The organism is Vreelandella arctica (assembly GCF_037070215.1).
Classification (GTDB): domain Bacteria; phylum Pseudomonadota; class Gammaproteobacteria; order Pseudomonadales; family Halomonadaceae; genus Vreelandella; species Vreelandella arctica.
Genome location: NZ_JBANSN010000011.1, coordinates 57,165 through 158,710 on the forward strand (window position 1 = coordinate 57,165; position 101,546 = coordinate 158,710).

The 101,546-nt window shown below is 53.9% G+C and carries 93 protein-coding genes (1 of these 93 only partly in view); 36 read left to right on the forward strand and 57 right to left on the reverse strand.

Annotated features, from left to right (window positions below):
* On the reverse strand, positions 1–183 hold the beginning of the coding sequence (locus V8L70_RS11960; RefSeq protein ID WP_008958703.1) for a potassium/proton antiporter. Its footprint begins 1,524 nt before the window's first position; the window shows 183 of its 1,707 coding nt (coding positions 1–183); the start codon lies at positions 181–183; its stop codon lies beyond the left edge, outside the window.
* Between the two features lie 152 nt (positions 184–335).
* Here V8L70_RS11960 and V8L70_RS11965 point away from each other — a divergent pair, with 152 nt between their 5' ends.
* Together V8L70_RS11965 and V8L70_RS11970 are read left to right on the forward strand one after the other, a co-directional pair.
* Positions 336–1,469 carry an ABC transporter substrate-binding protein gene (locus V8L70_RS11965; protein ID WP_101146980.1) on the forward strand — a complete coding sequence of 378 codons (1,134 nt, stop codon included), beginning with the start codon at positions 336–338 and terminating at the stop codon, positions 1,467–1,469.
* Positions 1,470–1,523: 54 nt separating this feature from the next.
* Positions 1,524–2,912: a 3'-5' exonuclease family protein gene (locus V8L70_RS11970; RefSeq protein ID WP_101146981.1), complete on the forward strand. Its 1,389-nt coding sequence runs from the start codon at positions 1,524–1,526 to the stop codon at positions 2,910–2,912.
* Between the two features lie 7 nt (positions 2,913–2,919).
* Here the strand turns inward: V8L70_RS11970 and V8L70_RS11975 are convergent, their stop codons facing one another.
* From V8L70_RS11975 to V8L70_RS11985, 3 genes are all read right to left on the reverse strand, one after another.
* Positions 2,920–3,723, reverse strand: a complete 804-nt coding sequence (locus V8L70_RS11975) for an alpha/beta fold hydrolase (protein ID WP_101146982.1) — start codon at positions 3,721–3,723, stop codon at positions 2,920–2,922.
* Between the two features lie 42 nt (positions 3,724–3,765).
* The gene (locus tag V8L70_RS11980; RefSeq protein ID WP_101146983.1) at positions 3,766–4,434 is read right to left on the reverse strand and encodes a 7-cyano-7-deazaguanine/7-aminomethyl-7-deazaguanine transporter; all 669 of its coding nucleotides are present in this window, start codon (positions 4,432–4,434) and stop codon (positions 3,766–3,768) included.
* Between the two features lie 231 nt (positions 4,435–4,665).
* Entirely contained in the window at positions 4,666–6,579 is a 1,914-nt protein-coding gene (locus V8L70_RS11985) for a propionyl-CoA synthetase (RefSeq protein WP_101146984.1), read from the reverse strand.
* 304 nt (positions 6,580–6,883) lie between these two features.
* On the opposite strand from V8L70_RS11985, the gene V8L70_RS11990 reads away from it, so the two are divergent.
* Positions 6,884–7,204: an ArsR/SmtB family transcription factor gene (locus V8L70_RS11990; RefSeq protein WP_008956925.1), complete on the forward strand. Its 321-nt coding sequence runs from the start codon at positions 6,884–6,886 to the stop codon at positions 7,202–7,204.
* Between the two features lie 87 nt (positions 7,205–7,291).
* Here the strand turns inward: V8L70_RS11990 and sohB are convergent, their stop codons facing one another.
* Complete coding sequence (gene sohB, locus V8L70_RS11995) at positions 7,292–8,335, reverse strand: protease SohB (RefSeq protein ID WP_101146985.1); 1,044 nt, start codon at positions 8,333–8,335, stop codon at positions 7,292–7,294.
* 186 nt (positions 8,336–8,521) lie between these two features.
* Between sohB and V8L70_RS12000 the strand changes: the two genes are divergently transcribed.
* Complete coding sequence (locus V8L70_RS12000; RefSeq protein WP_035555706.1) at positions 8,522–8,833, forward strand: SCP2 sterol-binding domain-containing protein; 312 nt, start codon at positions 8,522–8,524, stop codon at positions 8,831–8,833.
* A 24-nt stretch (positions 8,834–8,857) separates the two neighbouring features.
* On the opposite strand, the gene nudC is transcribed toward V8L70_RS12000, so the two are convergent.
* The 4 genes from nudC to V8L70_RS12020 are packed head-to-tail and all read right to left on the reverse strand — an operon-like array spanning position 8,858 to position 11,648.
* Positions 8,858–9,637: an NAD(+) diphosphatase gene (gene nudC, locus V8L70_RS12005; protein WP_008956922.1), complete on the reverse strand. Its 780-nt coding sequence runs from the start codon at positions 9,635–9,637 to the stop codon at positions 8,858–8,860.
* Complete coding sequence (gene dnaQ, locus V8L70_RS12010) at positions 9,630–10,367, reverse strand: DNA polymerase III subunit epsilon (RefSeq protein ID WP_101146986.1); 738 nt, start codon at positions 10,365–10,367, stop codon at positions 9,630–9,632. The genes nudC and dnaQ overlap by 8 nt, the downstream gene beginning before the upstream one ends.
* Positions 10,367–10,837 carry a ribonuclease HI gene (rnhA, locus tag V8L70_RS12015; RefSeq protein ID WP_008956920.1) on the reverse strand — a complete coding sequence of 157 codons (471 nt, stop codon included), beginning with the start codon at positions 10,835–10,837 and terminating at the stop codon, positions 10,367–10,369. The genes dnaQ and rnhA overlap by 1 nt, the downstream gene beginning before the upstream one ends.
* Positions 10,830–11,648 (reverse strand): class I SAM-dependent methyltransferase, encoded by an 819-nt coding sequence (locus V8L70_RS12020; protein WP_101146987.1) that lies wholly within the window; start codon positions 11,646–11,648, stop codon positions 10,830–10,832. The genes rnhA and V8L70_RS12020 overlap by 8 nt, the downstream gene beginning before the upstream one ends.
* Before the next feature lie 145 nt (positions 11,649–11,793).
* Between V8L70_RS12020 and gloB the strand changes: the two genes are divergently transcribed.
* From gloB to V8L70_RS12050, 6 genes are all read left to right on the forward strand, one after another.
* Complete coding sequence (gene gloB / locus V8L70_RS12025) at positions 11,794–12,561, forward strand: hydroxyacylglutathione hydrolase (protein ID WP_008956917.1); 768 nt, start codon at positions 11,794–11,796, stop codon at positions 12,559–12,561.
* Between the two features lie 30 nt (positions 12,562–12,591).
* The gene (locus V8L70_RS12030) at positions 12,592–13,839 is read left to right on the forward strand and encodes a transglycosylase SLT domain-containing protein (protein ID WP_101146988.1); all 1,248 of its coding nucleotides are present in this window, start codon (positions 12,592–12,594) and stop codon (positions 13,837–13,839) included.
* 43 nt (positions 13,840–13,882) lie between these two features.
* Positions 13,883–15,811, forward strand: a complete 1,929-nt coding sequence (locus tag V8L70_RS12035) for an extracellular solute-binding protein (protein WP_101146989.1) — start codon at positions 13,883–13,885, stop codon at positions 15,809–15,811.
* A gap of 77 nt (positions 15,812–15,888) precedes the next feature.
* A complete protein-coding gene (locus tag V8L70_RS12040) occupies positions 15,889–16,962 on the forward strand; it encodes a microcin C ABC transporter permease YejB (RefSeq protein ID WP_101146990.1) in 1,074 nt (357 codons plus the stop codon).
* A 2-nt stretch (positions 16,963–16,964) separates the two neighbouring features.
* Positions 16,965–18,041 (forward strand): ABC transporter permease, encoded by a 1,077-nt coding sequence (locus tag V8L70_RS12045; protein WP_101146991.1) that lies wholly within the window; start codon positions 16,965–16,967, stop codon positions 18,039–18,041.
* The gene (locus V8L70_RS12050; RefSeq protein ID WP_101146992.1) at positions 18,034–19,617 is read left to right on the forward strand and encodes an ABC transporter ATP-binding protein; all 1,584 of its coding nucleotides are present in this window, start codon (positions 18,034–18,036) and stop codon (positions 19,615–19,617) included. Before V8L70_RS12045 ends, V8L70_RS12050 begins: the two co-directional genes overlap by 8 nt.
* Positions 19,618–19,843: 226 nt before the next feature.
* Here the strand turns inward: V8L70_RS12050 and V8L70_RS12055 are convergent, their stop codons facing one another.
* Together V8L70_RS12055 and V8L70_RS12060 are read right to left on the reverse strand one after the other, a co-directional pair.
* Positions 19,844–20,548, reverse strand: a complete 705-nt coding sequence (locus V8L70_RS12055) for a pseudouridine synthase (protein WP_101147051.1) — start codon at positions 20,546–20,548, stop codon at positions 19,844–19,846.
* Between the two features lie 2 nt (positions 20,549–20,550).
* Complete coding sequence (locus V8L70_RS12060) at positions 20,551–21,363, reverse strand: amidohydrolase (protein ID WP_101146993.1); 813 nt, start codon at positions 21,361–21,363, stop codon at positions 20,551–20,553.
* Positions 21,364–21,435: 72 nt separating this feature from the next.
* Here V8L70_RS12060 and rarD point away from each other — a divergent pair, with 72 nt between their 5' ends.
* Positions 21,436–22,344: an EamA family transporter RarD gene (gene rarD / locus V8L70_RS12065; RefSeq protein ID WP_008956909.1), complete on the forward strand. Its 909-nt coding sequence runs from the start codon at positions 21,436–21,438 to the stop codon at positions 22,342–22,344.
* Here rarD and V8L70_RS12070 read toward each other — a convergent pair.
* Positions 22,315–23,979: a methyl-accepting chemotaxis protein gene (locus tag V8L70_RS12070; RefSeq protein WP_101146994.1), complete on the reverse strand. Its 1,665-nt coding sequence runs from the start codon at positions 23,977–23,979 to the stop codon at positions 22,315–22,317. The genes rarD and V8L70_RS12070 overlap by 30 nt on opposite strands.
* A gap of 245 nt (positions 23,980–24,224) precedes the next feature.
* Here V8L70_RS12070 and V8L70_RS12075 point away from each other — a divergent pair, with 245 nt between their 5' ends.
* From V8L70_RS12075 to V8L70_RS12110, 8 genes are all read left to right on the forward strand, one after another.
* A complete protein-coding gene (locus V8L70_RS12075) occupies positions 24,225–25,925 on the forward strand; it encodes a SulP family inorganic anion transporter (RefSeq protein WP_101146995.1) in 1,701 nt (566 codons plus the stop codon).
* A gap of 224 nt (positions 25,926–26,149) precedes the next feature.
* On the forward strand, positions 26,150–27,310 hold the full coding sequence (locus V8L70_RS12080) for a TAXI family TRAP transporter solute-binding subunit (protein ID WP_101146996.1): 1,161 nt from the start codon (positions 26,150–26,152) through the stop codon (positions 27,308–27,310).
* A gap of 51 nt (positions 27,311–27,361) precedes the next feature.
* A complete protein-coding gene (locus V8L70_RS12085; protein WP_101146997.1) occupies positions 27,362–29,368 on the forward strand; it encodes a TRAP transporter permease in 2,007 nt (668 codons plus the stop codon).
* 19 nt (positions 29,369–29,387) lie between these two features.
* Positions 29,388–30,533: a TAXI family TRAP transporter solute-binding subunit gene (locus V8L70_RS12090; RefSeq protein WP_101146998.1), complete on the forward strand. Its 1,146-nt coding sequence runs from the start codon at positions 29,388–29,390 to the stop codon at positions 30,531–30,533.
* Positions 30,534–30,719: 186 nt separating this feature from the next.
* Positions 30,720–32,168, forward strand: a complete 1,449-nt coding sequence (locus V8L70_RS12095; protein WP_101146999.1) for an enoyl-CoA hydratase/isomerase family protein — start codon at positions 30,720–30,722, stop codon at positions 32,166–32,168.
* The gene (locus V8L70_RS12100) at positions 32,165–33,358 is read left to right on the forward strand and encodes an acyl-CoA dehydrogenase family protein (protein ID WP_101147000.1); all 1,194 of its coding nucleotides are present in this window, start codon (positions 32,165–32,167) and stop codon (positions 33,356–33,358) included. Before V8L70_RS12095 ends, V8L70_RS12100 begins: the two co-directional genes overlap by 4 nt.
* Positions 33,359–33,368: 10 nt before the next feature.
* Positions 33,369–34,487 carry an acyl-CoA dehydrogenase family protein gene (locus V8L70_RS12105; RefSeq protein WP_101147001.1) on the forward strand — a complete coding sequence of 373 codons (1,119 nt, stop codon included), beginning with the start codon at positions 33,369–33,371 and terminating at the stop codon, positions 34,485–34,487.
* Between the two features lie 10 nt (positions 34,488–34,497).
* Entirely contained in the window at positions 34,498–35,277 is a 780-nt protein-coding gene (locus V8L70_RS12110; RefSeq protein ID WP_101147002.1) for an enoyl-CoA hydratase/isomerase family protein, read from the forward strand.
* Here the strand turns inward: V8L70_RS12110 and V8L70_RS12115 are convergent.
* The 7 genes from V8L70_RS12115 to V8L70_RS12145 all read right to left on the reverse strand — a co-directional run bounded on the left by V8L70_RS12115 (position 35,259) and on the right by V8L70_RS12145 (position 42,705).
* Positions 35,259–36,218: an NAD(P)H-dependent flavin oxidoreductase gene (locus V8L70_RS12115; protein WP_101147003.1), complete on the reverse strand. Its 960-nt coding sequence runs from the start codon at positions 36,216–36,218 to the stop codon at positions 35,259–35,261. The two genes, V8L70_RS12110 and V8L70_RS12115, sit on opposite strands and share 19 nt — an antisense overlap.
* 69 nt (positions 36,219–36,287) lie before the next feature.
* Positions 36,288–37,214: an electron transfer flavoprotein subunit alpha/FixB family protein gene (locus tag V8L70_RS12120; protein WP_101147004.1), complete on the reverse strand. Its 927-nt coding sequence runs from the start codon at positions 37,212–37,214 to the stop codon at positions 36,288–36,290.
* A 14-nt stretch (positions 37,215–37,228) separates the two neighbouring features.
* Complete coding sequence (locus V8L70_RS12125; RefSeq protein ID WP_101147005.1) at positions 37,229–37,978, reverse strand: electron transfer flavoprotein subunit beta/FixA family protein; 750 nt, start codon at positions 37,976–37,978, stop codon at positions 37,229–37,231.
* A gap of 125 nt (positions 37,979–38,103) precedes the next feature.
* The gene (locus V8L70_RS12130; protein WP_101147006.1) at positions 38,104–39,489 is read right to left on the reverse strand and encodes a hypothetical protein; all 1,386 of its coding nucleotides are present in this window, start codon (positions 39,487–39,489) and stop codon (positions 38,104–38,106) included.
* On the reverse strand, positions 39,486–39,956 hold the full coding sequence (locus V8L70_RS12135; protein ID WP_101147007.1) for a PaaI family thioesterase: 471 nt from the start codon (positions 39,954–39,956) through the stop codon (positions 39,486–39,488). Before V8L70_RS12135 ends, V8L70_RS12130 begins: the two co-directional genes overlap by 4 nt.
* A complete protein-coding gene (locus V8L70_RS12140; protein ID WP_101147008.1) occupies positions 39,953–41,554 on the reverse strand; it encodes a class I adenylate-forming enzyme family protein in 1,602 nt (533 codons plus the stop codon). Before V8L70_RS12140 ends, V8L70_RS12135 begins: the two co-directional genes overlap by 4 nt.
* Positions 41,554–42,705: an acyl-CoA dehydrogenase family protein gene (locus tag V8L70_RS12145; RefSeq protein WP_101147009.1), complete on the reverse strand. Its 1,152-nt coding sequence runs from the start codon at positions 42,703–42,705 to the stop codon at positions 41,554–41,556. Before V8L70_RS12145 ends, V8L70_RS12140 begins: the two co-directional genes overlap by 1 nt.
* 220 nt (positions 42,706–42,925) lie before the next feature.
* Between V8L70_RS12145 and V8L70_RS12150 the strand changes: the two genes are divergently transcribed.
* The 7 genes from V8L70_RS12150 (at position 42,926) to V8L70_RS12180 (ending at position 50,233) form a co-directional block, all read left to right on the forward strand.
* Entirely contained in the window at positions 42,926–44,449 is a 1,524-nt protein-coding gene (locus tag V8L70_RS12150; RefSeq protein ID WP_101147010.1) for a 3-hydroxyacyl-CoA dehydrogenase, read from the forward strand.
* 29 nt (positions 44,450–44,478) lie between these two features.
* Positions 44,479–45,687, forward strand: coding sequence for a 3-oxoadipyl-CoA thiolase (locus tag V8L70_RS12155; RefSeq protein ID WP_101147011.1), 1,209 nt, complete (start codon positions 44,479–44,481; stop codon positions 45,685–45,687).
* 102 nt (positions 45,688–45,789) lie between these two features.
* A complete protein-coding gene (locus tag V8L70_RS12160) occupies positions 45,790–46,611 on the forward strand; it encodes an IclR family transcriptional regulator (protein ID WP_336269451.1) in 822 nt (273 codons plus the stop codon).
* A gap of 93 nt (positions 46,612–46,704) precedes the next feature.
* Positions 46,705–47,838: an MlaE family ABC transporter permease gene (locus V8L70_RS12165; RefSeq protein WP_336269452.1), complete on the forward strand. Its 1,134-nt coding sequence runs from the start codon at positions 46,705–46,707 to the stop codon at positions 47,836–47,838.
* Positions 47,838–48,662, forward strand: coding sequence for an ABC transporter ATP-binding protein (locus V8L70_RS12170; protein ID WP_336269460.1), 825 nt, complete (start codon positions 47,838–47,840; stop codon positions 48,660–48,662). Before V8L70_RS12165 ends, V8L70_RS12170 begins: the two co-directional genes overlap by 1 nt.
* Before the next feature lie 6 nt (positions 48,663–48,668).
* Positions 48,669–49,610: an MlaD family protein gene (locus tag V8L70_RS12175; protein ID WP_336269453.1), complete on the forward strand. Its 942-nt coding sequence runs from the start codon at positions 48,669–48,671 to the stop codon at positions 49,608–49,610.
* Positions 49,607–50,233 carry an ABC-type transport auxiliary lipoprotein family protein gene (locus V8L70_RS12180; RefSeq protein WP_336269454.1) on the forward strand — a complete coding sequence of 209 codons (627 nt, stop codon included), beginning with the start codon at positions 49,607–49,609 and terminating at the stop codon, positions 50,231–50,233. The genes V8L70_RS12175 and V8L70_RS12180 overlap by 4 nt, the downstream gene beginning before the upstream one ends.
* A 25-nt stretch (positions 50,234–50,258) precedes the next feature.
* On the opposite strand, the gene V8L70_RS12185 is transcribed toward V8L70_RS12180, so the two are convergent.
* The 10 genes from V8L70_RS12185 to V8L70_RS12230 form a co-directional block, all read right to left on the reverse strand.
* Positions 50,259–52,106: a serine/threonine protein kinase gene (locus tag V8L70_RS12185; RefSeq protein ID WP_336269455.1), complete on the reverse strand. Its 1,848-nt coding sequence runs from the start codon at positions 52,104–52,106 to the stop codon at positions 50,259–50,261.
* 31 nt (positions 52,107–52,137) lie between these two features.
* On the reverse strand, positions 52,138–53,391 hold the full coding sequence (locus V8L70_RS12190; RefSeq protein WP_335597619.1) for a 2-oxo acid dehydrogenase subunit E2: 1,254 nt from the start codon (positions 53,389–53,391) through the stop codon (positions 52,138–52,140).
* A 39-nt stretch (positions 53,392–53,430) separates the two neighbouring features.
* On the reverse strand, positions 53,431–54,408 hold the full coding sequence (locus tag V8L70_RS12195) for an alpha-ketoacid dehydrogenase subunit beta (RefSeq protein WP_336269456.1): 978 nt from the start codon (positions 54,406–54,408) through the stop codon (positions 53,431–53,433).
* Between the two features lies 1 nt (position 54,409).
* A complete protein-coding gene (locus tag V8L70_RS12200; RefSeq protein WP_008956881.1) occupies positions 54,410–55,612 on the reverse strand; it encodes a thiamine pyrophosphate-dependent dehydrogenase E1 component subunit alpha in 1,203 nt (400 codons plus the stop codon).
* A 135-nt stretch (positions 55,613–55,747) separates the two neighbouring features.
* The gene (locus tag V8L70_RS12205) at positions 55,748–56,521 is read right to left on the reverse strand and encodes an ABC transporter permease (RefSeq protein WP_101147020.1); all 774 of its coding nucleotides are present in this window, start codon (positions 56,519–56,521) and stop codon (positions 55,748–55,750) included.
* Positions 56,514–57,476 carry an ABC transporter ATP-binding protein gene (locus V8L70_RS12210; protein ID WP_035555597.1) on the reverse strand — a complete coding sequence of 321 codons (963 nt, stop codon included), beginning with the start codon at positions 57,474–57,476 and terminating at the stop codon, positions 56,514–56,516. Before V8L70_RS12210 ends, V8L70_RS12205 begins: the two co-directional genes overlap by 8 nt.
* Positions 57,473–58,672 carry an ABC transporter permease gene (locus V8L70_RS12215; protein ID WP_336269457.1) on the reverse strand — a complete coding sequence of 400 codons (1,200 nt, stop codon included), beginning with the start codon at positions 58,670–58,672 and terminating at the stop codon, positions 57,473–57,475. Before V8L70_RS12215 ends, V8L70_RS12210 begins: the two co-directional genes overlap by 4 nt.
* A gap of 27 nt (positions 58,673–58,699) precedes the next feature.
* Positions 58,700–59,626 carry a glycine betaine ABC transporter substrate-binding protein OsmF gene (osmF, locus tag V8L70_RS12220; protein WP_336269458.1) on the reverse strand — a complete coding sequence of 309 codons (927 nt, stop codon included), beginning with the start codon at positions 59,624–59,626 and terminating at the stop codon, positions 58,700–58,702.
* A gap of 100 nt (positions 59,627–59,726) precedes the next feature.
* Complete coding sequence (gene cysS, locus V8L70_RS12225; RefSeq protein ID WP_198556111.1) at positions 59,727–61,121, reverse strand: cysteine--tRNA ligase; 1,395 nt, start codon at positions 61,119–61,121, stop codon at positions 59,727–59,729.
* 26 nt (positions 61,122–61,147) lie between these two features.
* Positions 61,148–62,827 (reverse strand): glutamine--tRNA ligase/YqeY domain fusion protein, encoded by a 1,680-nt coding sequence (locus V8L70_RS12230; RefSeq protein ID WP_101147023.1) that lies wholly within the window; start codon positions 62,825–62,827, stop codon positions 61,148–61,150.
* A 61-nt stretch (positions 62,828–62,888) separates the two neighbouring features.
* Between V8L70_RS12230 and V8L70_RS12235 the strand changes: the two genes are divergently transcribed.
* The 3 genes from V8L70_RS12235 to V8L70_RS12245 are packed head-to-tail and all read left to right on the forward strand — an operon-like array spanning position 62,889 to position 64,270.
* Positions 62,889–63,011 carry a hypothetical protein gene (locus V8L70_RS12235; protein ID WP_008956874.1) on the forward strand — a complete coding sequence of 41 codons (123 nt, stop codon included), beginning with the start codon at positions 62,889–62,891 and terminating at the stop codon, positions 63,009–63,011.
* The gene (locus tag V8L70_RS12240; RefSeq protein WP_101147024.1) at positions 62,983–63,483 is read left to right on the forward strand and encodes a peptidylprolyl isomerase; all 501 of its coding nucleotides are present in this window, start codon (positions 62,983–62,985) and stop codon (positions 63,481–63,483) included. The genes V8L70_RS12235 and V8L70_RS12240 overlap by 29 nt, the downstream gene beginning before the upstream one ends.
* 13 nt (positions 63,484–63,496) lie before the next feature.
* Entirely contained in the window at positions 63,497–64,270 is a 774-nt protein-coding gene (locus V8L70_RS12245) for a UDP-2,3-diacylglucosamine diphosphatase (protein ID WP_101147025.1), read from the forward strand.
* A 66-nt stretch (positions 64,271–64,336) separates the two neighbouring features.
* Here the strand turns inward: V8L70_RS12245 and V8L70_RS12250 are convergent, their stop codons facing one another.
* From V8L70_RS12250 to V8L70_RS12285, 8 genes are all read right to left on the reverse strand, one after another.
* Positions 64,337–66,157 (reverse strand): SurA N-terminal domain-containing protein, encoded by a 1,821-nt coding sequence (locus V8L70_RS12250; protein WP_101147026.1) that lies wholly within the window; start codon positions 66,155–66,157, stop codon positions 64,337–64,339.
* Between the two features lie 126 nt (positions 66,158–66,283).
* Positions 66,284–66,556, reverse strand: coding sequence for an HU family DNA-binding protein (locus V8L70_RS12255; RefSeq protein WP_007114333.1), 273 nt, complete (start codon positions 66,554–66,556; stop codon positions 66,284–66,286).
* Positions 66,557–66,753: 197 nt separating this feature from the next.
* Positions 66,754–69,165, reverse strand: coding sequence for an endopeptidase La (gene lon, locus V8L70_RS12260; RefSeq protein ID WP_101147027.1), 2,412 nt, complete (start codon positions 69,163–69,165; stop codon positions 66,754–66,756).
* A 247-nt stretch (positions 69,166–69,412) separates the two neighbouring features.
* The gene (clpX, locus tag V8L70_RS12265; protein WP_101147028.1) at positions 69,413–70,693 is read right to left on the reverse strand and encodes an ATP-dependent Clp protease ATP-binding subunit ClpX; all 1,281 of its coding nucleotides are present in this window, start codon (positions 70,691–70,693) and stop codon (positions 69,413–69,415) included.
* A 74-nt stretch (positions 70,694–70,767) separates the two neighbouring features.
* A complete protein-coding gene (gene clpP, locus V8L70_RS12270) occupies positions 70,768–71,385 on the reverse strand; it encodes an ATP-dependent Clp endopeptidase proteolytic subunit ClpP (protein WP_101147029.1) in 618 nt (205 codons plus the stop codon).
* A 68-nt stretch (positions 71,386–71,453) separates the two neighbouring features.
* The gene (gene tig, locus V8L70_RS12275; RefSeq protein WP_101147030.1) at positions 71,454–72,806 is read right to left on the reverse strand and encodes a trigger factor; all 1,353 of its coding nucleotides are present in this window, start codon (positions 72,804–72,806) and stop codon (positions 71,454–71,456) included.
* 258 nt (positions 72,807–73,064) lie between these two features.
* Complete coding sequence (locus V8L70_RS12280; RefSeq protein ID WP_101147031.1) at positions 73,065–73,442, reverse strand: hypothetical protein; 378 nt, start codon at positions 73,440–73,442, stop codon at positions 73,065–73,067.
* 3 nt (positions 73,443–73,445) lie between these two features.
* Entirely contained in the window at positions 73,446–73,910 is a 465-nt protein-coding gene (locus V8L70_RS12285; RefSeq protein ID WP_101147032.1) for a flavodoxin, read from the reverse strand.
* A 141-nt stretch (positions 73,911–74,051) separates the two neighbouring features.
* Between V8L70_RS12285 and V8L70_RS12290 the strand changes: the two genes are divergently transcribed.
* Complete coding sequence (locus tag V8L70_RS12290; protein ID WP_008956864.1) at positions 74,052–74,258, forward strand: DUF2788 domain-containing protein; 207 nt, start codon at positions 74,052–74,054, stop codon at positions 74,256–74,258.
* 148 nt (positions 74,259–74,406) lie between these two features.
* Here V8L70_RS12290 and V8L70_RS12295 read toward each other — a convergent pair whose 3' ends face one another.
* From V8L70_RS12295 to V8L70_RS12355, 13 genes are all read right to left on the reverse strand, one after another.
* Entirely contained in the window at positions 74,407–74,706 is a 300-nt protein-coding gene (locus V8L70_RS12295; RefSeq protein ID WP_035579533.1) for an integration host factor subunit alpha, read from the reverse strand.
* A 128-nt stretch (positions 74,707–74,834) separates the two neighbouring features.
* Positions 74,835–77,216, reverse strand: a complete 2,382-nt coding sequence (gene pheT, locus V8L70_RS12300) for a phenylalanine--tRNA ligase subunit beta (protein ID WP_101147033.1) — start codon at positions 77,214–77,216, stop codon at positions 74,835–74,837.
* 26 nt (positions 77,217–77,242) lie between these two features.
* Positions 77,243–78,262: a phenylalanine--tRNA ligase subunit alpha gene (gene pheS / locus V8L70_RS12305; RefSeq protein ID WP_101147034.1), complete on the reverse strand. Its 1,020-nt coding sequence runs from the start codon at positions 78,260–78,262 to the stop codon at positions 77,243–77,245.
* 159 nt (positions 78,263–78,421) lie between these two features.
* Positions 78,422–78,775, reverse strand: a complete 354-nt coding sequence (gene rplT / locus V8L70_RS12310; protein ID WP_007114344.1) for a 50S ribosomal protein L20 — start codon at positions 78,773–78,775, stop codon at positions 78,422–78,424.
* 64 nt (positions 78,776–78,839) lie between these two features.
* The gene (rpmI, locus tag V8L70_RS12315; protein ID WP_007114345.1) at positions 78,840–79,034 is read right to left on the reverse strand and encodes a 50S ribosomal protein L35; all 195 of its coding nucleotides are present in this window, start codon (positions 79,032–79,034) and stop codon (positions 78,840–78,842) included.
* 82 nt (positions 79,035–79,116) lie between these two features.
* A complete protein-coding gene (gene infC / locus V8L70_RS12320) occupies positions 79,117–79,608 on the reverse strand; it encodes a translation initiation factor IF-3 (protein WP_008957470.1) in 492 nt (163 codons plus the stop codon).
* Positions 79,609–79,668: 60 nt separating this feature from the next.
* Positions 79,669–81,591 carry a threonine--tRNA ligase gene (gene thrS / locus V8L70_RS12325; protein WP_101147035.1) on the reverse strand — a complete coding sequence of 641 codons (1,923 nt, stop codon included), beginning with the start codon at positions 81,589–81,591 and terminating at the stop codon, positions 79,669–79,671.
* A gap of 218 nt (positions 81,592–81,809) precedes the next feature.
* On the reverse strand, positions 81,810–82,679 hold the full coding sequence (locus V8L70_RS12330; RefSeq protein ID WP_101147036.1) for an OmpA family protein: 870 nt from the start codon (positions 82,677–82,679) through the stop codon (positions 81,810–81,812).
* A gap of 332 nt (positions 82,680–83,011) precedes the next feature.
* Positions 83,012–83,479 (reverse strand): DUF2489 domain-containing protein, encoded by a 468-nt coding sequence (locus tag V8L70_RS12335; RefSeq protein ID WP_101147037.1) that lies wholly within the window; start codon positions 83,477–83,479, stop codon positions 83,012–83,014.
* A 123-nt stretch (positions 83,480–83,602) separates the two neighbouring features.
* Positions 83,603–84,520 carry a heme o synthase gene (gene cyoE, locus V8L70_RS12340; RefSeq protein WP_035586677.1) on the reverse strand — a complete coding sequence of 306 codons (918 nt, stop codon included), beginning with the start codon at positions 84,518–84,520 and terminating at the stop codon, positions 83,603–83,605.
* Between the two features lie 13 nt (positions 84,521–84,533).
* On the reverse strand, positions 84,534–85,583 hold the full coding sequence (locus V8L70_RS12345; RefSeq protein ID WP_008957475.1) for a COX15/CtaA family protein: 1,050 nt from the start codon (positions 85,581–85,583) through the stop codon (positions 84,534–84,536).
* Positions 85,584–85,615: 32 nt separating this feature from the next.
* The gene (locus tag V8L70_RS12350; RefSeq protein ID WP_008957476.1) at positions 85,616–86,125 is read right to left on the reverse strand and encodes a hypothetical protein; all 510 of its coding nucleotides are present in this window, start codon (positions 86,123–86,125) and stop codon (positions 85,616–85,618) included.
* Between the two features lies 1 nt (position 86,126).
* Positions 86,127–86,849 (reverse strand): SURF1 family protein, encoded by a 723-nt coding sequence (locus V8L70_RS12355; RefSeq protein ID WP_101147038.1) that lies wholly within the window; start codon positions 86,847–86,849, stop codon positions 86,127–86,129.
* Between V8L70_RS12355 and V8L70_RS12360 the strand changes: the two genes are divergently transcribed.
* Positions 86,848–87,039 carry a DUF2909 domain-containing protein gene (locus tag V8L70_RS12360; protein WP_008957478.1) on the forward strand — a complete coding sequence of 64 codons (192 nt, stop codon included), beginning with the start codon at positions 86,848–86,850 and terminating at the stop codon, positions 87,037–87,039. The genes V8L70_RS12355 and V8L70_RS12360 overlap by 2 nt on opposite strands.
* A 5-nt stretch (positions 87,040–87,044) precedes the next feature.
* Here V8L70_RS12360 and V8L70_RS12365 read toward each other — a convergent pair whose 3' ends face one another.
* The 5 genes from V8L70_RS12365 to V8L70_RS12385 all read right to left on the reverse strand — a co-directional run bounded on the left by V8L70_RS12365 (position 87,045) and on the right by V8L70_RS12385 (position 91,745).
* Complete coding sequence (locus V8L70_RS12365; RefSeq protein WP_101147039.1) at positions 87,045–87,905, reverse strand: cytochrome c oxidase subunit 3; 861 nt, start codon at positions 87,903–87,905, stop codon at positions 87,045–87,047.
* Entirely contained in the window at positions 87,902–88,537 is a 636-nt protein-coding gene (locus V8L70_RS12370; protein WP_101147040.1) for a cytochrome c oxidase assembly protein, read from the reverse strand. Before V8L70_RS12370 ends, V8L70_RS12365 begins: the two co-directional genes overlap by 4 nt.
* 42 nt (positions 88,538–88,579) lie before the next feature.
* Positions 88,580–90,214 (reverse strand): cytochrome c oxidase subunit I, encoded by a 1,635-nt coding sequence (gene ctaD / locus V8L70_RS12375; protein ID WP_101147041.1) that lies wholly within the window; start codon positions 90,212–90,214, stop codon positions 88,580–88,582.
* A gap of 48 nt (positions 90,215–90,262) precedes the next feature.
* Entirely contained in the window at positions 90,263–91,378 is a 1,116-nt protein-coding gene (coxB, locus tag V8L70_RS12380) for a cytochrome c oxidase subunit II (protein WP_101147042.1), read from the reverse strand.
* A 127-nt stretch (positions 91,379–91,505) separates the two neighbouring features.
* Positions 91,506–91,745 (reverse strand): DUF2970 domain-containing protein, encoded by a 240-nt coding sequence (locus tag V8L70_RS12385; protein ID WP_332870658.1) that lies wholly within the window; start codon positions 91,743–91,745, stop codon positions 91,506–91,508.
* Positions 91,746–91,879: 134 nt separating this feature from the next.
* On the opposite strand from V8L70_RS12385, the gene V8L70_RS12390 reads away from it, so the two are divergent.
* Positions 91,880–92,098 carry a hypothetical protein gene (locus tag V8L70_RS12390; RefSeq protein ID WP_008957484.1) on the forward strand — a complete coding sequence of 73 codons (219 nt, stop codon included), beginning with the start codon at positions 91,880–91,882 and terminating at the stop codon, positions 92,096–92,098.
* Between the two features lie 24 nt (positions 92,099–92,122).
* Here the strand turns inward: V8L70_RS12390 and hrpB are convergent, their stop codons facing one another.
* Both hrpB and V8L70_RS12400 read right to left on the reverse strand, forming a co-directional pair.
* Positions 92,123–94,567, reverse strand: a complete 2,445-nt coding sequence (hrpB, locus tag V8L70_RS12395) for an ATP-dependent helicase HrpB (protein WP_101147043.1) — start codon at positions 94,565–94,567, stop codon at positions 92,123–92,125.
* Between the two features lie 7 nt (positions 94,568–94,574).
* Entirely contained in the window at positions 94,575–95,237 is a 663-nt protein-coding gene (locus V8L70_RS12400; protein ID WP_101147044.1) for a TetR family transcriptional regulator C-terminal domain-containing protein, read from the reverse strand.
* 189 nt (positions 95,238–95,426) lie between these two features.
* Here V8L70_RS12400 and xdhA point away from each other — a divergent pair, with 189 nt between their 5' ends.
* From xdhA to guaD, 4 genes are read left to right on the forward strand one after another with little or no spacing between them, the layout of a single operon-like run.
* Entirely contained in the window at positions 95,427–96,884 is a 1,458-nt protein-coding gene (gene xdhA, locus V8L70_RS12405) for a xanthine dehydrogenase small subunit (RefSeq protein WP_101147045.1), read from the forward strand.
* Positions 96,868–99,291: a xanthine dehydrogenase molybdopterin binding subunit gene (gene xdhB, locus V8L70_RS12410; protein WP_101147046.1), complete on the forward strand. Its 2,424-nt coding sequence runs from the start codon at positions 96,868–96,870 to the stop codon at positions 99,289–99,291. Before xdhA ends, xdhB begins: the two co-directional genes overlap by 17 nt.
* Positions 99,288–100,163 (forward strand): xanthine dehydrogenase accessory protein XdhC, encoded by an 876-nt coding sequence (xdhC, locus tag V8L70_RS12415; protein ID WP_101147047.1) that lies wholly within the window; start codon positions 99,288–99,290, stop codon positions 100,161–100,163. Before xdhB ends, xdhC begins: the two co-directional genes overlap by 4 nt.
* Before the next feature lies 1 nt (position 100,164).
* Positions 100,165–101,448 carry a guanine deaminase gene (gene guaD, locus V8L70_RS12420; RefSeq protein WP_336269459.1) on the forward strand — a complete coding sequence of 428 codons (1,284 nt, stop codon included), beginning with the start codon at positions 100,165–100,167 and terminating at the stop codon, positions 101,446–101,448.
* Positions 101,449–101,546 lie beyond the last annotated feature (98 nt).

Sequence of the window (101,546 nt, forward strand, 5' to 3'; positions counted from 1 at the left end):
TGCAAAAGCCATGGAGTAGTCATCAAACACAACACCCAGCACGCCTTCTTCACCTGCTAGCATGCCTAGCCCAAGGAAGATCAGCAGTAGTGGCACACCCATCATTGACGATAAGCGGCTGGCCAAGATACTGAGCGCCATCAGCGAGCCGCCTACCAAAAAGAACATATAAATTGCGTCCATGACTCTCCGTCTCTACATCAATACAGCGCTATTATTACATGTAACCGTTGAATTTACTGTGTCTTCTCCGCGCGCCCTTGTGGTTAAAGGGCTAGTCAGAAGCTTTCCTGGGCGGCTACACTTCGCCGTTACAACATTTGGAGTTACTGACTATGTTGCGCTGCCTGTCACGCTATTGGCACCCTGTTCTGTTGAGCCTCATCTTTACGTTATTATTTTTCAATTCAGCTAGTTACGCAAATGAAGAGAGTGAAGAAAGCAGTCAAGAAACCGCCCCCCTAACGTTGGATGCCGACGTTGAGGTGCCGGATGGCCTATGGCGACCCGTTGAAAGTGATACCGAAGCAGCGCCCACTATGGCACTTGCCCCGGCCCCGCCTCTTGAGCCACCGCCGGTTAAACACCTGACGCTGATGCTGGATTGGTACCTAAGCCCACAGCACGCTGCCTTGGTGATTGCGAAAGAACGAGGCCTGTATATTAACCAAGGGCTTGAGGTAGAGATTCAGTCACCGGCCGACCCTTCCATCGCCATCAAGCTGCTAACCGCAGGCGAGGTTGATCTAGCGTTAACGCGCCAGCCGCTGCTTCATCTACAAGCCCATAACGGCGCACCGATTATCCGGATTGCGACACTGATTGAAACGTCGCTTACGGCGGTCATTGTGACGGGGGAAGAACAAGCGGAAACTGAAAATACCTTGGCAGGGTTACATTACGGTTATACCACTGGCGAAGGCCGCGACCTGAGTATTCCTCGGTTACTACCCCGCTCAGTTCAGCAAACCGATGATTTCGCAGCACCGGTCAACCTACACTTCGACCCAATTCGAGCAATGCGAGAAGGCCAAATCGACGCGGTCTCGGATGGTTTTTATCACTACCTTCCTCAGCAGCTAGCAACGGAAGGGATTAACACCCACATCATTCGTTTCGATGAGCTGGATATTCCCCGTAGTGACGGCTTAGTAGTGCTGGCCAATAGCGATACCCTTGCCCGCCGCGCCGATACGTGGTCTCGCTTTGTGCTTGCCCTTGAGCAGGCGAGTCACTGGATCGTCGACAATCCTGATGCTGCCTGGGAGCTGCTCATTAGTACCCACCCGGTGCTCGATAATGACATTAATGCTGGAGCCTGGGAGGACATCCTGCGACGCATGGCGCTTAACCCAGCAGCACTAGATAGCCGACGGTATGCCGCCTTTGAAACTTTCTTGCAGCAAACGGGCATTACCAGCGAGGTATTGCTAGTATCGCGTTTAGCGGTAGATCCGCACACGTTATAATCACATACCGCTTATCATCACATACCGAAAGCTCTCTCACTACGTTGGCGACGCATGAGCGAAACAGCATTAATCTTTGTCGATGTCGAGACCACCGGCACCCGGGCAACCCGCGACCGAATTACCGAAATCGCCGCCCTGAAAGTTGTTAACGGTGAACTGGTCGATCGCTGGTCGAGCTTGATATACCCAGAATGCAAAGTGCCCGCGCAAATTACTCAGCTCACAGGGATTCGTGACGATATGCTGAGGGAGGCGCCACGGTTTACCCACATCGCCGAATCACTGCGTGAGTGGCTGGGCGACGGGCAACTGGTTGCTCACAATGCGCGCTTTGACTACAGCTTTTTGCGCAATGAGTTTAAGCGCGCGGGGCAGGATTTTCGCGCCTCGTTGATATGCACGCTGCGTTTATCGCGGCGTATAGCGCCTCAGGAGCAGCAGCACAATCTGAAAGCGCTACTTAACCGCTACGGCATTTCACCTATCCGCCACCACAGGGCTGGTGATGATGTGGATGCCCTGTGGGCACTCTGGCAAACGTGGCAAGTTGAGCACAGTGAAGAAGCATGGCAGAACCTTCTGGGTGATGAGCGCCGCCACCGAACACTGCCCGCCCATTTAGACAGCGCTCAGCTTGAAGGGCTGCCCACCTGCCCTGGTGTGTACCTGTTTTACGGTCACAATCGGCTGCCGTTGTATGTGGGTAAAAGCGTCAATCTACGCAGCCGCGTACTAGGCCACTTTCAGCGTGATCACCAGGACGATAAAGAGATGCGCCTAGCTCAGCAGGTGCAACATATCGAATGGGAAGAAACCGCTGGCGACTTAGGCGCCCAGTTGCGTGAGGCGCAACTGGTGAAAACGTTAATGCCGATTATGAACCGGCAGCTACGCAAGCAGCGCAAGCTGACCACCTGGCACTGGGAGGCAGAAGCCGACCACCCTGAACTGCTTAGCGGAAGCGCCATGAGCCTGCCAATCAGTGGCGCACTGTACGGTTTGTTCCGCAATGCACGAGAGGCTAAAAACACATTAAGAGCTGTTGCCGAAGAACAAAAGCTCTGCCCGCGAGTACTGGGGCTTGAAAAAGGTAAGGGCCGCTGTTTTGCCAATCAAGTGGGGAAGTGCCTCGGCGCTTGTAATGGCCAGGAGTCGATTGCACAGCACACTCAGCGAGCCAAGGCGGCGCTCATGCAGCTACAGGTTAATGTGTGGCCCTGGCCAGGCAGTATTGCCATTGAAGAGCAAACAGCGAATAGCACAGCGCCTGCTTGGCACGTGATTCGCCAATGGTGCTACCTGGGCAGCGCGGCAAGCCTTAAAAAGGCCAAAACCCTGGCCGATGCCTCCGCAAGCTTTGATGTAGATAGCTACCGTATATTGAACCGTTTTTTGCGCTCCCCGGAACAATATGGCCTAACGGTCATCCCGCTCGGTTAAGACTGCCCTATTGAGCGTCAATGAACGCCATGACGGCTTGCTGGAACGCTTCTGGCTGGTCAGCATGTAGCCAGTGGCCGGCGTTTTTGAGCGTCACCACGCGGGCACGGGGCAACACCTCACGCAGAGCGGGGACCATATCGTCAGCCACATAGTGGGAATCGCCGCCGCGCAGCACCAGCGCCGGGCCATCGTACGGCTGCTCGCCATCGGGCACGCCGATAATGTCGCTGTAACCACGCTTGATCTGATCTAATCCTACCCGAAGCGCCATCACGTTATCGTCATTGCGCACTAGATTGGTGGCTAGGAACAGGCGCGTAGGTCGGAAGTCCACATGCTCGGCCAGCAGATCATCGGCTTCACGACGGTTTTTGGGCTGCCCTTGGCGCACGTTGTCCAGCGCGGCAAACACATCATCGTGACCGTGCTCGTAAGCCACGGGAGCAATATCGGCCACAATCAGCGACGCCACCCGTTTAGGCGCCAAGCGCGCCAAGCTGATCGCGACTTTGCCACCCATGGAGTGCCCCAGCACGTGAGCGCGCTCGATCGATAGCTTATCGAGTAACGCGATAACGTCATCCGCCATGGTCGCGTAACGCATTCCCTCTGCATGGGGCGAGTGGCCATGGTTGCGCAGATCCAGCGCAATTACCCGGCGACTGCGTTGCCACACTTTTAAGTGTGAACGCCAATTATCAGCACTTCCCAGCAAGCCATGAATCACCACCAGCGGGGTGGTATCCGCGGTGGCTTCTTCGGCGGGCATATCGATAAAATGGAGATCAACGGTGGCAACGTCAGTCATGCTAGCTCCTAAGCCTTGCGGTCTCTGTGTGGTGTTTCGCGATTAAGCCGTGCGCGGTGCAGTATCCACCTGGCCTGTCCAAACCACCAAACGGCGGGTTAGCCAGGCTAGCAGCAAGCCATACAGCGGCAGGAAAAACAGCAGGCTGATGGCGAGCTTAATCGCGTAGTCGACGGCAGCTATTTCTACCCAATTGGCGGCCATAAACGGGTCTAGGCTGTTATAGAACGCCGCCGAGAAGAATGCAAAAGTATCGGCCAGATTACCCAGCACCGTCGAACAAACAGGCGCCACCCACCAGGCCCACTGGCGCAAGCGGTCAAACACCTGAACATCCAGTAATTGACCAATCACATATGCTAAGAAGCTGGCGAGCGCGATGCGGGCGACAAACAGGTTCCACTCCGAAAGCGCTTCAACCCCGGCAAAGCTGCCACGGGGAAACACCACCGACACCACATAGGAGACCAGCAGCGCAGGTAGCATAACGCGCAGAATAATCGATCGAGCCGGCCCTTTACCAAACAGGCGAACCGTTAGGTCGGTGGCTAGAAAGATAAACGGGAAGCTAAACGCGCCCCAGGTGGTATGAAAGCCAAACAGCGTAAACGGCAGCTGAACAAGATAGTTACTGGCGGCAATAATGCCAATATGAAAAGCCACCATTACCAGCAGGCAACGGCGATGCTGAGTCTCACTCAATGCAAACATGCGGGTCGACCTTTTTTTAACAGATAAGAGGGGTTAGGGAACCCTCGAGGTAGTAAGCACATCGCTAAATCAGTTTTGACTAGCGAACGCTATTCTGGGGAGCGCATTATACGGCTTCTGCAGGGTATTAAAAGTCAGGCTATTAAAAGTCAGGTTATTAAAATTCAGAGCATTAAAAAGCCGAAAGATGAAAGCCGCCCTCACTATCGGGCGACTTGGGCTTATGAATCGTTAATCCAGCGGTGTGGCTTTGTCTGCAGCGCCTACCGAGCGTTCGCGCATGGCGGCATGAACATCCGCTAGGCTAGTGGGGTCATCAATAGTGGAAGGAATACCAAACTCTTTACCATCGGCAATCGTGCGCAACAGCTTGCGTAAAATCTTGCCCGAGCGGGTTTTGGGCAAGCGGTCGACCACTAACACCTGCTTGAAGCAGGCAATCGGACCAATATGCTCGCGAACCCGCGCAATCAGTTCAGCCTCCAGCGTCGCTTCATCGCCATCAAAACCATCTTTAGGAATCACCAGGCCGATCGGCAGCTGCCCTTTCAGGTCATCATGAATCCCAATGACCGCGCACTCGGCAACGGCAGGATGCGCGCCGACTACTTCTTCCATTTCACCGGTCGAGAGTCTATGCCCTGCCACGTTAATGACATCATCGGTGCGGCCCATAATGAATAGATAGCCCTGCTCATCAAAATAACCGCCGTCGCCGGTTAAATAGTAGCCGGGGAACGCTGCCATATAAGCGCTATGAAAACGCTTTTCATCACGCCAAACGCCAGTAAGACAACCCGGCGGCATGGGCTGCTTGATGACCACACTGCCCTGCTCCATGGGTTTAGCCTGCTCACCATCACGGTTGAGCACCTGAACATTGAAGCCTGGAACGGGGAACGTCGCCGATCCCGCTTTGGTCGGCATCGATTCGATACCTGGCAAGTTAGCCGCGATGGGCCAGCCGGTTTCGGTCTGCCACCAGTGGTCGATCACCGGCACGTCAAGAAGATCATCCAACCAATGAAATGTAGGTGGATCTAGCCGCTCACCGGCCACATACAGATGTTTGAGGCTGCTGATGTCGTAGTTCTGCAGCAGCTTGGCGTCAGGATCTTCTTTTTTAATGGCCCGGAAGGCCGTCGGCGCGGTGAAGAAACTCTTTACCCGATACTCCTCTATCAAGCGCCAGAAGCTGCCCGCATCGGGTGTTTTGACCGGTTTACCTTCGTATACCACCGTGGTGCAGCCCAGCAACAAGGGGGCGTAAACAATATAAGAGTGCCCGACTACCCAACCCACATCAGAAGCGGTGAAGAACACTTCACCTGGTTCCATGGCGTAGATCGCTTGCATCGAGTAAGCCAATGCCACCGCATAACCACCCGTGTCGCGCATAACGCCTTTGGGCTTACCCGTGGTACCAGAGGTGTAGAGAATATACAGCGGGTCGGTGCCCTTCACGGGCATGCAGTCGGCAAACGGCGCCTTAGCGACCAGCGCCTTCCAATCGTGATCATTCGCCCCCAACGCTGCATGGTGCGCTTCACGCTGATAAACCACACAGGCATCCGGTTTATGGGCGCTTAACGCAATGGCTTGATCCACCATCGGCTTATACGGCAGCACTTTGCCTAGCTCGATACCACAAGACGCAGCCACCACCACTTTGGGCTCGGCGTCTTCGATGCGTGCGGCCAGTTCGTGAGGCGCAAAACCACCAAACACCACCGAATGGATGGCCCCTAGCCGGGCACAGGCGTACATAGCCACCAGCGCTTCGGGGATCATTGGCATGTAAATCACCACGCGATCACCCTTCTCCACCCCTAACTGCGTCAACGCCCCAGCAAAGAAAGCCACTTTGTCGCGCATATCCCGATAGCTAATGGTGAGTTTGGCCTGGGCGGCGGGGGAGTCCCAGAAAATAGCCGCCTGGTCACCGCGGCCATTTTCAACGTGGTAATCAAGTGCAGCGTAGCAAAGGTTCATTTCACCATCGCTGAACCATCGAGCATGCTGCTGCTCATCGTAATGTAGGATAGTTTGAGGTGGCGTATACCAAGGAATTCGTTTGGCTTGCTCGGCCCAAAACGTTTCTGGATGCTCTATCGACTGCTGGTAGGTATGCTGGTAGCGGCTCATGGTGTCTCTGTCTTTATTGTAATGACGATACGAGATAATTGTTGACACTGTATAAAGTAAATCTACGCCTCACCCTCATACTATGGGCTAAAAAGCGACTAAAGTAGCAGCCTGGCCAATAGCATTGTCGACAAGAAAGTGGCTATCTGCCTACCATTGATTAATCGTTAAACAGCGACTTGGACAAAACTCGCTAAATTAATGATCATTGAACAACTTGATCCTCGCGACGCGACGATGCCACTACAACGTATAACAATGCTCATAAAAACGCTGAAGTAACAGTGTAGGCAAGGAGATCATTATGTCTGCTTCTACAAGCGCCGCTACACGACTGCTTGAACATAACTGTCGCGCTATTGAGGCAGGGACTAACCTGCTAAAAGCGCTGGCCAACGAAAAACGCCTGCAAATACTCTGCCTACTTGCCGAAAAAGAACTGTCAGTGACGCAGATTAATCAACAACTTGCATTAAGCCAGTCGGCACTTTCACAACACTTAGCCATTTTGAGACGTGATGAACTCGTCGATACCCGGCGGGAGTCACAAACGATCTATTACTCGCTGAGCAGTGAGAGCGCCAAGGCAGTGATTGCTACCCTGGCACACCACTATGCTGCATAAAGCTCTTTATAGTTTTCAACATCGCTAATAGTCATACAACAACCATAGCTGTTAACCCTAGTTATTAACCATCGCCCAGAACGATGCTCAGCGCCGCTGCCAACCAGCGGCGTCGATCAAGCCAAGCGCTTTGAGGACTGCTTTTTCAACGCCTTCCGACACTGCCAAACCAAGTTTACGAGTCACTGTTTTAGGGGGCTCAAGCTTGACCGCAAAGACACGCGCCTCGGCCATACGCTCGACCAGATAAGCTTCGCTGGTACCCACACTGTCAACAAGCAGCTGGGTCAAGGCCTCGCTGCCGTACCAAATCTCACCTGTCGCAATCGTTTCAATGTCCATGGCGGGACGCCGCTCAGCCACATAGCTTTTGAATAAGTGGTGAGTATTCTCTAAATCTTCGAGGAACTTTGCTTTTCCCTCTTCGGTATTTTCACCCAACACAGTCAAGGTACGTTTGTATTTACCGGCGGTCAGGAGCTCCACGTCAATTTCGTGGCGTTTTAGCAAGCGATGAATATTAGGCACTTGCGCCACCACGCCAATAGAGCCGATCACAGCGAAGGGGGCTGCCTTAATATGCTGGGCGGTACAGGCCATCAGGTAGCCACCGCTCGCTGCCACCTTATCAATACATACGGTTGTAGTGAGCCCTGCCGTACGCAAGCGGTCTAACTGTGCGGCTGCCAACCCATAAGCGTGTACCAGGCCACCGGCGGATTCGAGGCGAATCACCACCTCGTCATTTTCGACGGCGACATCAATAATAGCGGATACTTCCTGACCAAAGCGCTCGGTTTGCGATGCCTTCAGGTCACCGTGGAAATCGAGCACCCAAACCCGTGGCTCATGGGTAGAATCTTGGTTAGCTTTTTGCGCTTTATGGCGTTTTTTATCTTCGTTGCGAAACGCCTTTAGCAGCTTTTTGCGGGCACCTGGTAACGTGGCCGTCAACCGTAGACGACGACCGCGCCGGCGGCGTTGCTCATTCAGTGGCTCAATGTGAAGTTTTAAGTCGCTCTCTTTGTCTTGTTTCGTTCGCGCCATCAAAAGCAAACCAATGCCTATCAGCAACATAACGATGGTGGTTTGCACGACAAACGTACCTATTTCCGTTATCCATTCATTCATCGACGTTCTCCATTGGTAAGCTTGAGTCTTTTAGGGTGGGCGCTCTGCCCCGATAAGATGTTGCGGGGTTTGTCCACGACGCTTGATTGAAACGCGTGTATGAAATAATCTCGCTCGCCATCACGATTGTTTCTTTGGGCTATTATCGCTAGCCTGAGTCTGATTTACCTAATTGAGAGAAATGTTATGTCTAACAACACCCTTGAGAAGTTGAAAGCGCGCTTTAATCCTGAAGCGGCAAAGGGCATGAACGAAGTGTTCCAGTTCCACTTCTCAGACGCGGGTAGCTACTACTTAAATATCCAAGATGGCACGCTGGATGTGCAAGAGGGCGAACACGATGATCCTTCCGTTAGCTTAAGCCTAACGACTGACACGCTAAAAGGCATCATGAGTGGCGATATCAATGGCATGACGGCATTTATGACCGGCAAGCTAAAAGCAACCGGCAATGTCATGCTGGCCACCAAGCTGACCAGCCTATTCCCTAGCGAGTAATGACATATCGGCACGCGGCGCCGTTTAGCGCCAGCGTGCCAAATGAGTTTCGATTAGTTCGCGTGAAATTGAGTAAGGTGGCGGTAGTGATGGCAGCTGGCGAGGTGAAAACCATGCAGCATCGCTGATCTCTACGCCGTCAATGCGAATACGCCGGGTTGTCGCTTCGGCGAAGTAGCCAAACATCAGCGAGTGGGGAAACGGCCAAGCCTGGCTCTGGTGGTAACGCAGTTGGTCAATATGCACGCCCACTTCCTCAAACACCTCCCGGTGAACGGCCTCTTCGGCGGACTCGCCCGGCTCAATAAAGCCGGCCAAGGTTGAATAACGGCCTGGCGGAAAACGCGGGCTACGCGCTAGCAGCATCGCCTCGCCGCTAGTCACCAGCGTAATAATGCAGGGCGAAATACGTGGATAATTGCGGTGCCCGCAGGCATCGCAATGCATTGCAAATTCCGCGGTAAGCTTGGTAGCGGGCGCGCCACAGCGGCCACAGAAACGGTGATTTTCCAACCAGGCACCCACCTGCAACGCCGTTGAAAGCAGGCTGAACCAGGCGGTAGAAAGCTCGCTCATCCACTGCCGACCATCGATCCAGCCACTTTCCGCCCGGGACTCAACCAACAGTGCGACCGGCTCATCATCCCAATAACACAGCGGCTGCATCTGTTCTGTCCAGGGCTGAAAGGGTTGTAGCGGAGTCAGCTCCTCGCTACCACTTAGCGGTGCAGGCGCCAGCATACTGCGCGACAAACGAATAACCCGCCCGGCCTGTTCATGATGGGGAATTTCTCGCCTAAGCATCGCTTGCCATACCTTCAAACCAATTCAACTGATGCGCTTCACACTTGGCTTTATGGGCCACCTGCTCCTCGTCGGTTGGGCGCACGACGCGCAACTGACCTGGAGTAAGCGTCATACGTTGAATCGACAGACCTTCACTGGAGGTATCCGCCTGCTCCTGCTCTGCTACAGAGGCTGCGTCTAACGTCAGTGCGGTTTGCCCGCCGGTCATCGCCAAATAAACTTCAGCAAGAATTTCAGAGTCTAGTAGCGCGCCGTGCAGTACGCGGTGACCGTTATCAATATCATAACGTTTGCACAATGCATCCAGGCTATTGCGCTGGCCGGGGTGCATGGCCCGAGCCATCGTTAGGGTATCTAATACCGCGCAGTGATCGCGCACCGGCCCCAATGCAGGAGCTTTACGCTGCTGATTAAGCATACCCAGTTCGTGGTCGATAAAGCCCACATCGAAGGGGGCGTTATGAATCACCAGCTCGGCGCCTTCAATAAAGGCCCAAAATTCGTCGGCTATTTTCGCGAACACCGGCTCATTGGCGACTCTAGCGTCATCAATGCCGTGAACGGCAACGACTTCTGCGTCGATGTGGCGTTCAGGGTTGATGTATTGATGGTAGGTGCGGCCCGTAAAACGGCGATTGACCATTTCAATCGCGCCAATTTCTACTAAGCGATGACCATCTTTAGGGTCGATACCGGTGGTTTCAGTATCTAGGATGACCTGGCGCATCATGCTCTCCTCTTGTGATGCTCATCAATGGCTTCATTGGCTAACGCGTCAGCGCGCTCATTGCCGGGATGGCCGCTGTGCCCTTTCACCCAGTGCCATTCTATGGTGTGTCGCTGGGTCTCTTCGTGCAGGGTTTTCCACAACTCAGCATTTTTGACGGGTTGCTTGGCGGCGGTTTTCCAGCCGCGCTTTAACCAGTTATGAATCCACTGGGTTATGCCCTGACGCACATATTGTGAATCGGTCCATAGCGCGACTTCACAGGGCGTGTTTAGCGTTCGCAGGGCCATGATCGCAGCCATCAACTCCATACGGTTATTAGTGGTATCTGATTCATAGCCTTTCAAGGTTTTCTCATGCTGGCCGCTCGCCAGCACCACACCCCATCCGCCGGGGCCTGGGTTGCCCCGACAAGCCCCATCGGTATACACCGTTACCCGAGGCAGTTGCCCGGCAGCCTCTTTAGTCAATTTCTTGATCCTTTGATTGATGCGTCTGAGCTTGTATTGGGAGCTCTTGATAGGATTGATAGTGAGCCGATGAACCTGAGCGGGTAACGCCTAATGAAGCGGGAGACGTAGGCGCTTTTAAACCAAACTTCAGGCGTTGCACTGGCGCTTGGCGTTGACGCCTGCGGGCTTGAATCATATAGCTCTCGCCTAGCGGTAGGTTATGCCTACGCCCCAGCGACTCCCAATATTCACCGCATTTAGCACTCATCCGCCCACGAAAACAGCAATAGTCTACGCGTTCCACCTCGAAGTCGACAAACGCCAACCAGTCGCGCAGGCGACTAACAGAACGCCAAGTGCCATCCCAGGGAAACTGCTGCTGGCGTTTTCGCCATTGGCGGGCAAGCCCACCCACACCGATCGGATTAAAGCCAAACAATACCAATATCCCATTGTCAGCGGTGACCCGCGCGGCTTCCTGAAGGGTGAAATGGGCGTCGGTTAAATACTCCAGCCAGTGATGAATAACCATTACATCTAAGCAGCGATCTGGCAGCGCTAACTGATCCGGCGGGCATATCAAGGTGCTCTCATTCTCGGCCATTGGTCTTGTGGGTGACCATCGAATGGAATGAGGAATCGCCGACATGGTCATTAAAGCTGGCCCCATGCTCAATTCCAAACTGTGGCCGCCCACGCGCGATTCCACCACGGGCCCTAAGCAGGCACGCTGTGTTTCCCATAGCGAGCGCCCGGCCTCAGACTGCCAATACGGTTGGCAACTTATTAAGCGCTTGGCGAGTGTCGTGGCCGTGGTCGAATTTGACATGAACAGCGCTTCCCTCCACAGTAACGGCTTTTCAACGCCTTGGTTACACCGATTTAGCGCTACTATTTAAGAAGCGCGATGTTTTGCGTGTTTACGCATGTTGGTCACTGAATTCTGTATTTTCGCAATTTAAAGGATCTCGCCGATGATGAGCGTGACACCGATCCCAGCTCTAAGCGACAACTATATTTGGCTATTAAGACAAGATACCAGCCAAAGCGTTTGCGTGGTGGATCCAGGTGAAGCGGCCCCTGTGATCGAGTTTCTTGAGCGTGAGTCGTTAACCTTAAAATCCATCCTTATTACGCATCACCACCATGATCATACCGGTGGTTTAGCGGAATTAATTAAACGCTACTCCCCTCACGTTATCGGCCCGGCCAACCCCAACATTGAAGGGATTGACGAGACCGTTGGCGACGGCGATGAAGTCCGCATTATGGGCCGTTTATTCGACGTAATAGCGACACCGGGCCATACGCTGGACCATATCAGCTACTTCACAGCGGGCATCCCTGCCCTTCTTTTTTGCGGCGACACTCTTTTTTGCGCCGGTTGTGGCCGTTTATTTGAAGGCACCCCAGAGCAAATGTTTGCCGCGTTGAACAAATTTGCGGAACTACCTGAAGATACACTGGTCTTTGCAGCCCATGAGTATACACAAGCGAACCTTACGTTTGCTCGTGCTGCGGACCCTGAAAACGAAGACGTTAAACACGCCTTGCAGGAGTGTGAAAAGGCGCGGGCATTGGATCGCCCCACCTTACCCAGCACGATAGGACGCGAGCTGAAAATTAATCCCTACCTGCGCGTGGGCACAGATAGCGTGCGCCAAGCAGCAGGCACCCAGGGTGTTAATGATACTGATCTCGCTACGTTTACCACTCTGCGCGAGTGGAAGAACCGTTTTTAAGAACGCTATCGAAACCAAACGAATGCAACTATGACCTATCGAACGATTCGCCAGCGCTTGATGCTGAGCGCTGGCAGTACCGTAATTATGGGCCTAATGTTAGCCGCTGCGGCAAGCTCACAAGCCTCTGCCCCAGCCTATGAAACCACTGAAAATGCGACGACAGCCTTACCTAACGGTGTTACCACCACGTCGCCAACCGATACAAAGCCCTATCCTACGCCTTTCCAAACCCATTTTTGGGAGGCATTAGAGCTTGAACCCCAGAATGCCTGGACGACCCTGCGTAAAAGCTTCCAGTGGCAAGAGAAAACATTGCCAGTAGAAGCTCAAGCTCGGGTGGATGAATGGATTGAGCACTACCGTTCAAGCCCTGAAAACATTGTCACGATCACCGAACGCGCCACCCCCTGGCTTGCCTGGATTACTCAGCAAGTCAGTGAGCGCGGCCTACCTGGTGAAATCGCGTTAATTCCGTTTGTCGAAAGCTCTTTCGACCCAGGTGCACGAAGCCACCGCGGGGCGGCAGGTCTTTGGCAATTTATGCCCCGCACCGGCGACGCATTGGGGTTAGTACGTAATGGTAATTACGATGGCCGTCTGGATGTTCTGACCTCTACCGAGGCCGCGCTGGACTACCTGGAAATGCAGGCCGACCAGTGGTACGAGGGTGACCTCATGCTTTCTCTGGCCGCTTATAACGCAGGCGCTGGCACCGTCAACCGCGCGCAGCGTCAGGTACAGGGCCAAGGGCTAAGTGGCGACTATTGGGATCTATCCCTGCCCTACGAAACCATGCAGTACGTTCCCAAGTTGAAGGCGATCGCTACGATCATTAACAATCCTGAAAAATACGGTGTGAGCTTACCTGAGATTCACATCGACCCCGCCTTCGCAAAAGTTCAGTTGGCCCACGCAGTGAGTCTGTCTGAAGCCTCGCAAATGCTGGATGTCAGCAAAATGGCACTGGCTGAGCTGAATCCGGGTTTACTGAATGGCAGCATCGATCCACGCAGCGCACAGACGTTGCTTGTACCCGAAGAAGTGGATAAACAAGTGCTGGCTCAACTGTCACAGGGCAATAGTCAGACACGGGGCAATAGCCAAGCGCTTGCGCAAAATAACAGCGCAGATACGCATCGCGTTGAAAGGGGCGATAGCCTCTCAGCGATAGCGGCCCGCTATAATATTGATCAACAAGACCTGATACGCTGGAATTCGATTGACCGCCCCAGCACTTTACAACCGGGGCAGTTACTGACACTTTCAGGGCGTTGAATCCGGGTTTACTAGTTGGCTTTGTTCACATGGGATGTTACCAATGCCGCGTGGTCTGTTTTTTGCGAAAGCGTTTCTACTTATCAGTGGCTTGCTAATAAATGTATCGGTACTGGCGTCAGAAGCAACGACCACTATCGACTCTTCCCAACGCCCTGCCGGTAACAACGTGGTGGGCGATTTAAATACGGATGCCAACAACGTGGTGCCGGTTGAAACAGTTCACGGGTTATCACTTTACGATAGCCCCGAGCTACCGGCAGACTTCCCCTACTTCCCCCATGTGAACCCACAAGCCCCCAAAGGCGGCACCATTACCCATACCGCCGTGGGGGGCAGCTTCGATTCAACGAATCCGTTTATTATTCGCGGCACACCGGCCACTGGCGTTTCGCAAATTTATGACACCTTGATGGCCAGCAACCCCAATGAGCCCTTTAGCCTTTATGGTTTATTGGCTGAAGGCGTGCGCCTGGACCCTGACCGGGAATGGATTGAGTTTGACCTTCGCCCTGAAGCACGCTTTCAGGACGGCGAACCCGTCACCGCCTACGATGTGGTGTTTTCACTTAACCTGCTCCGGGAAGAAGGCAATCCGTTTTATGCCAGCTATTACGCGGGCGTGAACGAGGCAATCGCCCTCAACGAACATCAGGTGCGCTTTACCTTCAGCGACACCGATTCCCGAGAACTGCCGCTAATCATTGCTCAACTGCCGATCCTCCCCCGCCACTACTGGGAGCCCCGCGAGTTCACATCGCCTACCCTGGCGGCTCACCCTGGCTCTGGCCCCTACCTCATCAGTGAAGTTGACCCAGGCAGGCGAATTGTTTATCAGCGCGATGAGGATTACTGGGGTAAAAACTTGCCGGTTAACATTGGCCGCTACAACATTGACCGCATCGTTTACGACTACTATCGCGACCGCGATATCGCCTGGGAAGCCTTCAAAGCGGGCCTGACAGATTTTCGTACGGATGCCCGCGCGGCCACCTGGGCGATTGGCTACGACTTTCCTGCCTATGAAGAGGGCTTGGTGAAGCGGCTGACGGTACCTGACGTCAACCCATCCATGATGCAGGCCTTTGTGTTCAACCTGCGCAAAGAGAAGTTTCAAGACCCACGGGTACGCGAAGCGTTAAGCCTTACCTTCGATTTTCCTTGGCTCAACACCAATATTTTCTACGATACCTACCGGCGTACCGAAAGCTTTTTCCAGAACTCGGAGATGGAGGCCATCGGACTACCTTCGGAAGAAGAGCTGGCACTGCTTGAACCGTTTAGGGAAGAGTTAATTGCTTCCCATGGGTCTGACCGCCTGTTCACCGAACCGCTGCCCATTGACCAACCCCTCAATCTGCGCGAGCGTCTACGCAAGGCACTGGCGCTTTTGCGCGACGCGGGCTATCGCGTTGAAGAGGGAGTGCTGGTCAACCAAGCCACCGGCCAGCCACTCAGCCTTGAAGTGCTGCTCTACGATTCGGGTCTTGAGCGTGTGGTTCAACCCATGCTGCGTAACATGGCCCGCCTAGGGGTGCAGACCTCGCTGCGCATCGTTGATATCAATCAATATTTAAACCGGCAGCGCAGTTACGACTATGACATAGTGATTAGCCATTTCCCCCAGTCGAACAACCCAGGTAATGAGCAGCGCGACTTCTGGACCAGCGCCGCCGCCGAGGCGCCGCAAAGCCGCAATCGGATGGCGCTCGCCCACCCAGCGGTCGATGCCCTGGTGGAAGCGATCATTAGCGCCGATGGTCGTAAGGAACTGGACACCGCCACACGGGCGTTGGATCGGGTACTGCGCTGGGGATTTTATGTCATTCCTCACTACCACTCAGGCGAAACCCGCATTGCGATCTGGGACAAGTTCGGCTATCCCGAGCCCTTTCCGAAGTATGCGATGGATCTGGATGCATGGTGGGTAGATACCGAGCGTGAAGCAGAACTGCAGCGCCAGCGCCGCTGAGACTGGCTTTATTACAGCGACTTATTCGCAACGGCTTATCCTCAACGGTTTCATCGTTATAAACCTCGGAGTGCTCTGTGGCCCGCTACACCCTACGCCGACTGCTGCTAATGATTCCGACCCTTTTTGGGATCATGCTACTCAATTTTATTATTGTTCAGGCGGCGCCGGGCGGGCCGATTGATCAGATGCTGGCACGTTTTGAGGGTGCAGACGCCATGGCCAGCACCCGCTTGGATATGGGCGGTGCCGATGTGCAGGTAAGTGACGATTCTCGTGGCGCCCGGGGTATCGACCCACGCTTTATCGAACAGCTAGAACAGCAGTTTGGTTTTGATAAACCCGCCCACGAGCGCTTTATTGGCATGATGGCGGATTACCTCACGCTCGATTTCGGCACCAGTTTTTTCCGCGACCGCCCGGTAACAGAGCTGATGATTGAGCGGTTGCCGGTGTCCATTTCGCTAGGGCTATGGACCACGCTGCTGGTCTATCTGATCTCGATCCCTTTAGGTATCAAAAAAGCGCTTCGCCACGGTTCCCGTTTCGATGTCTGGTCGTCGGGGTTAGTGATTGTCGGCTACGCCATTCCGGGCTTTTTGTTTGCGATACTGCTGATCGTGCTCTTTGCTGGCGGCACCTACTGGGACCTGTTTCCCCTGCGTGGTCTAACCTCGCCCAACTTCGACCAGCTTTCGGCCTGGGGCAAAGTCAAGGACTATTTCTGGCATATCACGCTGCCGGTAATTGCAGCTTCGATTGGCAGCTTTGCTACCCTGACCATGCTGACCAAAAACAGCTTTCTAGATGAAATTCACAAGCAGTATGTCATTACCGCTCGCGCCAAGGGCGCCGATGAGCGGCGGGTGCTTTATGGCCATGTTTTCCGTAATGCCATGCTGATTATCATTGCTGGCCTGCCCGCTGCCATGATCGGGATTTTCTTTACCGGTGCACTATTGATAGAAGTGATCTTCTCCCTGGATGGGCTCGGCCTGCTCGGCTTTGAGGCGGTGATGCAGCGGGATTACCCGGTTATTTTCGGCACGCTGTTTTTATATACCGTGATCGGTCTGATCCTTAAGCTGATTTCCGATTTGACCTACGTGTGGGTAGACCCGCGTATCGACTTTTCGACCCGGGAGTCATGATCATGGCCTCTCTTTCTTCTTATTTTTCGCCCATTACCCGCCGACGGCTGGCGGCCTTTAAAGCTAACCGCCGTGCCCGCGTATCGCTTTGGCTGTTTACGGCACTGTTTGTGTTTAGTCTGTTTGCCGAGCTGATCGCCAACGACAAGCCCATCGTCATGCAATACGACGGCCAGTGGTACGTGCCGCTGCTGGTGGATTACCCCGAAACCGAGTTCGACGGGTTTCTTCCCACGCGTACCGATTATCTGGATCCGTTTATTCAGCAACAGATTAAAGAGCACGGCTGGGCGCTGTGGCCAGCCATCCCGTATTCCTACCAAACCCTGGACATGAACATGACCCGCCCTTCCCCGGCACCGCCGGATAGCCGCCACTGGCTGGGCACCGATGATCAAGGCCGCGATGTATTAGCGCGTGTCATTTATGGCTTTCGCCTCTCGGTTGCTTTTGCACTGGTGCTCACTGCGGGCTCGCTGGTAATCGGCGTTGTGGTTGGTGGGGTGCAGGGCTACTTTGGCGGCAAGATTGATTTGATCGGCCAGCGGGTGACTGAAATATGGTCGGGCCTTCCGGTGCTGTTCCTGCTCATCATTTTAGCCAGCTTTGTTCAGCCGGGGTTCTGGTGGTTGCTGGGGATCATGCTGCTCTTCTCATGGCTTGGCCTGGTCGATATCGTGCGCGCCGAGTTTCTGCGTGCGCGTAACCTGGAGTACGTGCGTGCCGCCAAGGCGATTGGATTGCCCTCGCGCCTGATCATGTGGCGCCACGTGCTGCCCAATGCCATGGTCGCGACCCTGACCTTTATTCCGTTTCTGTTTACCGGTGCTATCGGCACCTTGACCGCGCTGGATTTCCTCGGTTTCGGCCTGCCCCCCGGCGCGCCCTCGCTGGGCGAGCTGGCAGCGCAGGGCAAGAACAACTTACATGCCCCTTGGCTGGGCATCACGGCGTTCATGACCCTGGCAATCATGCTTTCGCTACTGGTGTTCATTGGCGAAGGCTTGCGCGACGCCTTCGACCCACGTCACGTACAACAGCGCCAGGCTGGCCCTACCCAGGAGACACAGAATGCCTAACCCGCTCCTGCGCATCGAAAATCTCAACATTGCCTTCGATAATACGCCCTTGGTGCATGCGCTATCGCTCACCCTCAATGCGGGTGAAACCCTGGCGATTGTCGGGGAGTCCGGGTCGGGAAAATCAGTCTCTGCGCTCGGGATGATCAACCTCTTGCCCAGCAATGCCACCGTCAAGGGCGAGCGTTGGCTGGGTGATACCGATCTGTCGACATTGACCCAGGACCAGTGGAACGACGTGCGCGGTAATCGTGTCGGTTTCATTTTTCAGGAGCCGATGACGTCACTTAATCCGCTCCATCGGGTTGGCAAGCAGATTGGCGAAGCATTGCGGCTGCATCAGGGCTTGCGTGGCCAGACGGCCCGCCAACGCTGCAAAGCGCTACTCCAACAAGTGAAACTGCCGCGCCCGGAAGAACTGCTGGATGCTTGGCCTCATCAGCTTTCGGGCGGACAGCGCCAGCGGGTGATGATTGCTATGGCGATTGCCAACAATCCCTCTCTGCTGATTGCCGATGAGCCCACCACCGCCCTGGACGTGACGGTGCAGCAGGAGATACTTGCCCTGCTGCGTGAACTGCGCGACCACCACGCCATGGGCATGCTGTTTATCAGTCATGACTTGAACCTGGTACGCCGTCACGCGGATCGCATCTGCGTCATGCATCAGGGGCGGATACAGGAAATCGGGCCGGTTGAGCAGGTCTTTCAACACCCGCAAAGTGATTACACCAAAGCGCTGCTCGCCGCCGAGCCGGAAGGCAGACCCCAGGCCATTAAGCAAGCGCCACCGCTGTTAACGGCTCGTCAGTTGAGCGTAAGCTTCAAGCGCCCCAAGACCGGCTTGTTCAAGCGCCAGCCGCCTGCGTTTGTGGCAGTTCAGCCCACCGATTTTCAGATCACGCCGGGCGAGACCCTGGGCGTTGTAGGGGAGTCAGGGTCGGGCAAAACCACGCTGGCGTCGGCAGTCATGCGGCTGGTCACTAGCCAAGGCGATGTTACCCTTGGCAACGACAAACTAAGCTCCCTGTCCGGTGATGATTTGCGACGCCAGCGCCACCGTTTTCAGATGGTGTTTCAGGACCCCTATGGCGCCCTTTCGCCGCGCATGCCGGTCTTCGATATTGTCAGTGAGGGGCTACGCTTTCATTACCCACACCTGACTGACAAAGAAGTCACCCAGCGGGTTAACCAAACCCTTCAAGAAGTGGGTTTGCCCGAGAGCTGTGCTGCGCGCTACCCCCATGAGTTTTCCGGTGGTCAACGCCAGCGCATTGCCGTGGCCCGAGCGATCATTCTGGAGCCAGAACTGCTGGTGCTTGATGAACCCACTTCTGCATTAGACCGCACGGTACAGAAGCAACTTGTTACTCTGCTGCGCGACCTTCAGGCCCGCAGGCAGTTATGTTATCTGTTCATTAGTCACGATCTTGCTGTTATTCGCGCCATGGCCCATCGCATTATAGTGCTCAAAGATGGCGAAGTGGTCGAACAAGGCCCCTGCCTGGACGTGCTTTCTGCGCCCAAACACGCCTATACCCAAGCGCTGATTGCCGCTGCTCACCTAGCCCCTTAAAGTTAAGCCCCTTAAAATTCAGCTTCTTAGTACTTATCACCTTAGTAGTTAGCAACGGCTAACCGCTATTGGCAGGAGGTCGTTCTAACTTGCGACCTCTCTTTCTGATTGGCACGAAAACCTGGGAATTACTGGAGTCGAACTTACAAGATAACGGTATAAATATTCAATTAAAATAAAGCCGCCCACCCTTTCAGGCGGCGGCTAAAGAATACTTACGAAGTATTCAGAACAGCGCAATTTCGTCGTCAGTCAACTCACGCCACTCGCCGGGCGCAAGGTTGGCATCCAAGGCTAAATCACCGATGGAGCTGCGGTGGAGAGAGTTCACATGATTCCCTAAGGCGGCAAACATACGCTTTACCTGGTGGTAGCGCCCTTCGGTAATCGTCAGCTCCGCCTGGGTGGGCGATAGCAGCCTTAGCGTGGCGGGCTGGGTCGGGGTTTCTTCGCCATCCAGCATCAGGCCATCCGCCACCTGGCCAATCGCCCACTCAGCCGCTGCACCCTCCATGGGCTCAGCAAGCTCTGCGATATAGACCTTGGCGCAGCGGTGGCGCGGCGAGGTCACACGGTGCGACCACTGGCCGTCATCGGTTAACAACAGCAGTCCTGTGGTATCCACATCCAAGCGCCCCACCGGCTGTAAGCGTTCGGCTTTGGGCAGATCAATCAGGTCGATTGCGCGCTGGTAAAGGCCACGGCGGGCATTACACTCAACGTCAACGGGTTTGTGCAGCATAATGTAGCGCACCCCTACCAGCGCCAGCCGCTCGCCATTAAGGACAACCACATCGTTATCGGTATCGATTTGAGTAGCCGACTGTTTGATCGGCTCACCATTGAGGGTGACTTCGCCGTTCTTAAGTGCTCGCTTGGCGAGGCTACGGGTTAACGGTGAGGTTTCACTTAAAAAGCGATCAAGGCGCATCATTAACCCACTCCTGGCAGCAGCTTAAAATGGTCGGCATCTTGCCAGGCAGGAAATTTTTCACGAAAAGCATCAAGGGTAGTTTTATCCAGCGTGCCCGTCTCTATAAACGGGGTATGGGCAGGTTTATCAATTAACGGTTCGCCTTTGAAGTCGACCAGTAAGGAGTCGCCGCTATAGGCAAGCCCTTTGGCATCCTCTCCAACGCGATTAACGCCAATCACATAGCTTAGGTTCTCTACCGCACGGGCCTGTAGCAGCGTACGCCAGGGGTGACGACGCGGTGCTGGCCAATTGGCGATACACAGCAGCGCATCATACTCGAAATGCTCACCTTCTGCTGGCTGCTGGCGCATCCACACTGGAAAACGCAGGTCATAGCAAACGCTCAACAGCAGCTTAAAGCCATTGAGTTCCACCACTTTGCGTTCACTACCCATGCCGTAGCGCTCATGCTCGCCAGCCATACGGAATAAGTGGCGCTTATCGTAGTAGGTTAAGTCGCCCTCCGGCGTTGCCCATATCAAGCGATTATAAAATTCGCCATTCTCTTCGATCGCCACGCTGCCGGTCATCACGCAGTTACGGGCCTGCGCCTGAGTCTGCAGCCAAGTCACACTTTGGCTTTCGGCCATCGGCTGAGCCATTTCACGGGAATTCATGGTAAAGCCGGTGGCAAACATTTCAGGCAAAACAATAAGGTCGGTATCACGGCTATCCAGCTCACCGAGTAACTCCTCAAGATGAGCGTGGTTGGCTTGTGGGTCTTCCCAGCGCAGATCGCACTGCACCAAGCTGGATCTAAGTTTAGTCATTAAACACCTCCGTTCCGCCAGTGTTATTGCAATGTTTATGCTAGATTAGCATCTTTAAATAATGAGGCTGCTATGCTTCCTACTCCAACACGCGATCCCGACGCAGTCAAAGGCGTTATGTTTGGGCTAACGGCCTATACGATGTGGGGCTGTTTTCCGCTCTTTTTTGCCTTATTTGACGGCGTTCCCGCCTTTGAAATATTGATTCACCGCATTATCTGGGCCTGCCTGTTTTTGGTGGGTCTGATTACCCTGTTACGCCGCTGGCCTCCCGTTGTTGCTGCTTTGGGCGAACCAAAAAAGCTTGGACGTGTACTGGCCTGTGCGCTATTGATCGCGTTCAACTGGGGTATCTATATCTATGCGGTGGAATCCAAGCAGGTCTTGCAGGCGAGTTTAGGCTATTTCCTGACGCCGTTGGTGAACGTCGCGCTCGGCATGCTGGTGTTGCGAGAAGTGATGGCAAAGCTGCAACTGGTGGCGCTGGGGCTAGCAAGCATTGCGATTGCCACCCAGTTTGTAATGCTTGGTGAACTGCCCTGGATCAGTTTGCTGCTGGCGTTGAGCTTCGGTAGTTACGGCCTGTTTCGTAAGCAGGTGCCGCTAGACGGCCTATCAGGGCTGTTTGTGGAAACCCTTTTGCTATTCCCCCTCGCCCTGATCGCCTTGACCTGGTTAAGCTGGAACGACACCTCACATTTTTTACAGAACACTTCAACGACCAGTTTACTGGTCGCCAGTGGGGCTTTAACCGCGCTGCCGCTAATGGCCTTTGCTGGCGCGGCCCGCCGGTTGCGTTTGGCGACCCTGGGCTTTTTGATGTACATCAACCCGAGTATTCAATTCCTGATCGCGTTAACCGTTTTCGGTGAGCCCCTTGGGCTTATCCAGTTGGCGACCTTTGTGCTTATCTGGATCGGGCTTGCGCTCTACTCCTGGTCAGCGTGGCAGTCACGCCCGCGCTACGCGGCGGCTAGTTAGAGTAAGTGGTGGTGAGTTGGCGTCTGCGGCGCCTTTCAGCATAGACGCCGATGCCGTGACCCGTTCCGGCTGATAACCCACCCGGAAGCCACCCCAATGCTTGCCCTGCACATACACTGGCACTGAAAGGTCGTGCATGATTTCTCCGGTATCCCGCTTGTAGGTCTGCAGCAACAGCGGCTTTTCATGGGCGCCACAGCGGCTACCAGTCGGGTCATCGAATATCCGCTTACTACGGCAATATTTGAGATCGTGAGCGTAGTCACCGGTTGGCTCACGGCTGACTGCCTGATTATGGGTCGGCACATAGCCTTTACGGTCGCAGGCAATGGCGTAACTCAGACCCAGCTGTTTCAGCATTGGTTCTTGCAAAGTGGGTAGGTGCTTATCGGTAAAGGTATCGAAACCGGTTTTATAAAGTGGCGGCTGGGTACCGGGGATTTGCTCGTAATGGGGCTGGAACAGTTTAGTTTCTGACAGTTCACCACTGGCAATCGCTTTTTCGAGCATCTTGCCCAACTTATCGGCAGTTGATCGCGCGGCATGAAACACCTGCTGGTGTCGCCCTTCTAGATGCTGTTGAGCCAGTTCCCCATCAACCCCTTCAGCGGCTTCCATCAACGCCCGGGCCTGCTCAGCCAAATCGTGCATATTGCGGTTGCCTTCATCCACGTCATCTTCCAGTTGGCTCAGGCTGTCCGCCACGGTTTGGCTGTGTTGACGAGTATTTTCCATGGCATCGGCGACGCGGGTAATTTCACTCTGTACCTGGTCAAATTCCTGCGTAATCGTCCCCAGACTATTGCCAACTACTTGTAATCCTTTCGAACGTTCGCTGATACGGGTCATTAAATGGCCCATGGTGGTGACCACCGATTGGCCGCTCTCGTGCATGTCTTTCACCAGCTCGTCGACACTTTGCGTCGCGGTGGAGGTTTTTAACGCCAAGTTGCGCACTTCTCCAGCGACTACTGCAAAGCCGCGCCCATGCTCCCCCGCCCGTGCCGCTTCGATGGATGCATTAAGCGAAAGAAGGTGGGTTTGCTCGGCGATATCCTCGATCATTGAGGTGACGTTACGCACACGTTCAATTTTTTCGTTCAGAGCGGTCAGCATGTCCAGTGCCTGATTAGAGCGCTCGGCGACATCACTCATATCCTGGATGATATCGTCCAGCTCCGCATGGTTATGGTGGCTGGCTTCACGGGCGCTCTCTGCCAGTGCCGCCACTTGGCTGGCGCTTGCACTGACCTGCATAATAGCCGCATTAATGGCTGTCATGCTGGTAGAAGCCTCTCGGGCCATGGTCTCTTGTTGGGTCAGGCGCTGGTCCATCAGGTCGGCATAGTGGGAGACTTCTGCCGAAGCAATTGCGGTACTGCTGGCGCGATTCATCAACCGGTAGGCCATGGCGCGCAGCGAACGGTAATCACGAAGAGATTTAAAGCCACGCTGGTGCTGCTCAAGGTGCCGTTGATCGGCGCGATATACACGCTCAAAAGTCGTTAGCAACATCGCGCCGCCCCCCAATGCGGCACATAACAGAGCAACATAAATCCAAACGCCGCCTTGAGCGGCAAGACCAACCGACAACGCCACCATCAGCACTGGAACCAGCAATAGCAGTACACTCATGAGCAGTACTCTTTTATTGATGTTGTTGAGTATCAAACAGCCTTATTAAGGAGGTTTAACTCTCCTTAGTGCGTAATCTTAACGGGTTATGCTAATGAAAGAAGTAGCACTTTGGGGGAAGACGGAAAGTTCAGAAGCGCCTGATCATCATTGAATTAGCGCCGTGCAAATGAATATAAGCACTGCAATGAATTGGAATATCCCTTACTCTCTTCATTCTGACACTCCTACACCTTATGGAATTCATGTTAAAGCGCTATTTTCCCATTCTGACGTGGCTCCCCCATTATCATAAACGTCTGCTGGGGGCCGACCTCTTAGCGGGGTTGATTGTCACCGTGATGGTTATTCCTCAGTCACTCGCCTATGCACTACTAGCTGGGCTGCCAGCAGTGGTTGGCTTGTACGCAAGCATCCTGCCGCAACTGGTTTATACCCTATTTGGTACCAGCAAAACCCTAGCGGTTGGGCCGGTCGCCATTATCGCGTTGATGACGGGTGCGGCCCTGTCATCTGTCGCAGCAACCGGCACAGAAACGTATTTACAGGCAGCGCTGATACTGTCACTGCTTTCTGGCGGCATGTTGGTAGTGATGGGCCTGCTAAAAATGGGCTTTTTCAGTAATTTCCTTAGCCATCCAGTGATTTCGGGATTTTTAACCGCATCGGGTATTTTGATCGCAGCCAGCCAACTCGGCAGTTTGCTGGGCATCGAAAGTAGTGGTTTTACCCTGGTGGAACGCCTGGTTACCTTGGTGCCCAATCTGGCGTCCTTCAACTTACCCACCCTGATGATCGGCGGCGGTACCCTGGTATTTTTGATTGCACTGCGCCGACATGGCAAAGCCACCCTACATAAAGCGGGCTTGCCTCTCCCTCTAGCGGACTTGATTGCAAAAGCTGGCCCCGTCTTTGCAGTGGTTATTACCACTCTGGTGACCTGGCACTGGCAGCTGGCGGAGAAGGGCGTCAATGTGGTTGGCCAGATACCTGGCGGCCTGCCAGCGCTGAGTTTTCCCTGGGGAGACTACTCGCTGTGGCGAGCACTGGTGATTCCTGCACTACTGATCAGCCTGGTAGGGTTTGTAGAGTCGGTCTCCATGGGACAGATGCTGGCGGCTAAGCGGCGCCAGCGTATCTCGCCCAATCAGGAGTTAGTGGGCCTGGGCGCTAGCAATCTGGCCGCCGGTTTTTCCAGCGGCATGCCGGTCACCGGCGGTTTATCACGCACCGTCATCAACTACGACGCAGGCGCCCAGACACCTGCCGCCGGTGCCTTTGCGGCATTAGGCATTGCACTGGTAACGCTGTCATTCACCGGCTGGCTCTTCTACCTGCCAATTGCGACCCTGGCCGCGACCATCACCGTGTCGATTTTGACGCTGGTGGATATCCCCATGCTGCGCCAAACCTTGCGCTACTCACGCAGCGACTTTGCTGCCATGGCAGTGACCATTCTACTCACGCTGATCGAAGGCGTTGAAGCCGGTATCCTCAGCGGTGTCACGCTATCCATTGCGTTGTTCTTGTACCGTACCAGCCGTCCTCATAGCGCGCTGGTGGGCCGGGTTCCCGGTACCGAGCACTTCAGAAACACCACCCGCCACGATGTGGAGACGGTCAATAATGTGGCCCTGCTGCGCATTGATGAGAGCCTCTATTTTGCCAATGCCCGCTACTTGGAAGACACCGTTTATAACCTAGTGGCGAGCCAACCTGAGCTAGAACACGTTGTGTTGATCTGCTCGGCCGTCAACCTCATAGATGCTTCAGCGCTGGAAAGCCTGGATGCCATCAATGCCCGTTTAAAAGACTCCGATGTAAAACTGCATCTATCCGAGGTCAAAGGTCCGGTGATGGATCAACTCAAGAAGAGTGACTTTCTGGATGCGCTTACCGGCCGAGTATTTTTAAGTACTTACGCCGCTTGGCGTGAATTCTCTTAATTACATAGCATTCGCGACTATTCTGAAAAACCAGGCAATTGCCTGGTTTTTTTATGCATGACTATTACCAACGCGAGTCGCCACTGACAACGGCATTGACAGCCACCCAGCGGCTTCTCTACTATCAGCTGACCACTTAGCAAAATACAATACCGCAGAGCAAAACAAAAAGTAACTAAACGTAACCACTAACGTCATTACAACCACAATAAAGGAGCATTCCAATGCGCCCATTCGCTCACCGCCTACTTGTTGCCGCCCTACCTCTATCGCTACTCGGCGCAGCAGTAAGCCATGCCAATGAAATTGAACTGCCCGGCACAATGGCCTGGACAGCCTATGGCACTAACTCAAGTGGCTATGCCCAAGCCGTCGCCATCGGTAATATGCTGCAGAACAAATACGACTCATCGGTACGAATCCTACCGGGCGACAACGATGTTTCCCGCATGACCCCGCTGAAACAGGGCCGTGTGGATCTTTGCGCCTGCGGCATTGCCAGTTACTACGGCGCCGAAGGGGTCATGATGTTTGCCGACCCTGACTGGGGCCCTCAGCCGCTACGCGTGATTACCACCTCCACCGCCTCTTTTGGCCTTTCCCTTGCGGTCGCGGGCGACTTAGACGTTGAAACGCCCGCTGACTTGGCGGGCAAACGCATCGCCTATATCCGCGGCGACGATGCGCTCAATAAAGGCACAGAGGCGTATCTCGCCTTTGGCGGTTTAACCTGGGATGACGTCGAGCGGGTTGATTATCCCGGCTACGGCCGCTCATTTGACGGCATTATCGCTGGCGATGTGGACGCCTCCTTTACCACCACAGTGACACCGCCAGCCCAGCAACTTGCCAGCAGCCCGCGCGGCATTAGCTGGCCAGTGCTGGATCCTAACGACGAAGCAGGCTGGGAGCGTATGGCGGCGGTTGCGCCCTACTTCCGTCCTCACGAGGTCACTTCTGGGGCAGGCGGCGTTAGCGCCGAAAACCCGGTGCCCAGCGCTAGTTATCCTTACCCCATTGTGGTCGCCAACCAAGACCTCGACGACAACGTCGCTTATGGCCTGATCAAAGCGATGCAGGAAAATTTTGATGACTACAAAGACAACGCCCCAGGTGCGCTTGGCTATGCATTGGAACAGCAAGACCTTCAGTGGGTAGTGCCTTTCCACGATGCGGTCGTGGAGTACTACAAAGAAATCGATGTATGGACTGATGAAATGCAGGCCCATCAGGACAAGCTCGTTGAGCGCCAGAACGTGCTGTTAACCGCCTGGGAAAGCTTTATGCAAGACGCACCCAGTGATGATGAAGCATTTACTGCCGACTGGATGGAAACCCGAGCCACCGCACTAAGCGATGCTGGCTTCGAACCGATCTTCGAGTAATACGCCACGGGGCGGCGCCCGCCGCCCCCTGCTGATTGACGGATGTCCCCCATGACCACAGATACCTCGCCTGCCAATAATCAGCAGGTTAAAGAAAAGATCAGCCAAATTCGTCAGCTTCCCCCTGCGCTGCGCTGGATTCCCGCCACGGTGACCGTCATTTTGATGGCTATGACCCTGGATTATCTTTTTAACATCGGCTTACTGACTTTTGTTACGGGCCTGGAGACGCAGTTCTATTACGCGGTTGTAGCGCTACTGCTCCCGCTGGTATTTCTGCTCTGGCCCATGCGCGGCAGCCAGCAAGAGCAGCCTATCCCCTGGTATGACTATCTGCTCAGCGCATTCACGCTGATCGTAGGCGGCTACTTCGTGTATAACGCGGTACCCATACTGGAGCGCGGCTGGGCGTTTTCCGCACCCGAGCTTGCTATCTATGCCAGTTACGCTTACTGGGCGCTCATTATTGAAGCGGCACGCCGGGCAGGCGGTTTGCCTATCGCTATTATTGCAGGCGTGTTCTCTCTCTACCCATTGGTAGCCGATATCGTCCCCGGCCCTATCCAGGCGTTTCCTTCCACCCTGGAACAAACCGCCATGTACCACACCATGAGCACCGAAAGCATCATGGGTGTGCCGCTGCAGGCGTTTGCAGGCTTAGTGATCGGCTTTTTGGTCTTTGGCGTGGTGCTGCAGAAAAGCGGCGGCGGCAAGTTTTTCATCAATCTAGCCTTTGCTCTGCTGGGCCATGTACGCGGTGGCCCGGCCAAGGTATCGATCTTCTCCAGCGGCCTGATGGGCTCCATGAGCGGCAGTGTGATCAGTAACGTGCTGACTACCGGCGTGCTGTCGATTCCGGCCATGCGCCGTATCGGTATGAGCCGCTCCTTTGCGGGCGGTGTTGAAGCCTGTGCCTCAACGGGCGGTGTATTGATGCCCCCCGTGATGGGGGCTACCGCTTTTGTCATGGCGATGTTCCTAGACATTCCTTACTCTGCGGTTGCCCTTGCCGCCGTCATTCCTTCAATTCTGTATTTCCTCGGCCTGTTTATCCAGATTGATGCCTACGCGGCCCGCAATGATATTAAGGGCTTACCCGCGATTGAGCTGCCTTCAATTAAGCAAACGCTCAAAGAGGGCTGGTACTTCATCTTCGTCTTCGGTCTGCTGGTGTGGATGCTGCTAGTCATGCAGCGCGAAGCGGTTGCCCCCTTCTATGCCACCGCCCTGCTGCTGGTGCTCAACCAGCTCTCCAAGCACAACCGCTGGGGCTGGAAGGATGTCACCGACACGCTATCGTCAGCGGCCAAGCTGTTTGCTGAGCTTATCGCCATTCTGGCGGGCGTGGGTATGCTGGTGGGCGCGCTCTCCATGACCGGCCTTTCCGGCACCATCGCCAACGACTTTATCAATATCGCTGGCGGCAGCGTGCCGCTACTGCTGATTATGGGCGCGGTCACCAGCTTTGTGTTGGGCATTGGCATGACGGTCACTGCGGCCTATATCTTCCTGGCGGTGGCGCTCGCCCCTGCGCTGATTCAAGGCGGCGGTCTAGACCCCATGGCGGTGCACATGTTCATCCTCTACTGGGGCATGCTGAGCTTTATCACCCCGCCCGTGGCGCTGGGTGCCTTTGCTGCCGCCACCGTGGCAGGTGCCCGCCCGATGGAAACCGGCCTGCAGGCCATGCGCCTGGGCAGCGTTATTTACTTTATTCCCTTCCTGTTCGTGCTTAACCCCGCGCTGATTATGCAGGGCGAACCGTTGATGATCATCGTCGTATTTATCCAGGCGGTCATCGGCATCATCCTGTTTGCATCAGCGATGCAAGGCTACCTGATGGGGGTTGGTCGACTGGGCTACGGCGCGCTGCAGGAGATCGTCATTCGTGCCCTCGTATTGATCGCAGGTCTGCTGCTAGCGCTACCTGGCGGCGGCCTGGTGCCATTAAGCCAGTGGGAATTAATCAGCCTCGCCGCGTTAGCACTGGTACCCGGCGTTTTAATGGCGCGTTTAAGCCAGCGCCACCATCGGCGTTCGCTTACTGCCAACGCTTAATCTAACTTCGAGGAATCTTATGAGCACAAAAACAACACTCTCCCTCGTATTCAGTAGCTTGGCTGCTGGGCTAATCATCACGAGCAACGCTAGCGCCATGCCCAGCACGCTTAACTGGACCGCTTACGGCACCGGCACCAGCGGCAATGCGCAAATCATGGCGATTAGCCAACTGCTACAAGAGGAGCATGGCACGCAGTCCAGAGTCATTCCTGGCGAAAACGACACCATGCGTATGACACCGCTGAAAACGGGCCGGGTTGATCTGTGCGCCTGCGGAATCGCGAGCTACTACGGCTCCGAAGGGGTGATGATGTTTGCTCGCCCCGACTGGGGCCCACAGCCTATTCGCGTGATTTCAACCTCGATGGCCAGTTTTGGGTTAGGCATGGCGGTCGCGGGAGACGTGGACATTGAGTCAATCCACGACCTTAAAGGCAAGCGATTGGCCTACCTGCGTGGAGACGACGCGCTGAATAAAGCTGCCGAAGCCTACCTAGCATTCGCCGGGTTAACGTGGGATGACGTTGAGCGAGTCGATTTCCCCGGCTACAACGCCGCCTTCGACGGCATTATCAGCGACCGCGCCGATGCCGCGATCACCACCACGGTAACGCCTGCGGCCCAACGCTTAGCCGCTAGCCCCCGCGGCTTGCAGTGGCCTGAACTGCCTACCGATGATGAGGCTGGCTGGGCGCGGATGCTGGAAGTAGCGCCGTACTTCCAACCCCACGACGTCACCTCAGGCGCTGGTATTGACGCCGAGCAGCCGCTTGCCAGCGCCAGCTACCCTTACCCGATTATGGTGAGCAACGCCGATTTAGCCCCGGAAACGGCCAACGGTTTGATTACCACGCTGGTGGAGTCGTTTGACGACTATAAGGATAACGCCCCAGGCGCTAGCGGCTATGCGCTCGAAAATCAGAACATGACCTGGGTGGTGCCTTTCCACGATGCCGTGGTGGCGTACTACCAGGAAAGCGGTGTGTGGACCGATGAAATGGAAGCGCATCAAAACGCCTTGGTGGAGCGGCAACAGCTGCTAATGGACACCTGGAAAACCTATCAAGCCGATGCGCCAGAAGAGGAAGCGGCGTTTATCGACGGCTGGATGGAAACCCGGCGGGCCGCCTTACAAGAAGCTGGGTTAAATCCCGTTTTCTAATTTTAATTAAATAAATACGGAAAGCCCTTATCTAAGGCCGCCTCTGTGCGGCCTTAGATTTAGGTAGCCAAATTCCGCATTGCAGAACTACGTTTTACATTATTGACTCTTTTAGCAACTTTCGCCATGATCCATATATTCCAAATAACAAGCTTAAATTTCACATAGCGAAACACGGGAGCCACTATGAGTGTTCACTACCAGCGGCATGGCGAGGTCGGCGTCATCAGCATCGCTAACCCGCCCGTCAACGCGTTGGGCCAAGCGGTGCGTAGCGGCTTACTCAGCGCCCTTGAAGAGGGGTTGGCCGACCAGCAGGCCAAAGCACTGGTGGTGATGGCCGAGGGGCGCACCTTTATCGCCGGGGCCGATATACGTGAATTTGGTAAGCCGCCTCAAGCGCCGCTGCTACCGGATGTGATTTCACAGCTAGAAGCCTGCTCCAAACCGCTTATCGCATCGCTACACGGCACCGCGCTAGGCGGCGGCTTGGAGGTCGCACTGGGCTGCCACTATCGCGTCGCCCTGACAGGCACTCGCGTCGGCTTACCGGAAGTGAAGCTTGGCTTACTACCAGGCGCAGGAGGCACCCAGCGTCTCCCACGTTTGGTAGGTGTGGAAAACGCCTTGGAAATCATCACCAGCGGGCGCTTCGTAGAGGCCACTGAAGCACTTGATATCGGCATTATTGATGACATCAGCGATGCCCAGACGTCGCTGGAGGCAGGGCTAGCAGCGGCACAAGCGGTTCTGTACGGCCAACAGCACACGCGCATCACTGGGCAATTACCTGCCCCAGAGGCCAACCCCCAGGCCATTGCCACCATGCGGAAACAGCTGGAAGCCATCGCACCGGCGCTGTTTTCACCGTTTCGCATTGTGGAAGCCGTTGACGCCTGCACGAAAGCGGCGTCGCTGGAAGAGGGATTGCGCCGCGAGCGGGAGCTGTTTCTGGCTTGCATGGACTCTCCGCAGCGTGCCGGGCTTATTCATCTATTTTTTGCCGCCAGAAATCCCCACGTGGTACCTGGAGTAGATAACGCTGAGCCATTTCGCCATATCGCCCTCATCGGCGAGCACCCGCTGTTTGAGACGCTTCATACCGCCGCCCAGCGCGCCAGCATAACGCTAACCGATACCCCAAACGATAGCACTGAGCTGTGCCTGCTCGCCCCTGGCGCAGACGCAAGCGCCTGCCCTTCTCAAGCAGTCACCGTAGCGCTGCAGCCACTCACCGACAGTGCCTCAGCCACACTCCTAAGCCTGGTACTTGCCGAGCGCGGCCCGTTCCATGAATTGGTGAATCACAGTGCCAGCGCGACCGACCAGCAGCGGGTTGCCTTAACGCTCAAAGCGCTGCGGGCTAATGTCGTGGCAACTCAGTCTCAAAGCGTACTGAGCACGCTTTATAACGCCGCAAAGCAAGCGCCCGACAACGACGCTCAGTCAGCCATGGAGCAGGCGAGCCTGACGCTAGCACAGCAAGGCGCCTGCTACCGCGAGGGCGATATTGATCTGTTGGCGGTGGAAGCGTTGGGCTACCCACGCCATTTAGGCGGGCCGCACCGCCAAGCCTCTCTGCCATCCCATTTATCGACTCACAAAAAGACGCCTTCCGAGGATGCACACTCATGAACCTGACGTTTAGCCCCGAAGAGCAGGCATTCCGCGAGGAAGTCCGCCGATTTTTAGCCGATGCACTGCCCAGCGACATCCGTGAGCGCGTGCGCCTAGGCCGCCATCTGCGGGCCGATGACCACATCCGCTGGCAGAATATTCTCAGCGATCAAGGGTGGCTTGCCGCCAACTGGCCTGTTGAGCACGGCGGTCCAGGCTGGGGCCCGGTGCAGCGGCATATCTTCGATGAAGAGTGCGCCGCCGCCCACGCCCCTACGGTGGTGCCCTTTGGCGTCAACATGGTCGCGCCAGTGATCATGAAATTTGGCAGCGCGGAGCAGCAACAGCACTACTTGCCGCGGATTCTTAATAACCAGGACTGGTGGTGCCAGGGCTACTCCGAACCGGGCGCTGGCTCGGATTTGGCGGGCTTATCCACCCGCGCCGTGCTCGATGGCGACCACTACATCGTCAATGGCCAGAAAACCTGGACGACCCTAGGCCAGCACGCCAACATGATGTTCTGTTTGGTGCGCACCGACCCACACGCGAAAAAGCAGGCGGGCATCAGCTTTTTACTGATTGATATGCAGACGCCCGGCATTACCATACGGCCGATTATCACCCTCGACGGCGCTCATGAAGTCAACGAAGTGTTTCTCGATGATGTGCGCGTGCCAGTAGAAAACCGCGTTGGTGAAGAGGGCCAAGGTTGGACCTGCGCCAAATTCTTGCTTACCCACGAGCGTACCGGTATTGCTGGGCTTGGCCACGCCAAACAGGCGCTGCGCCATTTGAAGTCCCTCGCCTCCCGTATGCAGCATCGCGGCAAACCACTTTTATCGCTACCCAGCTTTCGCCAGCGGGTGGTCAAAGCCGAGCTTGAACTGATGGCGCTTGAAGTCACCAACCTGCGCGTGATTGCCGCAGCGCGGGATGGCGGCGTGCCCGGTGCGGAGAGTTCACTACTGAAAGTACGCGGCTCTGAGCTGCGCCAAGAGATCAGTGAACTCACCCGCCGCGCGCTTGGGCCTGCTGCCCTGCCGTTCTTCTCCGAGTGTCTCCATGGTGATGCGTCGCTAGATGACGAATACGCCCAAGGCGCTGCCGCCAGCGCCCAGTATTTTAATCGTCGCAAGCTGTCGATTTATGGCGGTGCCAACGAAATTCAGAAAGGCATCGTCGCTAAAACCATTTTAGGTATGTAAGGGGGTCACCATGGATTTTGCACTCACCGACGAGCAGCGCATGCTCGAAGAGACACTCACCCGTTTGGTGGCAGACCAGGTATCGCCCGAGCAGCGCCGCGCTATGCTGGAAGCGCCAGCCCAAGGGGCCAGCCCGCTATGGCGCACGTTTGCCGAGCTGGGGCTGCTGCATATGCCGTTTAGCGAAGACGTAGGCGGGCTAGGCGGCGACGGCACCTATTTAATGATTATTATGCAAGCGTTGGGGCGCGGCTTGGTGCCGGAAGCGTACCTGTTTGGGTTAGTCATGCCCGGGCAGCTGCTTGCGCTATGCGCCAACCCCGCACAGCAAGAGCGCTGGCTGGCTCCGCTGTTAGAAGGTGAACACCAGCTCGCCTTGGCTTGGCAAGAACACACAGCCCGCTATGACGCTTTCGACATTTCTACCCACGCGATCCAGCAAAATAACCAGTGGCAGCTTAACGGCCGCAAAGATGTGGTGATGAATCTAGGCAGTGCCGCCGCCACGCTTGTGACCGCCCAACTGTCAAGCGGCAAGTTAGGACTGTTCATGGTCCCTGCGGACACTCAAGGCGTAACCTTACATACCTACCGCACGATGGATGACCAGCCCGCCGGTGACCTAACGTTGAACAGCGTGACTCTGCCGCTAGAGAACTGCCTAAGCGAAGACGCCAGTGACGCCCTGGCAGAGGTGCTGGCCCTGGGCCGCGGGGCGCTGTGCGCCGAAGCCATCGGCGCGATGGAAACCGCCTGCGACCAAACCCTCGCCTATTTAAAAGAGCGTAAGCAGTTTGGCCTGCCGCTGGCCACGTTCCAGTCACTGCAGCACCGCATGGTGGATATGCACCTTCACCTAGAACAGTCGCGCTCCATGGCGATTCTCGCCGCCGCCAGCCTCTCACTGCCTGCTGACGAGCGGGACTATAAAATCGCCGCGGCCAAGGCTTACTGCGGCGAGTCTGCGCGCTTTATTGCGGAACAGGCCATTCAGCTTCATGGCGGCATGGGTATGACCGAAGAGTGCTACGTCGCCCACTACGCCAAACATCTGGTGATGTTTGACCACTACCTGGGCGACAGCGACTATCACCTTGAAACGGTGAGCGAACAGCTCGACGCCGCCTAAGGAGAAGCTCATGCGCAGTGACGAAACGTCACTTGTACGCGTTGAGACTACCGAGGGCGGTATCGCCGAAGTGACCATTGCGCGCCCTGCGGTGCGCAATGCCCTCAACGAGCCCACGGCCCTGGCGCTCAATGACGCATTAGCCACCGTGGCGGCTGACCCGCAGGTACGCTGCGTGATCCTCAGCGGTGAAGGTAGCGCTTTTTGCGCCGGTGCTGATTTAGCGGAATTCGAAAAGGCCTCCACCCAGCCTGCAAGCCAACGGCTGGCAACGCTTTTTTTGCCTGCGCTGCACAGCATGATGACGATGGAAAAGCCCGTGATCGCCGCGGTGAGCGGCGCTGCTGCGGGGATTGGTGTGTCCTACGTGCTGGCCAGCGATATGGTGGTGATGGGCCGCTCGGCTTACCTGAAGCTGGCCTTTATCAATATTGGTTTGATTCCCGATGGCGGCGCTTGCTGGCATTTGGTGCGCAAGCTTGGTCATGCCCAAGCCTTTGAGATGGCAGCGCTGGCCACGCCCATGGATGCCGAGCGCTGCGTGGCGCTGGGCCTAGCCAACCGGGCGGTGGAAGATGATCAGGTGTTAGCGGAAGCACGAGCGCTGGCACAGGCCCTGGTGGCTCAATCACCTCAAGCGCTGGGAGCAACGAAACGGGCCATGCGACAGGCAGCGAACCTGTCCCTTGACGACACTCTAATGCTTGAAGGCGCCCTGCAGGATGAGTGTAAAGCCACCGAGGATTTTCACGCTCGCGTGGCTGCTTTTCGTCAGCGCCGTCGTAACTGATCTAGTGCTTGCTGATAATCCGTACGAAGCGTGGCTACTTCATCCGCCACGCTGTTCAGTGTGGTAATGCCCCCCACTCCCTGCCCGGCACCCCAAATATCCCGCCACGCTTTTGCCTTACTGCTGCCGCCTGATCCATAGCGCATGGCATTTTTGTCGCCCTCTGGCAGTGCCTCTGGGTCAAGCCCGGCCAGCTCGATGCTTTGGCGTAAGTAGTTACCGTGCACGCCAGTAAACAGGTTGGTATAAACGATATCCCCCGCAGCGGCTTCCAATACCATCTGCTTGTAAGCGGGCTGAGCATTGGCTTCCTGGGTGGCAATAAAGCGCGTGCCCATATACACCATGTCCACGCCCAGCGCCTGGGCGGCGGCGATCTGCTCGCCTTTGGTTATCGCCCCTGCCAGCACCAGCGGGCCATCGTAAAACTGCCTGACCTCCGCCACAAAAGCGAAGGGGTTAAGCCGCCCCGCATGGCCGCCTGCGCCATGACAGACCAAAATTAGCCCATCCACCCCGGCGTCGATGGCTTTTTTAGCGTGCCTCAGCGTGGTCACGTCGTGAAATACCATGCCGCCATAGGCGTGCACCTGTTCGACCACCCGGTTGGGCGCATGCAGGCTGGTAATGATCAGCGGCACCTTGAACTCAGCACATAGCGCCACATCATGCTCCAGTCGGTCATTGGTGGGGTGCACGATCTGATTCACCGCAAACGGCGCGGCGGGCTGCTGCGGGTGCCGGGCGCTGTAGTCGGCCAGCGTCTCGGTAATCTGCTGCAGCCACTCCCGAAGCACTTCCGCAGGCCTGGCGTTCAGCGCCGGAAACGCGCCAATAATCCCCGCCTTACACTGGGCAATCACCAGCTCAGGGCCAGAAACGATAAACATGGGAGAGCCGATAACCGGCAGCGTCATCGAGGCAGTCAGTTGGGTTAGCATAAGCAGCTCGCTGATTATTATTAAAATTTCTAAGCGAAAAAAGCCCCTTTCGGGGCTTTTGAGGGACGTTTACAGTTTGCTCTCAAGCTCCGGCAGGATCTCGAACAGATCCCCGACCAGGCCGTAGTCGGCCACCTGAAAGATCGGCGCTTCGTCGTCTTTGTTGATGGCGACGATCACCTTGGAGTCTTTCATCCCCGCCAAGTGCTGAATCGCACCTGAAATACCCACCGCAATGTAAAGCTCGGGGGCGACGATCTTGCCCGTCTGGCCGACCTGCATGTCGTTGGGTACGAAGCCAGCGTCCACCGCCGCACGGGAGGCACCGATGGCGGCACCCAGCTTGTCGGCGATGCCGTCGAGCAGTTTGAAGTTCTCGCCGTTGCCCATGCCGCGGCCGCCTGAGATGACGACCTTGGCGCCACCGAGTTCCGGGCGGTCGCTTTGCGCCAGCTCTTGCTTGACGAAGCTGGACTGGGCGTTGTCGGCGACGAAAGCCACCGCTTCCGTTGTGGCGCTACCGCCGGTACCGACCGCATCAAAACCGGTGGTACGGATGGTGATGACTTTTAGCGCGTCGTCACTTTTGACCGTGGCGATGGCGTTACCGGCATAGATCGGGCGCAGGAAGGTATCGGCGCTTTCGACGCCAATCACGTCTGACAGCTGGCTAACATCTTTCAGGGCCGCCAGGCGCGGCAGCACGTTTTTGCCGGTGGTGGAGGCGCTGGCCAGTACGTGGGTGTAGTCCCCTGCTAGCTCCACCAGCAGCGCACCCATGGGCTCGGCAAGCTGATGAGCGTAGGCAGCGTTATCTGCTACGCGTACTTTGCTCACGCCGTAGAGTTTTGCAGCGGCGTCTGCCGCCGCCTGGACGCCTTCACCGGCGACCAGCACATCAATATCGCCACCGATGGCCTGGGCCGCTGCGACGACGTGAGCGGTCGCGCCCGCTAACTGACCTTCATGAAGGTCGGCAAGTACCAGAATGCTCATGAGATCAGCTCCTTTTAAAGCACTTTGGCTTCGTTTTTCAGTTTGTCGATCAGCTCGTCCACCGAGGCAACTTTGATACCGCCTTTGCGCTCGGCAGGAGATTCCACTTTGAGCAGCGTGACTTTGGAGGCCACTTCCACGCCATAGTCGGCGGGGGTTTTGACATCCAGCGGCTTTTTCTTGGCCTTCATGATGTCCGGCAGCTTGGCGTAGCGCGGCTCGTTCAGGCGCAGGTCGGTGGTGACGATCGCCGGGAGTGTCAGCGCGACGGTTTGCAGGCCGCCGTCGATTTCACGGGTGACGTTGACCTTGTCTCCATCTACGGCCACTTCCGAAGCAAACGTGCCTTGCGGCAGGTTAGTCAGCGCGGCGAGCATCTGGCCGGTCTGGTTGTTGTCGGTGTCGATGGCCTGTTTGCCGAGGATGACGAGGCCGGGCTGCTCTTCATCCACCACTTTGGCCAGCAGTTTGGCCACCGCCAGCGATTCGGCGCGCTCGTCGGTTTCAATGTGGATGGCGCGGTCAGCCCCCAGCGCCAGCGCGGTGCGCAGCTGCTCTTGGGCGGCCTTGGGGCCTACGGTCACGGCCACGACTTCGGTGGCTACGCCCTTCTCTTTCAGGCGCACCGCCTCTTCCACGGCAATTTCGCAGAAGGGGTTCATGGCCATTTTGACGTTGGTAAGGTCCACATCAGAATGGTCCGCTTTGACGCGGATTTTGACGTTGTAGTCGATGACGCGTTTCACCGCGACGAGGATTTTCATAAGGCATGCTCCAGCGATTGAACCATCGGCTTTTTATTCCGCACAGCAAAATAATATTTCACTTTATAAAAATAACAATAAAAAAACGCCTGCCAAAGGTCAAGCGTTTCCTTGAACAGCCCAACTCAGAAAGGCGACCAACCAAACCATAACGCCAGCAGCGGTATCGCCGCGATCAGAAAGCGCCCGTTCCAGCGGTAACCGATGCGGGTGGCGGGTACGCCAGTAAAGCGCGATAGAATCAGCATGGAAGCGGTCATTGGTGATGACATCAGCGCCAGCGCCCAGCCTACCATTAACGATGCCCCAATCAGCGCAGGCGTTAACCCCTCGATGCCCAGCGTGGGGAGCAAGCCCACCAACAGCGTCACCGTAACAATCGGGTTGACACCTATTTGCGCTAGCCCCACCACCATCAGCATGGCCAACACTGCATTTAAAGTGCCCAGCGGGTCAAGCACTGCCAATAACGGTGCTAGCTGCTGGGTATCCACCAAGCCCACGCATACATGCCCCAAATAGCCTGCCGCCCCCAGCACCACGATTTCATTAGCGCTGGGGGATAGCAACCAAGGTAGCTGACGATGCACAGCCGTTATAGCGGCAGGCAATCCACCATAGCCTAGCCTACGACGCTGCCAAGCCAGCCATAAAAGCGCCCCGGTAGGCGCGCCCAGCAGCGCGGCAATCGGCAAACGTAACTCCAGCAGCCACGCAATAGAGAACACCAGCGCCACAATGCCGATTAGCAAAATGCTAAACTGCGCCAACGGGCGCAGCGAAGGGGTGACATAGGTTTTATTGGCGGGTGGGTGCGGGCCGGTGAAATAGTCCACCGCCCAGCCCGCCATAAAAATCAGCGCGGCGGCCCCCAGAATATAGGGTGCCAGCTGTGGCCAGGTGACCTGGGGAAGGCTTGAAAGCACCACGGCCACCCCAATACCCATGGGCGAAATCAGCGGTGCCAGCGAAAATCCGCGCAGCAGCGCCAGCATCATGCGCCGCTGGCGGGCCTCACGCACCCAGGCGCGCCCTTGGGCGGCACTGAGGGTATTGCTCTTCTCGATCATCGCGGCGAACAGATTCAGCACGCCAATGTTAAGAATGATGCCAAACAGCGCCGAGCCAAGCGATAAAATTGGGTAGCGGCGGCTAGGCGGCTGAAGCAGCATGCTCTGCCCGCAGCGGCGCACTAAACGGGAGCGATAGGCAGGTAAGCGCAGCATACTCAGCGCCACCACAAAGGTGGCAAAAAACGCAAAACGCCCACTCGCCTCAAACAGCAGCTGCCCAGGCGTGGGTGAGCGCCACAGCGTGAGCAACGTGAGTACGCCAGCGGCACACAGCAGCCCCTTGGCCATGCGGGTGAGTTGACCTTTCAGGGTCATCAAATAAAGCAGCAGCGCAACGATGCCTGCGGCTTGCCACACCACGCTGCCACCGACCAAATGAATCAGCGTGGCAAGCGTCACCAGTAGCAAACAGGAAACCCGCAGGCGGGCTGGGCTCACTCGCTAGGCTCCCTCAACTGCGGGTCGGGAACGCCTTGTGACGATTCACTGCCACTGCGGCGGCGAAATGAGCCTTCGCCCATAGCCACCAGCTTGCCCCATTCATCGACAATCTCACCGCTGGTCATATAGGTTTTCTGCCCACCGCCGCGCAGCGTACCCGTTGCCCGCAGCACGCCTTGCCGAGCAGGACCCACAAAGGTGGTGGTCAGTGACAGCGTCATCCCCCGGCGAATATTACCCGGTACCTCGCAGTGCAAGCCTGCCAAGCTAAGAGCGCTATCCAGCATTGAGGCCAGCACACCGCCGTGAACATTGCCGCTACGGTTAAGATGCTTTGGCTCAATGGTGAGTTCAACTACGGCAAGGTTTTGCTGCCACTCAACCACATGCATACCCAGTAGCTCGTGATAGCCCATGAGTGCCTGATGAGATGTATCGGGAGTATGTATTGGCGAATGACTCATGAGGCGCTCTCCTGCTGGGCTAAATCACGCAGACGCCCTTTAAGAATCTTGCCGCTGGCGGTGGAAGGTAGCGTATCCATTAATACAATTTGGGTCGGACGTTTGTACGGTGCCAACCGCTCGGCGATAAATGCCTTTAGCTCCGCCACATCAACTTCGACTCCCGGCTCGCACTGCACAAATGCCACGACTTCTTCGTTACCGGCGATTTGACGGCCCACAACGGCGGCCAGCGTGACTGCCGGGTGCTCGTTGATCACCGCTTCGACATCCGGGGGATAGATATTGAAGCCTGAGCGGATAATTAGCTCTTTGCTACGCCCCACAATATACAGCTGATCATGGTGATCGAGTTTGGCGATATCGCCGGTATTAAGCCAACCATCTTCGGTTAGAGTGGCACGGGTGGCTTCCGGCTGGCGAAAGTAGCCTTTCATAATGTTGGGGCCGCGCACCCATAGCTCACCCACTTCGTCTCCGGTCTGCTCGGCAGTTCCGCTATCGATAAGCGGTTCCAGGCGGTACTCAAGTAGTGGCAATACCCGGCCAACGGTGCTTGTTGCATGGCGATCATCGATACGGGTCTGGCTGATGGTGGGGCTAGCCTCGGTTAAGCCGTAGCCGTTGTGCAACGTCAGGCCAAAGGCAGCCTCTACCCGCACCTTAGTGTCGCTATCTAACGGCGAGCCACCCGCAGAGATGTAAATCAGTTCGGGCGCTTCTAGTGAGCGCTGCTCACGTTTTAAAAACTCTAACGCGCGGGCATACATCGCCGGCACACCTTGGATTACGGTAATGCGCTCCTGCTTTAGCGTCGCCAGCATATGTGCGGCATCAAAACGCGGCACGGTATACAGGCAAGCGCCGTTATAGAGCGATCCCATGCACACCGAAGAGAGGCCAAATACGTGGGACATCGGCAGCACGCCGTACACCCGCTGGCCTTTGCTTAAATGACGCATGCCACCAGAAATCGAGGCGATATAGAGAATGCCACGATGGGTCAGCATTACCCCTTTGGGCGTGCCAGTGGTGCCCGAGGTGTAGATCATCGCCGCCACCTGCTCAGCGCCGCTGGCGCATACCGGTTCGGGTTCGCTGTCATACAGCGGCGAAATGGCCAGCCCACCCAACTGAGGGTGCTGGTAGCGGTCGGCCGCGTGGCGCTCGGCGTGCTGGCAAGCCTCTTGGGATGCTTCACAGGTATAGAAGACTCGCCGGGGCAGGCAGTTGCCCTGAATTTGATCGACTTCCTGAGCCGAGAGGCGCGAATTAACGATGGCCACCCAGACATCCAGCTCGCTGGCAGCCAGCAGTAGCACAACCAGAGCGCGGCAGTTTTCACTCACCGTCATAATCCGGTCGCCAGGGCGAATGCCCAATGCGCTTAACCAGTCATAGGCGGCGTGTATTTCTTGACCAAGCTCCGCATAACTCCAGCGCAAATTGCCATCCACGATAGCCGGGTGCTCTCCAAGCAGCTTGGCATTTTCAAGCACGCGGGTACTAAGACGCTCGGGAAGCTCGGCCACCAGTTCACTGGCAAGGCGGCCAAAAATAGGCTCGTCCGGCGCTTGGTAGGAAACCGATAAAGCCATTAGGACGCCTCCCGCACCATGTTGCGAGCAATGACGATTTGTTGAATCTGGGTAGTCCCTTCGTAGATACGAAATAGCCGCACATCGCGGTAGAAACGCTCAACCGCGTATTCCGACATGTAGCCAGCACCACCGTGAACCTGCACCGCGCGGTCTGCCACTCGCCCCACCATTTCGGCACAGAACAGTTTGCAGCAGGAAGCCAGTGTCGAAACATTTTCGCCATCATCTTTACGCCGTGCAGCATCCATCACCATGGTTTTGCCTGCATAGGCTTCGGTTTTGCTATCCGCCAGCATGGCTTGGATCAGTTGGTGTTCGGCAAGCGCCGCGCCGAACTGCTTACGCTCCATGGTGTAGCGCAGCGACTCTTCCACTAAGCGCTCGGCCACGCCTACACAGACCGCCGAAATATGCAGCCGCCCACGGTCCAGCACTTTCATCGCTGTTTTAAAGCCTTGCCCCTCTTTTCCGCCAATAATATTTTCTGCGGGCACCCGGCAGTTGTCGAAAATAATATCGCAGGTATGGGCGCCCTTCTGGCCCATCTTGTTATCCGCTGGCCCACGGATTAACCCTGGCGTATTACCTTCGACGATAAAGGCTGAAATACCGCCTGCGCCCTTATTCTCTAGGTTGGTGCGCGCCATCACAGTAAACAGATCGGCTTCTGGGCCATTGGTGATATAGCGTTTGGTACCGTTCAAAATATAGTCATCGCCATCCCGCACCGCCGTCGTGCGCAGGCTAGCAGCGTCGGAGCCGGAATCTGGCTCGGTGAGGCAAAACGAGCTAAGAATCTCACCAGTGGCCAAACGCGGCACATACTTGGCTTTCTGCTCATCGGTGCCATCAATCAAAATACCCTGGGCGCCAATGCCGTTATTGGTGCCAAACACCGAGCGAAAGGCGGGGGATGTCTTGCCAATCTCCATCGCCACCAGCGCTTCTTCTTCCATGGTCAGACCCAGGCCGCCGTACTCTTCTGGAATCGACAGCCCAAACAGGCCCATCTCTTTCATTTCCGCAAGAATTTCCGGGGGCACCGCATCCTCTTCGGCTAGGCGTGCCTCATTGGGAATAAGGCGCTCACGGACAAAGCGGGCGATGGTATCGACAAGCTGGTTAATTAATTCGGGATCGCGAATCATGACGGCTCCTGGTGGCAATAGTTTTTATCATTAGCGTTTTATCATTAGCAGTAGCGCTGAGCGTGGACAGTGCGCATATTTTGCATAGCAAAACCATTGTCCACTATTCTTGTCAGGCACTTTTGCATAGCCTAGGATGGCAGTCAATAATTGAAACACTATTTTGCAATGCAGAATTACAATGCTAAATATGCACCCATTTACAGAGAGGACTTAGCGTATGGCTAGCGAATCAACACCTTCCCCTTTCACCACACTTGGCATCGTCGGCACCGGCGCCATGGGGCGTGGCATCGCGCAGTTAGCTGCCCAGGCAGGTCTAGACGTTATGCTTTTCGACGTTAAAGAGGGTGCCGTACAAGAAGCTAAAACCTTTATTAATGGCCTATGGCAGAGAAGTGCCGAAAAGCAGCGCATTACTGCGGATCAGGCGCAGCACTATAGTGAGCGGTTGATTGAAGCCAGCGAGCTTGCCGCGCTGGCCCCTTGCGATATCGTGGTGGAAGCCATTGTCGAGAAGCTGGAGGCCAAGCAGGGGCTGTTTAGCGATTTAGAAGACATCGTCAGCCAGCAGGCGGTATTAGCGACCAATACCTCTTCGCTCTCCGTTACGGCCATTGCCGCAGCCTGCCAGCACCCTGAGAGGGTCATCGGTTTTCACTTCTTTAATCCCGTGCCGCTAATGAAGATTACCGAGGTTATTCCTGGCCTGCGCACTGCAGATGAAGTTACCCAACGGGTCAATGCTCTGGGCGAAGCCATGGGACACTTTACCGCCCAGGCCACCGATACCCCTGGGTTTCTGGTTAACCATGCTGGGCGTGCCTTCGGTACCGAAGCGCTACGTGTTTTAGGCGAAAGCGTGGCAGACCCGGCTACCATTGACCGCATTATGGTCGATCAGGGCGGGTTCCGAATGGGACCCTTTACGCTGCTTGACCTTACCGGGCTGGATGTCTCCCACGCCGTAATGGAATCGGTGTATCACCAGTATTATGAGGAAGCGCGCTTTCGCCCTTCACCGTTAACCCGGCAACGCCTGGCCGCGGGCTTACTGGGGCGCAAAACCGGAGAAGGTTTTTACCGCTATGTAGAAGGCAAGCAGCAGATGCCGGATGAGCCGGTCATCAAGCCTGCCTCACCTTGCCCGGTATGGATTAGCCAGGAAGACCCCGAGAGCGCCAAAGCGCTCACCGCGCTAGTTAATGCGGCGGGCTGGCCGTTAGAAACCGGCACGCAGCCGTCTGAACAAGCGCTCTGTTTGCTTACCCCTTTCGGCGAAGATGCCACTAGCTGCGCACTACGCCAGGGGGTAGAAGCCAAGCAGTGTGTGGCGGTGGATATGCTCGCAGGGCTCAATAAACGCCGCAGCCTGATGGCCACGCCCATTACCCACTCCGCTTTCATTCAAGCAGCGCAAAGCCTTCTCAATCACGATGGTACGGCGGTGAGCACGCTTCAAGACAGTAACGGCTTCGTTCTCCAGCGCGTTATTGCCTGCATCGTGAATGTCGGTGCCGACATTGCCCAGCAAGGCGTCGCAGAACCCGCGACTATTGACCGGGCGGTTGAGCTCGGCTTGGGCTACCCTTTTGGTCCGCTGCGCATGGGCGACCATTTCGGCACCACGCGGATTATGACGATACTAGCCAACCTACTTGAGGCCACCGGCGACCCACGCTATCGGCCAAGCCCGTGGCTGCGTCGCCGTGCCGCACTGCAAATGCCGCTAACCGCTGCTTAACGTCCACCCCAATAACAAGGAGCACTACCATGCAAGACGCCTATATTTACGACGGTTTACGCACCCCTTTTGGTCGCCACGGCGGCAGCTTAGCGGCTATTCGCCCAGACGAGTTGTTGGGACTGACGCTTAAAGCACTAGTAGCCCGCAATCCTTTCGCACTCGAAAGCTATGAAGAAATGCTGGCAGGCTGCACCAACCAGGCGGGGGAAGACTCCCGCAATGTGGCCCGTCACGGCGCATTGTTGGCAGGCCTGCCCATCGAAGTAGCAGGACAAACCGTCAACCGACTTTGCGGCAGCGGCCTGGCAGCGATGATGGATGCTGCCCGGGCGGCACGATTGGGCGAAGGTGAACTGTTTTTAGCGGGCGGCGTTGAGTCCATGTCTCGGGCGCCTTATGTCTTGGGTAAAGCAGATTCCCCTTACGCTCGCAACCAGCCGATGTACGATACGGTGATTGGCTCTCGCTTCCCTAACCCCTGGATTGCTAAAGAGTACGGCAGCCACAGCATGCCGGAAACTGCTGACAACATTGCCCATGACTTGAATATTGGCCGCGATGCCAGCGATGCCTTTGCCGCCCGCTCCCAGGCTCGCTACGCCAAAGCACTTGCTGACGGTTTCTATGATGGCGAGATGTTGGGCGTTGAGGTGCCCCAAGGGCGTAAACAACCGCCAATACTGGTGGATAAAGACGAACACCCCCGCCCACAAAGCACCGAAGACAAGCTGGCCCAACTGGGCTCGCTATTCGAGGGTGGCGTTGTCACCGCCGGAAATGCCTCAGGTCTGAATGACGGCGCCGCGGCCATGATAGTCGGTACCAAGGGCGCCGGTGAACGTGTGGGCCTAGCACCGCGTGCGCGCATTGTCGCCAGCGCCGTTGCCGGTGTGGCTCCGCGGGTTATGGGATTGGGGCCAGTACCCGCTTCGCAAAAGGCGTTGGCGCGTGCCGGGCTTTCCCTAGAGCAGATGGATGTAATTGAAATTAACGAAGCGTTCGCCGTTCAGGTGCTTGGCTGCGTGCAGCAGCTGGGTCTCTCCGTCGACGATCCGCGCTTGAATGCCAACGGGGGTGCTATCGCCATCGGCCATCCCCTGGGGGCTTCAGGAGCACGCTTGGCACTTACGGCCCTCCGCCAGCTTGAAGCGACCGGTGGGCGCTATGCGTTGGTTACCATGTGCATCGGCGTCGGTCAGGGAATTGCTACGATTATCGAGCGTCTGGACAGTTAATTTAGTATCAAACTGCCGCTATTTCGTTGATGGGTATGAACGCTGCGTCTAAGTAGATATGCGATACTGAGCGCCATAAGCCACCTATTGTTGGGATATTGAATGCACCCCACCGACACTGATGCTGACGACCCCCAGCTCCCCGGTAAAGATCGTAACTTTGTGACCGCGCTAGCGCGCGGTTTAGAATTGCTGCGCGCCTTTGGCGCAGGAGAAGAGTATTTAGGCAATGCGGAGCTCTCCAACCGAACGAACATCCCTCGCCCGACGGTGTCACGGTTAACTTATACCCTGACGCAATTGGGCTATCTCCAGCACAATACCCACCTGGAGAAGTACCGGCTCGGCCCAGGTGTATTGGCGCTGGGGTATCGCTTTCTGGCCAATATGGGCATTCGCGAAATTGCCCGTCCGCATTTGCAGAAATTTGCCGATGCTACCGACTGCAACGTTAGCCTGGGCGGTGCTGACCGCAGCGATATGGTTTATTTGGAAACCTGCCACGGCTACGGCCCGCTAATCATTCGCCTAGATGCTGGCTCCCGCCTACCCATTGCCACTTCCGCGATTGGACGCGCCTGGCTATGCGGCTTGTCTGACGAACGGCGCCAGCAGGTGCTCCAAGAGTTGGCGAGCGAGTATGGCAATGATTGGCCGCGTTATGAAGCGGGCATACAACAGAGCTTAAAAGACTATGCTCAGTTCGGTTTTTGTCTTTCTGAGCAGGATTGGCAGCGTGATATTAGCGCGGTAGCGATGCCACTGATTTTGGAAGATGGCGCCGAGGTCATGGCAATTAACTGCGGCGGTTCCAGCCTGCGTTTGGATCATGATCGACTGGTTAATAACTTAGGCCCACGCCTCAAAGAAGTCGCTAATCAGATTAAGCAGGAACTAGCGCCAAGAAATCGCTCTATAAGGTAGGTTTGAGCCAGGGAGACTTTCACTAACGCTCGTTTGAATGCATCATAGACTTCTAAACAAGCGCATCGATTTCAAGAGCGCCAAGGAGTGGGGATGCCAAGCGAGTGGATAGCGCGCCATGATCAAACAGTAGCGCTCAAAGGCGAGTGGACGCTTGCCAACTACCGGCATATCAAAACGGCGCTTATTCACACAGAGCTCATTAACACAGAGCCCGGCAAGCCAACGGGTGCGACAGTTTCGCTAGACGCGATCACGCGCCTAGATACCGCTGGTGCCATACTCATCGTTGAGCTGATCGGCGTTGAGAAAGCGCAGGCAGTAGCCGACTGGGCAGCAGGGCTGCCGAGAGAGCAGCAGGCGCTGCTTATTCGTATTGCCGAAGCCATGGAAGCACCGCTTGACGTTGATCCCCCAACCTATTCACGTATTAGCCAAGCGCTTGCCAGCGTGGGCCAACAAATGGTGGGGCTTTGGTCTCAGCAGCGCCAGCTGCTGGCCTTTATTGGTCTTGTCATGGCCACCCTCTTCCATCTGGCGTTGCGGCCACGCCACTGGCGCTTAACGGCCACCGTTGCCCATATTCAGCAGAGCGGTCTTAACGCCGTACCCATCGTCGCACTACTCACCTTTATGGTGGGTGCCGTCGTGGCTTTCCTTGGCGCTACCGTTTTGCAGGATTTTGGCGCCACGATTTATACCATCGATCTTGTTGCGTTCTCTTTCTTGCGAGAGTTTGGCGTTCTGCTTGCTGCGATACTACTCGCGGGGCGAACCGCCAGCGCCTTTACTGCCCAAATCGGTGCCATGAGATCCAACGAAGAGATTGATGCCCTGCAGGCCCAAGGGCTAGATCCTATCGAGCTTTTGGTGCTTCCACGGGTAATGGCAATGTTGATTAGCTTACCCATGCTCGCCTTTGTGGGTATGCTCAGCGGGTTAGCGGGAGGCGCTATGGTCACCTCCCTATCACTGGATATTTCACTTACCCAGTTTATGGCCACGCTGCAAAAAGACGTATCGGTGACGCATTTTTTGGTAGGTCTTAGCAAAGCACCGGTGTTTGCCTTTGTGATCGCCGTTATTGGCTGCCTTGAAGGCTTTAAGGTCAGCGGCAGCGCGCAGTCGGTGGGGGAACATACGACGTCAAGCGTCGTTCAGTCGATTTTTATGGTGATTCTGATTGATGCCGTCGCCGCGCTATTCTTTATGGAGATGGGCTGGTGATCGATTCAGATAAACCGACAGAGCAAAACAACCAACCGGTCATTAAGGTTCGAGGCTTGGTCAATCGCTTTGGCACTCATGTGGTTCACGAAAACTTAGATTTAACCCTCGAACGCGGGGAAATCCTAGGCGTTGTAGGCGGTTCGGGTACCGGTAAATCAGTGCTATTACGTAGCATCGTCGGTTTGAAGCGCCCCAATGACGGCACGGTTGAAGTCCTTGGCACAACCCTTAACGAGCTTGACGATGCACAGCGCAGCCAAATAGAGCGGCGCTTTGGCGTGCTGTTTCAGCGCGGCGCGCTGTTTAGCTCGTTGAACCTGCAAGAGAATATTGCCCTGCCGCTAATTGAACATGCCAGGCTAACCCGTGAAGACGCCGAGCATCTTGCCAGGGTCAAGCTATCGTTGGTCGGGCTGCCGCCACAGGCAGCACTGCAGTTTCCTGAGTCGCTATCTGGTGGCATGGTCAAACGCGCAGCCCTCGCCCGCGCCTTAGCGCTTGACCCTGAGATTCTATTCCTTGATGAACCGACAGCTGGGCTTGATCCTATCGGCGCTGCGGCCTTCGATCAGTTGCTGGTCACCCTTCGCGATGCGCTGGGATTCAGCGTATTTCTGGTTACCCATGACTTGGATACGCTCTACGCCGCCTGCGACCGGGTAGCGGTACTCTCGCAAAAACGCGTATTAGTCGTAGATACCATTGATAAAGTGGCGGACACCGACGACGAGTGGGTTCAAGACTACTTTCACGGGCCGCGCGGTCGAGCCGCTCAGCGTGCTCATACCGCCTCTTCAACGAATGCTTACACTCAGGAGTGAGGGTCGATGGAAACCCGCGCGCATCACGTTTTGATAGGTCTGTTCACACTGGGAACCGCCGTCGCGGCGCTACTGTTTGCACTATGGATGAGCTACGCAGCCGGTGAACGTAGCTACCAGCCTTACCGTATTCTTTTTGAGCGCAGCGTCAGCGGCTTATCGGTCGGCAGCCGAGTGCAATATAACGGTATTGAGGTGGGGGACGTTACCGAGCTGAACCTCAATCCTGATGACCCACGGCAGGTGATTGCCCATATCCGCGTCTACGATGACGCGCCGATTAAAACAGACACCCGGGCAAAACTCGCCTTTGCCAGTATTACCGGCAGCATGTCCGTGCAACTCCACGGCGGTACCCCGGAAGCCCCACTGCTGATTGACCAATCGGATATCGCGGCCCCGTTTATAAGCGCAGACCCTTCACCCATCGCCACGCTGTTCGATGAAGGCGAAGATATGATCGAGAACATCAACTCAATTCTGAAAAACGTAAACGAGCTATTTGACGATAATAATCGTGAGGAGACGGGCAATATTTTAACCAACATTGCCCAGATCACCGAAATGATTGCCACTCAGCAAGACGTCCTAGACCAAAACATGGCGCTTTTCGGCGAGGCGACTCGTCAGGCGACAACCACGCTTAACAGCATCGATGCACTTAGCCATGAAGCGACGCAGTTGCTGCGTCAAGATGGCCGACTGGTAATGCAGAGCGCCGCCGATGCGAGCGATGATGTGGCCCGTGCGGCTCAGCGTATTGAGCAATTAGTAGAGACTAACGCTGGCGCCATCGAAGGCAGCCTGCAGGGTGCGCAGGATATTGCCCCAGCACTCTCTTCGCTTCGCTCCACGCTCGCTACGCTGGATCGTATTACTCGTCAGCTAGAGGAGAGCCCAGCGGACTTTCTCCTGGGCCGTGATCAGGTAGAGGAGTTTCGTCCATGACTTTGCGCCCCATCGTTATCGTTTTAGTTTGCGCTACGTTGCTATTTACTAGTGGTTGTTCAATATTGCCCGAAAGTGAACCAGCGACGTTGTATCGTCTGCCCAGTAGCGATGTGCAGCCCGTTACCCCGTCATCCGATGCTATAACAACCCGTCAACGCCTCGCGGTGGCTGCTCCCCAGGCGGGACATTTACTGAGTAGCAACCGCATTGTGGTCTACCCAGAGGGCAATATCGTTAATGTATATGAAGGTGCCCGCTGGCAGGAGGATGCCCCTGACTTACTTCAGTCGCGTTTGATCACGGGGCTACAGCAGAGCCGTCTATTTGCCAGCGTGGGTAGCGATAGCCTGCCTTCCGAGCGACTGCTGCTCAGCGAACTACGTCACTTTCAGAGCGACTACGCTACCCATCCGCCCACGGTGAAAGTTCAGCTTGATGTACAGCTCGTCTGCACTCAAAACCGCGCTTCAATCGCGACTCAAAGCTTCACCACCAGCGCGCAATCAATAAGCACCGATATACCTGATGTGGTTAATGCGTTTGGTATCGCTAGCGACGAGCTTGCTGAGGAACTGGTCAACTGGCTGGCCAATCAGGAGGAAGCTAATACCCTTGATTAAGCTAGCATTGGCTAAGCCAGCGTGATTAGGACGTTGTTGCCCTTCGGACATACTCCCGCGGGTCGCGGGGGTAGTAGCGTTCGGGTTGGCTTTCAAGATGAGTAAAGTAGCGCGTGTCTTTATAGGGCATCTTCATGTAGCCCGAGACGCCTAGGCCCTCTATCTGGTCTACCGAAGCTAGAATGCGCGCCAGCAGCGTTCGGAACTCGCCCTCTCGAGCCGGATCCAGCAGGCGGTAGTAGCTATGTATTTTGAGGTTTTGCGGCAACGCCTCAAAGATAATCATGCCGGTGTGGTGAATATCATTGAGCTTCTGCAGCACATGCATAATCGCCTCGGGCAGTACCAAAAGCTCTTCTGGGTCGGGGCCATCTTCAAAGTAGCTGTGCTGACGGGTGCGATCCTCGAGCTCCGGTACTGCGCTCAACTCGTAGCCTATCGCCATGCTGGGTTCGCTAACGAAGGCTTCATCCACGGAATTACGTTCTAAGTGCAGTGTTTGGCGCGCGTTAAACAAGCAGCTTTTAAACACCCCCTGACGATGAATGGCGCGCGCCAAGTGCACCATATTGTTCACCGCTTCAATAAAGGCGGGCTTCAGCGCCGGGTCATGAAGGTTTAGCGAAGAGTCGATATATACCCCTTCCCGCTCCCAGCGTACCGCCAGCCCGCCTACCACCGGATACTTGCCCAATCGACTGACCGATGCCAGGAAGGCTTTTTCGGTTTCCCCCATGCCCTGCATAAACTGCTTGTAGTAGCGATCAAGCTGCACATCGTTGACGTCATTGAGCGTTTCCTGAGCATTTGCCTCACGCAAAAAGGCCTTCCGCGAGCTATAGACGACCGTATCGATCTCCTGCCGAGCAGGACGCACCCATACCGGGACCAGTGGCAACTTCACCGATTCAGGTAAGTCAATCATCACCACCCTGGCCATGCGCGGCATGTTGTCCAAGAAGTAGTCCCCGGCTCTGCGACGCACTTGGGGGTCGGGGTCCAGCATGCCATCCAGGGTACGGGCAAACTCCATGGGAAGCCCCAGCGAGCTGGCTGGAATGGCGCGGTGCCCGAAACGGCAGGATTGAGCCGACGCCAGCGCATACAGGGTACCCGCCGCGCCTTGCTCGTCGAACCGCGGCGATGAGAGCGCGCCATTCAACTGTTCTTCACCGATAAAGTAGACATCGCCCAGGCGGGCATTGGTCTGCTGCAGATTATCCGACATCAGCTCCATGACATTGGCGCCCACAAACTGCAGTTGGGCGTCCAGCTGGGCAAAGACCGATGAGCCCCAGTCAATCAGGGCAATCACCTCTTGTTCAGGGTCAAAGACCAAATTGGAGGGCTTGATATCTCCGTGTACGACGGGACGCGCCTGGCGGCCAGACTCCCGGCGCAGCGCAATGAGGATATCCGCCAGCTGCGACGCGATACGCACGATTAAGCGTGGAGGGAGTCGCCCTTGCCGCAGCGACACCTGCTCGAGATTCCAGCCGGGGGCACGCTCCATCACAAGGATCGACTGCCCTCGGGAGCGCTGGTAGGCAATCAAGCCGGGGATTCGCGGGTGCGACACCTGGTCGAGCATGAACGCCTCCTCCTCAAGGCGCTCCTGCAGATGCGTCGGTAGGGTAATACGCGAGAACTTGAAGACATAATGAGCGTTAGCCCCCTGGTGGGGTGCACTACCGCCGAATACAAAGCCGTAAGCACCCTTACCGATCAACTCAATGCCTTGATAACCCAGCTGGGTGAGCTGCGCCTGGCACAGCGCCACCCAGTCCTTGAGCTTGCGGGCATCATGATGGCTCAGCAGATAAACCGACTGCTCTTCGGGTATATAGAACTGCTGAAGCGGTGCTTGGGACATGGCTTGACCTGGGTTGACTAACGTATACGGACTAGGCCAGATGCAGCAGCATAGAGTCCGGTTCCTCTAGAAAGCCTTTCCATGCATTGCAGAAGCGGGCAATGGTGCCACCATCGATGAAGCGATGATCGCCCGCCCAGGTAATGGTCATTATCGCCCGGCGCTGCACCTCGCCCTGCCCATCGAACCTTGGCAGCCACTGTGTTTTACCTATAGCAACGATCGCGGCTTCAGGTGCGTTGATGATAGGGGCAGCGTAAGTACCTCCTAGCGCGCCGATATTGGAGATACTGATGGTCCCCCCCTTGAGGTCAACCTGGTCTACCCGCCCTTCACGCGCAGCCGTGGTCAACCGGCCCACTTCCCGCGCAATCTCCAGCAAGGTCAACCGCTCGACATGTTTGACATTGGGCACCATCAGCCCTGCTTTGCTATCCACGGCCATACCGATATTGCACTGGGAGTAGTAGCGCAGCTCGTCACCAGCTGCATTAAGCTGGGCATTGAGGATGGGAGATTCAGCGACTGCCAGTGCCATGGCTTTCATGAAAAACGGCATCAACGTCAAGCGTTCGCCCTTGGCTTCCGTCAGCGGCTTCAAACGTTCACGCAGTGCCAGCAGCGCAGTCACGTCTATCTCTTCACCGTAATGAAAATGGGGGATCGTGCTGGCCGACTCCACCATTCGCTTGGCCATCACCGCCCGCACACCGCGCAGCGGCTCCACCCTGGGCGCTTCCTCTACACCACTAGGTGGAACAGCCTGCGACGATGCCATGGCTGTTCCAGCAGGCTGTTCAAGATGCGCCAATACGTCTTCCTTGAGTACCCGACCATCTTTACCACTACCTGCGATATCCGTCAGGTTGAGGTGATGTTCCCGCACCAACCTTCGGACCGCTGGGCTGGCGGGGACTTTACCGTGCGTTCCTATCATCGACACGTTTGACGACGCAATTGGCTCCATTGGGCGGTCGGCGCTGGGTGATGGCGTGGGTTGGGAAGTGTCCGAGTCATCCTCTACCATGCTGGCTTCACTGGGTGCTTCACCTTCGGCTTGGTAGGCGTATAAGGGGGCATGCACCTTGGCAATCTGCCCCTTGGCCACATAAAGCTTGGTCACGACACCGGCTTCTGGGGCGGTAATTTCCACCAGCGCCTTATCGGTCATGACTTCAACGATGGGCTGGTCTTCTTCAATTTGGTCACCTTCAGCGACGCGCCATTCGACCACTTCGCACTCGACAATGCCTTCGCCAATATCCGGCAGTAAAAAATCGCTCATTATTGTTCTCCCCATGCGTACTTAGGCTTTATATAGCCGCTAAAAGTTGACGCTTTCGCGAACCGCTTCAAAAATCTTCAGGTGGTCGGGCAGATACTCTTTTTCCAGTACCAGCGGAAAAGGCGTATCCAGCCCTGTGACCCGGGCAATGGGCGATTCAAGGTAGAGAAAACAACGCTCTTGAATGGTAGCGGCAATTTCACCGGCAAAACCGCCGGTTAAGGGTGCTTCATGGCTAACAACTAGGCGACCGGTCTTGAGCACCGATTCCGCCACCGTATCCGCATCCCAGGGCAGTAGTGAACGCAGGTCGATCACTTCACAGGCGATACCCTGCTCCTCGGCTAGTTCAACCGCCTTGCCGATGACTTCCATCTGCGCGCCCCAACCAACCACGGTAATATCGGTGCCCTCCTTGGTGATCTCGGCCTCACCAATTGGCAGTTGATAATCCTCTTCGGGCACTTCGCCTACCGATGCGCGGTAAAGCCGCTTGGGCTCCAGAAACAATACCGGGTCCGGATCCCGAATGGCGGCAAGCAGCAGTCCCTTGGCTTGATAGGGGTTACGCGGCACGACCACTTTCAAACCGGGGGTATGGGTGAAATAGGCTTCCGGGGATTGAGAGTGGTAGAGCCCGCCGGCGATGCCGCCGCCGTATGGGGTACGAATGGTCAGCCCACCCACATTAAACAGATCCCCCGAGCGATAGCGGAACTTGGCCGTTTCGTTAACGATCTGATCGAACGCAGGAAAGATATAGTCAGCAAACTGGATTTCCGCGACTGGTACCGAGCCTTGGGCCGCCAAACCATTGGCAAAGCCGATAATGCCCTGTTCGACCAGCGGTGTGTTGAAGCAGCGAGCCTTGCCGTACTTCTCCTGCAAATGGCTTGTCGCTCGGAAGACGCCGCCGAAAATCCCTACGTCTTCACCAAAGCAAATGACTTTTTCATCCTCTGCCATGGCGATATCCAGGGCGTTATTGATCGCCTGGAGCATATTCATAGTGGCCATGTTACGCCTCTCCCTGCGGATCAGTGTCTGTGCCAACGTCTAAGTCCAACGATTGCGCACCTCGTGGGTAAGCTTCTGGATACCGGCGGATATGGCGTTTCAACTGGTCAAACTGACGCTGTAGCGCAGGTGTGATGTCGGCATAGACATCGCTGATCAAGCTCTCAAGCGGGGGCGATGCGCGCTTCTCGGCACGTTTTAATGTCTCGAGCACTTCCCGGCGCAGGGCTTCTTGCTGGCTACTCTCCTCTTCCTCACTCCACCACTGCTTTTTCAACAGCCATTTTTTTAGCCGCAGCACGGGGTCTTTGGCGCGCCATATCTCTTCTTCATCCTTTGAACGATAGCCTGATGGGTCATCCGAGGAGGAATGGGCAGCCAGACGATAGCTCATGGCCTCGATCAAGACAGGCTGGTTGCGCTCAACGGCAATCTTGCGCGCCTGACGAGTGGCCTCATAGACCGCCAACACGTCATTGCCGTCCACGCGTATCACGTGCATATGGTAACCAAATGCTCGTGGGGCAATACCATCAGCGGCGAACTGCTCTACGGCAGGCGTGGAAATGGCATAGCCGTTGTTACGGCAGAAGAAAATCACTGGCACCTGATGTACCGAGGCCATATTGAGTGCGGCGTGGAAATCGCCTTCGGAAGCAGCACCTTCGCCAAAGAAGGTCAGCGTACAGTGGCCATCACCAGCAAGTTTTTGCCCATAGGCGTAGCCCGTGGCCTGTGGAATTTGCGTAGCCAGGGGGGAAGAGATGGTCATGTAGTGCAGCTTGCGGGATCCATAGTGGATCGGCATTTGACGGCCTTTGCCGTAGTCCAACTCGTTGCCAAACAGCTGGTTCATAAATTCATCGATTGAGAAGCCGCGATACATCAGAGCGCCCTGCTCGCGGTACTGGGCCATGATCATGTCGGCATCATCAAGCGCGGCAGTTGCGCCCACTACGGCGGCCTCTTCCCCCGTACACTGCATATAGAAACTAAGCCGCCCCTGACGCTGGGCTGCCATCATTCGTTCGTCGAGAATACGCGTGGCCAGCATTGCCTGGTAAATGCGCCGGGCATGATCACGCTCAAGCGCCGGTTCAATGGCGCCGTCATGTAGCTCGCCTTCCGGACAGAGCAGGCTAAAGGTGGGAATCGAAAATTCGTCGCCGGTCATGAAATCCGGCTGGTGCACGTACTCAGTCATCATTATTGTCCTTGTTTTACCCCTTTTGAGGGCAGTGTTGTTGGCATTGACCATTTTTGCCAGTGGATTTATCTGGCATGAGTCAAATACAACTACTGCGACAGTAACGCAGCACAAGAACTTTAGGGATACAACTTAAGCCGCAGAGAGACGAGAACGCAGTGGTTGTTGCAGCACTTCAAATAGGCTGTCGACCGTCAATGCCAATAGTGCAATGGTCAACGCCCCCTGAACGACATAGGCCATATTGCCGTTAACGATGCCGGAGATAATCGGGTCGCCAAGGTTACTGGCCCCAACAGTCGCCCCCAGAGCAGCCGTGGCGATATTAATGGTGACGGAGGTGCGAATGCCCGCCAGGATGACCGGGGCCGCCAGCGGCAGCTCGACATACCGCAATGTCTGAGTCGGCGTCATGCCCATGGCGTGTGCGGCGGTCTTTATGTCGATATCAACCTCCTGCAGTCCGGCAAGCGTATTACGCACGATGGGCAGCATGCCATACAGCATCAAGGCGACAATGATGGGCAAAGTACCAAATCCGAGCACAGGTACCGCCAGCGCCAGCACGGCCACCGGCGGAAAGGTTTGTCCCAGCGAGGCCAACTGGCCGACCAGCGGCAAAAAATCGCTGCCACGCTCGCGAGTCACCACAATGCCAGCTGAGACGCCTACAACAACGGTCACAAGCGCCGCTATGCCCACCACAAGGAGGTGGCGGCCCAGCAGTACATAGAAATCAGCACGGTCATAAATCACCTGCCTGGCATCAGGTTCTATCCAGCGAAACAGTGGCTCGGCAGCAGACATGGCCACAACGCTGAGCAGCAGCAGTGTTCCCCACACCAGTGGCCAAAGCCACAGCGGGGCTCTTTTACGTGGCTGCGCGATACTCAGCGAATTACTCACGCGCACTTCCTTTATCCAGTTGTGCTTCCTTGATGATCCTGCGCAGCGATAGCTCGCCAATGGGGACATCGTGCTGATCGACAACTGTAAGCCTATCGCTATGGTCGCGTAGCATCATGGAAAGCGCCTGACGTAGTGAGAAATCTGCAGGAATCCGTGATTGGGCGGGCAGAGTCGGCCCCATGGAGGTCATGTGGTCTTTAACGCGGGTTAAAGCAGCCTGTTTGAGCCCCCGTTCGAGCCCCCCTAGCAATGACTCGACAAACGAGTCGGCTGGCTGTTGCAACAGCGCCAGCGGAGAACCTTGCTGCACTATTCGCCCTTCGCGCATCACCACCAAATGATCTGCTAGCTTGAGGGCTTCATCCATGTCATGGGTCACGAAGACCACCGTTTTGTGCAGCCGCGCCTGTAGTTTGGCCAGCTCATCCTGAAGCTTTTCACGGGTAATCGGATCAAGGGCGCCGAAAGGTTCGTCCATCAGCAAAATATCGGGGTCGGCGGCCAATGCCCTTGCCACCCCGACTCGTTGCGCCTGCCCACCTGAAAGCTGGTGAGGATATTTATGCGCAAACTCCCCGACAGGCAAGCCTAGCAAGTCCATCAACTCTTCAACCCGCCCCTGGACATCGGCGGCTGACCACTTCAATAACCGTGGTACCAGACCAATATTGCGCGCCACGTTCCAGTGAGGGAACAAACCGGTGTGCTGAATGACATAACCAATCCGGCGGCGTAGCTTTACCGGGTCATACACCTCAATGGCCTGGCCATCCAGAATAATGTCACCCTCGCTATGCTCGATTAAACGATTGATCATGCGCAGCGTGGTTGATTTACCACAGCCGGAGGTACCTACCAACGCACAAAATTTGCCCTTAGGCACACGCAGCGAAATATCATCCACCGCGGTTTCTTCACCAAATCGCTTTGAGACATGGGAAAGCTCAATCATCGTGTTCCTCCGGGGCGCAGTGCTTCTGCCAGGGCGCCCAAGCCCGCATCCACGACCAGAGCCAGCATTAAAATGGGCAGTGCGCCGAGCAGAACCATGTCCATGGCTGCTTGACCCAGACCCTGAAAAATAAAGGTGCCGAGCCCACCCGCCCCGATCAAAGCGGCAACGGCGGTGAGACCAATGGCCTGAACCGTGGTAATACGCACCCCCTCAAGTAGCACCGGCAGCGCCAGCGGTAGCCGCACCTGCCAAAAACGCTGGCCAGCACGCATTCCCATCCCCTTAGCGGCTTCCAGGGTATCGGGGCTTACTTCTTCAAGAGCGATATAGGTGTTACGCACCATGGGGAGCAGGCTATAGGCAATCAGTGCGATCAAGGCAGGCGTCGTACCGATCCCGCTGACGCCAAGCCGGCCTAGCAATGGCACGTTGGCAGCAAGCCAAGCAAGCGGCGCCAGTAGCAGGCCAAACAAGGCAAGACTGGGAATGGTTTGTAGAAAATTGAGTACTGCGAAAGCGCCTTTCTGCAGCCGTGCATAGCGGCGCATCAGCATCGCTAGCACTAAGCCAACCACCACGCTAATACTGACGGCAGCCCCAACCAGCGTCACGTGCTGACCAATAGCTCTCAGAAACTGCCGATCACGCGCCTTAAACTCCTGCACCAAGGCAAGGTTATCCAGCCACAAAGTTGCACACAGCCACCACACCAACGCCACGCCACATAACAGCAGCGTGGGCCAGAGACGAGTGAGCTTTAAGCGTAAGCGTATTTCAATTAAGCACAGTAGTAATACAAACAGCACTACCCAATACGCTGCCCCCAAGCCCAAACGCGCCTGGGGCAGTTCAGGATCAATCAGTAAATAGCTGCTGGCAATTAACCCCACGGGCATGAGTGCCATCAAGGCCATTACTGCCGCTAACAGAGCGCGATAGTGCCAGTGACTCGGTTGCCACGCTAATATGCCAATGAAACTGAGCAGTAATGTGGCTAATAGCGCGCCGGGCCAGCCTAAGGCCTCAAGCGCGCCGTAGCTCGTTCCCTGAACAATCCGATTGGGAGCCATGCTAACCACGTCCAAACCCCAGAATGCGGCCAGCATGATAAGACTGAGGCTAACAAGCACAGTGTTAGGGTGCCGCCCATCCCAGCGAAGCCGAGGGGTGGGCAATGCATCCAATAACGACATTAATTAGTTATCCCAGGCATAAACACATTAATCAGCTAGCGCATCCAGATAGTCGCTGGCCACTTGGGTCGGTGACAGCCCGTTAACGGCAACATCTGCATTTAGCGTTTGGAGAGTGACCAGATCAAGGGTGGCAAAGACCTCGTTGAGCAGTGCTTCCATTTCGGGATACGTTTCCAGCACGCTTTCACGCACCACGGGGGCAGGCTGGTATACGGGCTGCACACCTTTAGTATCTTCCAGTACGACCAGACCCAGTGCACTTAAGCCACCGTCGGTGCCATAAGTCATGGCGGCGTTAACGCCACTGGTTTGCTGGGCGGCGGCACGCATGGTGGCAGCAGTATTGCCACCCGACAGCACTAGCAGTTGCTCATCGCTCAATTCAAAACCGTAGGCTTCCTGAAACGCAGGTAACGCCTGTGCGGATTCAACAAATTCAGCGCTGGCGGCGAATTTGAACTCCCCCCCTTCCGCCAGATAGGCCGCGAGGTCTTCTAAACTGACCAATTCATTTTCATTGGCTACGTCTTCGCGGACACTCATTGCCCAGGTGTTGTTAGCGCTAGCTGGCTGCAGCCAGACCAAGTCTTGTTCCGCGTCACGCTCTTTAACGGTTTCAAACGCTTGATCCGCATCGTTCCACACTGGACTGTCGGCCATATCAAAAAAGAAGGCACCATTGCCCGTGTACTCAGGGTACACATCAATTTCGCCAGCTTCTAATGCCGACCGCACAACACTAGTACCACCAAGCTGCAAGCGGTTTTCGGTAGCAATATCGTTGCGTTCCAAGGTCTGAATGATCAGCTCACCCAACACCGACCCTTCCGTGTCGATCTTGGAGGACACCACTACCGGCTCATTGGCGCTGGCCTGGGAAAGGGAAATAACGGATACGGCGCAAGCAACGATTAGGGGCTTAGCAATGATAGGATTAGCTGACAAGCGCATCTTGGAATTCCTTTTGAAGTGGGCTTTTTTTACTGAGGCTCTTATGAAGTATAAGAGCCATCAGCGTTTAAGTCAGAGCCTAAGATAAAGCCATCGGCGTTTAAGGTGCTTCTAACACCCAAGAAGTACCTTCGCGTGAGTCTTTAAGAATAATCCCTAGGGCCGAGAGCTCATCGCGAATCGCATCCGCCTGAGCGAAGTCCTTATTCGCTTTCGCCTCAATACGTTGAGCAATTTTCGCTTCAATCTCGCTTTCGCTAAGCGGCATACCCTGTTGCTGCGTGCCTTTCAGGAAAATTTGCGGCGCCTGCTGAAGCAGCCCCAAAATAGCCCCTAGCTGCTTGAGCTCGCCCCCAAGCCTAGCGGCCTCGTCGGGCTGCTCCTGCTTGGCGCGATTGACTTCACGCGCCAGCTCAAACATGACTGCCAACGCTTCAGGCGTGTTGAAGTCATCGTCCATGACCTGAGTAAAACGCTCTCGGTAAGGGGATGCTTCACTGCTGGCAATAGCGTCAGTGTCGACGCCTTCTAGCGCTGTGTATAAACGTGTCAGCGATTTGCGTGCTTCGGTCAGTGAGTCCACCGAATAGTTGATCGGGCTACGGTAGTGACTGGCCACCAGCAGAAAGCGCACCACTTCAGGGTCGTGTTCGGCCAGTACATCGCGAATGGTGAAGAAGTTGCCCAGAGATTTGGACATCTTCTCCTTGTTCACCCGCACTGCCCCAGCGTGCATCCAGGTGTTGACGTAGGTCTTGCCGGTGGCCGCTTCGCTTTGCGCAATCTCATTTTCATGATGCGGAAAGGTTAGATCCGGCCCGCCACCGTGAATATCGAAGGTGTCACCCAAGCAGCAGGTCGACATCGCCGAGCACTCGATGTGCCAGCCGGGACGCCCATTACCCCACGGCGACGACCAGTGGGCCTCACCCGGTTTTGCAGCCTTCCAAAGTACAAAGTCGAGTGGATCTTCTTTATGAACATCAACATCCACCCGAGCACCAGAGCGCATATCGTCTAGCTGGCGATTATTGAGCTTGCCGTAATTGGCAAACTTGCGTACACGGTAGTAAACATCGCCGTTATCGGCCGCATAGGCAAAGCCTTTTGCAATCAGCGTTTCAATCATTGCCACGATATCGTCGATATGACCGGTGGCGCGGGGCTCATGAGTCGGTGGCAAAACAAACAGACGCGCTTCATCTTCGTGCATGGCGGCAATCATGCGCTCGGTTAGCGCGGTGATGCTTTCACCATTTTCGTCGGCGCGCTTGAGTATCTTGTCATCAATATCGGTAATGTTGCGCACATAGTTAACATCGTAGCCACGCTCACGCAGGTAGCGGGTGATGACGTCAAAGGCGACCATGACGCGGGCATGACCAAGATGGCAATAGTCATACACCGTCATGCCGCAGACATACATACTGACTTTTCCCGCTTCAAGCGGGGTGAAAAGTTCTTTGCGACGCGTCAGCGTATTGTAAATATGCATATGGCTATCCATGTTTTTCCTGGCCTTTAGCCCTTCTGCTTGATTTTTGCCCAGCTATCTTTTAATCCCACGGTGCGGTTAAACACTAAATGCTCTGGTGTGGAATCATGACGATCTGCACAGAAGTAACCAACGCGCTCGAACTGGAAGCGTGACTCGGGCGTGGCCTCCGCAAGGCTTGGCTCGCCAATTGCCTGACAAACGACCAGCGATTCCGGATTTAAGTGCTCTAGGAAGTCGACATCTTTGTCACGATCTGGCTGCTCAACGGTGAACAGGTTGTCATACAGGCGCACTTCCACCGGCACGCCGTGGGCAGCGCTTACCCAATGAATAACCCCTTTCACCTTGCGACCTTCAGGATTTTTGCCCAGCGTATCGAAATCCACTGAACAATGCAGCTCTCTGATGTCACCGGCCGCGTCCTTAATTACCTCGTCACAGCGAATCACATAGCTATTGCGTAGACGTACTTCTTTACCTGGCGCGAGGCGGAAGAACTTCTTAGGAGCATCTTCCATAAAGTCGTCTTGATCGATGTAAAGCTCCCGAGTAAAGGGCACCTTGCGCATCGTCATATCTTCACGTGCAGGATGCCCCGGCACTTCATACATCTCTTCGTGATCTTCCGGCACATTGGTGAGCACGACTTTCAGCGGCTTTAACACACACATGGCGCGCGGCGCATTGTCTTCAAGATCCGAGCGAATCGCGTGGGTCAACATGGCGATATCGACCAAGCCACCGTCGGCACGGGTGACGCCGATCATCTCGCAGAATTTGCGGATAGAGGCTGGTGTGTAGCCGCGGCGACGCATACCGGAGATCGTCGGCATCCGCGGATCATCCCATCCATCGACAATCTTTTCGTCTACCAACAGCTTCAACTTGCGCTTGGAGGTTAACGTGTAATCAAGATTGAGACGGGAAAATTCAATTTGGCGCGGCTTGGCGGGCACAGGAAGGTTGTTTAAAAACCACTCATACAGTGGGCGGTGATCTTCAAATTCCAGGGTACAGATCGAGTGCGTAACCCCTTCAATGGCATCCGACTGACCATGGGTGAAATCGTACGAGGGGTAGATTTTCCACTTATCGCCCGTTTGGTGATGGCTGGCATGTCGGATGCGGTAAAGGATGGGGTCGCGTAGGTTGATATTAGGTGACGCCATATCGATTTTAGCGCGCACGACCTTTTCACTTTCACCAAACTCGCCTTCGCGCATTCGCGCAAGCAGATCAAGGTTCTCTTCGGCGCTGCGCTCACGGTAAGGGCTAGGGGTACCCGGCGCCGTTAGTGTGCCGCGGTACTCGCGAATTTCATCCGGCGAAAGGTCGTCCACGTAGGCTTTTCCTTCTCGCATCAAGTGCTGCGCCCAAGCATAGAGTTGGTCGAAGTAGTCGGAAGCAAAACGCACAGGACCTGCCCATTCAAAGCCTAGCCAAGTGACATCCTCTTTGATGGCATCGATGTATGCCTGTTCTTCTTTCGCCGGATTGGTATCATCAAAACGTAGATGACATTCGCCACCCATTTGCTCCGCCAGCCCGAAATTGAGACAGATCGACTTTGCATGGCCGATGTGCAAAAAGCCGTTGGGCTCGGGGGGGAAGCGTGTCACGATTTTAGTGACCTGGCCGCCCTCGATTTCGTCGCGTACTTGGTTGCGAATGAAGTTCGGCGCTGGGGTGGTCTCGTTGGTCATGGTGGTGTTGATAACCTCGTGGTGGATGGCGTACTGAGCCGTGAGAACATAGGATACTCCTATGGCACTTCGCGGTGCAGGGCAAAACCGTTATTATAACGTGACGCCGATGCACAGCGCCAAGGCGAACGCCTTTATTGAACAGGAATTTATCAATGATCGTATTACAGACGAACCACGGTGACATCACCATCGAGCTTAACCATGAAAAAGCGCCGATTAGCGCGGCGAATTTTGAGCAGTACGTTCGCGACGGATTTTATGACGGCACCCTATTTCATCGGGTGATTGACGGATTCATGGTCCAAGGCGGCGGTTTTGATAAAGACTTTGAGCAGAAGCCAACCCGTGACCCGATCGATAACGAAGCTGACAACGGCTTAAAAAACACTATCGGTACGCTAGCCATGGCTCGCACCCAAGACCCGCATTCTGCCACTGCGCAGTTTTTCATTAATGTGGGCGACAATAGCTTTCTGGATCACAGCGGTAAAAGTCTTCAAGGCTGGGGCTATGCGGTGTTTGGCGAAGTCGTTGGCGGTATGGAGGTGGTCAACGAGATTAAAAACGTGGCCACTACACGCCGTGGCATGCATGCCGATGTACCCGCTGAAGACGTGATCATCGAACGCGCTTATGTGAAGGAAGCGGAATGACACTGGGAGCTTTATGCGCACATTGCTTGTTGCCGACCTGCATCTAAGTAGCGACACCCCTGAGATTAATCAGGGGTTTTACCGCTACCTAGAACATACTGCCCCAGGAGCCGATGCTCTTTATATTCTGGGCGACCTTTTTGATGCCTGGATGGGTGATGACCTTCTGGATGCCACGGACCATCCGCTCAGCATTGTGGCTCAAGAGGTTATCAAGCGGTTGCACAAGCTTAGCAGTGACGGTACCACTGTTTATTTGATGCATGGCAACCGTGACTTTTTACTCGGCGAGCGCTTTGTTAACGCTTGCCAGGCGATGCTGCTATCTGACATTGAGGAAGTCGAGATTCAGGGGGTGCCCGTGGTACTTCTTCATGGCGATAGTTTATGCACCCAAGATGAAGCCTACATGGCTTTCCGTCAGCAGTCGCGCAACCCAGAGTGGCAAACTCAGATATTGGCTCTACCGCTGGAACAACGTCTAGAGCTGGCCAAAAGCCTACGTATGCAGTCGGGCGAGGCTAACGCCAATAAAGCTGAGGCAATCATGGATGTGACACAGCAGGAAGTCATTTTGTTGATGGAGCGGTTTGGTGTTGCCACTATGATTCATGGTCACACTCACCGCCCCCACGTACATGACCTGACGGTTGAAGAAGTACCCGCCAAACGTTATGTGTTAGGTGATTGGGATAGCCAACGTGGCTGGGATATCGTGGTTGAGCGCTCAGATCACACCGCGCCAAGCTTGCGTCAGTTCTCTTTCACCGAATTACCTGACACCTAACCGCAGTTTACGGGTATAAAAAAAGCCGATCTCGCGATCGGCTTTTTTGGGCTTGCTTAAAAGATTCTACCGCTCTATGTCTGCGTCACTGCGCAAATCATCAATCAATCCCTGCAGGATCGATTGAGCACGCAGTTGTTCTGCCATTTGTGAGACAAACGTTTCCATCTGCTCATCAATTTCACCGTCAGTAACGCTATCCAACGCTACAATGGCAACGCCTTGAGGCAGTTCAACGGCATGATAAACGCTCTCACCCTCATCAGGCCGTGGCATGCGGAAAGCTTCTTGAACAATGGTTTGAGGTACGGTGGTATCGGCTTGGCGACTAACGTTGTTAGCTTCGAGCCAATTGATATCCAACTCCTCACCTGCCTGCAGTTCTGAAAGCAGTGATTGCGCCTCTTCACGCAATGCTTGCTGCTGCTGCTCAGCGGCGACGGATATTTCGACCTCCTCGCGGACCTCATCCAGAGGCAGTAACGTTGCATCGCGCTGTTCAGCAACACGCAGCACCATCCGACGATCTTGGTCTAACTCGATAACTTCACTGTTATAACCCTCTTCCAGCACGTCGTTGCTGAACGCCGCTGACATCACACCAGGCTCGGATAAAACGCCTTCAACTTCATCATCACGGGCAAGCCAATCGCTCTCATTAAGGGTAAGACCAATGCTTTCAGCAACGCTTTGCAAATCATCAGCTGCGAAGCTTTCATCAATTAGCTGCTGAACTCGCTGATTAAATTCATCATCAACATCGCTCAGCGCCACTTCCCGCGCCAACTCATCGCGCTGCTCTTCAAATGTTGGGCCTTGAATATCCGCCACCTGAATAATGTGAAAAGCATTATCCAGTTCAACCGGCTGGGATACATCACCCTCTTCTAAAGAGAATGCTGCTTCATCAAAGCTATCCCCAAAGAAGCCACGGCTGATTACCCCAAGATCCCCACCCTCTTCGGCACTGGCCGTATCATCAGAGTAGCGCAGAGCGGTATCGGCAAACGATTCACCGCTATCCAATGCTTGCCTAGCTGTTTCGGCCATTTCCTGAGCTTCGTCACGAGTACGTTCGTCACCAAAGGTGATCATGATATGCGAGACTTGGCGATCAGCGTCACGATTCTGTTCGCGCCATGCATCGCGTAGCGCCTCTTCATCAACATCGCGGCCTTCTGCCATTGCCTGACGATCAACTACCACATACTCAAGACGTACCTGTTCTGGGCGCTCATAGCGCTCTTGGTGGGCATCATAATAGGCTTGCAGGTCGTCTTCACTGATAGTGACATCAGCCTCGACGTCGTCACCATCTAGCACCACATAGCGTAAGCTCCGCTCCTGACGCTGCAACTCTGCTAGGCGCTCTTGCTCATTGGGTAAGCTAAAATCGCTGAAGGCTAGGCCCTGCTGTAAATGCTGTCGCTGGATATCGACGCGCAATTCTTCACGAAAAGATAATGGCGTATAGCCCGCGCCCGCTAAGCGGTTACGAAAAACTTCAGCAGAAAAACGACCATCCTGATCATGGAACTCAGGCAGACTGACTATCAGTTGATCAAGTTGCTCTTCTGAAACAGCAAAACCACCCTCTTCTGCGTACTGGGATAACAGCTCCTGGGTGATGAGCTGGTCAAGCATGTCGCTGCGTAGGGCTCGCTCTTGTTCAGGCGGCACCTGCCCTGAGCGTAAAGCGCGCTGCACCCCGAGCTCAACCTGCTGACGCATAATTGGCTGCCCGTTGACACTTGCAACTTCGTCTGGATCGCTGCCAAAAAGCCCGAACAGTGATTCAATCCCGAAAAGCGCCATGGCCGCGACCATAACACCGATAATAATTTTGGCACCCCAGCTCCTGGAGCCATCTCGAATACTTTGCAGCATACTAGCCTCAGATAGTCACAGCCAAATACATCGACCCGCTAAATCCTAACAAATAGAGGGCCAGAAAATAACATGGGCGCATCGCCTATGCGATGCGCCCATTAGGTTACAGCAAACGCGGTCAAATTAGTTGACGGCGTCTTTCAGCGCTTTACCTGCTTTGAAGCTGGGTACTTTGGCGGCACTGATCTGGATTGGCTGTCCCGTTTGCGGGTTGCGGCCAGTGCGTGCAGCACGTTCTTTGATTGCGAAGGTACCAAAGCCTACTAGTGATACGCTTTCGCCCTTCTTAAGGCTATCGGTGACAGACTCCACCATGGCATCCAATGCGCGGGTTGCCGCTGCTTTCGGAATATCTGCAGACGCGGCAATGGCTTCAATCAGCTCGGACTTATTCACTCTTCACCCCTTGACTGTTTCAAAAAATGGCTCTGAACGGCACGGTCACCGATAGGTACAACGATCAAAGCATAGCTGCGTTTTATAGCAACGCCTTGAAACACCTGTCAAGCAACCATGCTGTAAGATACCCGCCACACAAAGCAGCGGACACAAAATATTAAGTAAAATTAAAGACCAAAGAGGGCTTTAACAGCTTAATGAGTACTAGCAACTACGGTATTACTATACGATGCGTCGGTGCTTTTCAACGGTGCACCCTCTTCTACCTTATCAGCTAGCGCTACGGCTAAGACATCATCTATCCAACGTACCGGACGAATATCAAGTGCACCTTTGATATTGTCAGGTACCTCCTTGAGATCACGACGGTTTTCTTCAGGAATTAACACTGTCTTTATACCACCGCGGCGTGCTGCCAGCAATTTCTCCTTCAGACCGCCGATGGGCAACACTTCACCGCGCAGATTGACCTCACCGGTCATTGCCACATCACAACGTACCGCCCGCTGGGTGTAAGCAGAAACGATAGCGGTCACCATGGCAATACCCGCACTGGGGCCATCCTTCGGTGTGGCGCCTTCGGGTACGTGGATATGCAGATCCTCTTTTTCGAACCGCTCAGGATCAATACCATACGCTTGTGCTCTAGCTCTAACCACGGTGTGTGCAGCGCTTACCGACTCTTTCATGACATCGCCGAGCGAGCCAGTTTTGTTAATTCGCCCCTTACCCGGCGTAACCACTGACTCAATATTAAGCAATTCGCCACCGACCGATGTCCAGGCAAGCCCAGTGACTCGGCCAATTTGATCTTCTTGCTCAGCCAGACCGTAACTATAGCGACGCACCCCTGCATAGTGCTCTATCTGTTCAGCCGTTAAGCTCTGACCATCTTGATCAGATGTAGGGTCACGCTCATTTTCAAGGCGTTCACGTAGCACTTTACGCGACACTTTGGCGATCTGACGTTCAAGCTCACGCACACCTGCTTCACGAGTGTAATAGCGAATAAGCTCTAAAAGTGCGCTATCTTCCAGCGTTAACTCATCGCTCTTCAAACCGTTTGCTGCTAACTGCTTGGGCAACAAGTACCGCTTAGCGATGGCCAGTTTTTCATCTTCCGTGTAACCCGGCAGACGAATAATCTCCATACGGTCTAGAAGCGCGCTAGGAATATTCATCGAATTAGCCGTACAGATGAATAGTGTTTCTGAAAGATCGTAATCGAGCTCCAGATAGTGATCGCTAAAGCTGTTATTTTGCTCAGGATCAAGCACTTCAAGTAACGCAGAGGCAGGATCGCCGCGATGATCCATGCCAAGCTTGTCGACCTCATCAAGCAAGAACAGGGGATTTTTAACCCCAGCACGGCTCATCCGCTGCATCAATTTACCGGGCAGCGACCCGATATAGGTGCGGCGATGGCCGCGAATTTCTGACTCATCGCGAACGCCACCTAGGGCCAAACGCACATACTTACGATTGGTGGCACGGGCGATAGATTGGCCGAGAGAGGTTTTACCCACCCCAGGCGGGCCCACTAAACATAATACAGGCCCTTTCATCTTGCGCACCCGCTTCTGCACGGCAAGATACTCTAGGATGCGCGCTTTTACCTCTTCGAGGCCGTAATGATCTTCATCCAGCACTTGCTGAGCTTTGACGAGATCATGCTTCACACGTGTGCGCTTCTTCCAGGGCACCGCGACTAGCCAATCCAGATAAGATCGCACAACGGTTGCTTCAGCGGAATTTGAAGCCATCATTTTGAGCTTGTTAAGCTCTTGCGTGGCTTTCTCAGATGCCTCTTTGGGCATACCGGACTCTTTAATCGCCAGCTCGTACTTTTCAGCCTCGTTGGGCACATTATCCAGCTCACCCATTTCCTTCTGGATGGCTTTCATCTGCTCATTGAGATAGTACTCGCGCTGGGTTTTCTCCATCTGCTCTTTAACCCGCGAGCGGATGCGCTTCTCCACTTGCAACAGATCGATTTCAGACTCAATCAGCGCCATCAGGTGCTCAATACGATCGCGCACACGATCCATCTCAAGCAATTCCTGCTTATCACCAATCTTCAGCGACAGATGAGCACAAATGGTGTCCACCAAGCGGCTTGGGTCTTCAATCCCTGATAACGAGTTAAGTACCTCGTTAGGGACTTTCTTAGACAGCTTGACGTACTGCTCAAACTGATTGAGTAATACGCGAACCAGCGCTTCTTGTTCACGACTGGTAAGCGGCTCACTCTCTCGGGGTGTTAAGTGTGCCTGCGTGTAGCCAGCTTCATTCTCATCGACACTTAGTACATCCGCTCGAAAATTACCCTCAATGAGTACTTTAACCGTGCCATCAGGAAGCTTGAGCAGCTGCATAATGTCAGCCACGGTACCCATAGAATAAAGATCAGCGTTATCCGGCTCATCCTGAGACGCTTCACGTTGAGCCACCAGCAATACACGCTTATCAGCCTCCATCGCTGCTTCAAGCGCCTGGATAGATTTTTCACGACCAACAAAAAGGGGTATTACCATTTGCGGATAAACGACCACATCGCGCAACGGTAAAAGGGGTAGACATTGTGTCTGTTCGGCGTTCTGCTGCATCGCAGACGTTCCTCGGCAAATCGGATGAGTACTTAAAAAAGAGTACTTGGAAAAGTACTGCGCAGTCGTCAGTAAGCGATTTTTAACCACATTAGCATTGAGCGGACTAGGCAGTAACACTTCACAACAAAGCTTTTCAACAGCACAGCTCTTTAGCGGCAGGGCTCTTCAACAACAAGGGGTCGCCTAAGCGACCCCTTGGTTTTAGCGCAAGCGGTTAAAGCTGGGCCGACTGGTCAACTAGCTACTAACCATCAGTGCCGTCGACTAGCGCTTCTTCTTGCTGAGAATAGATCAAAAGAGGCTCGCTCTCACCGGCAATCACTGAACCGTCAATAACAACTTTACTGACTCCTTCAAGCGATGGAATTTCGTACATGGTGTCAAGCAGCACTGACTCTAGAATAGAGCGCAAGCCACGGGCGCCAGTCTTACGCTCCATCGCTTTTTCAGCCACAGCACGTAGCGCTTCATCTCTGAACTCAAGCGTTACATCTTCCATTTCAAACAGCTTAGCGTACTGTTTAACCAGGGAATTCTTAGGCTCGGTCAGAATCTGCACCAGTGCATCTTCGGTAAGCTCCATCAGCGTCGCGATGATAGGCAAACGCCCCACAAATTCTGGAATCAAGCCAAATTTCACCAGATCATCAGGCTCTACGTCAGCCAGCAGCTCACCCACCCCGCGGGAGGACTCCTTGCTTTTCACCGCTGCATTGAAGCCGATACCGCCCTTCTCAGCACGGTCACGAATAACTTTATCCAGTCCCGCAAACGCACCGCCAACAATGAACAGAATATTGCCTGTGTTAACTTGGACAAATTCCTGCTGGGGATGTTTGCGTCCACCCTGAGGTGGCACAGAAGCCGTCGTGCCTTCAATCAGCTTCAGCAATGCTTGCTGGACGCCTTCACCCGAGACATCACGCGTAATTGAAGGATTATCCGATTTGCGTGAAATCTTGTCGATTTCATCAATATAAACAATCCCGCGCTCGGCTTTCTCAACGTCGTAATCGCACTTCTGCAACAACTTCTGGATGATGTTTTCGACATCTTCACCGACATAGCCAGCTTCCGTCAGTGTGGTTGCATCCGCAATGGTAAAAGGTACATTCAGTAACCGCGCCATCGTTTCCGCTAACAGCGTTTTACCGCTACCAGTAGGGCCAATCAGCAGAATGTTTGATTTACCTAATTCTACATCGCCGTCGCGCACGTCTGTTTTCAGGCGCTTGTAGTGGTTATACACCGCTACAGAAAGCACCATTTTGGCGCGATCTTGTCCGATGACGTAGTCATCAAGCGTATGACGTATTTCGCGAGGCGTAGGTAAACGCTCCTCATCGCTCTCGGCATCGGCTTCGAGAACTTCCTCGCGAATGATGTCATTACATAAGTCGACACACTCATCGCAGATATAAACGGACGGGCCCGCAATCAGCTTACGTACTTCGTTTTGATTCTTTCCACAAAACGAGCAGTAGAGCAGCTTGCCACCTTCGTCCTTGCCTTTGCCGTCGGCCATTCGCATACCTCTATCACTGCGGCGGCTTACGCCGCCGGAAAAGCTCGTTAGAAAAGCAGAATCCTATTACGCTATCAGGATGTAGGCCGCTTATCCAGCACTGCGTCAATCAAGCCATACGTTTTGGCTTTATTGGCGCTCATGAAATTATCCCGATCTGTATCACGCGAGACAGTTTCAATATCTTGACCCGTATGGTGGGCAAGGATTTGATTCAGCTTTTCGCGAATACCCAGAATTTCACGGGTATGAATTTCAATGTCAGAAGCCTGGCCTTGGTAACCACCCAGCGGCTGATGAATCATCACCCGTGAATTGGGCAGGCAGTAACGTTTACCAGCAGCACCTGCTGTCAATAACAGCGCACCCATGCTGGCCGCTTGGCCAATACATACCGTAGACACGTCCGGCTTCACAAACTGCATAGTGTCGTAAATCGACATCCCCGCGGTGACCGAACCACCTGGCGAGTTAATATACAGGTGAATATCTTTATCTGGATTTTCTGACTCCAGAAACAGTAACTGAGCGACGACCAGATTAGCCATGTAGTCTTCTACAGGGCCTACCAAAAAGATCACACGCTCTTTCAAAAGGCGTGAGTAGATGTCGTAGGCTCTTTCCCCTTTGGCGCTCTGCTCAACCACCATGGGCACTAAACCGCCGGCGTTTTGAATATCAAACTCACTCATTCAGGTGATTCCTTGCGTCCGGGAAGGGAAAGGCGCACCGACATAAAGGTGCGCCACGTTCCAGGGTGTTAGGCGCTAGCTTGCTCGCCTTCTTCAGCACCCTCATCTTGCTCAGCCTGCTGTTGCGCAGCGGCAAGGGCTTGCTGATAAGACATTTCAACGTCTTTAATGTTCGTTTGCTCAAGTAACTTAGCCACCGCCTTCTCTTCGAGAATGGCAGATTTCACCTGGGTTTTCAGCTGTTCGTTACCCATGTAGTAGCTAACCACTTCATCAGGATCTTGATACTGCTCAGCCAGCTCGGCTACTTTTGCCTTGATAGCATCATCGTCGGCATCAAGTTCGTTTGCCTTGATGACTTCTGCCAGTAACAAACCAACCTGAACTCGGCCTTTAGCCTGCTCTTCGAAAAGTTCATTGGGCAGCTGGCTAACATCAAAATCTTCGCCTAAACCAAACTGTTGAGCCGCCTGACGCTTCATGCCATCTGTTTCTTGCTGAACCAGTGCGCTCGGCACAGGAATTTCATTCACCTTTTTAAGCGCATCAAGTACTTGCTGCTTAACCCGGTTATCAACGGCTTGTGATGCTTCGCGGGTCATGTTCTTCTTGATTTCGGCGCGGAATTTTTCCTGATCGCCGCCTTCAACGCCAAAACGCTCGATAAACTCAGCGTCAACTTCGGGCAGTTTCTGGCTGCTGACTTTGTGAACCGTCACCTTGAAAGTAGCTTCTTTGCCAGCCAAGTGCTCAGCCTGGTAGTCATCAGGGAACGTGACGTTAAGGGTCTTCTCTTCGCCCGCTTTAGCACCAATTAACTGCTCTTCAAAACCTGGAATAAAGCTATTGGAGCCAATGACCAGTGTGTGACCTTCGGCACTACCGCCTTCGAACGGTTCATCACCAATATAGCCCTGGAAGTCGATAGTGACTTGGTCACCATCGGCGGCGGCGGCATCAACTTCTTCCCATGTGGCATTTTGCTTACGCAGTGTATCGATCATCTCATCGACATCTGCATCGCTAACGGACACCACCGGGCGTTCTATATCAGTGCCTTCAATTGAAGCCAGCTCTACCTGCGGGTAGATTTCCATTACCGCCACGAATTCAAGGTCTTTGCCTGATTCATTAACGGAAGGTTCAATTTGCGGAAAACCCGCCGGGTTGAGACCTTCATCAGTAATAGCGCGTACGTAACGCTCACGCATTACTTCGCTAACTACCTCGTTACGTACATCTTGGCCGTAGCGCTGCTGGACTACTGCCATTGGCACCCGGCCCTGGCGAAAACCATTCAAGCGAACATTCTTCGCGGTGTCTTTCAAGCGAGCACTAACGGCCTCGTCAATTTCGGCAGCCGGCACTTGAATAGTAATGCGGCGTTCGATCTGGGAGGTCGTCTCGACAGAAACTTGCATGAATTGTCCTCTAACGGCTGGGCGTTGTGTTGATTGCATGTAATAAGTTCAAGGGGGTAATTTTAAGAACCCCAACGCATAGTGGCAAGCGCCATGCTCGCAACATGGGGGCAGTGATGTTAAAAACAAGGGAATAAGCGAGCAATTAACCGCTTTAAGGCGTGTTTAGCTTCATTATTAGCCCCATGCTGCGTAATTTATACCATTCTACTGCTTTGTACGTCTTGCGGCGACTTTTTCAATCGCTATACCAAAACACTAGTGAGCTTGGCGCTCGCCAGCCCACCATAGACCTACTGTGTGCATCAGTACGCCAAGCGTTGCACCATGGGAAATGAACACCTGCCAACTAATCCACTCCGTAAACAGCGCGTGCCAACCACCCATTACGACCATTCCTAGCAGTAACATAACGGCTAACCGTTTGCATAGTTGTGGCAAGCGGCGACGCGCCTCCACCGCCAATAAGCGCCACTGAATAATAGTCGCGAAAGCCACCAGTGCTAAGGCGAAGAAAATCAGCGTCTGGCGGGTTTCATGCCCGCCTGCCATGTAGCGTGGCAGGGTTGCCAGCATAACGACACATAAGCCCAGCGCAACACTGATGCGCTCAGGTGAGGTGGGCGTTCGCTGCATCGCTCAAGCCACCTTTAACTGCTGGTTAACGATCCACTCTTCCACCCAGGGCACAGCAGCATCGTCGGCCATAAAGGTCTCCATGGCGTCGATTTCTAGGCGCTCCCCTAAGCGAGTCGCGCCATAATCCGCCAGCAACTCGTCTAGCGCGCGGCCTGCGCCGCAAAAAGTATCCCCATACGAGCTATCACCGAGTGCAATGAGCCCGTAGCGAAGCGTGGTAAGCGCGGGACTTTGATCACGCAACTGCCGGACAAAGGGCACAAAACTGCCGGGAAAATCTCCACTGCCAGTGGTCGAGACACAAAACAGCGCCAAATCGGCGTCACCACTGACAATATCATCGACAGATGGCTGCTCAACAACCTCTACAGCGTAACCGGCCTGTTCAAATAGGGGCTTCACTTGCTCTGCCACATCAAGGGCACCGCCGTACATGGTACCCACCAAAATATTAAGCTTCGGCATCGTCACTCCCCTGTCAAAGTGTCACAGTGCCAACCCGCAAGTCGACAAATACCCGATGAATTTGCTCAAATATTAACATGGCTGGTTAGAATGAAACACAAAACGTCATGGCCAGCTCATTACCGTCAACCAGGAGTCACTATGCAGCAAACCTTTGAGACGTGGATCACCCCGATAATGATCGGGGGATTAATTATATTTATGTGTTTTATTATCTGGGATTTGGCTAAAAAATCCAACGCTGGCAAATTTGGCACCATCATGCTGTTTGTCGTGTTGGGAGCAGGCATGCTGGGTTACGTTATCAAGGTGGTGATTACGTGGTTAATAGAAGGTGGTGGCATGTAGTCGCAAGATACCCCTCATGACTTGAGACTCGACGCTATAACAAGAAAAGGAGCGCCCATAGGCACTCCTTGTAAAGGGCATGAGATGATCTAGTGTTGTGAACCTAAAGCTTATGAATCAGATGCCCATACACCTAGAACCCAAAATGCTACTCACCGCCCACATAATGCTCTACCTGCTGTTTAAGCTTCTGCCCTGGGCGAAACGTGACTACCCGCCGGGCAGAAATCGGAATTTCTTCACCGGTTTTCGGGTTTCGCCCTGGCCGCTCGCGCTTATCACGCAGGTCAAAGTTACCAAACCCCGATAACTTCACCTGTTCGTTCTCACGAAGACAGGCTCGAATCTCTTCAAAAAAAGCTTCGACCATGGCCTTCGCTTCTCGCTTGGACAGGGCTAGCTCAGCATGTAAATGCTCAGCCAGTTCTGCTTTGGTCAACGCACCCATAAGGCTTCTCCTTATCCTTTAAGCAGATACAGCAACAATCACACTGTATCAACCATACAGTAGCAAAACGCATTGCCAAGAACGTGATAAGCATCGTGGCGAGGCCTAATTAATCTCTTCGATTTTTATTAGCCGCGCAGCTCCGCATCCAGCTTGACACGCACTTGTGTCACAATTGAATCGACCAACTGGTTGATTTCTTCGTCGTTTAGCGTGCGCGATGGATGCTGCCAGGTCAAGCCCAACGCAATACTCTTATGCCCTTCGGCTACACCTTTACCTGAATAGACATCGAATAGCTTGATATCCTGCAGATACTCCCCCGCTTGCTGCTTGGCGCAATCGAGCAATGCCTGCACAGGTGTCGACTCATTGAGTATAAACGCCAAATCACGGCGCACCTCAGGAAAGCGTGACAGCGGCTCAAACGCAGGAACTCGGCCTTGGCTAAGTGCATCTAAGCGCACCTCAAACAACACGGCATCCATTTTTAAGCCCAGCGTTGCTCGTACTTGTGGGTGCAGAGTACCAATCCAGCCTGCAGGCTCACCGTTATGCAATAGCTGGGCACTTTGACCAGGATGGAGCGCTGGGTGCTCAGCGGGCTCAAACCGCCAAGCATCGGCTTCGCCACCCAAGGCGATGACGCTTTCTAGATCACCTTTAAGATCATAAAAATCGACGCGATCCTTAGCACCACTCCACCCTTCCGCTTCACGCGGGCCACACACTAACGCACCCAGCATCGGCACCTGTGACAAAGCATCCAGCTCACCGTTAAATACTAGCCCGGTTTCAAATAAACGCACGCGGGCTTGCTGACGATTGAGGTTGTACTCCATGGCACGAACCAGGCCAGGAAACAAGCTGGCCCGCATCACCGACAAATCAGCCGAGATAGGGTTAGCAAGCACAGGCGTTATGGCGTCTGGTAACAGCGTCGCTTGCAGCTCAGGTGCTACAAAGCTGTAGGTGATCGCCTCTTGAAAGCCACGTGCGACCATCTGACGACGCAACTGCGACTGAGTCAGCGTCGCCTCGTCCGAAGAGCGAAGCGCCAAGCGTGCTGCAGGACGACGTACCGGCAAATTATTATAGCCATGGATACGTGCCACCTCTTCGATCAGATCCTCTTCAATGGCCAAATCAAAGCGCCAAGTAGGCGCGGTGACGGCCCAATCGGCACCCTGGATGCTGACATCAAGCCCCAGACGCTGAAGAATATCGGTCACATCATCGCTATCTAGCGTCTTGGATAGCGCCTGCTCTAAACGGGCACTGCGCAATAAGATTGAGCGCTCTTCGGGCATATGCTTAACGCTTAGCGCTTCAACAACAGGCCCGGCTTGGCCACCGCAAATTTCAATGAGTAACTGTGTAGCCCGCTCGACTGCAATGGGCGTTAACTGTGGATCAACTCCACGCTCAAAACGGTGCGATGCATCAGTATGCAGACCGTAAGAGCGCGCTTGGCCAGCAATAGCAAGCGGCGTAAAGAACGCAGATTCAAGGAAAATAGTCTGAGTGTTTTCGTTAACGCCTGAGTTTTCACCACCCATGACGCCTGCCATCGCTAGCGGGCCAGAATGGTCGGCAATGACCAGCGTTTCAGGGCGTAGCGACACCTCATGACCATCAAGCAGCGTTAAACGCTCACCCGGCGTGGCCATGCGAATAACCATGCCACCCTGAAGATTATCGCGGTCAAAAGCATGTAGCGGCTGGCCCAACTCAAGCATCACGTAGTTAGTGACATCTACGACAGGATCAATAGAACGTACGCCGCTACGACGCAGCCGCTCAACCATCCATAGAGGCGTCTCAGCCTTAACATTGACACCTTTAATAATCCGGCCCATATAGCGAGGGCATTGCTCTGGCGCCTCGACACTAATCGCAAAGCTATCGTCAACCTCAGTGGACACCGACGCTATTACAGGGCCGATCACCGCCAGCCGATTAAGCACTCCCACTTCACGCGACAACCCTTTAATGCTTAAGCAATCACCACGATTGGGCGTCAGGTCGACCTCAATGGTCATGTCATTCAGGTGCATGAATTCTCTAAAATCAGCACCCACTGGAGCACTTGCTGACAACACCAGAATGCCTGGTGACGTCTCTTCTGCAAGCCCCAATTCAGATGCCGAACAAATCATACCCCGTGACTCAACGCCACGCAGTTTGGCTTTTTTGATTTTAAAGTCGCCCGGCAAGACACCGCCCACCTGGGCAAAGGGCACTTTCTGGCCAACATCGACATTAGGCGCCCCGCAGACAACCTGGACAGGCTCACCACTGCCATCATCAACGGTACACACACTGAGCTTATCTGCGTCAGGGTGCTTCTCTTTACTCAGCACCTCTGCCACCACCACTCCACTGAATTCGGCAGCAACTGCCTCAACAGCGTCAACTTCCAAGCCCGCCATGGTGATTTGGTCGGCCATGGCCTGTGTATCAAGCTGCGGCGAAACCCATTCACGCAACCACTGTTCTGAAAATTTCATCGTTGATCCTGTATTCGGCGGCGGTCTTAAGCGAATTGACGTAAAAAACGCAGATCGTTTTCAAAGAACAGGCGTAAATCGTTCACGCCGTAGCGCAGCATTGCCAAACGCTCAGCCCCCATTCCGAAGGCAAACCCGGTATAGCGCTCGGTATCAATACCCGAGTGGCGGAAGACTTCAGGATGTACCATGCCGCAACCCATCACTTCCAACCAGCCACTATGGGAACATACACGACACCCCGCACCACTACACATCACACACTGAATATCGACTTCGGCTGATGGCTCTGTGAATGGAAAGTAGGAAGGACGGAAACGGACGGATAGGTCGTCACGTTCAAAAAATGCCTGCAAAAAGTCTTCGATCGTCCCTTTTAGATCAGCAAAGCTAATACCCTCATCAACCAACAGCCCTTCCACTTGATGGAACATTGGCGTGTGGGTTAAATCCGAGTCGCTGCGATAAACACGCCCTGGACAAACAATACGGATGGGTGGCTCACTGCTTTTCATGGTGCGCACCTGCACGGGTGAGGTGTGAGTCCTCAAAAGGCGGGTGGCATCAAAATAGAAGGTATCCGCCATGCCACGGGCAGGGTGGTGGGCAGGAATATTGAGCGCTTCAAAATTGTGATAATCGTCTTCAATTTCAGGCCCTACTGCCACATCATAACCAATACGCGTGAACAGCCCCTCTATACGCTCAAGCGTACGCGTCACCGGATGTAGACCACCCTCGACCTGGCCACGCCCTGGCAACGTGACATCGATACTTTCAGCGGCCAAACGGGCATTGAGCGCAACACTTTCAAGTTGCGCTCGCTTAGTATCAATTTCGTCGGCCAGCGTTTGCTTGGCCTGATTAATACGTTCACCCGCCGCAGGGCGCTCTTCTGCTGACAGCCTCCCCAGGCCTTTCAGCAAGGCAGTTACCTCACCTTTCTTACCTAAGTAGCGTACTCGTAATTCGTCTAGTGCAGCGACACTCTGCGCAGCCTGAATGGCGTCGCGAGCCTCAGATACCAGAGTAGGAAGGTGATCCATCCGTTTCACTCCGAATTAAGCGGTGTCCACCCCTAAGGATGGCGTGGCACGTTGAAGGTGGCAAAAAAACAGGGGAAGAGCGGCTGCTCTTCCCCTGGATGGGTCACTCTGAAATGACCTCAGGCACATTGCATGGGCAATCACCCAATGCAAACTACCTTATTGGGCAGCCTTGGCTTTTTCCACGATGGCAGCAAATGCGGCCTTCTCGTGTACTGCCAAATCGGCCAATACTTTACGGTCGATTTCGATACCGGCTTTCTTGAGGCCACCAACAAAACGGCTGTAAGACATGCCGTTGACGCGTGCACCAGCGTTGATACGCTGGATCCATAGCGCACGGAACTGACGCTTACGGTTGCGACGGTCACGGTAAGCATACTGACCAGCTTTGATAACGGCTTGCTTGGCAACGCGGAAAACGCGTGAACGGGCACCGTAGTAACCTTTAGCAAGCTTTAATACTTTTTTATGGCGACGACGCGCTACTACGCCACGTTTAACTCGAGTCATAACACACTCCTGACTTTAAGGCTGAGGCGAAAAAATTTTGCACTCAGAAAAACGAAAACCCGACTTATAGATTCGGCAGCATACGCTGGATAAGCGCTTTATCAGACGCATGGATTTGCTTCATTCCACGCAGTTGACGCTTACGCTTGGTCGTTTTCTTGGTCAAGATGTGGCTACGGTGAGACTGCTTGTGCTTAAAGCCATTAGCAGTCTTTTTGAAGCGCTTGGCAGCGCCGCTGTTGCTTTTGATTTTCGGCATGAGGAAAACTCCGCTCGATATTTTTTAGAAAACCCAGGGCCGACCACCTGTTTAACGGTGGCCCGTTGACATCGCCGTTGGATCACTTCTTTTTCGGGGCAATAATCATGATCATCTGGCGCCCTTCCATTTTCGGGAAAGACTCTACCGCTCCGATCTCTTCCAGGTCTGCCGCAATCCTTTCCATCAGCTTACGACCGATGTCCTGGTGCGCCATTTCACGACCACGGAAGCGCAGTGTGACTTTGCCCTTGTCACCACCTTCCAAAAAGCGCGTCAGGTTTTTAAGCTTGACCTGATAATCGCCTTCGTCGGTGCCAGGACGGAATTTAACTTCCTTAACCTGGATTTGCTTCTGCTTCTTCTTTTGAGCCGCTTTCTGCTTCTTGGTCTCAAAAACGAACTTGCCGTAATCCATAATCTTACAGACGATGGGATCGGCATTCGAAATTTGCACGAGATCTAAGCTTTCAGATTCTGCACGCTCTAGCGCTTCGGTGGTGGGCACAACACCCAACTGCTCACCGTCGCTACCAATAAGACGTACTTCTTCTTCGACAATTCGCTCGTTCATTGGTGGGCGTTTATCTGCTGGACGCCCTCGCTGGTTGCTTCTCTTGATCGTTCCGTCTCCTTAGGCAATTGACGATGTCGCCAGGGCTGCTCTCTCGGCAGTATGGCGTTCAATAAATTCATCGACCGTCATTGTACCGAGGTTTTCGCCGCTGCGTGTTCGCACGGCCACTGAGTCAGCTTCGACTTCCTTATCTCCTACCACAAGGAGATAGGGAACTTTCTGTAACGTATGCTCACGGATTTTAAAGCCGATCTTCTCGTTCCTCAAGTCCGCTTTAACACGTAAGCCACTTTTTTGCAGACGGCTCTCCAAATCAAGCGCATATTCACGCTGTGAATCGGTGATAGTCATGACGACTGCCTGCTGTGGCGCAAGCCATAATGGCATAGCGCCTGCATAATGTTCAATCAAGATGCCAATGAAACGCTCCATAGAGCCAACGATAGCACGATGCAACATTACTGGCGGCTTCCGATGCCCCTCTTCTGTCACATATTGAGCACCAAGTCGCTCTGGCATCATAAAGTCTACCTGCATAGTACCCACTTGCCACTCGCGTCCCAGGCAATCTTTCATATGGTATTCAATCTTGGGGCCATAGAACGCGCCTTCGCCAGGAAGTTCCTGCCATTCTACATCGCAAGTTTTTAACGCACTACGCAGTGCATCTTCTGCCCGATCCCAAACCTCATCACTACCAATGCGTTTTTCGGGGCGAAGAGCAATTTTAATAGCAATATCTTCAAAGCCGAAGTCGCTATACACCTTCAACGCTTGACGATGAAAGTCAGTTACTTCTGGCTCAACTTGAGCTTCGGTACAAAAAACATGACCATCGTCTTGAGTAAATGCACGAACGCGCATGATACCGTGTAAAGCGCCTGAAGGCTCGTTCCGGTGGCAACCGCCAAACTCACCAAAACGAACGGGGAGCTCGCGATAGCTACGTAAGCCAGAATTAAATACCTGAACATGACCAGGGCAATTCATAGGCTTGAGGGCATACTCACGCTTTTCTGACTCGGTAAAGAACATGCCGTCTGCGTAGTTGTCCCAGTGCCCTGACTTTTTCCAAAGCGATACATCCATTATCTGGGGGCAGCGAATTTCTTGGTAGCCACCCTCTTTATAAACGCCTCGCATATATTGTTCGATCTGCTGCCATAGCGCCCAGCCGTTAGGGTGCCAAAATATCATTCCCGGCGCTTCTTCCTGCATGTGAAAAAGGTCCAGTCGGCGCGCCAATTTACGGTGATCGCGCTTCTCTGCCTCTTCAAGCCGTTTTACGTAAGCCTTAAGCTGTTTTTTATCGCCCCATGCGGTGCCGTAGATACGCGTCAGCATGGTGTTTGCAGCATCGCCACGCCAATAGGCCCCTGCCAACTTAGTGAGCTTGAAAGCTTTTAAGTGGCGGGTGTTAGGCACGTGCGGGCCGCGGCACATGTCGGTGTACTCTTCGTGATGATAAAGCCTGATGGTCGCATCATCAGGGATATCGCGAACAATTTCCTGCTTGTAAGGCTCATCACGATGCAAAAAGGTCAACATTGCCTTGTCGCGATCAACGTATTCGCGAACCACATCGTACTCGCGCTCAATCAATGATTGCATGCGCGTCTCTATCGCCTCCAGGTCTTCCGGCGTGACCGACTGACCGAATTCAATATCGTAATAAAAGCCATCTTCAATGACTGGCCCAATCGCCATCTTGGCATCGGGATACATTTGCTTAACCGCATGACCAATTAGGTGAGCGCAGGAGTGACGAATTATTTCCAACCCCTCAGCGTCACGCGCTGTGATAATAGCAACGCTCGCATCTTGCTCGATTAAATCAGCGGCATCTACCAGCAAACCATCAATCTTCCCAGCGATACAGGCCTTAGCCAAACCAGGGCCAATGGATTCTGCGAGCTGCATAATGGTCAGCGGTGCTTCAAATGTTTTTTGACTGCCGTCAGGCAGAGTAACAATAGGCATTCATGTTCCTTGAGCGCAGTGGTGATCCATACCAAGGATCACATTTCGCTATCAATGGTCTTGGAGGGTGCAAAAGCCCCACTAAAAACAGCGACAAGATTAGCAGAGTTACCTACCGCTTAAAATAAAAACGGGAGGCATATGCCTCCCGTTTCTGTACCTGTGGATTGCAGTTAACCGTTTATAAGTCGTCTACAAACCTCAGAAGATAAGTGAACTTAGTTCCACTCATCCAATTCAACGCGACGGTTCTGGAAGCGACCTTCTTCAGTCTCGTTAGACGCGATCGGCTGCTCTTCACCGTAACCTACTGCACGCATACGGTTAGCTTCTACGCCACGGCTTGCCAAGTAGTTAGCAACTGATTGAGCACGCTCTTGTGACAAGTTTTTGTTGTACTCGTCAGAACCGCGTGAATCAGTGTGGCCTTCGATGCTTACGCGAACATCAGGGTTACTGACCAAACGCTCAGCAACACCGTTAAGTACATTCTGAGCGTTGGAAGTTAACTGAGCAGAATCAAACTCGAAGTTAACATCTTGCAGAACGACGCTATCCGGGCAACCCAGTGCGTTAACTTCTACGCCTGCAGGGGTGTTCGGGCACTGATCACGGTAATCTGGAACACCGTCATTATCGGAATCAAGCGGGCAACCGTTAGCGTTAACTTCTACGCCAGCAGGAGTACCTGGGCACTGATCACGGTAGTCAGGCACGCCGTCACCGTCAGAATCTAGCGGGCAACCTTCGGCATCAACAGCAACACCAGCCGGCACTTCGCCATAGCTTGGGCACTGCGGTGCAACCGGCTCAGGCGTGCGGTCAGCGCATAGCAAACCGCCGATAGCAGCACCAGCAGTGGCACCTATAGCGGCACCGTTTTCTTCGTCAGAATTACTGCTGGTAGCATAGCCAATACTGCCACCGATAACGCTCCCAGCCAGACCACATACTGCCGGGTGCTGATACCAGTTGCTGTCGCTGCTAGCGCTTGATTGGCCGGAAGACTGTGAGGCCGAGCTGGCACAGCCAGAAAGACCGACTACCAGTGCGGAACCGATTAGCAATCCAGTCGTTGATTTTTTCATGCAAGACTCCTTCTTGATCCAATGCTGAAATGGTCATAAGTGACCAAATCTATCCAATGCTTCTTATTGCGAGAGCATCCATTTTTCGCCTGTTCTGTATTAAGCTGAATAACCAAGCCCTCAGTATTTATGACGACATACCCATAACTCAGTACCCAGCCACTACAGAACATTGTGCCTATCATTAACGCTTAAGCGCTAGAAGGCAACAATGCCAAGATATCAACTTCTTGCCAATACCGACATCATTTAGCATAGCAAAATTGCCACGATGGGCACTAAAAATTAGCTTGCTATGCATTTTGGCGGTTAATACCGCTCAAAATTAATAGTTAATGCAACGCACTTTTGCCTTTGGCACGCCATTTTAATACTGCTTGAGCAGCTTTCAATACGGCTTCGCGCATGTCATTTTCTGCCATCAACCGTTCTTTGTCTTCCTGCATACGCTCTCGAGCAGTCAACTGCTGCCGGGCGGAATGCGTATTCAAATGTTGAGTGCGACGATAGTGCTCGGCAAAAGCCTTAAATTCAGTTCGTTCCGTTAAACTAGGATCGATAATCTCAAGTAGAACCTTACAACGCCAAGCCCCCTCCGTGATATCGACCTGCTCCTGAACCAAAGCACTCGCGACATAATCGAGGTTTTCTAAACTGTTTTGTTGGGCACGAGCATCTTCATCGCGCCGATAAGCTTCTCGACGACTTACCTCTTTGCGCAGCGACCATGCGTAGAAACACAGCCCCACAATGACTGCAATCGCCAAGGCGAGTAATACCAGCGCTACTGTTGAGTTCATGACCCCCCTCATTAAGCGAATAAATTGCTTGACGAAAATTGTACACCTTTATACCACTATTTTGCCAATAGCACCTAGGCTTGCTTCTCCTCTTACTGCATACCTGCCCATCTCGTCTTCGGATCACCAAGCAAGCGCCGCAGCGTAGTGATCAAGTAATAGCGCACTGAAAACGCCTAATAAGTAGCGAATTGAGAACCAGAAAGCGCCGATAGGTGCAGTAGCATCGTGACCGCGCCAAACCTGCCAGTTCCAAAACATAAAGCGCGCATTCAGGCTTATCACAATGACTAAATAAAGCACCCCACTCATCCCGATCATTACCGGTAGTAGAGTGGTTAAAACCGTTAGCCAGCCATACAACCAAATTTGTAGCCGTGTAAACGGAAGACCATGGGTAACAGGCAACATTGGGATGCCTGCTCGTGCATAATCATCACATTTATGAATCGCCAGTGCCCAAAAGTGTGGCGGCGTCCAAGCAAAAATAATCAGCATTAGCAACAGCGGCTCAGAAGATACTTGACCAGTAATGGCAACCCAACCTAGCAATGGTGGTGCCGCGCCAGCCACGCCACCAATAACAATATTTTGGGGCGTAGCCCGCTTTAAAAAAGCAGTATAAATCAATGCATAACCGATCAAAGAAGCAGAGGTTAGCACAGCCGTTAAGACGTTAATCTGCCAAGCTAATAGCGTAACACCGGCAACAGAAAGCAAGCACGCCCAAGCCAACGCGATTGTCACGGGTAGCCGTTTACTCGCCACTGGACGACGAGAAGTTCGCGTCATTACCGCATCCAAATGGCGGTCAATGACATGATTAAAAGCAGCTGCACCACAAGAGGCTAAGCCGATACCAGCCAAACCAAGGATTACTTTCGTTAGTGGTGGCAAGCCTGGGGTCGCTAATGCCATCCCCACAGCGGCACATACCAACATAACAACCACTACTTTAATTTTGCAGAGCCCAAGTAACTCCCTCCACCCCCACACCATTGAAGGCAAGGCCGAAGGTAGTGTCATTGTTATATTTCGCATGCGCCCCCCTTCTTTAGTCAGCAATAACGTTGCGATAAAACGGATTAGAATTCTTTGAACAAGCCCCAGCTTCATTGTAACGCCAGCACCACCAAGCCCACACTAGACCAACAGATAGTGCAATGGCCCCTGCCGTATGTAACAACGCAAGCCATAAAGGCAGCCATAACAATATGTTAGCGACACCTAAAATAGCTTGCAGCATGTATAGAGAAACCACAATCGCTAGAGGTTTAGCGACATTCTGCCAATGCCGATATCGTAACCAAAGCGCAACCAACCCGGCTCCTAACATGAGTGCGCCTAAGCGATGAACAACATGGATAGCAGTGCGTGCATCAGCATGTAGCTGCCCATGTAAATAATTAGGGCCAACAGTTTGGGTAAAATGAAAACCCTCGCTTACATCCAACTCAGGCCACCACTGACCATTACAGGTAGGGAATCCTTGGCAAGCGATGCCTGCATAGTTGCTAGTCACCCACCCACCCAACGCTAACTGCACCACCAGCAAACATGCCGCAATACCCCACCAGGCATTGGCTAGGCGCGGCTCAGTGATGGATTTTTTACGAGCACGACGTAAGCGTAGGTGTAACCAAAAGAACAGTAGTAATACACTCAGCCCACCCAACAGGTGGAGAGTGACGACTTGCGGCCAGAGCTGTAGCGTAACCGTGAAAGCACCGAAGGCACCCTGCAATATAATAACTACTAAGAGCGTCAAACTTAGCCGCCATGGGTAACCTGACCGTTGTCGCAATGGCCAACCCATCGCGACAACACTTATTACCACCAGCCCTAGCAAGCTAGCGATGTAGCGATGGGCCATTTCCACCCACGCTTTAAACGGTTCTAATGGCACATCGGGATGGCGCAGGGTGGCATGATCGCTATCGGGGACCAGTAGCTTTCCATAGCAACCTGGCCAATCAGGGCAGCCTAAACCAGCATCGACTAACCGTGTCCATGCACCAACCAGCATTACCACTGCGGTAAACAGGGTGCCTATTAACGTTAATCGCACTAACCAACGCAAGCGGCGCTCATAGGAATCGGTCATGATGCTTCCTTAACAACAGGGATTAGTGCGCTTCATAGGGGGTTTACTTTAAAAAGATGCTGTATATCGTCAAGCACGTATTTGGTCGCGACGTTTTCATCAAATGCTAGCGCCGGACGCCCTGAAGGATCGAGCAACCACACTGAGTTTTCTTTCCGCCATGAGGGAAAGCGCTGCCATTCACTGGTCACTTCGCCCGGTAATGGTTCAAGCTCTCCGCCGATGCGCAAACGCGTTAATCTCGGCGCTTCGCGTCCTAAAGCACGATGTAGGCGCCACAATTCATCTTGGCGTGCTTCACACTGCAGGGTGCAGTCAAATGCCAGAATCCACTTGTCCTCTTCACTCACGGCAGGCGTTGTTAATGGCCATTCATGAAGAGCGGGTAACGCCAGGTCCACATCACCATGTGCCGTATGGCGATCAGGAATACCAATACGAAACTCGACCATACCCCAGGCGGCAAGCATGGGAGACGCGAATATCACAAAGATCAGCATTAATTTTAGCCGCTGGCGGCGAGTGTGTTTAGCATCCTGCATATTATTCACCCTGCTTATTTTTATTCAGTAACGACTCTTCTTGAGTTGCATCAAAACGCAATTTTCGCCCCCCAAAAAACATTACCACCAGGGCCGCCAGGGCCAGCCCCCACCACTGAAACGCATACCCTATATGTCGGCTGGGGGGCATAACACTGGCCTCCCACCAAGGAATCAGAACACCATCACCCTCACTAGCATGCAACCAGCCCGCATAGCTAAACGAACCTAGTGAAGCTCGCCAAGGTTCAAGACTTAACTGCTGCAACCTGACACCTTCTCTATTTTCTCCATATAGTGGCCCGCCCGCTTGTACTTCCTGCCACTCGCCGGTCAACTCAACACTGCCACTTGGAGTAGTGGCTTGGGGCGGCTCACGATGAGGTCCCGTTGCTAAAAAGCCTCGCTGCACTAACCAAAGCTGACCGAAGCTATCACGCAGAGGCGTTAGTACTGCTACCCCTAACTTTCCCTCTACAATCCGATTATCTAAATAGAGGGTATGCTCTGCCAAATACTCACCCTGTAGGGTTACCTCTGCTCCTTGGGCTGGCTGCACGGTAGGCTGCACCAATGCAGTTGCCGTTTCGCGAACGGCCAATGCTAATCGCTTGTCATTTGCCCGCTCCCACTGCCATAGTCCTAAGTAGGCGCCTAAGGCCACCACCAAACTCCAGAAAAAACACCAGCTGTAAAAACGCCATTGTCGAGAGGTTTTCATCATGTGGTTACAACTACTCATTGCCGCTGTATTCGTTGCGATGGTTATCAGCCTAGCCATGGGAGCTGGCTTTTTGCTGCGTGATGACTCCTCGTCTCGCCGCTTGCTTGTGTCTCTTAAATGGCGTATCGGACTAGCTTGTTTATTAATGATTCTCATCATATTTGGCTTTTGGTCCGGCCAGCTAGGCTAAGCAATTTATAAAACGTAAACGAAAATAAAGAGACCAACCCATACCACATCAACGAAATGCCAATACCAACATGAGGCTTCAAAACCAAAATGATTTTCATCGGCAAAATGGCCTTTCACTATTCGTACTAACATGGTGGCAAGAATGATCGTGCCGATAATCACGTGCAACCCATGAAAGCCGGTCAAGATAAAGAACGTTGCGCCAAAAATACCGGCTTCCAATGTAATACCGTAATGCGCATAAGCCTCATAATATTCAATGCCTTGAATCATTATAAAGCAGCATCCTAATAGCACGGTACCGGTTAGCCAGTTACGACATGTCCGCCGGTAACCGACTTTTAAAGCCTCATGGGAAACTGTTAGCGTGATACTTGAGGTGATCAAAATTAGCGTATTAACGAGAGGAAGTTGCCAAGGGCTAAAAACTTGTTGAGGGCCAGAAATGGAAGCATCGGGTGGGTTCAATAGGGGCCATGTAGCAACAAAATCTGGCCACAGTAACGCTGAAACCCCTTTAGCGCCCTCACCACCCAGCCAAGGAAGGGTGAACATCCTTACGTAAAACAACGCCCCAAAAAAAGCGGCAAAAAACATGACTTCTGAAAAAATAAACCAGCCCATGCCCCAGCGAAACGAACGATCCATTTGAGCATCATACAGCCCACCACGAGACTCACTGATCACATCCCGAAACCATAGCCCCATCACAGACACTATGCCCACCACGCCTATTAAAACCAGCGGCAGCCCAGTGTCGTAAACGAGCTTAATGCCGATTCCAACCATCATTGCACCGAGTGCCACCGAACCGAGAACAGGCCACCGACTACTCGCTGGAACGTAATAGCTACCACTGCTCATATCGTTTCTCCCGCCGCGTTATTGTTCTTAGCTTCGTTTTTGGGATCGTTCTTAACGTCGTGATTAATCATGGTATTCAGTGAGGCGGTCTGTATCGCACGTTCAATGGGATACAGGGTATACACCAGCGTGATGGTATTAATATCTGCTGGAAGATCTCGCGCCAACTGAAACACTAACGGGATCGTCAAGCGCTCATTACCCTGCAACTGTTGCTCTTCAAAACAGAAACAGCTTACTTTGCGTAAATGGCGCGTTGCATTTGAAGGGGAAACGCTAGGTACTGCCTGCCCCCAGCTTTCGTTTTGACTATTATTAGTAAACGTAAAGTCGACTTCTGCCGTTTGCCCCGGATGCACGCTCATTTGATGCATTTCAACGCTCATCTGCCACGGTAATCCTGGGCTGCCCCGCGTTATAAATTGCACATTAATGTAACGGGACTCATCTACCTCTTCGTGCACGATACTTTGTGCCGTAGCATCAACCTTGCCATTGATGCCGGTAATTTGACAAAACACGTCATACAACGGCACCAACGCAAAAGCAAAGGCGAACATACCCACTAGCACAGCCATTGTTCTAATAACCGTTTGACGCACGCCTGCCTGGTTTTGCTCTCGACTGTCCATAACACCTCTTGGGCCTACTGGCCTGTGTGGTTTATGCCATTTTTAATGGGAAGTACGATGAAAAACCGGCGGCGTTTCAAAGGTGTGCAAGGGTGCAGGACAGGGAACTGTCCACTCTAAATCTTCCGCGCCCTCCCAAGCTTTTGCTGGCGCTTTTTTACCTCCGCGAACGCACAGGATGATGCCTAAAACAAATAGCAACTGTGAGGCGCCAAAGAAGAAAGCACCAATACTTGAAAGTAAGTTAAAGTCGGCAAACTGAAGAGCATAATCGGGAATACGGCGCGGCATACCGGCTAACCCAGCGAAATGCATGGGGAAGAAGGTTAGGTTGACACCGATAATCGAAAACCAGAAATGCCACTGGGCAAGCCGTTCATTAGGGTAATGCCCCGTCCATTTCGGCAACCAATAATAAACCCCTGCCATGATGGCAAAGATCGCCCCAGGGACTAACACATAGTGAAAGTGGGCAACGACGAAGTAAGTATCATGATATTGAAAATCCGCAGGGGCGATCGCCAACATTAGCCCTGAAAAACCACCAATAGTGAACAGCACGACAAAGGCAAGGGCAAACAGCATCGGCGATTCAAAACTGATTGAGCCACGAAACAGCGTAGTGACCCAGTTAAATACCTTCACCCCAGTAGGCACGGCGATCAGCATCGTTGTATACATAAAAAACAACTCTGCTACTAAAGGCATCCCTACCACAAACATATGATGAGCCCAGACCAAAAACGATAGAAACGCAATCGCCGCAGTGGCATAAACCATCGATGCATAACCAAACAGCGGTTTTCTTGCAAACGTAGGTATGATCGCGGAGACAATACCAAAGGCGGGCAAAATCATGATGTACACTTCAGGATGACCAAACGTCCAGAAAAGATGCTGAAACAGAACCGGGTCGCCCCCACCCGCCGCGTTAAAGAAACTTGTGCCAAAGTTAATATCCATAAGCATCATGGTGATAACTGCCGCTAAAACCGGCATTACCGCGATCAGCAGAAAGGCCGTAATTAACCAGGTCCAGACAAAGAGTGGCATATCCATTAAACGCATGCCCGGTGCACGCATATTTAAAATAGTTGCGATGATATTAATTGCCCCTAATATCGAACTGATACCCGCAAGGTGTAATGAAAGTATAAAAAAGGTCGTAGAGGGAGGCGCATAGTTGGTCGATAGCGGCGCATAAAAAGTCCAACCAAAATTTGGTCCGCCACCAGGCATAAGAAGGGTTGAAAGCAATAATGTAAAAGCAACAGGAAGCAGCCAAAAGCTGAAGTTATTCAATCGTGGTAACGCCATATCTGGCGCTCCAATTTGCAACGGTATCATCCAGTTAGCTAACCCTGTGAAGGCTGGCATTACGGCGGCAAACACCATAATCAACCCATGCATAGTGGTCATCTGGTTGAAAAACTCAGGTTCGACCAACTGGAGTCCAGGCTGGAAAAGTTCGGCCCTCACTACTAAAGCAAATATGCCGCCAACGAAAAACATAGTCAGCGAAAAAATCAGATAAAGAGAACCTATCTCTTTATGATTTGTGGTCAATAACCAGCGCAAAATACCTTTCGGCGGCGCATCATGACTTTGGCTTTGCCCATCGGCGACGGCCGTACTGCTATGCTGCAAATGAGGCTGAGGGGGTAGTTTGGGCGACATGATACTCTCCGAAATATTGTAGTTGTCTAAATAAGTGGCGCATCAGCATTATTGGGCAATTAACTCAGCTACTTCTGAAGGCTGCACCACCTCTCCCGTATCGTTACCCCAAGCATTTCGCGTATAAGTTACTACAGCGGCAATTTCTACTGGATTTAAGGTGCTACGAAAAGCTGGCATTGCAGCACCCGAAACACCGTTGATTACTTTATTGAGATGCCAATCCACATCACTAATAAGCTGTTCGTTATTTGCCAGTGCAGGAAAAGCAGGCGGCGAGCCCTGGCCTTCGGCTTGATGGCAAGAAGAGCAGATCGATTGATAAATTTCCTGGCCGCGTGCTACTAGCTCCTCCATAGCCCATTCACGATCAACGCCCATGGCCTCTTCGGCAGCCGCTTCTTTACGCTCGGCGAGCCAACTATCAAACTCATCTTCTTCCATCGCATGAACCACGACGGGCATAAACCCGTGATTGACACCACATAGCTCAGTGCACTGCCCACGGTAGATACCTGGCTCATTGATCGTTACCCAATTTTCATTGATAAAGCCGGGAATCGTGTCTTGTTTGACTGCTAAGTCGGGCACCCACCATGAGTGAATAACATCATCAGAGGTCATCAAAAAGCGCACTTTGCGATTGATGGGTAAAACAAGCGGCTCATCCACTTCTAATAAGTAATGCTCTCCCCGCGTTTCAGCCCCGCTGATCTGTGTCCGTGGAGTGCTCATATTAGAAGTAAACGCGACGTCCTCGCCTAGATACTCATAGCGCCAGCGCCACTGCTGTCCTGTAATCATAACGTCTAACTCTGCATCTGAAGAGTCGTACATATTTTTTAGCGTTGCGGTAGCAGGGACAGCCATGCCAACCAGAATCAAGACAGGGATAGCCGTCCAAAGCACTTCTACACTGGTGTGCTCATGAAAGTTGGCGGCTTTGGCGCCTTTGGAGTGGCGGTAGCGAAACAGGGAGTAAAACATAGCACCAAACACCACGAGGCCGATGACGACACATATCCAAAAAATCGTCATGTGAAGGCCAAAGATATCGGCGCTAACATCGGTTACACCAACAGGCATATTCCAATCATTGGCATTAGCCTGCGACCCGCTCGCAGAAAGGGTAATGACTAACAGCCACCGCCACGCTGATCGCATAGAAACCTCCAGACTTATTGTTGTTATCTCCTGCCTTTAGATGAGGGCAGAACTAAATGAGATATTAGCAGTATAGAAAATATGTGCCATTCGTCACGCTTTGCTTACTTAACGCTATCAACGCTTTTCAGCGGGCAGCAAACGTTGCCAAAACGATAAGCACCAAAACGAACAGCAATGTAATGACTATCCCAGTAACAATGTACGCTGCAGGCTTGCCACTACTAAAGTCTTCCTGTCGCTTTTGGTTACTCTGGACCCCAAGTAAGGCCGCTAATACTGACTTCACCACTGACCACATAAAACCTCCGATTAGGGCTGGTGTGACAACGCACATTGAGGATTCATGGTTAACATTCATTATCATAGACAGACAAAGGTATTACGTTTGGATAAACGGAAAAAATCTAAGCATTTACAGGCAGGTAAATGGCAATCTATAGTTCCGATTATGCGATACTAATTTCCCCCAGGATCAAGCGCCACCCAATGGAGTGACTAATGTTCAAGCACCTTCCAAGCCTACCAGCTAAAAGCCTATTGGCTATTTTCCCATTACTGCTGCTAACAGGTTGTACGACGTATACCTGGCCCGACGGCTCACAGGAAACCGTAATCGGTGTGGTGCCAGAAGAAGAAAATAAACGCTACGAAGAAGAACAGGTAGAAGGGGTACGCTATCGTATTCCGAACGAGATCCCAGAAAAGCGCAGCGAATAAGCATGACGGCAAAAGACGGTCAGACTATTTATCCATCTTCCGTTTGGTATGCGCAGTCGCCGTTGCGGTCAAAGGGTCTTCTGGCCAAGGATGCCGAGGGTAGCGACCGCGCATTTCTTTACGTACCTCTGGGTAGCCATTTTGCCAGAAACTCATTAAATCTTGGGTGACTTGTAGCGGCCTACGCGCGGGTGAAAGCAGATGAATCATTACGGCAACGCCGCCATTAACGACGGTAGGGGTTACCTGCCAACCAAAGGCCTCTTGCAGCTTCATAGCTAAAACTGGAGGGCATTGGGAAAGGCAAGGCACATAATCCAACATAATCACTTTTCCACTGGGTACTTTAAGCGCTTGAGGTGCCAATTGATCAAACTGGCTTTTCTGTTCCCAGGAGAGTGAATCAAGCAAGTAACACTCTACGGGCAATGCTTCAATTTCGCTCAGTCGATTTATACCGATCAAGTAGGGAGCTAACCAGCTCTCTAATGTGGCTAACAGTACCTGCTCCGACCAATCGGGCCATTGCTCCCCCAGGTTGGCGCGTAACAGCGTCATGCGCCCGAGCAACTGTTGATGCTTCTTGCCGAACAACCGCCTGGGCTGCTGACGTAAAGCATCCAATAGCGCCTCTTTTACGGTTTCTCCCGGCAAATGCGCCAATGCCCGTTTGGCAATAATAAGGCTAGCGTGCGCCTGCACCTCTTCACCGATTAAACGGCCCTGCTCTTGCGACCATGTTACGCGTGGCTGCCAGAGGCTAATCCCAGGATATAGAGAAAGCAGTGAGGCAAGGGGTAGTTGCTCGCCAGCAATAATGCGCACTTGGTCCCCTGCTGCGCTGTTTAACACGGCGGCCACTAAAAAAGATTGATGTGCCAATGGCTCATTTAACGGCAGCATAGCGGTTTTGCCATTTGCTAGTCGAAACTTACCTGGCTCTATTAACTGGCCGATGCGCTCTGGGTATGCCAGTGCCAAGAGCGGCCCAAGCGGTTGCATCATAGCTTCATCAAGCACGGCCCCTGCTTTCCTAGCAAGCCTAAGGGCTTCGCGCTGCCATTGAGGAAAACGTTTAGGCTGACTGAGCCGGAGTGCTAACGCATCATGCAGCGAGCGCTCTGAGCTGTCCCGCTCCTCCAGTAGAGCTGCTAGCCCACAGGCCAGGGAAACAGCATTGAATTCTGCAGCACGCTCCAGCATCACGGCTATTCGCGGTTCGACTGGCCATTGGGCACAGCGACTGCCCAAGGGGGTTAGCCTGTGTTGCTCGTCTAATATACCAAGCTGCACTAAAAGCGCTTGACCACTGCGCCAAGCACTTTCTGGCGGCGGCGTCACCCAACTCAGCTCATGGGGCGACGCAACCCCCCAACACGCCAGTTCAAGCACCAGCGATGAGAGTTCCGCTTGCTGAATTTCTGGCTCACCGTAAGCGGTTAACAGCTGCTCTTGAGCCCAGAGCCGAAAACAGACGCCCTCCCTTTGCCGACCTGCGCGACCCCGCCGCTGGTCGGCGCTAGCACGGTTGATTCGTCGTGTGGTTAACCACGTTAGGCCCGTGCGCGGCTGAAAAAGCGGCACTCGCTCTAAGCCACCGTCAATCACTACATTGACGCCATCCACCGTAATGCTAGATTCGGTAATCGCAGTGGAGACAATAATACGCTGTTGTGATGTGTTTACTGCTAATGCCGCTTGTTGCTGCGCGATACTCATCCTACCGTGCAGCGGTCGTATCGCGAGGTCTGGTAGCGCCCTTTCCAACGCTTGTACTAGCCGATTTATCTCGGCCACGCCCGGCAAGATCACTAAGACATCCTGCGTATCAGGCATTAAAAGCGCTTCATTGACTACGCGCAGAGCATGGCTAACACTCTCTTCGCTATTTAAAGAAGGACGATAAAGCGTTGTCACCGGATACTGACGACCATGACACTCAATGGTGGGCACCTGCTCCCCTAACACTCGCCTGAGCGCCTTGATATCCAGCGTTGCCGACATTACCAGCAGGCGTAAATCGTCACGAATACTGCTTTGCACATCCAGCGTAAGCGCCAACCCTACATCGGCGTCTAAACTTCGCTCATGGAATTCATCAAAGATGATCCCGGCCACGCCTTCCAGCAGCGGGTCATCCTGCAGCATGCGAGTAAGCACCCCTTGAGTAACGACCTCTAAGCGAGTTTGCGCGCTAACACAGCTATCGCCGCGCATGCGATAGCCCACTGTCTGACCGACCTTTTCGCCTAACTGCTGAGCCATATAGTTAGCCGCCAATCGCGCGGCGACTCGCCGTGGCTCTAGCAAAAGCAGCTTCTGCCCTTCTACCCAATCGGCCGTAAGCAGAGCAAGCGGGACACGGGTAGTTTTGCCAGCGCCTGGCTGGGCAATCAGCATCAGACGATTGTTGGTAACCAGGACGTTTTTAACGTGATCAAGATGCTGATCAATCGGCAAATCGCTCATTTAGCACTCACTTTTCCACCAAGTGAGCGTTGGTACTCGCCTGAGTGATTCCGCACCCTTTTAGGATAACGTGCTCAAGAAAGGCTGAAATTGATTCAACATCCTCTTCAGTTAATGCATCTCGGCCTAAAATACCGCTTACCTGAGCGCTATATTCAGTGTAGTGCTGGGTAGCAGACCAAATTAAGAAGATTAGCCACTTGGGGTCGACGGCGTCCATTTTACCTTGCGCAGACCACTGCCGAATGATCGCGGCACGAGAAGCCACCCACTCACGCAGTTCACCGGCCAGATAATCACTCAAGAAGGGAGCGCCGGCTAAAATTTCCGCTGCAAACAGTTTTGAGCCTTCGGGGTAGCGCTGACCAAGCACCATTTTGGCGCGGATAAAATCACTCAGCACAGTTGCTGGATCACTCTCCGGGGTAATATCTTCAAGCACCTTGTTCCAGCGATGCATCATACGGTTAAGCAGTCGCACATAAAGCGCCTGCTTACTTCCCATGTAGTACAAAATATTAGCCTTAGGGAGACCGGCCCGATCAGCGATCACTTGCAAGCTCGCTCCACGGTAACCGTACTGAGAAAACACTTCTTCAGCGGCCATCAGAATATTTGTCTCAACTTTTTCACGGCTGGGGCTTTCATGAGTGACGGATACAGCGGTCATTTACAATGTCCCTTAATAAGCGTCGGCGGGTAGGCTTGTTGCCCCAAATAGAGGCATTTCGCATAAGCTTGCCCCACTCCCGTGCAGCGATCAAATACTTGCAAGGCTGACCATTTTGTCTCAAGCTCAACTTATATTGACCGATCGGTCAGCACAATCCCGGTCTATACAACAACAGTGGAGTTTGGCATGGCAACGATTGCGTTCCTGCTCAATGGTGCCCCCCACCAGTGTGAGGTTTCACCGAACACGAGCATTTTAACCTTATTACGCGAGCATTTGGCGTTAACAGGCACCAAAGAGGGCTGCGCATCGGGTGACTGCGGTGCTTGTACCGTAGCAATTGGCGAGCCAAACGCTGACACCCACACGTTTACCAGTGCCAACGCCTGTATCACACCAGCCCATCAACTTCAGGGTAGGCATTTAGTCACCGTTGAAGGGCTAGCTAAAGAGGGACGTCTGCACCCAGCCCAAGAAGCGATGATCGAATGCCATGGTAGCCAGTGTGGTTTTTGCACGCCGGGTATTGTCATGTCACTTTTCACACTGCATAACGACCTTACCCAGCGGCCTGCTCCGCTAACCTCAGAACGCATTGAAGCAGCCCTGGGTGGCAACTTGTGCCGTTGCACGGGCTATCGCCCTATCCGGGATGCTGCGCTGCGCATGAATGATATTCCCTATGAGCGCCCCCAATGGCAAGACGCGGCGCTGTCAACGTCAGAAAATGATGCTGAAATAACAGTCCCTACAGCGAAAACACCTTTTTTTTCCCAGCCCCTCTCCTTGGCAGCCCTAACACGGCTGCGCCAAGAAGCCCCTCAAGCACGCTTGGTGGCAGGAGGCACAGACCTTTGGTTGGAAAGCACTCAGCGCTTGGCTTCGCTTGATCAGTTGATTGATGTTTCTCGCGTTGCCGAGCTGTTAACAGTAGAAGCGACAACGTTTGAAGGACAACCTGGCTGGTGGATTGGCGCCGGGGTCACCTATACTCAGCTTGAACCACTGTTTGAAGAGCACTTCCCCGCCTTTGCTCATCTGCTGCACCGATTAGGCTCTCAGCAGATCCGTAACCGGGGAACGCTAGGTGGCAATATTGCCAATGCTTCTCCTATTGGCGATACGCCACCCGTGCTACTTGCCTTAGGGGCCCAGGTAGAACTTGCCAGCGTAAAAGGTAGCCGTTGCTTAGCGCTGGAAAACTTCTTTTTGGATTATAAACAGACCGCTATGGCGGCTGATGAGGTCGTTTCACGAATTTTTATTCCCCGAGCAATTGAACGCAGCCAGCTGCGCGTCTGGAAGCTTTCCAAGCGCCGGGAAGACGATATTTCTGCAGTGCTCGGCGCTTTTAGCTACCGCATTGAGCAAGGTGTCTTGCATGATGTACGGATCGCTTTTGGCGGCATGGCGGCCATTCCCAAGCGCGCGCAAGCAGCGGAAGCGACACTGGAAGGTAGCGCCATTACTGCAGACGCTTTTCGCGCCGCCCAGCAGGCACTCGATGAAGACTTTCAACCCATGAGTGATGTGCGTGGCAGTCAACATTATCGCCAACAAGCCGCCAAAAACCTGTTTGAACGCCTCTATCTTTCTCTTTCAGCGCCCGACCGCGAGGTGATGCTCCATGCGTACGCTCACTAAACTGGACGGCGACAGCAGCCATGCCCGCCGTGAATTACATGATCATATCCAGGGGTCTGGCCCCTTGGCACGCCATACGGTTGATAGCACTGGTCGGCGCCAAGCAGGTAGTTCCAGCTTTCACGAGAGCGCCAAAAAACACGTTACCGGCAAAGCTGCTTATATTGATGATTTGGTACTGCCTGCCGACGCTCTGCATGTTGCGCTAGGCCTATCGCCCATTGCCCACGGCACCTTAACGCAGCTTGATCTCAGCAGAGTGAAAGAGGCGCCAGGCGTGGTCGACGTGATTACTTTTCATGAGGTACCGGGGCACACCGATATCGGCCCTGTCTTTCCGGGCGATCCCATTTTTGTCGATCAAGAGATCAGCTACGCAGGCCAATGCCTCTTCGCCGTTGCAGCAATTTCACTGCAAGCTGCACGCCGCGCTGTCAAGTTGGCCGCTGTCAGTATTGACGAGAAGCCCGCCAGTTTAGACCCGGTGGCTGCGACCGAGCGCGAAGAATTTGTGCGCCCTACACATGTACAGACACGTGGTAATTGGCAACAGGCGCTTGATCAAGCGGAACAGTTAATAGAGGGCGAGCTATTCGTCGGTGGTCAAGAGCACTTCTATTTGGAAGGCCAGGCGTGCGTGGTTCATCCCACCGAAGATGAAGGCGTTATTGTCCACACTTCCAACCAACACCCAAGCGAAACCCAGAAGCTAGTGGCGGAGGTGCTGGATATTCCCTTTCATGCGGTGACGGTAGAGGTACGTCGAATGGGCGGTGGTTTTGGAGGCAAAGAGACGCAGGCTTCTCCCTGGGCATGCATCGCCGCTATTATTGCCCGTCGCACAGGTAAAACGGTTCGACTCCGTTTGCCTCGCAGCGAAGATATGCGCGCAACAGGCAAACGTCATCCTTTTCATAACCGCTATCGGTTAGCGATTGACTCTCAGGGCGTGCTTCAAGGTGGCGAGATCACCGTGATCGGTGATTGTGGGTACTCGCCTGACCTTTCCGATGCCATCGTTGATCGCGCTATGTTTCATGCCGACAATGCCTACTCGCTAGGCGAAGCGCAGGTCACGGGTCATCGTGCAAAAACGCATACCGCGTCCAATACAGCTTTTCGGGGCTTCGGTGGCCCTCAGGGCATGATGATTATCGAAGCGGCTATGGACGATATTGCCCGCAAGATTGGTGAAGACCCACTGACTATTCGTAAGCGCAATTTCTACCGCGATGGTCGCGAGGTTACCCACTATGGCCAGCAGGTCGATCAGCGACAACTATTGCATACACTCGTTGAAACACTTGAAAGCGAAAGCGATTACTGGGCGCGCCGCAAAGCGGTGAGCGACTTCAACGCCACTAGCCCTGTTATTAAGAAAGGGCTGGCACTTACTCCGGTTAAATTTGGCATTTCGTTTACCGCCCAGCATCTTAATCAGGCGGGCGCCCTTCTGCATGTTTACACCGACGGCAGCGTGATGATTAATCACGGCGGTACCGAGATGGGCCAAGGGCTTCATACTAAAATTTGTCAGGTCGTGGCTCGCGAGTTGGGTCTGGATCTGGATAAAGTACGCATTACCGCTACGCGAACCGATAAAGTTCCCAATACCTCACCTACCGCGGCTTCTAGCGGTGCCGACTTGAATGGTATGGCGGCGCGGGATGCAGCGGGAAAGCTGCGTGAGCGCCTCTTTGACTTTGCTGCTGAGCATTTCGCAGAGGGGTTGGACCGCGAGGGTATGCGCCTGGAAGATGGCACTCTGGTAGCAGGGTTCGGCGAAAGCGAGCGGCGCATACCTTGGGGTGAGTTGGTGCAAACGGCCTATCTCAATCGCATATCGTTGTCAGAAAAAGGCTTCTACGCCACACCACTCATTCACTATGATCGCTCAATCGGTCAAGGACGCCCCTTTTATTACTACGCTTTTGGCGCAGCGGTGGCTGAAGTGAGCGTGGACACCCTAAGCGGCGAGTATTTAGTAGACCGCGTCGACATTTTGCACGATGTGGGTGACTCACTAAATCCAGCCATTGATATTGGCCAAGTAGAAGGTGGTTTCATTCAGGGTATGGGTTGGTTAACCAGTGAAGAGCTTAAATGGAACGATAAAGGCGCCCTGATCAGTGATGGTCCAGCGACCTATAAAATACCCACCTATAGTGATTTGCCACCTACTTTCAACGTAGCGCTACTGGAGGGTCACCCCAACTCCATGGCGAGCCTCTATCGCTCCAAAGCGGTCGGCGAACCTCCGTTTATGTTAGGTATTAGCGTGTGGTCGGCGCTACGGGATGCTCTATCAAGTCTAACCAACTATACAGTCTCCCCCCACTTAGATACGCCTGCTACCCCTGAGCGGGTCATGCTGGCGGCCAACGCCATCAGGGAGAAAGCGCTTTGAGTCCTACTCAAACCTCAGAAACCTGGCACGCGGTGCTGCACCGCTTGCAGCGCGATGGGATACCTCATGTATTAGCCACCCAGGTGACCAGCGCAGGCTCAACACCCCGCGAGCCTGGCGCACGTATGGTCATCACCGCCGACGCTATCTTCGATACACTGGGGGGCGGTACATTTGAGTGGCAAACCATTGCCGCAGCACGAGCACGCTTAGTTGAACAGCGCTATGGACTCAGCTTAGAAGCTTTCTCTTTGGGTGGCCGAAGCGGACAGTGCTGCGGCGGCTTTGTGAATATATTGCTGGAAGCTTTCCCTGGCGCGGAAGCGCACCTGGCAATATTTGGTGCAGGTCATGTAGGCCAGGAAATTGTAAAGCTAAGTGCCCCGCTCCCTTGGCAGTTGCATTGGTACGACAGCCGCAGCGATGCGTTTTCTGGACAATATCAGCAACAGCCGAGACTGAGGTGCTACCCCCTTCAAGATGCACAGCAAAGTGTCGCCGCCTTGCCTGCAGATACCCATGCGTTGGTATTAACGCATAACCATGACGAAGACTATGCCCTAATCGCCGCGCTGATCGAGCGCGATGACGTAGCGTCGATTGGACTGATTGGCTCTGACAGCAAATGGACAAGCTTTAAAGGACGCCTTAAGCGTGATGGTTACTCTTCCGAACAAATTTTGCGCGTGCGAAGCCCTATCGGACGCATTCACGCCACTAAGCTGAGTAATAAAACACCTTACGCAATTGCGCTAACAGTGGTGACTGAACTGCTTTGGCTAACCGACACGCCCTCTTCTCAAGAAAACCGTGGCCTGGGCTCCCAGGCATTGCGAACGCTAATGACCGACTCCCCGACAATCACGAGTTAATATGAATTCTTCTACCAATACGTTTATTCGTGCCGAATTGATTAGTTTTGCCCGCAACCCTGGCGATGGCGATACGCCCGAACCGGGCAGTTTAGAGCATTACGGCGACGGATTGCTTTGGTTGAAAGACCAGCATATTCATGCCGTCGGCCATTTCGCCGAACTCGCACCTTCACTACCCAAAGGTGCTGATGTTCTCGATTATCGCGACAAACTGATTATGCCGGGGTTTATCGATACCCACGTGCACTATGTCCAGCTGGATATCATGGCGTCTTATGGCCGCCAACTGCTTGATTGGTTGAACGACTATACCTTTCCTGAAGAGTGCCGTTTTGCCAATCATGCCCATGCAGAAGCGCTATCAAATGCATTTTTAGATGAAATGCTGCGAGCAGGTACCACCACCGCTCAAGTGTTTGGCTCTAGCCATCCTGGCTCCATGGATGCCTTCTTTTCTGCTTGTCATAAACGGCATTTGCGTATGTTGGCTGGCAAGGTATTGATGGATCGTAACGCGCCAGAGGCGCTGCTGGATGGAGCGACGGGCATTGCCGATAGTGAACGACTTATTGAAGATTGGCACGGCAAGAGCCGACTAGGTTACAGCGTAACGCCTCGATTTGCGCCTACATCGACCAAAACGCAAATGGACGCCGCTGGCGCTCTTCTCCACAATGATCCTAGCCTTTGGCTACAGACACATTTGGCTGAAAACAGCGGTGAACTGGATTGGGTAGCCGAATTATTTCCCGGTAGCCGTGACTATTTATCAGTTTACGAAGAAGCAGGCCTTGTCGGCCCCCGCAGCACCTTCGCGCATGGCATCCATCTTGATAACGGTATGCGTAAGCGCTTGGCAGATAGAGGTGCCAACATTGCCTTTTGTCCCAGCTCCAATCTCTTCCTAGGCAGTGGGTTATTTGACCGTGAAGCTGCTAAACAGACGGGTATGGCATTTACTTTTGCCAGTGATATCGGCGCAGGTACCGATTTGTCAGGGTTTGGAACGCTGAAAGCCGCTTATCAAGTGGGTCAGCTAGGAGGGCAACCCCTTACCGCATGGCAAGGTTTCTATGGTTTAACCATGGGTAATGCAAAGGCGCTATCTCTGGATGACCATATTGGCCAGCTTGCTCCTTCTTTAGAGGCTGATTTTGTCGTGATCGACCCTCAGTCGACAACACTGCTTGCAAGACGCATCAGCCGCTGTACTACCCTTGGCGAGCGACTGTTTGCACTAATAATGCTGGCCGATGACCGCTGCGTATTCCGGCGAACGTGACCGGTCATTCCGGTGATCGTGACCGATTTGCACACGGCCTTCACGCTGGAGAGAGTTTTGTACGCTGAGCGGTCACGATGGGTCAACCGATTCCGTTT

What these genes read in the sequence shown, in the direction of transcription:
- V8L70_RS11965 (WP_101146980.1), top strand. Translation starts at nt 336, where the DNA reads ATGTTGCGCTGCCTGTCACGCTATTGGCACCCTGTTCTGTTGAGCCTC.
- V8L70_RS11970 (WP_101146981.1), top strand. Translation starts at nt 1,524, where the DNA reads ATGAGCGAAACAGCATTAATCTTTGTCGATGTCGAGACCACCGGCACC.
- V8L70_RS11975 (WP_101146982.1), bottom strand. Translation starts at nt 3,723, where the DNA reads ATGACTGACGTTGCCACCGTTGATCTCCATTTTATCGATATGCCCGCC.
- V8L70_RS11980 (WP_101146983.1), bottom strand. Translation starts at nt 4,434, where the DNA reads ATGTTTGCATTGAGTGAGACTCAGCATCGCCGTTGCCTGCTGGTAATG.
- V8L70_RS11985 (WP_101146984.1), bottom strand. Translation starts at nt 6,579, where the DNA reads ATGAGCCGCTACCAGCATACCTACCAGCAGTCGATAGAGCATCCAGAA.
- V8L70_RS11990 (WP_008956925.1), top strand. Translation starts at nt 6,884, where the DNA reads ATGTCTGCTTCTACAAGCGCCGCTACACGACTGCTTGAACATAACTGT.
- sohB (WP_101146985.1), bottom strand. Translation starts at nt 8,335, where the DNA reads ATGAATGAATGGATAACGGAAATAGGTACGTTTGTCGTGCAAACCACC.
- V8L70_RS12000 (WP_035555706.1), top strand. Translation starts at nt 8,522, where the DNA reads ATGTCTAACAACACCCTTGAGAAGTTGAAAGCGCGCTTTAATCCTGAA.
- nudC (WP_008956922.1), bottom strand. Translation starts at nt 9,637, where the DNA reads ATGCTTAGGCGAGAAATTCCCCATCATGAACAGGCCGGGCGGGTTATT.
- dnaQ (WP_101146986.1), bottom strand. Translation starts at nt 10,367, where the DNA reads ATGCGCCAGGTCATCCTAGATACTGAAACCACCGGTATCGACCCTAAA.
- V8L70_RS12020 (WP_101146987.1), bottom strand. Translation starts at nt 11,648, where the DNA reads ATGTCAAATTCGACCACGGCCACGACACTCGCCAAGCGCTTAATAAGT.
- gloB (WP_008956917.1), top strand. Translation starts at nt 11,794, where the DNA reads ATGATGAGCGTGACACCGATCCCAGCTCTAAGCGACAACTATATTTGG.
- V8L70_RS12030 (WP_101146988.1), top strand. Translation starts at nt 12,592, where the DNA reads ATGACCTATCGAACGATTCGCCAGCGCTTGATGCTGAGCGCTGGCAGT.
- V8L70_RS12035 (WP_101146989.1), top strand. Translation starts at nt 13,883, where the DNA reads ATGCCGCGTGGTCTGTTTTTTGCGAAAGCGTTTCTACTTATCAGTGGC.
- V8L70_RS12045 (WP_101146991.1), top strand. Translation starts at nt 16,965, where the DNA reads ATGGCCTCTCTTTCTTCTTATTTTTCGCCCATTACCCGCCGACGGCTG.
- V8L70_RS12050 (WP_101146992.1), top strand. Translation starts at nt 18,034, where the DNA reads ATGCCTAACCCGCTCCTGCGCATCGAAAATCTCAACATTGCCTTCGAT.
- V8L70_RS12055 (WP_101147051.1), bottom strand. Translation starts at nt 20,548, where the DNA reads ATGCGCCTTGATCGCTTTTTAAGTGAAACCTCACCGTTAACCCGTAGC.
- V8L70_RS12060 (WP_101146993.1), bottom strand. Translation starts at nt 21,363, where the DNA reads ATGACTAAACTTAGATCCAGCTTGGTGCAGTGCGATCTGCGCTGGGAA.
- rarD (WP_008956909.1), top strand. Translation starts at nt 21,436, where the DNA reads ATGCTTCCTACTCCAACACGCGATCCCGACGCAGTCAAAGGCGTTATG.
- V8L70_RS12070 (WP_101146994.1), bottom strand. Translation starts at nt 23,979, where the DNA reads ATGAGTGTACTGCTATTGCTGGTTCCAGTGCTGATGGTGGCGTTGTCG.
- V8L70_RS12075 (WP_101146995.1), top strand. Translation starts at nt 24,225, where the DNA reads ATGTTAAAGCGCTATTTTCCCATTCTGACGTGGCTCCCCCATTATCAT.
- V8L70_RS12080 (WP_101146996.1), top strand. Translation starts at nt 26,150, where the DNA reads ATGCGCCCATTCGCTCACCGCCTACTTGTTGCCGCCCTACCTCTATCG.
- V8L70_RS12085 (WP_101146997.1), top strand. Translation starts at nt 27,362, where the DNA reads ATGACCACAGATACCTCGCCTGCCAATAATCAGCAGGTTAAAGAAAAG.
- V8L70_RS12090 (WP_101146998.1), top strand. Translation starts at nt 29,388, where the DNA reads ATGAGCACAAAAACAACACTCTCCCTCGTATTCAGTAGCTTGGCTGCT.
- V8L70_RS12095 (WP_101146999.1), top strand. Translation starts at nt 30,720, where the DNA reads ATGAGTGTTCACTACCAGCGGCATGGCGAGGTCGGCGTCATCAGCATC.
- V8L70_RS12100 (WP_101147000.1), top strand. Translation starts at nt 32,165, where the DNA reads ATGAACCTGACGTTTAGCCCCGAAGAGCAGGCATTCCGCGAGGAAGTC.
- V8L70_RS12105 (WP_101147001.1), top strand. Translation starts at nt 33,369, where the DNA reads ATGGATTTTGCACTCACCGACGAGCAGCGCATGCTCGAAGAGACACTC.
- V8L70_RS12110 (WP_101147002.1), top strand. Translation starts at nt 34,498, where the DNA reads ATGCGCAGTGACGAAACGTCACTTGTACGCGTTGAGACTACCGAGGGC.
- V8L70_RS12115 (WP_101147003.1), bottom strand. Translation starts at nt 36,218, where the DNA reads ATGCTAACCCAACTGACTGCCTCGATGACGCTGCCGGTTATCGGCTCT.
- V8L70_RS12120 (WP_101147004.1), bottom strand. Translation starts at nt 37,214, where the DNA reads ATGAGCATTCTGGTACTTGCCGACCTTCATGAAGGTCAGTTAGCGGGC.
- V8L70_RS12125 (WP_101147005.1), bottom strand. Translation starts at nt 37,978, where the DNA reads ATGAAAATCCTCGTCGCGGTGAAACGCGTCATCGACTACAACGTCAAA.
- V8L70_RS12135 (WP_101147007.1), bottom strand. Translation starts at nt 39,956, where the DNA reads ATGAGTCATTCGCCAATACATACTCCCGATACATCTCATCAGGCACTC.
- V8L70_RS12140 (WP_101147008.1), bottom strand. Translation starts at nt 41,554, where the DNA reads ATGGCTTTATCGGTTTCCTACCAAGCGCCGGACGAGCCTATTTTTGGC.
- V8L70_RS12145 (WP_101147009.1), bottom strand. Translation starts at nt 42,705, where the DNA reads ATGATTCGCGATCCCGAATTAATTAACCAGCTTGTCGATACCATCGCC.
- V8L70_RS12150 (WP_101147010.1), top strand. Translation starts at nt 42,926, where the DNA reads ATGGCTAGCGAATCAACACCTTCCCCTTTCACCACACTTGGCATCGTC.
- V8L70_RS12155 (WP_101147011.1), top strand. Translation starts at nt 44,479, where the DNA reads ATGCAAGACGCCTATATTTACGACGGTTTACGCACCCCTTTTGGTCGC.
- V8L70_RS12160 (WP_336269451.1), top strand. Translation starts at nt 45,790, where the DNA reads ATGCACCCCACCGACACTGATGCTGACGACCCCCAGCTCCCCGGTAAA.
- V8L70_RS12165 (WP_336269452.1), top strand. Translation starts at nt 46,705, where the DNA reads ATGCCAAGCGAGTGGATAGCGCGCCATGATCAAACAGTAGCGCTCAAA.
- V8L70_RS12175 (WP_336269453.1), top strand. Translation starts at nt 48,669, where the DNA reads ATGGAAACCCGCGCGCATCACGTTTTGATAGGTCTGTTCACACTGGGA.
- V8L70_RS12180 (WP_336269454.1), top strand. Translation starts at nt 49,607, where the DNA reads ATGACTTTGCGCCCCATCGTTATCGTTTTAGTTTGCGCTACGTTGCTA.
- V8L70_RS12185 (WP_336269455.1), bottom strand. Translation starts at nt 52,106, where the DNA reads ATGTCCCAAGCACCGCTTCAGCAGTTCTATATACCCGAAGAGCAGTCG.
- V8L70_RS12190 (WP_335597619.1), bottom strand. Translation starts at nt 53,391, where the DNA reads ATGAGCGATTTTTTACTGCCGGATATTGGCGAAGGCATTGTCGAGTGC.
- V8L70_RS12195 (WP_336269456.1), bottom strand. Translation starts at nt 54,408, where the DNA reads ATGGCCACTATGAATATGCTCCAGGCGATCAATAACGCCCTGGATATC.
- V8L70_RS12200 (WP_008956881.1), bottom strand. Translation starts at nt 55,612, where the DNA reads ATGACTGAGTACGTGCACCAGCCGGATTTCATGACCGGCGACGAATTT.
- V8L70_RS12210 (WP_035555597.1), bottom strand. Translation starts at nt 57,476, where the DNA reads ATGATTGAGCTTTCCCATGTCTCAAAGCGATTTGGTGAAGAAACCGCG.
- V8L70_RS12215 (WP_336269457.1), bottom strand. Translation starts at nt 58,672, where the DNA reads ATGTCGTTATTGGATGCATTGCCCACCCCTCGGCTTCGCTGGGATGGG.
- osmF (WP_336269458.1), bottom strand. Translation starts at nt 59,626, where the DNA reads ATGCGCTTGTCAGCTAATCCTATCATTGCTAAGCCCCTAATCGTTGCT.
- cysS (WP_198556111.1), bottom strand. Translation starts at nt 61,121, where the DNA reads ATGCATATTTACAATACGCTGACGCGTCGCAAAGAACTTTTCACCCCG.
- V8L70_RS12230 (WP_101147023.1), bottom strand. Translation starts at nt 62,827, where the DNA reads ATGACCAACGAGACCACCCCAGCGCCGAACTTCATTCGCAACCAAGTA.
- V8L70_RS12235 (WP_008956874.1), top strand. Translation starts at nt 62,889, where the DNA reads ATGGCACTTCGCGGTGCAGGGCAAAACCGTTATTATAACGTGACGCCG.
- V8L70_RS12240 (WP_101147024.1), top strand. Translation starts at nt 62,983, where the DNA reads ATGATCGTATTACAGACGAACCACGGTGACATCACCATCGAGCTTAAC.
- V8L70_RS12245 (WP_101147025.1), top strand. Translation starts at nt 63,497, where the DNA reads ATGCGCACATTGCTTGTTGCCGACCTGCATCTAAGTAGCGACACCCCT.
- V8L70_RS12250 (WP_101147026.1), bottom strand. Translation starts at nt 66,157, where the DNA reads ATGCTGCAAAGTATTCGAGATGGCTCCAGGAGCTGGGGTGCCAAAATT.
- lon (WP_101147027.1), bottom strand. Translation starts at nt 69,165, where the DNA reads ATGCAGCAGAACGCCGAACAGACACAATGTCTACCCCTTTTACCGTTG.
- clpX (WP_101147028.1), bottom strand. Translation starts at nt 70,693, where the DNA reads ATGGCCGACGGCAAAGGCAAGGACGAAGGTGGCAAGCTGCTCTACTGC.
- clpP (WP_101147029.1), bottom strand. Translation starts at nt 71,385, where the DNA reads ATGAGTGAGTTTGATATTCAAAACGCCGGCGGTTTAGTGCCCATGGTG.
- tig (WP_101147030.1), bottom strand. Translation starts at nt 72,806, where the DNA reads ATGCAAGTTTCTGTCGAGACGACCTCCCAGATCGAACGCCGCATTACT.
- V8L70_RS12280 (WP_101147031.1), bottom strand. Translation starts at nt 73,442, where the DNA reads ATGCAGCGAACGCCCACCTCACCTGAGCGCATCAGTGTTGCGCTGGGC.
- V8L70_RS12285 (WP_101147032.1), bottom strand. Translation starts at nt 73,910, where the DNA reads ATGCCGAAGCTTAATATTTTGGTGGGTACCATGTACGGCGGTGCCCTT.
- V8L70_RS12290 (WP_008956864.1), top strand. Translation starts at nt 74,052, where the DNA reads ATGCAGCAAACCTTTGAGACGTGGATCACCCCGATAATGATCGGGGGA.
- V8L70_RS12295 (WP_035579533.1), bottom strand. Translation starts at nt 74,706, where the DNA reads ATGGGTGCGTTGACCAAAGCAGAACTGGCTGAGCATTTACATGCTGAG.
- pheT (WP_101147033.1), bottom strand. Translation starts at nt 77,216, where the DNA reads ATGAAATTTTCAGAACAGTGGTTGCGTGAATGGGTTTCGCCGCAGCTT.
- pheS (WP_101147034.1), bottom strand. Translation starts at nt 78,262, where the DNA reads ATGGATCACCTTCCTACTCTGGTATCTGAGGCTCGCGACGCCATTCAG.
- rplT (WP_007114344.1), bottom strand. Translation starts at nt 78,775, where the DNA reads ATGACTCGAGTTAAACGTGGCGTAGTAGCGCGTCGTCGCCATAAAAAA.
- rpmI (WP_007114345.1), bottom strand. Translation starts at nt 79,034, where the DNA reads ATGCCGAAAATCAAAAGCAACAGCGGCGCTGCCAAGCGCTTCAAAAAG.
- infC (WP_008957470.1), bottom strand. Translation starts at nt 79,608, where the DNA reads ATGAACGAGCGAATTGTCGAAGAAGAAGTACGTCTTATTGGTAGCGAC.
- thrS (WP_101147035.1), bottom strand. Translation starts at nt 81,591, where the DNA reads ATGCCTATTGTTACTCTGCCTGACGGCAGTCAAAAAACATTTGAAGCA.
- V8L70_RS12330 (WP_101147036.1), bottom strand. Translation starts at nt 82,679, where the DNA reads ATGAAAAAATCAACGACTGGATTGCTAATCGGTTCCGCACTGGTAGTC.
- V8L70_RS12335 (WP_101147037.1), bottom strand. Translation starts at nt 83,479, where the DNA reads ATGAACTCAACAGTAGCGCTGGTATTACTCGCCTTGGCGATTGCAGTC.
- cyoE (WP_035586677.1), bottom strand. Translation starts at nt 84,520, where the DNA reads ATGCGAAATATAACAATGACACTACCTTCGGCCTTGCCTTCAATGGTG.
- V8L70_RS12345 (WP_008957475.1), bottom strand. Translation starts at nt 85,583, where the DNA reads ATGACCGATTCCTATGAGCGCCGCTTGCGTTGGTTAGTGCGATTAACG.
- V8L70_RS12350 (WP_008957476.1), bottom strand. Translation starts at nt 86,125, where the DNA reads ATGCAGGATGCTAAACACACTCGCCGCCAGCGGCTAAAATTAATGCTG.
- V8L70_RS12360 (WP_008957478.1), top strand. Translation starts at nt 86,848, where the DNA reads ATGTGGTTACAACTACTCATTGCCGCTGTATTCGTTGCGATGGTTATC.
- V8L70_RS12355 (WP_101147038.1), bottom strand. Translation starts at nt 86,849, where the DNA reads ATGATGAAAACCTCTCGACAATGGCGTTTTTACAGCTGGTGTTTTTTC.
- V8L70_RS12365 (WP_101147039.1), bottom strand. Translation starts at nt 87,905, where the DNA reads ATGAGCAGTGGTAGCTATTACGTTCCAGCGAGTAGTCGGTGGCCTGTT.
- V8L70_RS12370 (WP_101147040.1), bottom strand. Translation starts at nt 88,537, where the DNA reads ATGGACAGTCGAGAGCAAAACCAGGCAGGCGTGCGTCAAACGGTTATT.
- ctaD (WP_101147041.1), bottom strand. Translation starts at nt 90,214, where the DNA reads ATGTCGCCCAAACTACCCCCTCAGCCTCATTTGCAGCATAGCAGTACG.
- coxB (WP_101147042.1), bottom strand. Translation starts at nt 91,378, where the DNA reads ATGCGATCAGCGTGGCGGTGGCTGTTAGTCATTACCCTTTCTGCGAGC.
- V8L70_RS12385 (WP_332870658.1), bottom strand. Translation starts at nt 91,745, where the DNA reads ATGATAATGAATGTTAACCATGAATCCTCAATGTGCGTTGTCACACCA.
- V8L70_RS12390 (WP_008957484.1), top strand. Translation starts at nt 91,880, where the DNA reads ATGTTCAAGCACCTTCCAAGCCTACCAGCTAAAAGCCTATTGGCTATT.
- hrpB (WP_101147043.1), bottom strand. Translation starts at nt 94,567, where the DNA reads ATGAGCGATTTGCCGATTGATCAGCATCTTGATCACGTTAAAAACGTC.
- V8L70_RS12400 (WP_101147044.1), bottom strand. Translation starts at nt 95,237, where the DNA reads ATGACCGCTGTATCCGTCACTCATGAAAGCCCCAGCCGTGAAAAAGTT.
- xdhA (WP_101147045.1), top strand. Translation starts at nt 95,427, where the DNA reads ATGGCAACGATTGCGTTCCTGCTCAATGGTGCCCCCCACCAGTGTGAG.
- xdhB (WP_101147046.1), top strand. Translation starts at nt 96,868, where the DNA reads ATGCGTACGCTCACTAAACTGGACGGCGACAGCAGCCATGCCCGCCGT.
- guaD (WP_336269459.1), top strand. Translation starts at nt 100,165, where the DNA reads ATGAATTCTTCTACCAATACGTTTATTCGTGCCGAATTGATTAGTTTT.